Raw genomic sequence first — 106,551 nt, forward strand, 5'->3', positions numbered from 1 at the left:
GACCAACCTACGAATACGAAGCGATCGCGCTTGAGCCAGTCGTCTAGAACGTCAAACCACCCTCTACTAGGGGCGCGTCCAACTGCGATGGTCATGAGAGCAAATCTCCAAATGTTTATAAGTACAGGTTGTATCTATATTATAGACGGCTATATAAAAGCCATCCATAAGCAGAAAGTTAACCGGTTGTTAACCAAGTTTACAATTTTTTACGAACCTTTAATCATATTAAGTGTAAATCGCTAATTTTTCTAGGGGATTTGTCATAAAAATTAATTTTTGATCCAGATGAGGTCAAATTAAAGAGGTGGGGGGCAGAGGAGCAGAGGAGAATAACCAATACTTCTCTACGAGAGGCTGCGCCTAAGCGTAGCTATGCCGCAGGCTTTACGACGCCGCTCAGTACAAGTGCCCAATGCCCATTTCCCTAGAATCACTCAGCTGACGCTAAAATGAGTCCTACAGTTAAATTTGATTATTGCTAAATGTTTACCATCGATTTAAGCATCAGAAACACTGCTTTCCCGATCTCAGTACAACGTAAGTCAGCAGAGGATGCTGAGGCTGTCTATCAGCTAATTTTGGCAGCAATCCGTTCTGGCAACCCTGACATTGTAGAACTCAAGTGCGAGGGCAAGACAGAGAAAAAAATTGCCGTCCGCGCTAGTGAAATTTCTGGGGTGCAGATTGTTCAGAAAGATGGTACAACCCCAGGTGGTGGCAGACCACCTGGCTTTTTCGCTGTAGCTGCTGAGTAATCAAGGTTGACAAATGGCTCAAGTGGGCATTGAGGTCAAAGATTTAAATTTCAGCTGGCCTAATGGAGAGAAAGTTATCGAATCTTGCTCTTTAGAAGTACCCAAGGGTGAGTTTTGGATGCTCTTGGGTACAAATGGCAGCGGGAAATCAACGTTACTTAGACTGCTGGCGGGGTTATTAGCTCCTGAGTCTGGAAAAATTAGGGTTTTGCACCCTGTTGGCTTTGTCTTCCAAAATCCAGATCATCAACTGGTGATGCCAACGGTTGGTGCTGATGTCGCTTTTGGATTGGTGGAAGAAAAGTTGCCACCTGCTGCTACCAGAGCAAGGGTTGAGGAGGCGCTAGGGGCGGTGAATTTGCTTGCCTTCCAACGACGCCCTATCTATGCGCTCTCTGGGGGACAAAAACAGCGAGTCGCGATCGCAGGTGCGATCGCCCGTCGCTGCGAAGTCTTATTATTAGATGAACCCACTGCCTTACTAGATCCAGATAGTCAGTTGGATTTAGTTGCTGGTGTCCGCCGTCTGGTCAAAAGTCGAGGTATTACAGCCCTGTGGGTGACACATCGATTAGACGAGTTAAATTACTGTGACGGCGCTTTCTTGCTAGAAGAAGGCTCTCTGGTAGATAAGGGTGAAGCCCAACGCCTCAAACAACGTCTGATGCAGGTACACAGCGAAGCCTCTTAATTAAGTGCCCAGTGAAGTAAAAAGTACTCAGGACTTTCATACCCAGTACATGTTCTGCCCTTAATAGGTGGTCTTTTGACTTAGTACTCTTCATTTTCACCATTACTGAAAAAGAACTGCAACGCGCCTTTTAAACAAAGGCGCGTTTTAAGTTGGTGCGTCTGTCTTAGGTTTTAGTTTTGTGAGGCTGCCGTATTTTTTATTTTATGTAACATGGTGTTACAGACAATGCATCAATTATTATAAAACTTATGAATGAATTTTGTTAACTCTAGAAAATTGTGATTAAAAACCATGCCCCGTTCCTTACTCGAAGCCGTTTTGTTAGTAGACGGCTACAATATAATTGGCGCTTGGCCTTGCCTTAAAAAAACGCGTGATAGTGTTGGGCTAGAGGCAGCACGGGGTGAACTTGTGGAAGCAATGGCTGGTTATAGTGCGTTTCAAGGTTATGCAACTCAGATAGTTTTTGATGCCCAATATCAGAACTCTTCTAGTTATAAAGAAATTATTACTGAGCATTTATCTGTTTATTACACTGATTTTGGGCAAACAGCAGATACTTATATTGAAAAATCTTGTGCGTCTATGCGCCAGCAAATAGCCCTGTGTTTGATTTCTCGTGTGATTGTTGCTACATCAGACCGGGCACAGCAGTTGATGATACAAGGGTATGGGGCTGAATGGTTGTCCGCACAACAACTCTGTGGGGAAGTGGAAGCTACCGTCTGTCGGATGCGACAGAAGTATCATACGCGCAAACAATCTAAGAGTAGGTTTTTAGTTAATGGCATTGATGCTAAGGCGCGGCAGCGTCTGGTTGAATTACGAATGGGATTACAGTAGATATTATTTAAAAGTCTCTGTTTGAGTTGCTGAATGGATTTTGGCTGCAAAATTCTATAATTAAGCATCGAAAAAAATCTTGGCGAAAGTACTTGCCAAATCTTATTTTTAGCCTTAATATTATAAATCGTGAGTGATCCTCAGTAGCTCAGTGGTAGAGCGATCGACTGTTAATCGATTGGTCGCTGGTTCGAATCCAGCCTGGGGAGTTTAGTAATTTTGGATTTTAAATTTTGGATTTTAGATTATCCTTCAATAATCTATGGTCGCTTGATCCAACTGTGACGTTTCTGAATCATGGGTCTTTTGGTGCTTGTCCTAAGCAAGTGCTGGCAGTTCAACAAAGACTGCGATCGCAGCTAGAACAAGAACCATTACGCTTTTTTGGTAGAGAATGGGAACCGCTGCTAGACGATGCCAGAAGTAAGCTGGCGGCGTTTGTGGGTAGTGATGTTCAAGATTTGGTATTTGTCCCCAATGCGACGACTGGTGTTAATTCGGTGTTAAGGTCGCTGACGTTTTCACCAGAAGACGAAATACTCACAACCAACCACGAATATAATGCTTGCCGCAATGCACTTGATTTTGTTGCCAGTCGCACTGGGGCGCGGGTGGTGGTGGCAAAAATTCCTTTCCCCATTGACTCGCCGCAGCAAGTAGTGGCAGCAGTAATTGAGCGAGTTACACCAAAAACACGATTAGCACTTTTGGATCATGTTACCAGCCAGACAGGGTTGATTTTCCCAATCCAAGAGTTGGTGAAGGAGTTGCGACAACGGGGTGTAGATACATTGGTAGATGGTGCCCATGCGCCTGGAATGATTCCCCTCAATTTGGAAGAAATTGGTGCAACTTATTACACTGGGAATTGTCATAAATGGCTGTGTGCGCCAAAAGGGGCAGCATTTTTGTATGTGCAACGAGATAAACAGTCAGAAATTCGTCCTCTGACAATTAGCCACGGAACAAATTCGCCACGGACTGGTAAAACACGCTTTCAGTTGGAGTTTGACTGGACAGGTACAAACGATCCTACAGCTTATATGTGTGTACCAGAAGCGATTACTTTTATGTGTTCGTTGCTACCTGGTGGGTGGAGAGAATTGATGCAGCAAAATCATCAGCTAGTGTTGCAGGGAAGACGGCTACTTTGTGAAGCGCTGGAAGTGCAGCCGCCTTGTCCAGAGGAGATGATTGGTTCAATGGCGGTTGTGCCATTGCCTACGATGTTGGAAAACCGCGATTTCATGTCTATACATGATGAGTTGTTTGATAAGTTTGGTATTCAAGTGGCGGTGATGCCTTGGGAGGAAAAACCTCGGCTGTTGGTAAGGATTTCGGCGCAGATTTACAATACACCAGAACAGTATGAGTATTTGGGAAAGGTGCTAAAGGGGTTGCTCTGAGGTTAATCTAGTTTCAGGAAAGTGGCGATCGCTTTAATGATTTGTTCTGCACTCTTAGCAGTAAACATTGGTCCAGTAGCCAAATAAATACTTTTATCATATACCAAGTTTAAGACAATATTATAACTGGTTGAACTTGTGCCTGTTACTGTGTCAATTGCGACTGCATCCGTATTCAGCCCTGATATTTCTGAGAGCTTAGTTTCAATAATTTCTTGCCCAAGCCAACCTTTACGTTCGATAGTTGCTTTGTCAAGAGTTTTATCGAAAACGCAAATAATTATATTATTCATCAGCAGATAAATAATGCAAACAGCACCACTGGCAATCAACAAAAAACCTATAGGATAAGTCCACAAACGAGTATCTTCATGAATAGTTAATTTTGGTTCTTGTGAGTTTTTAAGAAAGGCGTTGATTTGTTTAGCCTTTGATTCCTTGTGAGTGCTGTCTGCATTTACTAAATCTATGGGAACTGAACCATCTCTCGTCAGAAGTACCAAGGGATAACTATTCCCAGCAGTAGTACTAGTGTCTAGTTTTGCAGCTAGCACCTCTTTGAGATTCCAAGTTTTAACTTGAGATTTTAAAATACTGTTGGTGATTAATTGGCAATTTTCTTGAGTGGGTTCAACCCGATTACAAGTAAAAGTAGTTGTCTTTGTCAGTGTAGTTATTAATAAAATGCCTCCTGCCACAAATAATCCGCTAAATAACCAGTAGAGGATGGCTGCTGGCTTAAGTTGTAGTTTCAATAATGTTGGAGTTTGCTCTAAGATTTTGAGTCTCATTGTTGTAACTGTAGTCTTTACTCAAAGCAGCACGCACACAAAATTCAGATTTCCGCATTGCATGAAATGATCAGGCAATAGATTTTTTTCACGAATGACTTAGGATTTTTATAGTGGTTCTCGTTTGGATGCAATACACTTTGACCTTACTTCTATTCTTCCCTCTTAAAAGGAGAGAGGCTTTGAATTTTACTCCCCAACGCTACAAGGGTTATGGCTGTTCTTGTTAGATCCGTATTGCGCTCAACATAGAAGCGCTACATATTTGGAAATCCCTAAGCGAAGAGTTTACCCACTTTTAAAAAGATGGGTGCAGGGAAAGAACAAAGTTTTCATCGTTATTGTGGAAACCAACATTGCTACAGACATAAGCGATGTTGCTACAGTCATGACGGAAGTTGCTACTCTTAAGGCAGAAGTTCCTACAGACTGCGCGTAACACCGAAACGTCAAGGCAGAAGTTCCTACAGACTGCGCGTAACACCGAAACGTGAAGACAGAACTTCCTACAGACTGCGCGTAACACCGAAACGTGAAGACAGAACTTCCTACAGACTGCGCGTAACACCGAAACGTGAAGACAGAAGTTCCTACAGACTGCGCGTAACACCGAAACGTCAAGGTAGAAGTTTCTACAGCGAAGACAGAAGTTGCTACCGTCGCAGTTTCGTGCCGTAATAGCTTTTTAACGGGACTTCCAAATAAAAAAATATTTCACTGTTCGTAGTCAACAGTCAAAAGTCATCAGTCAGCAACTTTAAGTCGTTGTTTTTATTTTTTGGAGTTGACTAAATTTAATTTAACTATGAAACATCACAGTTATTAAAGGTAGGAAAGCTAACATAAATCCATGCCAGGAGTGCAATTGAGCTTCTGGGATTGGTTCTGGTGGTGCTAATAAAGCTTCTACTCTTTGTTCTAAGCGATCGCCTACAGCAGAGGAACCCAATGCAGCACAGCAAATTTCTGATAATACTGGGCTGGTACTAACTACTAATAAAAGTGATTCCGCTAACACCAAAGGGTCTACCTGCAATGCTGCATAACTGTCGGCACGGAGTTCGCGCAAAGCTAACAGTTCTTCCCACAAAGGCTCTGTATTCGGCAACCATGCTGTGCAGGAACGCACCCAACCCAGCCAAAAAAACCAGAACGTATCCCTATAATAGTGATGCCCTTGCTCATGGGCTAAGACGCTTTCTAAATGATCTGGTGAGAGAGTTTGCAGTAATCCTTGACTAATCACTAATTCTGGTTGCCAAAAACCAATTTGACCCGCAAACAACGCGCCTGTTTGCAGTAACCTGGCTCGTTTATCCCCCAAATTCACCAGAGGACAGTTTCGAGCAGATTCCACAGACTGCCAACCCTGGAAGGCAAGTTTAATACATAAAATGGCAAAAAATGCCATATAAATTAATGCCACTACATAGCTGACGGAGCCTGTGTACATCCCGCCCATTTCTCCTTGGGGCCCCATGAACAGCACGGCGATCGCTGTCATGAAAATTAGCAAGGGGGGGAAGAGAAACAAAAATAGCGATCGCTGCCACCGCAGACTCCAACTGCCTTGGTGTTGATTCCAAGAGGATCTTAACCACCAGGCAACTGCCAAAGCATTCAAAATCATTATGAGATGCATCATTTTTCCTCCCTGGCTTGGCGTGCAGATTGAATACGTTTAGCGATCGCTGCTATTTGCTCACTAGCTGCTTCATCCAGACTATCAGCAAAGGCAGCAACAACATCGGGGTTCCCCACCGCTAGAAATCGCTGTAACTGCTCGTGAGCTTTGATCACATCTGCTTGTTGCTTGCTCAACAATGGTCGCCAATAGAATGCTCGCTCTTTCTTGTCGCACGCCAGCCAACCTTTATCAGTGAGGCGACGTAAGACGGTAGTTACAGAAGTATAAGCTAATTCGCGGTTGGGATCAGCCAGAATGCGATCGTGCACATCCTTTACTGTGACTGAACCAAATTCCCAGATGATATTTAAAATTTCCGCTTCCAACGGGCCTAAAGATAGTTGTTTAGGGCGGTAATCGGGTAAAGGTGCCATAGCGATTTCGATGGGGAGTGCAGAATGGGGAGTTGAAAATGGGGAAGGTGGGGCCCCCTGTGGGGATAAGGGGTAATGGGGAATGAGTGAATATCCGTCCCTTTGTGCTGTAATCTTGAAGCTGTAACTTTTTTCCCTTTTAGAAGGTGTGTTCTTGTTTTAGATTACAAGATAGTGCCGCAAGTCTGAAAGTCTAAAAGCATAAAAATGGGCTTTTTGAGTTAGGGATTAGGGACTCTTAAGATTTATTTAAAACCCTGCTCCTAGTGAGCGGATTTTTTGCCTGACAATTCAGGTCATCTGCCAAAGCCCACGATAAACCTAACCCCCTAACCCCCTTCCCGACGCGGGAAGGGGGAAAATTCAAAGTCTCTCTCCTTTTAGGAGAGAAAAATAGAAGTGAGGTTTTCCAGATACTGTGAAAAGTCAGATTTCTTCCCTACTCCCCACATCCATTTATGTATAAAATGTCATACATCGTGCATTTTGATGGGAAAAAATGCTCCATGAGCAATTGTGACTATAGTTAAGTGACACCAACTAGGTAGAATGTTATTTGCGGCAGTAGTATTAAACCAAGTGTATCCAGCGCGTGAAGCTATTCGTATACCACACTCCTGAATTGACTCCAACGGGTGAAGCGCCAGAATGTGCGATCGCAGTCGATGTCTTGCGAGCCACTAGCACAATTGCGACAGTTTTGGCAGCTGGAGGCGAAGCTGTACAAGTATTCAGCGATTTAGATCAGTTAATTGAAGTTAGCGAAAAATGGCCCCCGGAAAAACGGCTGCGGGCTGGAGAACGCGGCGGCGCGAAAGTACCTGGCTTTGAGTTGGGTAACTCTCCTCTCGACTGCACACCAGAATTGGTGCAGGGGCGGCGGTTATTTATCAGTACCACAAATGGCACCCGTGCTTTACAACGGGTGCAAGACTCCCCAAATCTATTAGCAGCAGCCTTGATTAACCGGGCGGCGGTGGTGCAATTTCTCAAAAGAAAACAACCAGAGACAGTCTGGATTGTCGGTTCCGGTTGGGAAGGCAGTTTTTCTTTAGAGGATACAGTTTGTGCAGGTGCGATCGCTCATAGTCTTTTAGATCAAACCACATTGTCACTGGAGGAATTAGCTGGTAACGATGAGGTAATTAGTGCGATCGCTCTTTACTCTCAGTGGCAAGATAACTTATTGGGATTACTTCACCAAGCTAGTCACGGTCAACGATTGTTGCGTCTTGACTGTCAAGAAGATTTAAAATATTGTTCCCAAACTGATATTTTAGATGTCTTGCCCATACAACAAGAGAGGGGAGTTTTAAAAAGTCAAAAAGGATAGGGGATGAGGCAGACAAGGGGAATAACCAATGCCCAATGCTTCTCTACGAGAGGCTGCGCCAACGGCTCCGCTCAGTACAAGTGCCCAACTTTCAAATCTGTGAGCATTTGTCGAAGTCTTTCTCGCCAATGGGGGGGATGTGTTTCTAGAATTGCTGAAATTTTCCCACAAGCAAGGACGGAATAAGCAGGGCGACGGGCTGGTGTCGGATATTCCGCGGTTGTAATCGGGACAATACGTTCAACTTTTAAAGGGAAGCCTAGCTGTTGGGCTTCTTCAAAAATGGCAATGGCAAAATCATACCAGCTAGCAACGCCGCTATTAGTGTAGTGATAAGTATCGCTAATTTCTGGGGTTAACTGGGGAATCATCTGGGCTATGACTGTGGCTATATCTTGCGCCCAAGTCGGGCTACCAATTTGATCGGCGACAACACGAAGTTCTTGGCGTTCTGCACCTAGTCGCAGCATAGTTTTGACAAAATTATTTTTGCCAAAGGTTCCATAAACCCAAGCAGTGCGGAGGATGAGGTGATGGGCGCAAGTTTCCCGAATTGCTTCTTCTCCAGCAAGTTTAGTTTTACCATAGACACTCAAGGGATTAGTTGCATCGGTTTCCAGGTAAGGGCGATACCCATTACCATCAAAAACATAATCGGTCGAAATATGAATTAGCAAAGCTCCTAACTTTTGGCTTTCTTGGGCAATAATTAGGGGTGTGATCGCATTAATAGCGGTAGCAAGTTCAGGTTCGCTTTCTGCTTTGTCCACAGCAGTATAAGCAGCGGCGTTAATGATGATTTGCGGTTGGTTGGATCTGATAATGCTGCACAGAGTATCAGGCTGAGCAAGGTCTACTGTTGGGCGTGCCACTGAGATAATATTGCCGGAGGATGAGAGGATTTGTTGCAGTTCCTTACCCACTTGACCGTTGCTACCAATCAGTAAAATTGATTTACTCATCCTAATTAGTTCTTGAACCTAACGCAATCATCAAGCTTAATCAAATATTTCAGCAGTTTTAAAAGGTTTCCCGGCTTGGTCTTTAGCTGATAAAATCGGTGGCGCATTCAGAGGCCAATCTATAGCTAAATCTGGATCGTTCCATAGGATGGTGCGATCGCCTTGGGGTGCGTAGTAATCTGTAGTTTTGTAGAGAACTTCGGCTATTTCTGAAAGCACGAGAAAGCCATGAGCAAAGCCTGGTGGTATCCACATTAGGCGTTTGTTTTCAGTACTGAGTTCATAACCTACCCACTTCCCAAAGGTAGCCGAACTTTTTCTAATATCTACGGCTACGTCAAAGATAGTACCGACAACACAACGAATGAGTTTACCTTGGGGTTGTTGAATTTGATAGTGCAGCCCACGCAGGACGTTTTGCTGAGAGTAAGAATGGTTATCTTGGACGAAGTTGGCAACAATACCTGTCTGTTGAGCAAATTTTTGGTGGTTATAGGCTTCAAAAAAGAAACCGCGATCGTCTGCAAATACTTGGGGTTCGAGTTGTATAACTTCGGGAATTTTGGTATGTAAAATGCTCATTAAAATAATTCGTAATGATGCAAGGGTAGCGCAGTGATAAGACTTCTCCTGTTTTTTACAAGTAAATTACGTTAGTTCAATTTTACAGTCATCGCCAATTAGAAATCGCAAGGCTTTGGGGCGACGAGGTGCAAGAGTCAATTGTGCCCGTTGCCCAATCACACTATCAATAATGCGCTGATGAATTCCAGCAATTTTAGCACCTTCTAAAATCACACTGTGTTCTAAATCAGTGTCAATGAGTGTCGCATTATTAGCAATGCTACTATAAGGGCCAATAAAGCAGTTTTCTAAATAACAATTGTTACCAATGATTACTGGCCCCCGAATTGTGCAGTTAATTACTTTAGATTTTGCACCGATTTGGACTCGTCCAATAATCTGACTTTGGGCATCAATTTCGCCGATAATTGATGCTGTCAGATAGGTGTCGAGAATCAATCGGTTAGCTTCTAATAAGTCATCTTTTTTACCAGTATCTAACCACCAGCCTTGGAGATTGTGGGCTATAACCTGCTTTTTCTGATTAATTAGGTATTGAATTGCATCAGTGATTTCTAGTTCGCCTCTGGTAGAAGGTTGGATATTTGCGATCGCATCATAGATGAGGTGAGAAAAGAAATAAACCCCTACCAATGCCAGATTTGAAGGAGGAACTTTGGGTTTTTCAATTAACTGTAATACCCGTCCTTTTTCATCTATCTGAGCCACACCAAAGGCGCTAGGATTGGCAACTGAACGCAAGAGAATCAAAGCATCTGGCTGTTGTTGGCTAAATTGTTGCAGAAAGTAACTTAACTCACCTAATTGAATCAGGTTATCGCCCAAGTACATAACAAAGGGAGAATCAGCTAAAAACGGACGGGCGATTTGGACGGCGTGAGCAAGTCCAAGTGGCTGGTCTTGTATGATGTAGGTGATGTTCGCTCGAAAGTATTCTCCATTTCCGGTTTTCGCTTGGACTTCTGCCCCAGTTTCCGGGCTGATGATGATGCCAATATCAGTAATACCAGCAGCGACCATTTCTTCAATGCCATACCATAAAACAGGTTTATTAGCAACTGGCACGAGTTGTTTGGCTCCGCTGTAGGTGAGGGGACGTAGGCGTGTACCTTTCCCGCCAGAGAGAATTAGTGCTTTCATCAGGATTGAGGATTAGTTGTAAAGTCATTAGTCAAGATAATCTCAAATCTGGACAAACTCCCAAATCCTGACATCTAACATTCTGGCGTTAGTTTATCTTTTATAGGTAACGGGATAACACTTCGACAGTTGCTTTTCCTGTTTTTTCCCAACTAAATTGTTGAGAGTGAGTGATCCCTTGGCTAGAAAGGCGCGATCGCAACTCCAAATCAGTTGCAATAGCCTGCATCGCTTCTGTAATTTCTCCGGTGTTGTAAGGATTGATCAGAATCGCCGCATCACCAGCTACTTCTGGTAATGAGGAGAGATTGGAGGTAATGACGGGAGTACCACAAGCCATTGCTTCGAGAACAGGTAAACCAAAACCTTCCCAGAGACTGGGGAAAACCAGAGCGATAGCTTCATTGATAATTTTTGGTAATTCGCTGTAAGGAATATAGTCTAGGAACTTCACTTGATTAGTTATACCTAGTTCTGCAACTTGCGCTGTTAAAGTTGGGGTATAACGGCGATCGCTTGGCCCTACTAACCACAATTCATAATCCTTGCTATTAGGTAACGCAGCAAAAGCAGCGATCAGTCGCTGTATATTTTTGTAAGGGTCTTGGCGTCCGATGTAGAGAAAGTAGTTGCGCTTAGGTAGGTTCAGGGGGCAAAAGTGAGTGCGATCGTAGGCGAGGGGGATGGAGGTAATTTTGTTTGCAGGAATTCCGTAAAAGTTGGTGATATCCTGAGCCGTAGTCTGGGAGATGCAAATAATGTGTTGTGCTTGCTTAAGAACTTCAGGAGTGTAGTAGCGGTGGTAGGGTGTGAGTGGTGAAAAGCGTTTAGGAAAGCGCAACGGTATCATGTCAAAAGACGTGACGACAAAACGACAGTTGCTATAAAGGGGTGCTTCCGGTAGCGGAGAGAATAAGAGACTCGATTTGAGGTTTTTATATATTTGTGGGACTTGAAATTGTGTCCAAAGCAAGCGGTTAAAATGACCTTTTGTGCCGTGGTCTGGGGTTAAGTTTGGCGGGATTGGATAGCAGTCAAAATCGGGATATTTTCGCGCTACTAATAGAGTAGGTTGAAAAGATTTTAAATAAGGAAAAAGGTTTTGAGCATAGTTACCTATACCTGTTGGTTGAGACAATAGAATAGATAAGTTAATAATTAATTGTTTAGCAGAGATATTATCCACTATTTTCATTAAAGAATAGTTTTATAAGCGTTTAATGTTTCTTGTGCCGTTCTTTCCCAGGAAAATAATTTTGCTCTGGCTTTCCCTTTATTAATTAATTCTTGACGTAACTGGGAATCAGTGATTACTTTCAGTATGGCTTCCGCTAGTTGGATAGGGTTATTAGGGTCAACTAAAATAGCTGCATCTCCTGTAACTTCTGGAATAGAGGAAGTATTGGAACTGATCACAGCAGCACCTAGAGTCATTGCTTCCAATACGGGTAAACCGAACCCTTCATAGTGAGATGGATATACGAAGACATCAGCTTTTGAGTAAAATAATGCAACTAATTCATTAGATAGGTAATTAAGATGATGAATTTGGTTTGCCCAAGGTGAATTCTCAATTGCTGCAAATACTGGCTCGTAATGCCATCCTTTCTTACCAATCAATATTAATTGGTGTGGAATTTTATATTGCTTTTTTAAAAAATTAAATGCCGAAATTATTGTATTAATATTTTTTCTTGGTTCTATTGTACTAATAAAAAGTAAATATGGTTGAGAAAAATCATAGTTAACTAGTTTTTCTAGCTCCTCAGTAGTTTGTGCAGATAAGTAATCAGGATAGTAGCGACTAGCTAGAGGGGTGACATAGACTTTTTTTGGGTCTACCTGCAAATGCTCAACAATATCTTTTTTAGAACTTTCTGAAATTGTTAAAACTAAGTCTGTCCACTGCAAGCAGCGTCTAACTTTTTTTGTATACTTTTTGACAACTGAATCTATATAGTTAGGATATTTAATAAAAGTTAGATCATATATATTCATTACCTTTAAACTTTTTGTACATGGATACACTGAATAGTTAGTGCCATGAACTATGTCTGGGAATCCTAAATATTTTTCAAAGTAAGATAAACTAGGTTTAAAGGCTAAAGCTAATAATAAATCTGAAATTCTTACAGGTAAAGGCAGAAGATGCCGTTGAGAATAATGTTTTAGGGATTCAGGAAAACTGAAGTCACCCCGAAGCCACTTCTTTAAACCTGGTTGATAGACTACTCCTAACTGAAAATTTTCCTCTTTTTGTAGTGCATCAAGAGCGCATATTAAATTAGCAACATAAAAGCCAACCCCACTTGGTTTTGGCTCCACTGGGGTGGCATCAACTACAATTTTTAGCATCAGAATATTTAAGCTTTGCCCTTACTCAATTTTTTTAGATCATAATCAACCATTAACTCGACTAATTGTTCAAAGGAATGCTCAGGCTGCCAACCTAACTCAGTCTTAATTTTATCAATGGAACCAATTAACTGTACTGGTTCATCAGGGCGATAAAATGCGGGGTCAATTGAGACATAATCTTGCCAGTTTAGACCAACGCATTTAAAAGCACACTCAACGAGTTCTTTGACAGAGTGAGTTTCACCGCTGGCGATGATGTAGTCATAGGGTTTTTCTTGCTGCAACATCAGCCACATAGCGTAAACAGCATCCTTGGCGTAGCACCAGTCACGACGAGCATCTAAGTTGCCTAATTTTAGTTCATTTGCCAGACCCAGTTTAATTTGAGCAGCTGTGTGTGTAATTTTGCGAAATACAAATTCTGTACCGCGTCGAGGGGATTCGTGAGTGTAGGTAATACCGCAGCAGGTATAGAGATTGTATTTTTGCCGATAGTTAATGGTCATCCAGTGGGCGTAAGCTTTGGCAACACCGTAGGGGTTACGGGGACGGAAGGCGGTGCGTTCAGTTTGGGGCAATTCGTCAGGTTGACCAAAAACTTCACTACTGGATGCTTGGTAAAATCTGGCATCAGGTTTGCAGCGACGGATGGATTCTAAGAGACGGGAGACACCAAGGGCGGTGTATTCAGCAGTAAGGGCTGGTTGAGTCCAAGAAAGAGGAACGTAGCTTTGAGAAGCAAGGTTATAGATTTCATCAGGTTGTGATTCTGCAATTACATCCATCAAAGAAGATTGATCGAGAAGGTCACCAGATACAATTTGAATATTGCCTGAAAGGTGAGTAATACGCTCTAGGTTACTGGTGCTGGAACGGCGGACTAAGCCGTATACTTCGTATCTTTTTTCTAGGAGTAGTTCAGCGAGGTAGGAGCCATCTTGTCCAGTTAGTCCCGTGATTAGAGCTTTTTTGATCATAGATTTTGAATAAATCACAATAATTAAAAAATTTAGTTAAGTGACATAAAATTTTTAAATTATCCAAAAATAGGGTATATCTCTGGAGAAAAAATTATGGTCATACATAAATTCACCCTTCTAAAAGCTGAGTATAATTCCTGTAAATTTCCTCAAACAAAGTTTATATTAACTTAAACAACAAGCTAAAAAATAAAATAGTACTAAAAATAGGGTGAATAAATAATTGGGAGACTGTCTGCCTATAAAGGTTAACTAAAGTTTTCCTTCCTCGTATATTTCTAAATGTTTTTTGGCGATATTAGCCCATTGGTTGGCTTCACAGTAAATTAAGCCGTTAGCAACTAACTGCTGATTTAGCTCACTAGATAAAGTTAAATTTTGAATTGTATAAGCTAATTCTCCAGCAGCACCTGGTGTAAACAAATGTAGACAGTTAGCTTCCTCATTCAATTCTTCAAAAGAGGCTATTTTACTAGCGATAACAGGTTTGCCTGATGATAAAGCCCAAGTTAGAGCAGCTGAGGACGACAATACTGTATGAGGTTCATATGGAGCCAAGCAAAAATCAGTTATATTATAATAACTACGCAAATCTTCAAATTCTAAATATCCTGTTAGCTTTATACGGCTACTCATTCTTTGGTATCTATTAATAAATTTAACTATTCCATCCAGAGCAAGATCAGTAGAATTGGGGTGAGAAGTTCCTGTAATTACCAAGTAATAATTTTTTGGCAAACTTTTTAGTGCTTCTAATGCTGTTTTATAACCTTTATAAGTAGATATAAATCCAAACATTGAAAGAATAATAGCGTCGTCAGGAAACCCTAATTTCTTTTTTAAAGCAATTTTATCCAGATTGTTTATCTGATATAGATTATGTGAAAATGGAACTCCCTGCTTAATAATGTGAACGGAGTTTTTTGCAAAGCCACTATCTACGAAAATTCGACGCGTTTTTTTAGTGTGAACAATGGCATTTAGTTTATTTTTAAAATTAAATAAAGAAGATATGTAATATTCCCACTGTAATTTTTTAAGAAGTTTCTTGCCAAAACCAGCTAAACCAGGATAATATTCTAGTAAAAAGTTTGGTTCTGAATGAAACGTAACAAATACTTTTTTATTTAAATTTAGTATTTCTTTTAGAAAAGTATGAAAATTAGTAATCGAGCCATTCAAACCATAAGAACCAGCGAAGAAACTAAATTCATGTTGAATATGAATGATATCATAGTCAACTAATTGCCTACTATACGATTGGAAATATTCTTTAATTTCATCTTTAGTCATGTACTTCAGTTTTTGTTCTTCAATTGGTATTATTGTACAGGTAATACCATTCTCTAAAATTCCATTAACTAACCCTTTAGTATACCCAGCAATACCACAAGGAACATTCCAAGAGCTAATTTGAGCAATTTTCATTTGTTTACCTCCTTTAATTTCAAGATGCAGATAATAAATTTTATAAAACATTCAGTCTTTTGCATAACTTAGATAGTTGTCAACATCTGGATTATTAATATTTAAATTTTAGTTTAAATTTGATTACAATTCATTCAAATAAAGTTTGATAGCATCATATCCATTTCCAATAAATTTAATTACCCCTTTATCTAACCAAATAACTTTTTTACAACCCTGCTCTATAAAATTTAAATCGTGGGATACTACCAATACAGTTGCATTTGCATTCCAAAGATTTTCTATTCTTCGCTTACATTTATTTTTAAAACTTTCATCTCCAACTGATAGTACTTCATCCAAAATCAAAATATCTGGCTGTACCTCAGTAGCAATAGCAAAGCCTAATCGTGCTACCATACCTGAAGATAAACCCTTCACGGGAACTAATGCATAATCGTGCAATTCTGCAAACTCTAAAATAGAATATGCTCTTTCTCTCATTTCTGCCCTAGAAAACCCCAGCAGCACTCCATAAAGCATAATATTGTCCATTACAGAAATTTCTGGATCAAATCCTGCTCCTAGCTCAATCAACGGTGCAATTTTGCCGCGAACTCGTGCTAATCCAGTAGTTGGCTGAAGAATCCCTGAAATTATTTTCAATAACGTTGATTTGCCAGAACCATTTGCTCCAATAATACCTATTTTTTCTCCTCTTTCAACTACCAAATCAATCTTATCTAGTACTATTTTTTTTACAGGTTTGCGATATTTTCCCTCTAAAACAGATAGTAATGTTTTTTTGAGGTCATAAGAAAACTCTTCTTGAGTTCGTCGCCACAGCGAAACTTTGTCCAGACGAATTACTTCCATTTACAGTAAATCCATAAATTGATGTCGCCACAATTGAAAACAAGTCCATCCGATTGACAAAATAATGATGCCACTGAGCAAGGCACCCAAAATCAAACTCAAGTCCGGTAGCGCTCCTGATAATGTAATCTGACGCAGACTTTCAATAATGGGTGCTAATGGGTTTAACCTTAAAAACGGCTTTACCTGGGGTGGAACAATAGCAGATGGATAAAATACAGGACTACCAATCCAAATCATAAATGCAACTAACTCATAGAAATAAGGTAAATCTCTAAAAAACACATATAAGGCGCTCATTAGAAATCCGACTCCCATAGAAACTAAAACTAACGCCAGAAAGGGAAAAAATAGCGCTAGCAAATTCACTAAACTTTTAGTATTGACCAAAGTCATTACTGCCAGTAACGGTAATGTCCCAACCGCAAACTGAAATACATTTGCTGCAATCATTGACACTGGAAAAATACTTACTGGCAAACGAATCTTGTTTAATAGTGAGCCATTTGCCACTACACTACTTAAAGCTTGGGACGTAGAAGCTGAGAAAAAATTGATTACTACCAGTCCCGTTAACGCTGCCAACATGTAATTCAGTATGGAATTGTCGTAATATGATGCAAAGGTAGCCCCAAAAATCGCGGTATACAGACCTGTCATGATCAATGGGTTTAACAGTGACCAATATACACCCAAAAACGACCCCCGATAACGTACTTTGAGATTCCGCGATACCAAAACGTGCAGTAATTCCCAATAACGCTGCACTTGTAACCAAGTTGAATTACTTTTAAGCGAAAGTCTCATCTTCAAAAACCACCACACACAACAGGCAAGTTATTCGCGCATTTTATACTATTGGAGCGCACTTCGACATATTAGCTTACCACTAAAAGCTGATTTATAATCGACAAGGAGTGGTATAATTGCTTCATGTTTATATCCACAGAGCTACATCTTGGCTGCCATTGATCGTTGGAGTTCAGGCTTGTCTTAGCTATTTTCGATAAACTTTTCTAGCGATACCTTCTCTTTGAGACGCTACGCGTAGCTTCCCTGTAAGGGTACGATGAGCTTTCCTGCGGAACGCTGCGCGGTAAGCGAAGCTATGCCGTAAGCTTTACGCTAACGCATCCACATAACTGCATTTTATACTTAGTTTTTAATAAAACTTTATTTTCGATAATTATCAGGAATAATTTCGGATTGCTATATAAATATTTACAGTCATCATCCAGTCAGCTTTTTTGCATAGCGGATAAACCTTGTTTCAATCAGAATATGTATAAAATGGGAAACAACTAAGCAGAAGCACAACGTTATGCAAACCGCGCTTCTCGGATAGTTGGGGATGTAATTAATTATAAAAATTAACACGTAGTTACCCAAAATCGGATGGATAATATAAAGAGCATAACTAATATCTCCAAGCCACTTTAAAAAAGATATATAAGGTATCTTTGCTCGAAGAGCATAAGCAAAATTGAAGATACAAAATGCCCAAATAAAGCTATTTAAATGAATAAAGCTAACATCAGAAGGTTCGTACTTAAGATACAACCTGAAAAAGGCAAAGAAGATTGCACTAATAGTGATTAAAGAAACAATAGTCGTTGTTTTACTAGACCAGAGTTCCAGATAGCCTTTCGCCAATACAGTTCCAAGTAAAACAATCAACAAATGCGGAGAATCATCAGTTAGAATATTACACAAAGCTGCTAATAAATGAAATTTGGTATGTTCTATATAATGAATTAAATCGATAGGAATCAGACACCACGAAAAAACAAAAGCAGAACAGGCAAAATAAGTGAAAATACTGCTACTTTTTGATAAACTCAAAATAGGTACTAAAAAATAGAATTTCCATTCAATTAAAAGAGTCCAAGCAACAGGAATAATAGCCCTATAGCCTAGTAAATCTTGGAAGAATAAGAGATTTACAATAAATTGTTTAGTCCCAATAAAAGGTTCTCTTGTAAATAAATTAATAACTAATGTTGTTGCAATCAATGCCAGAATGTATGAAGGGTAAATTCTCAAAATCCGTTTGATAAAAAACTTTGAAACAGAACTATCATTTTCGTATGATTTCGGAACGACAAAGCCTGAAATTAAAAAAAACACATGGACTGCAATAAGTGGATAGTCCCAGTACAGCTTGAAAGTTAGAAATTCTGTTAAATTATACAAAATACTATAAGAATTAGTATTAAGTACTTTAGTCCCTGAAAGGAGATGCCAAAAAACAACAGTTACAGCAGCTATACCGCGCAAATAATCTAAAACAATAACTCTTTTTTGCATAAAAATTTAAAGATTGGAACAATCCTTGATAAGCTTACTAAAATCGCAGCAGTTATTATTATGAAAATGTTGTTTATAGAGTAGCCCAAAAAAATGTTTATTAGGCTATAAAGATACCATATGATAAAACTAAAAGCTTTAAATTTACCCGAAAGTGAAAGGAAAAATATAAAGAATTATTTAGTAAAGAAAATATTTATATAGCAAATAATCTTTTTGGTCAAAATATTTTAGATAGTAGAAGAAAAATTACGATTCAATTCGCAAAAATATTAACAGGCAATCCTAACTATTTGTGAACTAATCAGGTTCCGAAGTTGGGATGGTTTCTTGGCGCGGACGGAGCGGATTACTCCTATACATGACTACTACCTTTGATGCTTAATTAAAACTATCTCGATCAACTTCCAGCGATCGCAATTATTCTGCCAATTGCTCTCTTTTTGCCCGTTGGTACTCTTGTTCTGATTGTTCTCCTCGCCTCGGCACCCAACCCGCTGCATTATACCAACGCAACCACAAACCTGTGGTCTGTTGATAAGAACCTTGCCAAAGACCCAATCCTAGTTCTAACTCTTCCAACCATAAGCGGTTCTCTGGTAAAGATATTGCCTCGTAGCGAGTGCTTATGAGTTTGAAAGGCACGCAAATGATTTTCATAGGGATCGTAGACAACGTAGTAGGGAACCCGCAAAATGCGTTCATCCACTTCCCACTTTGTTGGGGGTCGGTTTACTTCTTGCAGTGTTTTTCCTAAGTCTTCTTGTTTTGTACCTGGTGCAAGTAATTCAACTACAAAAATTCATCCCACATCCGACCCGTAGGTTGGATGTGAGATGAATTTTTGTTTTAGCTAAAAATGGATCAATCCCCTCTTGCCAAATGACGTAACTTAAGCATAGGTCTTGCTGTTGGCTAGCACCAGGTAGTCCTAAAACCATGTACCAATCAGAACGTTTCTACTATAAAGGATGGTCGGGATCGTAGTAAAGATTTAAGTCACTAGCAAGTAAAATTTCCTCAGATGCATAAGTAAGAGGCTGACAAGTCTCACTAAGCACCGCCTGAATGCGGTGAAATTCATCTGGCAAACCTGATTTCCCTACTAATTGACTCTGTTTGATACATGACTACTAGCTTTGTTACTTAACTCAAGCTATCTGGATTAGCTCCTAACGATCGCAAATGTTCCGCCAACCGTTGCGATCGCAGCTGTTCTTGTTCCAACCGCAATTGCGCTTGCGATGCCTGTTGCTGTGCTTGCGATGCCTGTTGCTGTGCTTGCGATGCCTGTTGCTGTGCCTCAACAGCCACCTGTTGCGCCGCAATAGCAGCTTCCTCTGGTGTTGGAACTAAATCACCATCGGGTGTAAAATAGCGCAATTTACCTCCTTCTACGCCTAAATACAGCCTAAGCACATCGCTCCAACACCATCCTTGAGTATTTGGTGTAATTTTTTGATACTTATTACCTACCAATTCAAAACCCACAAATTCCAAATTTTCCGGTGAAAACCAAAAATATTCTGGTGTGTGAAATCGATTTTCATAAAGATTTTTCTTCAAATTCCGGTCAATATCAGCCGTACTTTCAGAAAGTAATTCAATAATCAAATCTGGATAACGACCATCTTCCTCCCAGACTACCCAGGAATTGCGCGATCGCTTTTCGGTGTCTTTGACCAAAAAAAAGTCTGGGCCTCGAAAATCTCGATTTCGCAACTGCTGACGGCTAAAATAAATCGTTAGATTCGCACCTATAAAGAAATCATTACAGTCACGCCACAGCCACTCAAGGGAAGTTACTAGCAGCAGTAGCTGCATATAGTGCAACGAAGTTTCCATCTCTGGCTCATCACTTAACAACCGAGTTGCATCGGGCATCTGCTGTTCTAGCTGTTGCGCTGTGACAAACATGGGTATCTACCTGCTTGGTTGTTGATTTAATTTTAAGCTGTTAGGTCAGGAATTTGGAGAGACGCGATTAATCGCGTCTGTACAGGAGTTTGGAGAGACGCGATTAATTGCGTCTGTACAGGAGTTTGGAGTTATGATTTTCTCCCTTATCCCCCTGATCTTCCCTGAATTTATGAGAGCTGAGTCACGGATTCCGTTACACTGAGACGAAGGTTTATTGCATTGTAATTAGGCATGGAAATCGGACAAAAGGTTAAAGTCTTTCGTTTGCGCGATCGCGTTTCTTCCCCCATTGTAAAAAAACTAGGACAAGTGGGTACCATCCAAGGCTACAAAGTCACCGATGGTGGTATCGGTGTAGTGGTGCTGTTTGACGACAATTCTTCCACTTGGTTTTTTGAAGATGAAATCAAACCTGTGTAGTCAAAAGAACTCAAAGCGGGGTTTATTTTGGACTCTGAAGTTGAAAGCACAGGTTGAGAGTCTTTATTGAGTGCTAAGTTGGAGTTGAAAAGATCGGCGGTGAAAATAGGAATCAAGTAATGGCTCTAATATTGACATTTTTGGGCAAAGGCGGCACCGCTCGTACCAAAATTGCGATCGCCGCCGCCAAATTATTGGCAAGTCAAGGCAAGCGCGTACTCCTAGCAGGACATCCGGAACCAGCATTACCAATTCTGCTGGGTACTCCCATTGCTGCCGACCCACAGGAAATCGCTCCCAATTTGCAAGCAGTCCAGTTTCAAGCATCTGTACTGTTAGAACGCAACTGGGATGAAGTGAAAAAACTTGAGGCGCAATATCTCCGCACGCCCATCTTCAAAGACGTTTTTGGTCAAGAACTGGTAGTATTGCCAGGTATGGACAGCGCCCTGGCCCTGAATGCTATCCGCGAATATGATGCCAGTGGCAAATATGATGCGATCGTCTACTATGGCACGGGTGACTCATTAACGTTGCGAATGTTGGGTTTGCCAGAATCTCTCAGTTGGTATGTCCGGCGATTTCGGCAATTGTTTCTCAACTCTGATTTGGGGAAAACAATTACTGAATCACCCTTGATTCAACCCCTGATTAGCAGCTTTTTCAATGTCAACTGGACAGCAGATAACTTTGCAGGGCCCACTAACCAAGTCAATAATTTTTTAGAAAAGGGGAGATCCGCTCTTGCTGACCCCAAGCGTCTCGCTGCTTTCTTAGTGACGACAGAAGACCCGATTGAGGTAGCAAATGCTCGTTATTTGTGGGGTAGTGCTCAACAAATCGGTTTAACTGTCGGTGGTGTTCTGCTTGTGTCTACTGAGACAAATGTCAACCTGTCAGAGGAATTTATCCCCTTACCTGTGAGCGTCGTTCCCGACTCGCCAACAGGTGACTGGCAACCACTGATAGACGCGCTACCTAACTTTGAAGCACAAGCTCTACAGGCTCCCAAACCAATTGAAATAGACATCCACAATCGTCAAGTACGCTTATTCTTGCCAGGTTTTGACAAAAAACAGGTCAAGCTCACCCAATATGGCCCAGAAGTCACTATAGAAGCAGGAGATCAGCGACGGAATATTTCTCTACCCCCGGCTCTGAGTGGCAGACCTGTTGCTGGAGCAAAGTTTCAGAATAATTATTTGATAATTTCGTTTTAAGTTAGGAGTAGAGACGCGATTAATCGCGTCTCTACTCCTAACTTCTAACTCATTAATAAACCTTATGTCAGAATCAACTCCCATTACCCCAGACCCCAACCCATCTGAGGCACTAGACTCAGGGGCAAATAATCTCAATGAGCAAGCGCTCACATCTGCCTCGCGCAGTGCGAAAACTAGGCAGCTACTGGGGATGAAAGGTGCAGCGCCCGGGGAAACTTCAATTTGGAAAATTCGTTTACAGCTAATGAAGCCGATTACCTGGATTCCCCTAATTTGGGGCGTAGTCTGTGGTGCGGCTTCTTCGGGTAACTATACTTGGACACTGGAAAATGTGTTGAAGGTAGCAACTTGTATGCTGCTGGCTGGACCATTGATGACAGGTTACACCCAAATCTTGAATGATTACTACGATCGCGAAATCGATGCTATCAATGAACCCTATCGCCCTATTCCTTCTGGGGCAATTCCCCTACCCCAGGTAATTATTCAGATTTGGGTATTACTGATTGCTGGCATTAGTTTGGCATTTGTGCTAGATGTGTGGTCTGGTCATGAATTCCCTACAATTACAGCGATCGCGGTCATCGGTTCTTTGATCGCCTACATTTATTCTGCACCTCCCCTGAAACTCAAGCAAAACGGCTGGCTAGGCAGCTACGCCTTGGGTGCAAGCTATATCACCTTACCTTGGTCTACAGGACACGCTTTGTTTGGTGATCTCAATTCCACAATTGTGATTTTGACAATGTTCTACAGCTTGGCTGGATTGGGTATTGCCATTGTCAATGACTTCAAGAGTGTAGAAGGCGATCGCCAGCTAGGATTAAATTCACTACCCGTAATGTTTGGCATCACCACTGCGGCTTGGATTTGTGTAGTAACGATTGATGTATTTCAAGGATTGATTGCAGCTTATCTCGTTAGCATCCATGAGAATTTGTATGCAGCAATACTAGTACTGTTAATCATCCCACAAATCACCTTACAGGATATGTATTTCCTGCGCGACCCCGTGAAGAATGATGTTAAGTATCAAGCCAGCGCCCAACCGTTTCTTGTTCTGGGAATGCTGGTCACTGGTTTAGCGCTCGGTCATGCTGGTGTTTAGCTTATATCTCTATAGTAAGAAGTTATGAATTAGGAGCAAAGCGGGAGACGCTCCGCCTCGGTTAGGAGTTAATATACTTCTAACTCCTAATTTGTATCAGGACATACTGTGTTTCAACTGATATCTTTCCTCATTCATGGGATTCAACCTTTTTTAATCCCGATTTGCTTTGTTGGTGCTTGGACAGTAACTATTCTCATTGTTTTGAGTCTTTGGACGGCGGCGCGAGATAGTGTAAATACAGCCAAGCAAATGCATCAAATTCCTTGTACTGGTTGTCAATTTTTTACCGACAATTACCGTCTCAAATGTACTGTACGCCCATCTATTGCCAATACAGAAGAAGCAATCCATTGTTTGGACTATCAACCGAAGACGAATCCTTATCTGTACTAGGGAGTGGAAAGTGGGGAATGGGAAAATAAGGCAGATGAGGAAAGGGTGAATTATCCCAACTTCTAACTACTGACCAATCTCTAACAATATTTTTAAAACACCCCGACTCTGAGCGTGTTCAAAAGCCGCAAGCCCTTCAATCAGGGGGTAGGTGGCATGAATCAGGGGTTGCACGTCAACTTGTCCTGTGGCTAGTAGCTGGAGGGCTGGAGCAAAGGGGCCACAACGGGAGCCAATGAGGGTAATTTCATCCACTACTAAAGAAGAAGCATCAAGGCTAAGGTTGCCAGCATAAGTACTTTTAAGCACTAATGTGCCACGGGGACGGAGGGCGCGACGAGCGATCGCAAATCCTTCTGGATTGCCAGTACATTCTACTGATATATCAAAATATCCATCTGTAACAGCATCAGCTAAACCAGTTTTAATCCCTCGTGCCTCTAAGTTGGCAAGTTTATCTTGATGCCGGCCTACAGCTAAGAGTTCACAGCCAGTTAGGGCTAGTGTCTGGGCTACTAACTGCCCTAATTTACCATCTCCAACCACTAGCACCCGATCATTTGGACGCAACGGCACTTGCTGCTGAATTTCCAACGCTGCTGCTAAAGGTTCAGTAAATGTTGCTACTTCTGTTGGTACATTCTCAGGTACCGGATGCAGGTTTTCCACCGGCAAACAGAGATATTCACCAAAAGCTCCGTGACGGTTGACAATACCCAAAACTGTGCGATTCTCGCAGTGAGTTGGTTGTCCGCTGCGACAAAACCGACAATGCCCACACACAGCGTTGATTTCTCCAACTACACGTTGGTTAACTAAGTGTTCTGGTCCTTGTTCTACGACGCCAACAAATTCATGACCTAAAATACCACTATAAGGATAGTAGCCTCTGAGTAGTTCCAGGTCAGTATTACAGATACCCGCACGCAAGACGCGTACCAAGGCTTCTCCCTCTGGTGGTTCAGGAATGGGAATATCCGTGCGTAATTGCAACTGCTTGTTTTCGAGCCAAAGTCCTTTCATTTTTCTTCACGTCCTTTTACTACAAACTTTTAATTATTCACGCCTACTTACTTAGATATTTCTTTAATTGTGGGAACTTACATCAATTTTACTTAACCAAGTAACCAGGTCATCTGAGTCAAGTGCTATCTCGCTTCCTAAAGTTTTGATATAAAGAAGTCCGTCGCTAATGATTAAATCTCTAATTGGATACCATGATTCTCGTGTCCTGATCAGAAGTTCTAATGGAATCCCTGGTCTTAAAGTATACTTGCGATATTTCCACCAAGCTCGCCATATAAGCACAGATTGAGTACAGTGCATCCGATAGCCTTTGGGAACTTCGCAGTATTGATACTGATAGAAACCTCGACTATCTACTTTTCCTTTGAGGAGATAACTATATTCTGCTAATGCCTGATTTAGCAATTCCCACTGGGATGATTTTGGAGAAATCCAGAATTCAGATAGTGTGTTACATAGTTGGACGGTAGCAATCACACCTTCAGCTTTTAGTGTTAGTTGGTTAGTCTTGTACACTGTTTGCGCTGTCAAAGAAGGATTTGACAACAAAACTTCTTTTTTCTGGATAGAGTTTTGCACAAACTCTCGAATTAAATCTAAATTAGACAACATAAAATTATTTATACTAAATCAAGCAGTGTGATGGAAATCACAATGGTGCTTAGGTTAGTAACTACACTGGTATTGAACTAAAATCAGAATTATTACCAGTTTTATTTATACTCAATTCTCTGTCTGACTAGGGCTTTGTTAACTTTAATGTCGGGTATGTCGCCGCTCAACAGGCTCTGGTTGACAAAATCACTGTTTCCAGGTACAAGAGCGGCGGATTAGTTAAATTTTTACGCCATCCAGAAAAGCTTGAAATACCGGAACTAATTCGGGACGACTGACAACAAGGGTAGGAAAAGAGCGATCGCTATAATCTTCTCCTGGTGACAACGGAAACGGCTCGGAATTGAGCGATAACCAAACCCCACCAGCAGCCTGGACAATTACCCAAGCCCCCGCTAAGTCCCAAACTTTTGGTGTCGCTTCAATACCACCGAGAGTAGCCCCAGTGGCAACTGTCAAAAAGTTATAGCTAGCCACACCCAACATCCGAATTTTGCAGGGAAAGCCGTTTTTGATCACTGCGGTGCTACGAGAACAGAGGTTAAAAAAGTGATTGTTGCTGGGACTATCAGCACTGGTGTGGATCGGGTGGTAGTTGAGAAATGCTCCTGTTGGCGTTGCTAAACCAGATGAACCTGCCCAGAAACCATGAAAAGCTTGATTCAACGGTGGTGCGTAAACATAACCAAAAATAGGTGTGCCTTGATACAGTAAACCCAGAGAAATTGTCCAGATGGGAATGCCGCGTGTAAAGTTAGTTGTACCGTCTAAAGGGTCAATTACCCAGCACCACTCCGTACCGGGAAATGACTGATCGCTCTCTTCGCTCAAAATGCCGTAACCAGAAAAATTAGAAGCGATCGCATCCCGAATTTCCTGATCTGCCCATTTATCTGCTTGCGTCACCAAACTACCATCAGCTTTTTGGTCAGCCTGTACTTGCCCAAAATCTTGCATAAGCTGCTTGCCCACTCTGGTAGTGGTAATTTGGGCAAAATCAAGAATTGTTGTCCAAAAATCACTCATTGATTAATTCTCGCGCAAAGACGTTCCTGAGCCAAGATTAGGTAGATTCGGGTTGGTTTAAGTTTCTAGTTTAATCTAAATCGCTTTCTAAAACCGAAGCGATCGCAAGCTTTGTACTTGTTTGAAATTCTGTGACGTTCACCCGATTCAAAAACCAAATCGACAGTACCATTCCCACGGCTTCTAGGGCAAATACTAGTCCATAAGCTAGTTCTAGACTTGGTAGCAGCCTGCGTCCAATATCCAAAACTGTACCTCCGATTACCACCGCCACACCTCTAGAAAGGGACTGCGCTAACCCCCATGCCCCAATAAACGTACCTGCGGCTTCTGCTGCTGTGAGATCCAACATTAAGCTAATTGCTGCTGTAGTTAAGAAACCTGTGGCTAAACCGAACAATACCAAACCTAGTTTGAGAACTGCTGCATTAGCTGTGAATCCTGATATACCTAGCAATATTGCACAGAATGCAACCAACATACACCCTAGACGTGCAGTTCTGCGCTTACCCAAACGCGGGACAATGTAAAAGCCCGTAACGCCGTAGGCAATCAGTAGACCCGTTCCATAAAAAATATTTAATTTGGTACTTTCTGCTAGGGGCATTTTAAACACTTGACCGGCATAAGGTTCCAAAATCGGGTCTTGCATAAACAAACTGATAGTCATCACCAATAAAAAGGTGAAAAATACACCTGTTTGTGGGCTAGCTGTCAATATTTTCCAAGCATTGCCTAGAGTAATGCTGTCTTCCCGGTTCACAAGTGTGGAACGAGTTGAGTATTGGGAGTACTTTTTTTCTACGCCCAATGTCGCTGCGATCGCCAAACCAAATACAATTGCTGGAACGATAGTAAACAACCTGTTGACCGCTCCTTGCAAGGTTTCTACGGTTGCTTCTGGCGTTAACTGTTTTAGCAAGCTGCCACTGATAATCGCCCCAACAATAATCCCTACCATTAGCATTGACCAAACCACACCAACTACTTTAGAACGGTTATCTTCTTCAGATATATCCACCAACAAAGCAGCAAAGGCAGTACCGCTAGCACAAATTCCTAGACCGTATACAGCGAAAACTAAAGCCAAAAGCGCTGTCCAGCCGATTGTTTGGGTTGTCCATGCCCAACCACCTGCACTAGTAGCGGCAAGATTCATCTGCCACATTACTTGTACAGCTAAAAATGCTGCGATCGCAAATATTGCCGCACCCACCCATACATAAGCTGTGCGGTGGTATCCCCATAACGGCTTGGCATCGGAAATCTGGCCGAACCAGACACGGGAAGGAGCAACAAATAAGGGCAGTGCTAGAACTACTGATACCAGCGTCGCCGGAATTGCTATTTCTTGAATCATGACTCTGTTGAGTACTCCCAGAGTCAAGATGGACATCATGCTCAACCCCATCTGAAATAAACCCAGCCGGAACATGGTTAGCAGGTTTACCCTTGGCACAGATAGGGATTTTGTCTTGGTATCAAATACTTCACCACTTGCCATAGCTACTTTTCTGTATGGTTTATGAAATATAGTCTCTCTTTAAATAACAATAAACTGTTCGATAAAACTTAAATCCCACATTCCTAAAAAAAACAGTCAGTTGGGGGCATCATTTTTTGGGTTTGACGGTGATGCGATCGCGCCCAAATGTGACAGATAAGGATGCTCATGACTTCATCGGAGGTGATCGCATCTGATGCCTAAATGGGAACCATAAGAAAATAAGCCAGTACCATGCTTTGGTATGAAGCAAAGAAACGTAATACATCACAATATATTTGTTTATCCATGTCTAAAGAACAAGAGGATAATTCCGCTTTTAACGCAGCTGCCAACATTAACGTTCAACATGCTCAATTAGAGGATTTATCCTTAAGTGCAGCCCGTAGATTATATAAAGGTGGGATTCGACCTGGTGATCCGATCAGAACCAGAGTACAAGCCCAAGAAATGTTAGATAAAATCCCTCCATCTCAAAGAGCAGGGATTGATGGCAAATCTACTGATGTTAATACCCAACAATACCTCTCAGATAAGCACGCTAGTCATATCAAACCGCATAGCAAAGGCGGCTCAAATGATTCCAAAAATATCAAGTGGGAAAACGCCAAAGATAATTTAGCCCGTGGCGATAAACCCATGACTTCGCAGGAGCAAATGAGACTAAATGCCAAATGGCATTTTGACAACCTAACAGGTGCAGTCAAAGCAGGTGTTAAAGCCGCGCCCCTTGGAGCAGCTATTGGTGTAGCGACAGCAGCACCATTTTCGTTACTAACCAATGCGCTGCGGGTAGTTCGGGGTGAAATTTCTGCACAAGAAGCCGGTATAGAAACATTGAAAGATACCCTAAAAGGCGGCGCAATTGGGGGTGTGACAGCGTTTGTAACCACAACACTAGCAGCAGCTTGTCCACCAATTGCGATCGCTTTAACCGCAGCCGCACCAGGTTTAGCTGTTGTTGGAACTGCGGGTATGGTTTACGAGTTTTTCAAAATCCTTGATGACCATAAACAAACGGTGAAAATCTATTATGAATCTTTAACTCAACAAGAATTAGAAAGATTACAAGCAATTGAGAACGAACTGATTTATGAACACCAGAAAAATCTAGAGTTTTTGGCCCAAGCATCAGCAATTAATCAAGAAATTACAAATCGTCCAATTGCACCGGGAATAGATGGGGCTATGCAACGGTTACAGGAATCAGTCGCTATTGCTAAATCTCTAGGATTAACATCAGCAGATAGTAAATTGCTTGCTGGTTCTCAGCTGCCTTATCTTCCCACATAAAAATAGGAATTAAATTTCAGAGGATTACATAGTTTTTATGCTTCCTTTTATTTTCGGCGCTCTTGGATTAGCTGTTGGAGCTGTTGTTGGTGCTTTTACTACTCACGCTGTTGGGGAAAGTGATAGACAAGCAGCCAAGCATCATAGGACGGTTGCAAATGAACTAGCTGATAAATATACAAATTTGGAGCAAAAATACTATGAACTAGCTGATAAAACAAAAAAACCGATTCTCGATTTAACTGACCAGCACGCTTTAGATGAAGTTGAAAAAGGCTCTTTGCGTTTAGCAGTTAGATTACAGCATAGTCTGATTTCTCTGATGTGGGATATTGATAGAGATCCAACAGAAGCTGCTTTAAAGGGATTTGTTAACGCAGTAGAACTTACAAATAATTTTCTCTGCAAAATAAATGAAGAGTTAATTTGTGTACCCAGTGACTATTATGCACGCAATCTTATTGCTGCTGTTCAACGCAAAATCATTTTTAAGAGTCCAGTATATTTTTTAAATCCATCAAATATAAACAATGAAGAATCGACGAAAAAAGCATTGTCAAGAGAAAACGAATTGAATAAGGAGGGAATTCCAATGAACAATACTCGGGACATTTGTTTGAACAGTTTCAAAGGAACGAGCTATTTTTTCAAAGTTAGCTCCACATCTGACTTTGAAAATAATATCCCGCCCACGGCTGAATAAGGGTTTGAGGTATAAAACCTGCTCAATTTTTGTCCGAAGTATGGCAATGAAATGATATTCTGAAAATATGCCTGAATACTTACTATAGTTATGGTATGGTGCGCTATAACTTTATCGGACGCAATCAAGCCACATAAAAATATCAATGTGAAAAATGTGGTTTTAACTACGCTATTACATTGAATTAGTAAGAGGTTGTTTGAAAACTTTAATTTATTACTAGCCCTGGCGACTAGAAGTCCGGGCTATTGCTATATATTGCTCAACCTGAGTCAGTTGGTCATCAGGAAGTTGAGCAATCTGTTGTTGAAGTTGACGGCGGCGGTCAAGGATAGTCATCGGACACCTCGCAGGAACAACTGAACTTTCATAGTAATACTTACTAAAGTTATGGTATTGTGCTGTAACTTTATCATATGCAATCAAGCCCTATAAAAATATCAATGTGAAAATGTGGTTTTAACTACGCTATTCCATTGAATTAGTAAGATAAACTTGCCGTATGTATGTCCTCAAACTACTTACCTTCATCTAGTTACAAAAAAGGCATAAGCAATGAACAAAGAACCAGTCAAAGTAATATTATGGGAAGAAAACCAAAAAGATTTTCTCAAAAAGTTCTATGATCTCCAATTTACTCCCAGAGTAGGAGAGGAAGTTTACCTAAAAAAGGAGAGATGGAAAGTAACCAGAGTTGAGCATGATTTAGAAATTAGTGAGATTAATGTATACATGGAATTAATCAAAAAATCCAAGCAGGAGAAATCATCTAATTCATAAATAAAAGTAAATACACTCAGCTATAGCAATCCTATTTGATTTGTGAGAATTGCAACCCGCAGATCCCTAACTTCGTAAAAGTTGTCTGGGATCTTGTTTCTGTACGTTTGATTCAGGATTTAAATCTTTATGCAAGCTGCAACCTCGCAACAAGAGTTGCGGCCAAGTGCTGATGCACCGTAAACATACTACATCAACTTCCCCATACCCAATTTTGGCTGTAACGATACACTATATAAAGAAATGTAAAGAAATTAAATTTTGCAACCGTGGAAAACATCACATTGGGGCAAAATGGCCCAGTTGTTACACCTTTGTGCATAGGCACTTGGGCTTGGGGTGATAAACTCTTTTGGAATTATGGCAATGCCTATGGCCCAGAACAGTTACAAGAAGCCTTTACAGCAGCTTTAGAGGCTGGTGTTACCTTCTTTGATACTGCCGAAGTCTACGGAATGGGACTATCAGAGAAATTTTTGGGACAATTTTTGCAACAGACACAACAACCTGTACAAATCGCCACAAAATTTGGCCCTCTACCGTGGCGATTTACAGCCCAATCCGTCTCTGATGCTTTAACAGACAGCCTCAAACGCTTACAATTAGAACGAATCGCCCTGTACCAAGTGCATTGGCCTTTTGCCTTCTTTTTAAGCCAAGAAACTTTGATGAATGCCCTAGCAGATGAAGTGAAGCGGGGCAGAATTGCCGCAATCGGTGTGAGTAATTACTCAGCAGAGCAAATGCGAGACGCGCATCAAATATTGGCAGATCGTGGAGTGCCTTTGGCTGTGAACCAAGTACGCTATTCTTTACTCAGTCGCCAAATTGAAAGTAAAGGTATTATGGCAACCGCCCGTGATTTGGGTGTGACTATCTTGGCTTATAGTCCTTTAGCACAGGGATTACTCACAGGCAAGTACACTATTGATAGTGCTGAAACCCCCACTGGTGCGAGGAAAATAGACCCCCGATTTAATAAAGAAGGACTACAAAAAATTGCCCCAGTCATATCTTTGCTACGCAACTTCGGGGAAAAATACGATCGCACCCCTGCCCAAGTTGCTCTCAACTGGTTAATTGCTCAGGGGAACGTTATTCCCATTGCTGGGGTGAAGACAGCCGAACAGGTGCGTCAGAATGCTGGTACTTTGGGCTGGAGATTGAGCGACGATGAAATTGGAGAGTTAGAACTAGTTAGTCGTCCTTGGCTGTAATATTTTTGAACTACTCAAACACAGGAGGCCAAATTTCTGACACTACTAGCTCCCAACCTGGTAATAAGTCTGGTAGTGTCAGTTTGTCGTTGTCCTGCAAAACTATTGGTTCTTGGTTGAGTCGATAAATGGTGAGCGTCAATTTGTCAGGATCAATCAGGATACCAACCGTAGATCCAAGTTCTAAGAATAGCTGAATCTTTTCTACCAGTGGTTTGATCCGGTCTGACTTAGATTTTATCTCTACTATCAAGTCAGGCACCAGTTCCACAAAGTCGCGCTTGCTTTTTTTAAGTCTATCAGCCCGAACAAAAGATACATCAGGAGCGCGGAGATTTCGTTTTTCGTTATCAGCTTCTTTTCCGTTTTCAGTTTCTAAGTTAGGCAAAATGAAACCAGCACTTGAACCAGTCACCCGTCCTAGTCTCTGTGGGCGCACCCAATTACCCATCTGCCGTGCAAACTCTATACCTATCTCTTCTGATTCATAATCTGATGGGCCCATAACAACTATATTTCCGTCTACCAGCTCCATCTGCCATTCTGGATGCTCTGCTTGTAGTTGCTCTAAGTCTGGAATAGTGAACATAAGACCACGAAGAATGCATCTTTAATTGATCTTCTTATAAACGGGTAGAAAAAGTTACCCAAAAAGCCAAAAAGTCAAGAGCCAAAGTCAAAATACTGACTCTTAACTCTCAACTCTCCAATTTTAGATTTGGATTTTGGATTGAAGAAAAAATCTAAAATCCAAAATTGATTAACTTCTAACTGTTGACTAAGAAGCTGATTCCCTAGCTGTAGGTGAACCTATCTTTTTACTAGGGGATGCAGAAGAATCCTGCCCACTTGTCCGCAGTTTTGGCTTGGGAGAAGAATGTCTTTCTTCACCATTGCTGCTATCTGATTTCCATGCAGAACGAGGGCGATCGCTGGTAGATTCACGACGCTTGCCGAGTCTGGGTTTGGGAGCGGAAGATTCCTCTTGGGGAATTTCCACGTCTGAACTCAACCAAGCAGGACGAGTTTGATCGTAAGCGATTTGCAGTGCCGCTGCGGCGATCGCTTGAGCATCATATTCTTCAATCAGTTCGCTGACAATCGGCAAGAATGAAGCCAAACGCTCACCTGTCAAAGCTTCCCGCACCTGTTCTTGCAATTTCAGGATGTGTCGCGCTTCAATCTGTGCCCGTGTGGGAATCGTCAGCACTTGCCAATTTTGGCGGTTATGACGTTCAAATGTTTGCTGTTTGCGCCGCTCAAATGGCTGTACTAAAGAAATTGCTGTTCCTTCTTTACCAGCACGACCAGTACGACCAATGCGGTGGACGTAGGTTTCTACGCTATCGGGTAAGTCGTAGTTGATTACGTGAGAGAGTTGATCAACATCTAACCCTCGGGCGGCAATATCAGTTGCTACCACCCAGCGGACTTGACGGTTACGGAAGCGGCTTAATAACCGTTCCCGTGCTTGTTGCGACAAGTCACCGTGGTATTCATCTACACTGTGACCAGCGCCTTGTAACTGACTGGTGAGTTCTGCGGCTGTGCGTCTGGTGCGAACAAAGATTAAAGCTGTTTCTGGATCTTCCATTTCCAGAATCGGCTGTAAAGCTTTGGCTTTTGTCCAGTGGCGGGGAATCAGATAAGCTACCTGATTAATCTTGTTGGGAGCGGCTTTTGGCTGCTCAACGGTGACAGTTGCAGGCGATCGCAAGAACTTGTTCACCAACATCCGAATCGATGGTGGCATTGTTGCCGAGAATAAAGCTGTTTGGCGATCTACGGGCGCTTGCGAGAGGATTTTTATCACATCGTCGATAAAGCCCATACTCAACATTTCATCCGCTTCATCCAACACAAACCACTTCACTTGATCGAGCTTTAAACAGCCGCGATCAAGCAAATCGATCACCCGCCCGGGAGTACCCACGACCATGTGAACGCCACGTCTGAGTTGTAACATTTGGCGGTCAATTGATTGACCACCGTAAATTGCTAACACCCGCAATCCTTCATCGCCTATGAACTGAGCGATCGCATCGTGAACTTGCATTGCTAATTCACGAGTTGGTGTTAAAACTATCGCTTGCACGGCTTTTTGATTAACATCCAGCCGCTCTAAAATTGGCAGTGAAAATGCTGCTGTTTTGCCTGTTCCAGTTTGAGATTGACCTACCACATCACGACCAGCTAGCAATTGGGGAATTGCTTGTACTTGAATGTTAGTTGGTTCGGTAAAACCAATTTTTTCTAGTTGTTCGACACGTTCTTGGGAAATGCCTAATTCTTGAAATGAAAGAGTCATTAATTCTCCTAAATTTTTTCTAAGGATTTTTGGATTAGTCATTTAGTCAGTAGAGACGCGATTAATCGCGTCTCTACAATAGTCATTAGTCATTAGTTAGCTAGCGGAATCTTAGGGGAAACCCCCGATGAGGAAATACCTCATCAGAAAGGCGAACCCGTAAGGGGAATTTAACAAAAAACAAATGACAATTTAGTTATTGACTACTTGACCATAGAGGTCGTATGTATCAGCGTGGTGAATCGCTATTGGCACGATGGTTCCTAACTTTGCCTGGCCTTTGACATACACCAGACCATCAACCTCTGGGGAAAATCTACCTGAACGACCGATTAATTCACCACTTTCAGGATTTTCTTGCTCAATCAGGACATCAACGATTTTGCCTACTTCCTGTTGATTTTTCTTTTGAGAAATCGGTTGCTGGAGTTCCATAAGTTGGTATCGGCGCTCGTCCATCACCAATTGGGGCAACTGATTTGGTAACTTGTAAGCTGTGGTTCCTTCCTCAGAGGAAAAGGTGAACACACCAATATGGTCGAATTCATGCCGCTGGACGAACTCTAATAGATGCTCAAAATTCTCGCTTGTTTCTCCTGGGAAACCAACAATAAATGTTGTCCGCAGTACGGCTGTTGGTAGCGCCGTTTTGATGCGATCTATAATCCCATCATTTACCCGTCCTTGCCAAGGACGGTTCATGGCGCGGAGAATATCTGGATGAGAATGCTGCAAGGGCAAATCCAGGTAAGGTAAGACGTTGGGTGTTTCTTGGATCGCCGCTATCACATCTGGGGTCAGTCCCGTGGGATAAGCGTAATGCATTCTGATCCACGGTATATCTACTTTCCCCAAAGCGCGAAGTAATTCGGCTAACTTTGGCTTACCGTAAATATCCAAACCGTAATTAGTGGTGATTTGGGAAATTAGAATAATTTCCTTTACCCCTTGACTAACTAACTGCTCCGCTTCGGCGACTATAGATTCAATAGTACGCGATCGCTGGTTTCCTCGAAGATGAGGAATTATACAAAATGCACAACGATAATCACATCCTTCTGCAACCCGCAGGTAAGCTACGCCCTCGGTTGTCGTGCGATAGCGCGGTGTAGTTTCATCGGCAATGTAGGTTGGTTCGATACTAACCTGTTTGACCCGCTCACCTTGTTCTACACGCTCAATTACATTTACAATTTTGTGATAATCGCCTGTGCCCACCACCGCTACTGCTTCGGGCAACTCCTCCAAAAGTTGTTCTTGGAAGTGTTGCGCCATACAACCAGTGATTACAATTTTTTTGTTTGCCTCTGCCAGTTCTACCAAAGTTCTGACAGATTCAAGTCTCGCTGCTTCAATAAAACTACAGGTATTAACAATAACGTAATCTGCTAACTCTTCATTTGTATCTACACCGTAGCCTGCTTCTACGAGCATTCCCAACATGTGTTCTGTATCAATTCGATTTTTCTCGCAGCCCAAGTGAGAAATGGCAATTGTTGGCTTGTCACCCATATTTTGAAAAAATCTTCATTTTTTTCTTGTAGTCAAACATTCCAGTGCTAACTTCGCTTTTTTGCTATCAGCATCCTCATGAAAACAGTGCAGGGGCAAATTCCCACTGTCAGTAACTGTCTGTGGACTCATAACCCTATCAATAAATAAAAATAGAGGTCATGTTATGATATTCCTATCAATCTGTTCCCCAGGGTAAACTGAAGTGTCTTTGGGTACATTTGACACTCGTAATCTTTTTTAACAATTCGCCTATTGGTATTTTACATTATCGCAGCGTGTGCGTTGTTAACCTACCCATCGGGAAGCCGCCCAAAGGGCTTGTTGTGAGAAGTCGCTACCCTCAGGGAAATCGACGAAAGCGACTACGCCTATAAAGCAGTAATGCTACCCTGGCAATTGGCAAGTCCTACGACAGTGCGCGGACGAGACGCCTAAACCACGGAAAGCTGCCTCGCGTCTAGTGAGTGGCAAACTCCTCTTGTAGCCAAGTTTTATCTTAACATATCTTATGGGAGGTTTGATGCCAATTTCCATCTGAGGAAGGAGGCAGGAAACCGACTATCATAAAACACATTTGACTAGTTAATGAGAAGTCAAGAGTCAAGGGTCATATAGTCAATAGTCAAAAAATTGTGGACTCTGGACTTTGCGAGGCGGATTAAAGACGTGGACTTATATCAACTATTTAAAACTCGCTCACCGATTATTGGCGTGGTTCACCTACTACCACTGCCGACCTCACCTCGTTGGGGAGGTAGCCTAAAAACGGTGATTGACCGCGCCGAACAAGAAGCCGCAGCCCTGGCAAGCGGAGGGGTTGATGGACTGATCGTGGAGAATTTTTTCGATGCGCCATTTACCAAAAACCAAGTTGATCCAGTGGTTGTGAGTGCCATGACCATTGTGGTGCAGCGGATACAAAATTTGGTGCCTTTGCCTATAGGCTTAAATGTTTTGCGAAACGACGCCAAAAGTGCAATGGCGATCGCTAGCTGTGTACAAGCGCAATTCATCCGTGTCAACGTTCTCACAGGGGTGATGGCAACCGACCAGGGATTAATTGAGGGAGAAGCCTATCAACTACTCCGCTATCGACGGGAGTTAGGCTCTGATGTTAAAATCCTGGCCGATGTGTTGGTGAAGCACGCCCGTCCTTTGAGTTCTCCAAATCTCACAGTCGCCGTGAAAGACACCATTGAAAGGGGTTTAGCAGACGGGGTGATTTTGTCAGGTTGGGCTACTGGTAGCCCTCCTAACTTAGAAGATTTGGAACTAGCTTGTGATGCAGCATCTGGCACGCCAGTGTTCATCGGTAGTGGGGCCAATTGGGAAAATATTGATACATTGATGCAGTCAGCAGATGGTGTAATAGTTTCCAGTTCCCTGAAACGTCACGGACGCATAGAGCAACCAATAGACCCAATTCGCGTCAGCCAATTTGTGGAAGCCGCACGTCACAATTGGAACTCCAAAGGTGAAAGCAAATCAGCAGAACAAGTGAAGTTACATTCTTAGAAAGTAGGGAGTGGGGAGTAGGGAGTAGGGAGTAGGGGGAGCAAGCGAACAATTAATTATTATTCCCCATTCCCCATTGCCCATTCCCCATTGCCCATTCCCCATTCCCCATTCCCCATTGCCCATTGCCCATTCCCCATTCCCCAATATTTATGATTCGCCGCCGTTCTACTCCTTGGATTCATAGATGGTCGCGGCCATTGATTGCCGCGATCGCTGGATGTGGTGCCCTGACAACAGGTTATCTCACCATAGAAAAGTTAACAGGAAACAGTGCAGCTTGTGTGGCACAGGCTGGTGTCAAAGGCTGTAATGATGTGCTTTCCAGTGCTTGGGCAACAGTTTTTGGTCAGCCATTAGCCTTGTTTGGGTTTTTGGCATACACCAGTATGGTAGTACTGGCTTTGGCTCCCTTGGCAGTTAACCGAGAGCAAAATAAACAGCCGCGCTCAAATTTAGAAAACTTGACTTGGTTGCTGCTGCTGGCTGGAGCGATCGCTATGTCTGTCTTTAGTGGCTACTTAATGTACCTGCTGGCATTTCAAATCAAAGCCACTTGTCCTTACTGTATTGGTTCAGCTTTGTTTTCTCTTAGTCTTTTGGTACTGACAATTATCGGTCGGACTTGGGAGGATATTGGGCAAATCTTCTTTACCGCCATTATTGTAGGGATGGTAACGCTGATTGGGACTTTAGGCGTCTATGCTGGCGTGAATCCAGTAGCTGATAACCCAGTTGAATCAACTTCTGGACAACCCGTAAAAATTTCCTTTGATCCCAACAAGAAGGAACCTAAACCTGGAGTTGGTTGGGAAATTACCACTACTTCTGGTGAGGCAGAAATTCAGCTGGCGCGTCACTTGACAAACATCGGTGCTAAAGAATATGTTGCTTGGTGGTGTCCCCATTGCCACGAACAAAAGCTCATTTTTGGCAAAGAAGCTTACAAGGAAATTGCTAAGGTTGAGTGTGCTTCTGCCAATAATCCGAACGTGATAGCGGACGAGTGTAAAGCTGCAAAAATTGAAGGCTTCCCCACTTGGATCATCAATGGTACAAGGTATAGCGCAGTCCAAAACTTAGAGGAACTGGCGAAAGTTTCTGGTTACACAGGCCCCCGTAACTTCAAGTATTTCAAGTAATTGCCTTGAGGAAGCCTGCACCGACCTAGCGGTACCGTATAGTTCGCACCCCATAGTCAACTGGATGAATACAGCAAAGTTTGTTTCCAGTTGGCTTTTTTATTTTTGGTAATAGACAAGAGGTGTTAGGTGTTGTCCAATACGCTTTTTCCCAATTTTCCAGCGGCTTTTATCCGTAAACACCTTAGCTCGACTTTATCCAAAATGAGCACCTAAGTTTTCTTTATCCGGCAAAAACCCTAGCTTTTTAGCACAAACTTTTCCCATGTCATTAGTTATTGTTGAACTTCATAAAGTAAAACTACTGGACCACAAAGATTTCACCTTCAGCGTTGGTGTTTCCAAAAAATGGATAAAGTCGAGCTTAGAGAATGTTTGAAAAGTATTGTTATTAATATTAGCGCCTCTATGCGTCAATTAGTTCTTGACAGACTACTAGGTAATGGGAATGAATCAACAGCTAGGCAGGCATTGTGTGAAGTTAATCTTTGGACTGAAACAATCGCTTCGTCGAGGACACAGGGAGTTAATTACTGCCGCCACCGTTGCAGTCTGCGTCCTACTTTTGCACTCCATCGGATTATTGCAATCTTTGGAGTTAGCAACTTTGGATCAATTTTTTCGCTTACGTCCAAATGAACCGCTAGAAGATCGTATTACTATCGTAGTGATTGATGAAGCTTATTTAAACGAAGTAGGTTGGCCGATTCCAGATACAAATATTGCCCAGCTGTTGCAAAAATTAAACGTCCACAAACCCCGTGCTATTGGCTTAGATATCTACCGAAATTTGCCAGTAAAGCCTGTTAATCAAGAACTGCCTAATGCTTATAAGTCAATGCCCAACTTGATTGGTATTGAACAACTAGCAAATGACAAAAACGTTAGTGTTTTACCTCCACTGGGACTAAATCAAAATCAAGTGGGCTTTAACAACGTGCTGTTTGACTCTGATGTTAAAGTCCGTCGCAGTTTGTTGTATTGGCACGTTGATAATCAGGTACACGAAAGTTTTGCCCTGAAGTTGGCTTTATTGTATTTAAAGTCAGAAAATATTACTCCCAGCAAAGCAAAAAGCAATCCTGAGTATTTGCAATTGGGTAAGGCAGTATTTACTCGTTTTCAGGCTAATGATGGTGGTTATGTGAGAGCTGATAATAGAGGCTACCAAATTTTAACCAATTTTCCCAAACCCAAATGTCAAAGTTCATGTGGAGAATTTTATAGTTTTCGCCAGGTATCGATGAAAGATGTACTGGCAGGTAAAGTCAAAGAAAACTTAATTAAAGATCGGATTATACTCATTGGCTCCACTGCATCCAGTCTTCAGGATTTTGTATTTATTCCCTACTCCAGCAGTCTGATGGGTACGGCAAAGTCTATACCTGGTATTCAACTGCAAGCTTATTTTATTAGTGAGTTAATCTCCGCTACTCTGCAAGGACGACCCTTACTCAAAGTCTGGCCTGACTTTGTGGAAAACTTGTGGATTTTTATCTGGTCTTATCTGGGAGCCGTGACGACATGGCGGATACGACACGCAACTAGGAACCTGCTCTGTATGCTAGTTTCTTGTTTTGTATTAATCCTGAGTGCGTACCTTGCTTTCTTGTATGGTTGGTGGATACCGGTTATTCCCTCACTGTTTAGCTTTGGAAGTTCAGCTATTTGGATAACCAGTAATATTGCCCACATGCAGGAAGAGTGGAAACGTTCCAAAGAATTTTTGTATCATGTAATCAACACAATTTCTGATCCAATTTTTGTGAAAAATGAACAACATCAGTGGATTGTTTTAAATGAGGCATATTGTCGATTTATCGGTTATCCAAATAACTTATTAATTGAAAAGTCAGACTATGACTTTTTCCCTAAACATGAAGCCGATGTGTTTCGACAACAGGATGGTCTTGTTTTCGAGACTCAGCAACCCCAGGAGCATGAAGAAGAATTTACAAATGCAGATGGTCAGACTCATAAAATCGCCACTAAGCGATCGCTTCACAAAGATGCAGCTGGCAATTTATTTTTAGTTGGGGTCATCCGAGATATTACTCAGCGCAAGCTCATGGAGGAACATCTCAAGCGTACTGCTGATGAACTATCCCGCTCTAACGATGAATTAAAACTCAAAGGAGACCATTTGCGTTATTTAGCATATCACGATCCGCTCACTGGTCTATCCAATCGCAAATTTTTTGCCGAACAACTTTACGAGTCATTACATGGGGCGCAACACGACAACTTGTTGCTGGGAGTGCTGTTTATTGATTTAGATGGCTTTAAGCAAGTCAATGATACTCTGGGGCACGAGACAGGCGATCGCTTGCTAATGACTATCGCTGGACGACTTAGCAACTCTTTACGCGCTAGTGATACAGTTTCTCGTTTGGGTGGCGATGAATTTACTGTAATTTTACGGGCAATTCCTAATGTCCAAATAGCTGCTAAAGTCGCTGAAAAAATTTTAAGCAGTATTATCAAACCAATTGTTCTAGACGGCGATGCAATCCGAATCTCTGCCAGTATTGGCATTAGTGTTTACCCATACAACAGTCAAGACAGTGAAACTTTGATGAAACAAGCAGATGCAGCAATGTATCGTGCCAAGCGCCTGGGTAAAAATCGCTACGAGTTTGCTTAATTAGTCAATAGTCAAGCCTCCAGACTTTTCTCACTTTAGTCAATATTTTTACCCTTAAATTAGGAATGTAGACTTAAAACACGTTCAAGGCACTGTCTTGAAAAAGCATTGCGTATATGCCTAAAGGTGGCTTTTTAGGCAATATGAAGACTTAGCAAAGCTTTTTTACCTAAAGACTAAGCCTAATAACATAGGTAGGAAAAAAATTAGGGTAATTAGGAAACTAACTTAATTTTAAAAGTATTTTTTCTTTCAAAAAATATACTTGTATTTACTCAGTTTATTACAGTGTTTTATAGTTACAACTTTTTTAAAGTTATTGTAATCTGGAAATTTTGTTGTTTTATCTTTACTGTAATTAAATTTAAACTATACAAATAAATAAGTATTATCTGGGATTTTTATGATCTTCGTTTTTGGAATCTAGTGTTTATACTGATGAACATGAAGATACTATTAATAAAATAGTGATTTAGGGGAAATGGTCACAGGGATTCATCAACACATCTAACTTTAGACTGATGTAAAAACAGCATATTTAAGAATACCAATTAAGTATCAAAACTATTTAATACCAGCAGATTAATCTTTAACTACAAGTAGATACCACCATGACTTGTACAGTAACCGTAAGAATTTAATAAAGTTGAAATCTTTTTACGAAAAAGTAAGTAAATATACGATAGACCAGAAAAAATACGTTTTGAAATTAAAAATTAGTAAATTTACTGAAAGTTATGAAAACTAACTTCCGAATTACAAAGTTTATCATATTGTGCATAAGTGCTTATATCTTACTACCTAAAATTGCCACTTACACATGTATTTTCAGCAGTGCAAGTGCTAATACTTTGCCCGCTACTAGCAGCAACGCTTTAATCGCTCCCAAGGTCAATTCTCAAAATTTAAAAGACATATATATCCCACCAAATTATGGTGGTCCCGACAGTCAGCATGGTAGCGGCACCCGCTGATAGCAATAGTGCTATAGGAATCATGTTTGATTTCTGAAATTATCTACATAGCCGGGGAGTGGGGAGTAGGGAATAGGGAATAGGGAATCAGGCTTTTCGAGTTGTACGGAGTTTTTTCACGCAATCAAATCATAGTCCTATAGCAAGTTATCGAGCATGGGGGGACTAATAGTAACGATATAGGAGCGTCACCTATCCCTGGCGCAGCGACCATAGGATCAGGAATTAAAAGCCTTTACTAAAAGCCTGTTATGAAAACTTCAATCAAGACAATAGTGGAGATTTCCACCAATGATGTGTTTGTACAAGTGTGTGAACTTGCCAATTTGGGTCTGGTTGAGGATAATCTAAACGGTAGTGTCCGCCTCGGCTTTCGGTTCTAAAAACAGCACTTTTGAGAATTAAATCAGCCACATCTAATAAATTACGGGTTTCTGCCCAAAGTCCTAATTGCCGTTCAACATCTGGTAAGTCAAAACTAGCTGGTTCTGCGGGACGTAAAGCAAGCAAGAATTGACTTAAATGCAAAGCCGCGAAATCTTGCTGCCAAGATTCAATAGTGGCGATCGCAGTTTCCAACCGTGATTGCTCCCGACAAATACCAGCACTTTCCCACACTAGACGTGGTAACTTTTCCCTGAGTGCTTCTAGCTGTGCTTGCTGGATGTGCCACTCACTAGTATCAGCACTAAATTTCCGTAATGGTAGCACTGGTGTTTCTGACGACAGCCCAATATTTTCCAACTCAATCTGGCCCATCTGGGCCCCAAACACAATACATTCCAGTAGAGAATTACTGGCAAGGCGATTTGCCCCATGCACGCCGGTACTAGCGGTTTCACCCACTGCGTACAAACTCTTAATATTCGTGCGATTCATCAGATCCGCAACAATCCCACCCATCCAGTAATGGGCAGCAGGGGCTACAGGAATTGGTTCATGGAAGACATCAATGCCCCAATGCTGACAAACTTTGATGATGTTGGGAAAGCGGTGACGAATCTTGTCGGCGGGGATGGGGCGCATATCCAACCACACATGGGCAGTCGCCAGATCAACGGCGGTACGTTGTAAATGGCTGAAAATTGCTCTACTGACTATATCTCTGGGTGCGAGTTCACCCGCAGGGTGATAGTCAAAGGCAAAACGCCGCCCTTCGTTATCGACAAGGTGTGCCCCCTCGCCGCGTACAGCTTCACTAATCAGAAAGCGATCGGCACCAGGTTTAGTCAGGGCAGTGGGGTGAAATTGCACAAATTCCAAATCGCAGAGGATTGCCCCAGCCCGAGCTGCGATCGCTACCCCATCACCCGTACTCACAGCCGGGTTAGTGGTTTGGGCAAATACCTGACCGCCGCCGCCAGTTGCCAATACCACAGCACCAGCTCTTACCCATGTGATTTCACCTTGATAAAACAGGCTTATTCCCTGACAGCGACCACTTTCGGGTTCGATCCACAAACTTAAAGCTAAAGCTTGCTGAATAACTTGAATATTCTGGCGACGTAATACTTCGGCGGTGAGGGTAGTGGTAACTTCCCTCCCTGTGGTGTCAGCGGCGTGCAAAACGCGGTTGCGAGAATGGGCAGCTTCTAAAGTTAAAGCCAAGGCTTGACCATGACGGTCAAAAGCAACCCCCAAGTTTACTAAGGATTGAATACAGTTAGGGGCAAGTTGGGCGAGAAATTCTACAGCGGTGCGATCGCATAAACCCGCACCTGCCCGGATCGTATCTTCAATGTGTAGCGTCGGAGAATCTTCTGGGGAAACGGCTGCGGCAATGCCACCTTGTGCCCAATCACTGGCGGACAAAGCAACAGTTTCTTTGGTAATCAAGCCGACTCGCAAGGACTCTGGTAGACACAGCGCTGTGTATAGTCCAGCCGCACCAGCACCGACTACTAAGACATCAAATTGGCTAGGAATATCTATCTGAGGCAAGGTAATGGGGGAGTTAGAAGTGAGCAGTGAGGAGTCAGGAGTGAGGAGTTTAGAATTTTTAACTCCTAACTCCTAACTCGTAATCGTATCCCACTCCCTAGAATCAGGAGTGGGCTGCTATTTGCTACATTGACTGCAAGGTGCAGTTATCTGTAGATGCCGTTGTTAAAGCGATCATCTCCCTCGTTAAAGGCAGGCTCTAAATCTGTCACGGTGAATTTATCGAAGTTGGCTTGCAGGGTTTCTTTTTGGCGATCGCTCAATCCTGGAAGATCCAATACATCCTCTACTTTTTGGTAGGGAGCATTCGTGATGATTTTCTTAGCCAGGGTGGGATAAAGCCCTGGATACTGTTGAAAAGCTCGGACATTGGTATTATTTAAATCAATTTTTTTACCAAATTCCGTTCCTAGTTTAGCGTCTGCCCGATTCTGCCGCTCAATTGCCAGAACTGGGATTTGAGGAAAAGCAAAACTGTTGAAACTAGCAGCTTGGGCTATCTGAGTTGTTCCCAACCATCCCCAGCAACTAAGTAACAAACTAAACACTGTTAATAAACGCACCAATCCTTTCACGATTTTCTACCTCTTTCCATCAAACAGAAATAAAAGTTATAAGCTAACAGGCGTCAGCAGTCGTTAGTCATTAGTCAGAGCGCTAAAGACAATTCGACTTTGGACAAAACCTGATAGCTTAATCAACACAGCAGTCATCAGAAACTAATATACAGCGTATTAATATCCACAATATTTGCCGTTACTGGGTTTGACTCTACTTTTGCCAAAAATTTTCATAGTGGTAAGAGTCCCTGCATAGCTGCAATAGTGTTCCATCCATGATCCTGGTAGCATTCTCAGCTAGACGAAATCTTTTCGCGGTGGCTGATTCTACCTCCCAAGCAGACATGAAACCGGGCGATGTCTAATACCGAAAACCCTAGCAAGAAGACTTGATGCTGATGGATTGTTATGTAATATTTCTTAACTAATCAATCATCTACAGCATCATTTTTGATGTGCCGTAGATTGGGCTGGAAAAAGTTTCGTTGATATTACCCAATTTTTTAATATTTTAGGCTGCGATCGCAGCTAACAAAAATAGGCTGTCTACCAAAATTGTGCTTAAAACTGCGCCACTAAAGGCATACCAGTGTCTTTGATTTCGACCTAAAGGTAAAATTCCGACTGTTAACAGCACTAAGGCGAGAATTATCGCCCAAGCTTGTCCCCAAGGTGCTTGTACTTGCATTAGGGCATTTTGTAAGATTTGTGGTGCGCCATCTGCATCTACTCTCATGATTTGCCGCCAATAGGGCATCAAGTCTGCTAGATAAAAATATACATCTGTTAAAACTGTACCGAGTAAAGAACCTAAATAAAACCAGCTACCCACCTTACCCCAATTCTTCGCCAGACACCAGCAAGCAAGCGGTAAGCCGATAGATTCTACTGGCAGATGCCATAAAGGTTCCCAACGTAACCAGCCCCAGTAAATCGCTCCTGCTAACCAACTCCAGCTAAATCCTAAGAGCAAATCTCCCCAGACATAAGTTGCAGTCCGTGACATTAAGGTAAAACTTAGCCACACCCAAAATGCTGTCAGCGCTAAACTCAGACTTGGTAGCGATCGCACTATTGGCGCTTCTACAAATACTGGTACTGTTACCAAAAACACCGCCGCCGCAAACACTAACCAAGTTTGTCGGGAAGAGATAGCGAGGGGGAGGGGAAAAGTGGCAGATGAGGAGAGTATTGACTCTAATTCTTTGATGCTGGTCTGTGCAACTTTAGTTGAAGGCGATTTGGTATCAATTGAGGAGGTAGAAGCTGTATAGGAGGACAATGTATTATTAATCAAAGTTTTTAATATTTGTTACTAAAGTTTATCTTATTTAATATATCACACTTTAAAATCCCCCCCTGGGGCATTGTAATTTTACTGAAATTTTGGGGAGCGCTGGCGCAAACTAAACAAAACATTCTGCGCCAGGCTAATCCATTAAAGTCGCACTATGTACAGAACTCCTCTGTAGTCCCTTGTAAAAGGAGGACTACAGAGAAGTAAAGGGTAAAATTTAACGGTTAAAAAGTGAACTGATATCAGTCCGCTAAATATTAAAGTTTGATGAACTGCCAAAATTTCATTGACTTATTGAGGTGGGTGTAAGAACATGGTCAGCGTCTTCGATGGTGTGATTGATCAGTAAAATTGAATTTTCTACAAGATTGGGTGCAGTGGCGAGTATATAAAGCAACATCATCAGCTAAACAATGTTCATAATCATGTCTGGAACAGGAAAAAGGTATTAATTACATATGGAGTTTATTCAAGCTTTTATTTTGGGTATTGTTCAAGGTATTACAGAGTTTTTGCCAATCAGCAGCACTGCACACCTTCTGATTGTGACAAAGGTCTTTGGTTGGAAAGAACTAGGTTCTAAAGATTTTGTTGATGCAATTCAATTTGGTAGTGTTCTAGCAATTTTGTGGTATTTTAGGTTGCTGATTTCCAGTATTGTCAAAGGTGGAATCGAAGCACTAAAAGATAAAGACTGGCAACGTGAGGAATGGAAAATTCTTGTTGGTATTGTAGTAGGGACAATGCCTGCCTTAATTTTCGGCTTTCTTTTGAAAGACATTCTACCAACAAGCGCATTAATTATTGCCATCATGTCAATCATCATGGCACTTGTACTAGGTTTGGCAGAAAAAATTGGCACTCGCAAGCGAGGTTTTGATTCATTGCAGATTCAAGATGGGATTTTAGTTGGATTGGGACAAACACTTGCTTTAATTCCTGGCGTTTCTCGTTCTGGCTCGACATTGACGACTGCGTTATTTTTAGGATTAGAACGCGATACAGCGGCAAAATTCTCATTTTTGTTAGGGTTTCCAACTCTTACCATTGCTACGTTGTATAAAAGTTTGAAAATTTTCAATTTATTTCAAGCCCAACAGTTGCCAAATAATATTGTTGGATTGCTAATTATAGGGATTATTTCAACCTTTATTTTTTCCTACCTATCAATTGCATTCTTAATCAAGTACTTACGAACCAGAAACACTTTGGTTTTTGTTTGGTATAGATTAGCATTCGGCAGTGCCATTTTATTGGCGATCGCAGCAGGTTGGAAAGGATAATAGTCATTAGTCATTTGTCCAAAGCAAATGACTAATGCCCAATGCCCCATGCACAATGCCCCATGACTACAATTCATCCTGCCAGAATTACCAGGGTTCTTCCAGACTCAATAGCCGCAGAGATTGGCTTTGAGTCCGGGGATGCGATCGTTGCTATCAATGGTACACGTCCCCGCGATTTAATTGATTATCAGTTTTTGTGTGCTGATGAAGTTTTGGAATTAGAAGTTTTAGATGCTACAGGTAAAACGCATAGCCTAGAAATCGAAAAAGATTATGACCAAGACTTGGGGCTAGAATTTGAAACTGCCCTATTTGATGGCTTAATTCAGTGCAATAATCGCTGTCCATTTTGCTTTATCGACCAACAGCCACCAGGTAAGCGCACCAGCTTGTACTTGAAAGACGATGATTACCGTCTGAGCTTTTTGTACGGCTCTTATCTTACCTTAACCAATTTGCCAGAAAGAGAATGGCAGCGGATTGAGCAAATGCGCTTGTCTCCGTTGTATGTTTCTGTTCATGCGACGGAGGCCCAAGTTAGAATTCGACTGCTAAAAAATCCGCGTGCGGGACAAATTTTGCAACAACTTAAGTGGTTTCAAAAAAGGCGACTACAAATTCATGCTCAAGTAGTTGTTTGTCCTGGTATAAATGATGGCAAACATCTGGAACAAACTCTCAAGGATTTAACGTCCTTTCATACTGGTGAAGTGCCTGCGGTGGCATCGGTGGCAGTTGTGCCAGTTGGGTTGACGCGGTTTCGGCCTTCAGAAGACGAACTCACACCCGTAACTAAGGAAAAAGCAAAAGAAGTGATTTCCCAAGTGCAAAGACTCTCGCGACAATTTCGCCAACAATTCGCCTCCAGCGTTGTTTGGTTAGCCGATGAGTGGTTTTTGATTGCAGGTGAAGAATTACCCAGCGAATCGGAATATGAAGAATATCCCCAAATTGATAACGGAGTTGGTTCGATTCAATTATTTCTCAAGCAATTTGCCACCGTTGCAGCAGAATTACTCCCGCCAAAAGTATATCCTCAAAGAAAATTCACTTGGGTAGTGGGCAACGCCGTAGAAAAAGCATTTCAACCCATTTTGAAACGCTTAAATTTTGTTGAAGGTTTAGAAGTCAATATGCGTGCTTTATGTAGTGATTATTGGGGACAAACTATCAGTGTAACCGGATTACTAACTGGTCATGATTTGCTTTTAAATTTAGAAGGACAAGATTTAGGTGATGGGGTTTTGCTACCAAATGTCATGTTAAAAAATGGTGAATTAGTGTTTTTAGATGATCTGAGTATTGATGAATTAGCTGGGAGACTAAATACAAAAATTTTTCCAGTAGCAGGAGTTGAAGATTTAATCAAAACATGTATTTTCAATTATGTTCAGCTTTAGTTATCAAAGTTCAGTTGTTTTTCGGAGGTAATTTCTTGTTATGCTAGATGATAAATAAGAAGTAATGCCTAATAACTAATCCATTCAGGAGTCAGTAGTGAAGAATCGGGAAAAGTATCATGAAAAGGCTAAATTACAAATAAAAAAAGCCGGATTCTTCATTTTAAGTTTTAATATTTTAATCTTAAATAGTTTTAGTATTTTGCCAGTAACGGCGGCGACTGAAGAACCTATATTGAGCGTAGTCCATAGCCAAGAAAATGCAAATCAATGGACAGGGATAACTGACCGCTTACAGGCAATAGGGGTGAAATATTGTGTAATTCCCTTAACTGATGTCAAGAGTGTGGCAGATTGGGGCGATCGCCGGGTATTATTTTTGCCAAATGTTGAGACATTAACACCAACCCAAGCGATCACTCTCGAAGAATGGATGAGTAAAGGAGGGCGCTTGATTGCTAGTGGTCCCATAGGTAGTCTATCAGCGCCGGGAGTGCGGCAGTTATTGCGATCGCTTTTGGGAGGTTATTGGGGATTCAGCCTCAGTGATACAGAACAGATCAAACCCACAAAAACCAATATCCCAGACTGGGCAAATCAAACTCAACTCTTTGGCAAAGTCCGCGGCGGCGTTGTGATTCCCAATGATATGGGCACTGAATCTGCTGCTGTTTGGAATTCCAAAGATAATCCTGCTGCTGTAGTGACAACTGAGCGTTCCACCCTTTTGGGCTGGCGCTGGGGAACAGATACAGCCTCAGCAGCCGACTTAGATAATGCCTGGTTAAAAGCTGCTCTCAATCACTATTTGACAGCGCTACCACCATCAAATCGCATGAAAAAAATAGCAGGAGGTTCGCAAAACTGTTCTACAACGGTGGCGGCTGCGCCAAGGGAGCAAGGAGGCAGAGGGGCGCAGGGGGGCAGTTCATCTCCGTCATCTACCACTCCTCCTAAAACTGCCACTGCTCCCATCCCTAGAGCGCTGACTACAGTCAAACCCTCAAATTCTGAGGCGATTGATCAGTTGGAACAAGCGGTGCGTCTAGATGTTGCACCTAACTCCAATGAGCCGATTAACAACAATGAAGCGATCGCTCTCCAGCAAGAGCTAGAAAATCTAATTGGTCGGGTGGAAAGCGCTAATTTAGCGGTGTCAGCTGATGCAGCTAATGAAGTTGTTGCAATATCTGATGATAAGCAGTCCTCTAGGCATCTGGATACCTATACCCCCCAATCTGTCAAGCAGCAGCCGACACAATTGGCGTCAACTAAATTGGGGGGACTAGGCATAAGTAAAGACCAAGCCTTGGTACAGGTAAGGGTAATTGCCAAAAACTTACCCCAATTGATTGCCCAAAAAAACTATGCTCTAGCTCGTCAGCAGTGGCTGGTAGCAAGGACGATTTTGTGGCAGCAGTTTCCCGTTGATCAAAGGCTGGCTCAACCAGAAATCAGAGCAGTTTGGTTAGATCGGGGGACGATTGTCCGTGCTGGTAGCAAGGCGGGACTAGCCCAGATTTTTGATCGCCTAGCCCAAGCTGGGATTAATACCGTTTTCTTTGAAACTGTTAATGCTGGCTATACCATTTATCCCAGCCAAGTGGCAAAAGAGCAAAACCCATTAACTCGTGGATGGGACCCATTAGCAGATGCGGTGAAATTAGCCCATGAGCGAGACATGGAATTACACGCTTGGGTTTGGACTTTTGCTGCTGGTAATCAACGGCACAATCAGATTATCAACGTTAATCTTGATTATCCAGGGCCAGTACTGGCGGCTCATCCCGATTGGGCAAACTACGATAATCTTGGCAACATGATTCCCGTTGGTCAGACTAAGCCATTCTTTGACCCAGCCAACCCCGAAGTGCGGCAGTACTTACTCAAGCTGTACGAGGAAATCGTTACTCGCTATGACGTGGATGGTCTACAGCTAGACTACATTCGCTACCCTTTTCAAGACCCATCAGCAGGTCGAACCTACGGCTATGGTAAAGCTGCAAGAGCGCAGTTTCAGCAACTTACTGGTGTAGATCCGATAAATATTTCCCCCAGCCAACCAGACTTGTGGCAAAAATGGACGAGATTTCGCACCGAGCAAGTTGATAGCTTTGTTGCCCAAGTTTCACAGCAGTTGCGACAAAAACGACCGAATTTGATTTTGTCGGTTGCAGTATTTCCGCTGCCAGAACTAGAGCGAATTCAGAAAATTCAACAAAACTGGGAAATTTGGGCAAGGCGGGGAGATGTAGATTTAATCGTTCCGATGACTTATGCTCTGGATACTTCGCGCTTCCAACGACTAGCCCAACCCTGGATCGCCTCTAAACAATTGGGAGCTACATTATTAGTGCCGGGAATTCGCTTACTTTCTTTGCCAACAATTGGAGCATTCGATCAACTCCAGTTGGTAAGAGACTTGCCAGTTAGTGGTTATGCACTTTTTGCCGCAGAGAATTTTAACAACGAGCTACAAAAACTCTTTATTAGCACCCAAGGTAAGGTTCAATCCACAACAAGTGAACCGATTCCTCACCGCCAGCCTTTTCAAACTGCCGCCATCCGTTACACCGCGCTGCAACGGGAATGGAAATTTGTTTTCCAAAATCACCAACTACAAAGAACTGCTCAGACAATATCAGATTTTAACAACCAGGCAGAAGTTTTACGTAGTGCTTTAAATCAGCTTGCCGTTTCCCCTTCTGCTAGTAAGTTAATAGTGGCGAGAGCTTCTCTAACTCGGTTCCAATCTCAATTTCGGGTATTGATGAGCCAAGAGCTTAAGTCAAACTCCTATCAAGTCAAAGTTTGGGAAAATCGGCTTGTAACTATAGAAAGGCTATTGCGCTATGGGGAACGGCGGGTGCAGTTGCGTCCTTAGTAGAACAAGCAAGTTTAGGACTTACGCACCCTCTACGATTCTTCGCGCTCTTCTCTAACGAGACGCTGCGCGTTGGAATCTTCTTTACGAGACGCTACGCGTTGGCAAAAGCCTGTCGCAAACCACTACATGTCTACGATAAATTAAGCTTTTTGGCGATTGCGTAAGTTGACTAACTAAGAAAAATCGGACTTTAGAATGGCGACAATTTTTAAGTATCAAGTCTAGAATAAAAAAATTGTGTATAGTGTCTGCAATCATGAAAATCTCTGGGCGTTTCTTGCTGCCAGTTTTTTTACTGACCTTTGCAGTAGCCTGTAACCAGACTAGCGCCTCCTTAGATAATCCCACGCTGCAAGGATCTGTACCTTCTGCCCAACTGACACAGAATTCTACACAGCCAAAAAATCTTGTCCGAACTGAAGCACTTTCACCCACACCCATCCGGATCAATCTGAAGAATTTACCAGCACCCTTCGCAACAGAAAGTGCCTCCAAGCGACCTGAGGTTGTGCCCATTCCGCAAAATCCGGTGCTGCGCGTGCCACCAGGCTTTACAGTTAACGTCTTTGCTGAAGGTCTAGATGCCCCACGCTGGCTAGCTTTAACCCCCAGTGGTGATGTTCTAGTGACTGAAACCGAGCAAAATCGGATTCGTCTGTTGCGTGACAGCAACGGTGACGGCGTAGCCGATGTTCGAGAAACCTTTGCTAGTAGGGACAACGGACTCAATAGACCCTTTGGGATGGCTTTTGTAGGTAATTCCTTTTTTCTAGGGAACACAGACGCTGTGGTGCGTTTTCCCTATACTCAAGGTCAAAACAAGATTACAGGTAAGGGAAAAAAAATCGCCAACTTGCCTGCTAAAGGTTATAACAATCATTGGACGCGCAATGTCGTTGTCTCGCCCGATGGCAAGAAATTATATGTTTCAGTTGGTTCAGGAACCAATGTGGATGAAGAACCCCTACCACGGGCTTCGATACAGGTGATGAATTTAGATGGTTCCCAGCAGCAGACTTTCGCTTCCGGCTTGCGTAATCCTGTGGGGTTGGACTTTCACCCGATCACTAAGCAACTTTACGCCACTGTTAACGAACGGGATGGAATCGGTGATGACTTGGTTCCAGACTATCTGACACGCGTTCAAAAGGGGAAATTTTACGGCTGGCCCTATGCCTATCTGACGCCAAACAACCTTGATCCTCGTCAAAAAACGGATGGTAAAAGTAAACGCCCCGATTTAGCAGCCCGTACCCAAACGCCAGATGTGCTGTTCCAGGCGCACTCAGCAGCATTGGGTTTGCAGTTTTATGATCGTCAGACGTTTCCAAAAAAATACCGCAACGGTGCTTTTGCTGCTTTTCGTGGTTCTTGGAACCGCGATCGCGGTACCGGTTATAAAATTGTATTTGTTCCCTTCGATGCTAAAGGGCGATCGCAAGGCTACTATGAAGATTTTCTCACAGGATTTTTGCTAAATCCTTCTGTACCAACCACTTGGGGACGACCTGTAGGTTTACTCGTGTTGCCAGATGGCAGTTTACTACTAACAGAAGAAGCCAATAATCGGATTTATAGAATTCAGTATACAGGGAGTTAAACAATTCAAAATTTACGCATTCAAAAATTCCGGAGTAAAATCTCTTATCTGGGGGCAACTTAGAACAGTTGTTATCAATAGAGATGCTGTAACCATTTCCTTCGCAGGTTTATTGCCTTTACGCTAGATTACTTAAAAATACTCATAATCATCTGGTTGAGAAATTAACTATGGCTCAGAATGAAAATAATACTCAGTCAAATATCAACGAATTATCTCCCCATTCAGGTACACGATACTGGGGTGAGGTGGAGCTGATCGAGGAGGGAGAAACCTATAGAATTAGTCGTGTTGAAATCAAGCCCAGGCACGGCATTAAACCACAAATTCATTATCACCGCAATGAACATTGGGTTGTAGTCTCTGGTGTAGCCAAGGTGACTTGTGGCGATGCGGAAATATTACTGAATCGAAATGAGTCAACTTATGTCCCTGCTGCAACACTACATAAAGTAGAAAATCCTGGACATATTCCGCTAATTATTCTGGAAATTCAAAATGGTGAGTATTTGGGTGAAGATGATACTGAGCGTCCTTATGACTTAAATTTGGTCAAGTCTGGAGCTGAAGGTCAGTAAGAATTTTAGATTTTAGATTTTGGATTAAAGAATTGAAATTTAATCCAAAATTGGCAATTCCATTATCCAAAATTGAATTGCCCCATGCCCAATCAAAACCACCCTTCTTGTTCCAGGGTTTCAATCAGCTGCAAGCCACGGGGATCACCCACTCCTAACAGTGAGGCTTTCGCGTCTTCCCGGACTCCCAAATCTTGGTCTTCAGCAAAGGCTTGAATTAGGGCATCGATCGCTGTGGCATAAACTACATTAGAAGGGAGTTCGCGGCACAGTTGACCAATTGCCCAAGCACTGTTACTCCGCACTGCTGCCACGGGATCTTGGACTAAGGCTTCAATTAATGGTGGCATTGCCCCTATAACTGCTTCATAACCCACTTCTGCCATCTGTGCTAAGGCGCTAGCAGCCCACAAACGCACTGCGGAAATGTCAGTTCTTAAGGCGTCTGCTAGGGGCGCTAAAGAACGGCGATCGCGACAGTTTCCTAAAGCCCAAACAACGCCTTTACGCACATAGCCATTCCAATCATTGTTTAGTTGAGCAATTAACGGACTCACTGCTTCTGAACTAGGATTGCGTCCAAGGCCGTAGGCTGCACTCACCCGCACTAAGGGACAGGTATCAGTTAACAGGCGAATCAGATGGGGGATAGCACGCGCATCTTCAATATCAGAAAAAGCACGCGCCGCTAACATTCGTTGCTGGGGCTGGGGATTTGTCAGCAGGGCTAGTAACACTTCTGGATCAGGCTTCGCCACAACTGATTCGGTAGTTAGCGGCTCTATTTTATCTAAGGGGCTTTCTAGTTCCTGCTCAATATCAAGTAGGCTTAGATCGTCTTCGTCATACATAATTTCATTTGAATCCCTTTTTGGGATTAACACATAACGCGATGTGCCAAGAAGTTAAAGCCTTATATATATTAGTTGCGTTATTATCCACTTTCCATTCTCCCTCGTTAAGCTTTATCCAAACGAGAACCGTTATAACTCAGACGTTAAAGTATATTATTGCTATCCTCTAGTTTATTTTTCTGCACTCAGGAATTTTACCATCCACAGGGATTGGGTTTGATAACCTAACTGATTGTAAAGATTTAATGCGGGTTTGTTTGATTGAAACACTTGCAATCCAATCTGGCGATCGCCTCTTTGAATAGCCCAATTTTCCACATATCGCATTAAGGCTGTACCAATACCTCGCCGCCGATGTTCTGGCACAACATAGAGGATAAAGATATGAGCATGACGATTACCCTGCACTTGATCTATGGCATTGCCCACCCAAAGACAGGCTATAGGGGAAGTGGGGGAGTGGGATGAAGGGGACAAGGTAGATGCTCCCTCATCTTCCTTGACTCCCTCACCCAAAAAATCGACCCACCACAAGGGCGTATCACTAGAAAAGTATTGCTTAACTGTTTGTTCTAGGTGAGAAAAATCCTCATTGGGAAAAAGCTCCTGGTAAGTTCGCTGCATGAATTTAAGTAGCAGCGCCCGATCCAAAGCGGAGCCACGACGAATAATATACCCCGGTAGTAGTTGCTCAGACACTACTGATGTTTATTGTACTTAGGGACTGAAAAAAAATAAATTATCCAAAATTATTTGTACATTTGTAGGGGCGCAAGGCCTTGCGCCCCGAAGATGGGATGTTTTTTTAACTGGAAGTCCCTTAGCTAGCTGAGTTATATGCTGCTGGTGGTAAATAAGCAGGAGTCGGTTGAGAACTTACCCCCACTTCTTCAATTGGTGCAGGTGCTGCCATATCAGAGGGTAAAAAGATCCGGGCGCTGACTGCCACTAGGGCAAAGAAAAATACTAATACTGCAAGCAAGGGGGCGATGTACTGACGAAATATAACCATATTTAGATTGCAAACAAGCTCGGCACTTTTATAAAAACCTAGCTGAAGATTTGTGAAGTATTCTTGATTTATTTTAGCGATTTTCCGGGCATGGAAAATAACAGATTATCGGCTATCGCGCTCCAAGTCATCAAGAACTCTTTCGCAGTACCAATTCTCCGGCATCCCAGGATAAGTCTCCTTTGCCTGTTCAATTAACCGTTCAGCAGCGACGGTATCACCCGATAACTTAGCGATTAGCCTATTTTTAAGGTAGCTTTCAGATACACCCTCTTCTACCTGATTTGGTATCCGTTCATTTATAGTTGATGGTCGGGACTGCTCTCTCCGCAACTGCCAAAATAAAACGTAATAAAGTGTACCAAAAATTAAAATTAGACTAAGTGTTCCGAAAAAAGTTAGGAGGTTAAATGCTAAAAATCCCAGAACTAACTGCGAGAGAACATAGCCAAGTAATAAACCAGTGAGTAAGAGAATAAATGTGCCGACAGCAATAACTACTTGATTCCCCATATATCCTCTTCTTCGTCCTCAATTCCTGGTCTGGATAATACTACCACTGGCTTTGGATTCCAAGGGGCAAAAAATGGCAATAATAGTAATCCTGGTAAAGCAGCTATTGCTGTCAGTAAAAAGAATGTAGACCAGCCGGTGGTTTGTGCCCATGTACCTGCTGGAGCCGTGAGAATATCTCTACTAAAAGCCTGCAAACTCGAAAGTAAGGCGTACTGTGTAGCTGAAAAGCTTTGGTTACAAAGACTCATCAAAAATGCTACAAAAGCAGCAGTTTCTAGACCAGCACAGAATTGTTCTATATTAACGGCAGCTAACATTAGATAGAAGTTTTTACCTACTACTGCCAACGCAAAGAAAGCCAAGTTGCCGACAGCTTGCAGGATGGCGAATATCCAGAGCGAGCGATTAACACCAATTTTGGTCATTATTGCTCCTGCTGCCAAGGTGCCAATAATAGTGGCGAAAATTCCCAATGCACCAGGAAATGCTATGTCGGTTTGAGTGAAATGTAAGCCTTTATCTAACAAAAATGGGGTGGATACATTCTTTAGTAAAGAATCCCCCAATTTGTAGATCACAATGAATATTAGGATTGAAAGCGCTTGGAGCCAGCCATGACGCTGGAAAAATTCAATGAAGGGTAATTGGACAGCGGCGGATAAAGTCTGAGGCGGGCGATCGCGTAGGACTGGTTCTGGTGCAAAAATAGAACTTACCACGCCTACGAGCATCAACAGCGACATCAACAAGTAAACAGCTTGCCAAGGCATTCTGTCTGCCAAAAATAGGGTAACGTAACCGGTTACTAGAATGGCAATGCGATAACCCAATAAGTAAATAGATGCTCCCGCACCTCTTTCTTGTACTTCCACTACATCAGTGCGGTAAGCATCAACTAAAATGTCTTGACTGGCGCTAAAAAATGCAACGGCCACAGCAGCAATTATTAAAGGTTGTAGCCCTTGGGATGGGTTTTGTACAGCCATTGCAGCTATACTTAACAGTAATGCTACTTGTATAATTACTAACCAACCTCGCCGTCGTCCCAAAAAAGGCGGTACAAATCTATCTAGTAAAGGCGACCAGAGAAATTTTAAAGAATAGGGAAGCTTTACTAAACTAAAAGCAGCGATCGCTGCCAAGCTAATTCCTTCTTTGGTCAACCATGCTTGTAATGTCTGACTGGTTAAATATAACGGCAACCCTGATGAAAAGCCAAGAAATAACAAAGCTCCCATCTTGGGGCTGCCAAAAATTCGTAGCAGCGATTTATTTACTTCCACAATCTTGAAGATTCCTTTTTATCTAATTGAATTGCAGTTATCTTGCCATAGCTGCTGTGTAATTTCGTGTAAGCACACAAATCTGCTAAGATTTTCTTTATTTAAGATACATATCAGCAATGCTCTAACAGTGTGATTATTTCTTAATTTTCCTTAATTGAATAAACCTGATGCCCCCTAATTTCTACCCCCTGTGCAGCAAGGCATTTTTCCCAACCTTCTCGCGTACCGATATCGCTTTTGTGATTGAGCAATCCTAATTCCTCTTCTTGTTGCGTGAGTTTAACAAATTCTTCGTAGCCAAGGTAGTTGCTGGTAACAAATGTTTCCTTCCGATGCAAAATTGGCGGATTTTCCCTAGTTGCATAGTCTCGGTGAGTGACAACTAGGGTTTTTAAGTCAATAGTTATACTAGCTTTTAATGCTGGATGGGGGTCAGTGTCGAACTTAGGGTAACACAGATAGGATATTTGCGGCTTATCAGTGTGATATTTTATCAGTGTGGTTCCATCTACACGCCCAATGGTACGGCTAGCGCAACCTTCACAAATTCGTAGCACGGGGTCAAGTGCTGCTAGTGCCGAAACATGGATGTAAAGGGCACCGCGCGTGTGTTTACCAATTTTGCTTTTTTCGCAAGCAGTTTGAATCACTCCAGATTTGCCTAAGCTGAAAAGTTTTTGGTCGGCTACTTGACAAGCTTCTTCATAGCTACTAAAAAAGGCTTTGATATCATGACGCATTTCTGGGGCTAGCTTCTGCCATGCGAGGCGTTGATCAAAGTGGGTGAGGGCAAGATAAACTTGAATATCCAGAGAACGACGATAAGCGATCGCATCCCATTCTGCTTCGTCGGTAGCTTGTAAAACTACACCAAAAGCGCGGCGGAAGTTACCAAATTCACTCAGTAATTCCTGTTCATTTTCCAATTCACCTTTGGTAGGTAGTCTACCGCGCTTGGTAAAAAAAGCCATGAGTGGTTGCAGCTGTTCTTGATAGTCTTCAAACCGCTTAGTGGGGATGCGGACTCGCGGTGTAGAAGTGGTAGAAAAGAAGCGGATAGCTTTGTAACTCTCTTTTTCGGCTTCATCTCGAAAAACAAAGTAGACGCCTAGCGCTATCGGTACTGCATCTACATTTAGCACCTGATCAATATAAGTTTTGAGTTCTTGTTGTTCGTAATATTTCTGAAAAGTATTGCGGCGTGTCACAATCCCATCATTGTAAGCAAGCTGGGTTTTGCTGGGAGCGTTAATCAGTATTTGAGCAGCGACAATTAAAACTTTCCCGGTGAGTTCCCAAGCTTGGCGAAGGCTTTGACGGCGTTCTTCTGAATCTTCAATAACGTTGAGGACGTAACCCAAATTGACCACATCAGCGGCGGTGCGTGGGACATCGGGATGGTAGTAAGGGTCCCAGCCTGTACTGCTGTAGCCTAAATCACCTATTCGCTGCACATCACCACCGTAGCCGCAACCGTAGTCAAAAAAAGTGGTGTCTTGATTCAGAATTGCCCATTCTATTGCCAATCGCACGGGGCGAGATAAATCAGTACGAGCGATCGCAGCTCTATGACGCTCAATTTCTAGCGCTTCAGGCATAATATTAGTTGTCAGTTAACAGTGAACAGTTAACAGTCAACTAATATCCTTTCAATTTTTAACCGCTAGTTCAATTAAATCTTCAATTTTCTTGATATTTGGATCGCCTGCTAAGTAGCCAATACCGCGATGCAAATGCAGGCGGAATTGGGTGGCGAGGGTTTCTTTGTCGGTGGGATAGCCGTCATTGTGACAGCGTTGCTTGAGGGCGAGGAGGAGAATATCGGACATTTCGCCGCCAAAGACGCGCCAAGTCATTTCGACGTTGCTATCTTGGGGAATTGGGACGGGGGAGGGTGCGGTTGATTCTGCGAGGGAGCGACAAAACGCCCAACGACATAGGATATTCCATTGGTCGATTTTGGTGCTGCGTCTAAGTTTGGTAAGTTGGTCTTTGGCTGCTTGAGAGAGTTTTATTCTTTCGATTGGGGATTCCATAATTTTGAAATTACGAGCGCTCAATTTTTTAATAATAGGACTTACGCAAAAAACCTCTCAAACTCTCATTCCTCCGTGTCGCGCCAGTTGCTACAAGTCGGGGAACCCGCCCAACGCACTGGCTTCTCTGTGTCTCTTGTGGTTCGTTCTTTCATAACCCGTGCGTAAGTCCTGAATAATATCTACTACCAAAAATATCCTGCTTGGATAGTTGTTTGGCGGGTGGCGGAGTCATATTTGAGAAGATATTCACGGGCGATCGCTTCATTTTTTCGCAGTGTTTCGACTTCTTTCTTGCCAATCTCGGTATCCGTAGATAGCAAAATTACTTGATGGCTAGCGGATGGAAAGTAACGTTCAACTAAGTTACTGCGGTGGGAGGAATCTAGTCTACCTAGTGGGGTATCGATTGCTACTGGTAGGCGGTGTCCAGAGACTTTTGCTAGTCCCCAGAGAAAGGCGATCGCTAGTAATTGTTTTTCGCCAGCAGAGAGGCGATGTTTAGGGACAGGTTTACCATTTAAATCATAAAGGGAAAGGCTAAAAGTCTTGGTATCAATGGTGATACGATGCACTAAGTCTGATTTATGCAGGAGATAAAGGAAGCAATTTTTAACTTCTTCCTCTAATTTATTGAGTTTTCGCAGGGTTAATTTTTCACGAAAAATCTTGAGTGTGTCTTGAACTTTTGCTGCTGATGTAATAATATGTTCGTTATTTTTATGTTTAATGTTTTCTACTGTATATTCACTTAATTCCTTTTTTGACTTGGCAATAATAGTTTCTAATTCAGCTAAACGGCGGCGGATTGTTTCGTAATTTGCTTTAGCTTCAACAACTTGATTTTGTGCCGCTTCTAGTGCTTGACGCAGCTTGGTATAATCTTCTGGTGCTGCTGCTGTTTGCACTTGTCTTTCTAGAGTATGAATTTCTTCTTCTTGATTTTTGAGAATAGCTAATTTCTCTTTAGCAGAAAGTTTAGTATTTTGTAAGTGATATATGAGATTATCTAGCTGACTTAAAGTTTCATCATCGGCTAATAGCCAAGGTGCTTCTATCTGTATAGTCTTTGCATATAAACTATCTACATCTTGGACTAGAAATGATTGTATTTTTTCAACTTGTATCGGGGAAATTTCCACTTGATTTAGCCAAGTTAGTAAGCGCTGATCTCGCTCAATCAACAAATCTTTGGAAATTTGCACCTGTTGATGACGAAATTCTTTTTCGCCCTGTGCTTGCACCTGAGTAAGTAAATTGGGAATTAATGCTAGGGGTAAAACATCAGCCGCTAATTCACACATCGACTGACGTACTTGTTCTATTTCCGCACTTTTTGTATCCTGTTGTAGTTCTAGTTGATTGCGTTCTGCTGCAATCTTTCCACCATCATAAATAAATTTATCAAAGGCTTCTTGCTGCTTTTGTTCTAACTCTTCTACCTGATTTTTGAGAGTTTCTAATTTTTCTCCTGTTGTTTGATAATCTTCTTGCTGTTGGGTTAACCTAGTTTCAATTTCCTCTAGGTTTGCTAAATCTTTACTATTACCAACTTCTTTGAGTTTACGGTTAACTAGGATATCTAAATCAACTGCTAAACGGTCTGCCAATTCTAACCCTAAAAGTCCACGAATTGCATCTACTACAAATGGTGGTGGTGTTTCCTGTTGTGCAAGTTCTTTAACCTGTTCACCATCAAAGAGAAATAAGTTAGAAATACCTAATGGTAAAATATTTTCAATATATTCATCCCAGATATTAACTAAAGCATCAGGCCATGTATCACTGTCACCTAAAATACCTAATGTATCTTTACCGTCTTTAGGATTTTTTGTCCAACTACGCACAACACGGTATTTTATTGGCTTATCGTTTTCAATATGTTCAAAAAGTAATTCAATACGGGTGTCTGCAACTAGATCTATTTTGCTGTTAACACATTGATTGAGAAAATCGTTATAACTTAAATTACCACGGGTGGAACATTGGGCGCGGGGGCCATAAAGGGCGAGACGGATGGCATCCATAAGCGTAGTTTTTCCGCCGCCATTCATTCCACCTAAGAGGATAATTGGGTATGAGTTTTCCTCATCAATTTTTGGGTTAAGATTGATTACCTGTTTCCCTCTGTAGGGGCCAAAGTTTTGTAAAACAAGTTCAAGAAATATCATTAATTTTTAAGATTATTAAATACCAGTTAAAAGTTTTTACTGAGGACTGAAGCCTTCTAGTGCGTCCGCTACGCGAACAAATAGGGCTAAAGCTCTTACTACAAGCCAGTGTAAATTTATTACATTGCGTAATATAGTTTTATTTATTCTTGCCCACATATAATTGCGTAAAATTTGACCTCATTTTTATTCAACTTGCGTAGGCGGTTTTTCCTTCGGGAAGTCGCTTTGTGTCTTGTCTGCATAGTTGCGATTTCTAATGGCTGGGTATTTTATTCTTCTGAATTTTCTTTTTTAAATTTCATACTTGCCCAAGTTACTTGTTCATCACTTTCACTTTTACCTTCATCTACTTCATTGATTGCTGCAACATCGCCCAAAGTCATCTGCTTGACTTTTGCAACATCACCTTGACTAACTGCTTCGCTTAATTCGCGTTTCAAACGAGCATTTTTAATCGCATCTTCTGGAGAACGGGAACTTGTATTAAAACATTTTTCTAGGGTTTCGTATATTCCCACACGACGAGTCTTTTTGCGATACTGGCGTTCTGTGTCTAACAATTTTGCCATGAGTTCTAAGTGCATCGCGTCACCTTCACAGATTTCTTCTAATACTATCCATTCATCACGACCTAGTAGGCTATAGTCAGCACCAGGACGGGGGTCTTGAAATTCTTCGCCAGTCACTTCTTGATAAATCCGAGGTAAGCTATCATCAAATTCATGTTTATCTTCTAGCCAAATGCGGCGAATTTCGCTCATTTCTTCGAGAGTAATTAGGGTAATGTCGCGCATATTTTCTGGCGCTGTACGACGGGTTTCTGTTTGCGCTTCTAATAATCGTCTGAGCCAATGTTCCCGCCAATATTTTGTATAGGGGCCAGGTATTGGTACAACAGTTGTTTCCCCATCTTTATTGCGCTCAAATAGTTGGACATCTCCCCAAATCCTTCTAAAGTCTCTTTTGTCCCAGTCTTGTTTAATGTCTAATTCATTGCGAATATCTAATAGAGGCTGCATCCATTCTTTCTCTTCATCATTTTGAATCATTGCCTCCATCGATTTATCCTTACTAACAATTGTACAAACCCAGCAGCCAAATCGGGAATCACCGCAGCTAGGAGTAGAAGTATCAACAACTAATGGACATTCATTATCGGCTGTTGCACCTCGATACATGGTGAACAAGTCTTTGTTGCTATATCCCCAAGAATTCTGCCACTGATTTAAGTAAATCCAAACTTCATCAGTACGCCAATCTTCGATAGGAAGATAAATCAATGAGTTAGGTCGGTTAGGATTAGTATTTATGTGATCACGTACCCGCCATTCTCTATGTTTAGCCATCGTAGCAGCACGTTTAGTACTTTCAGCCTTGCGTGTACCTAAGACAAGAATTACTTCACCACTAGACCTAATAACTGCACGGATAAAGCTGTCAGATGGTTGAATTTTAAGGCGTTCAGTACACCATCTAAATCTGTTTCGCGGCGCTGGGTAGCCTTTCCCAATTAAGTTTACCCAAAAGGTATCCTTAATTGCAGGATAAAGCAAATGGGGTTCAATTGGCATTTCTTGCTCTTTAGCAGCAGCTTTCATCTGTTCTAAAGAGTTACGGACCCAAACAGAAACCACAGGGTTTTCTACCAGCGTATCAGTTGTAATAACATGGATTGTTTTAGTTCTCTTTTCCAGGGGGAGTGCTGCGATCGCATTCCAGATAAGCTGTAAAGTGGCAGTACTATCTTTTCCGCCCGAATAGCCCACCACCCAAGGTATCTCATCTAAACAGTATAATTCTTGAATTTCAGTGGTGAGAGCTTGGATATATTCCACTAACTCTGCTACAGTACGTACTTGCTGATTTTTATCTTCTTGCTGTTGTGCTGTAGCCATTTCTCCTTACCTATTGAAACATGGATATTTTTCACCCTTCCTTGAATTGCTCTGAGGGTAGCTTTTGTATTTTACAGACTTTAAGGCAAAAAATTAATAAATCCATAATCTTAACACGAATTGTAATTTCATATTTTATACACAAGTTTTAAAAATTAACATGAAAGATAGTACATCTGACCCAACTGCTGACATCGCGAAAGAATACTTGGAACGAGAAAACAAGGAAAAACAGGTACTAGCTTTACTCTTAGAGAAGTTTTTAGGGAGAAAAGATCAGATTCTCGTTCAAAAAACCGAGATGGGCGGTACTGAGGCTTATGTTAGCTCCGTTACACTGGAATGGTTTGCAGGTCGGGTTCACTTTGCCTCTGGCTTACCTCTGTTTCAGAAAAAATACAATCCAGAGACTGATAATGTCGAGATTGACGCGGATAGTATTGATGAAATTCAGCAACGTCCCCTTGATTGGTCACGTCAAGCGCCGCTAGTGCAGTATTTAGCCGCTCGACAAAATCATAAATTTCCACCAGTGCTGGTGGTGATTAATCAACCGTGGGTGGATAATCCCAAAGCTGCTGAGTGGGATAGTGAAGGACGCGCCACAAAATCTACTACTGATTTTATACCTCTAGATAAAGACGGCAAAGTAGGTCTGCTAAATATTTCTGAGGATGATGTGACCATTTATGCACTAGATGGTCAACACCGATTAATGGGGGTTCAGGGGTTGATGGAGTTAATCAAAACTCGTAAACTCCAGCGATGTAAAAAAGATAAAGGTGCTGATGACAGTTTTATTACAGTCAATGATTTGATAGAAAAGTACCAAGTAGACCTTGCTTACTTGCAAAATTTACCGAAGGAAAAAATCGGTATTGAGTTCATCTGTGCAGTAGCGCCTGGGGAAACTCGGACTCAGGCGAGGCGGAGGGTAAGATCGATTTTTGTTCATGTCAACCTGATGGCTGCACCCTTGACTAAAGGGCAACTAACACAGTTGAATGAGGATGATGGTTTTGCGATCGTTGCTAGAAAAATTGCAGTTACACATCCACTATTAGAACAACGACAAGAGCGCAATCCCCGCGTCAATTGGAATAGTGCAACAGTGGCTTCCAATTCTACAGTTTTAACGACTTTGCAAGCTCTGCAAGATATGTCTGAGCGATATTTGGCTCAAAAGTTCCCCCACTGGAAACCCTTGGAGAAAGGTCTAATTCCCATGCGTCCAGAGGATGAAGAACTTGAGCAGGGAATTGAGGAATTCAGGAAGCTATTTGATTATTTAGCTAGTCTTTCCAGTTATAAAATTTTAGAACACGAGGATACACCAGCTTTGCGGAGGTTCAGCTTTGAGAAGGATGGAGGTGAAGGAAATATGCTTTTCCGTCCGGTTGCTCAAGTTGCATTGGCGCAAGCTTTGGGAATTTTGGTATTTAAAAAAGGTTTCTCGCTGGCAGATATTTTTAAGAAGCTGCGGAAGTTTGACCAGCAAGGTGGTTTTAGTGGCATGGAATATCCCCAATCTCTGTGGTATGGGGTTTTGTATGACCCAAATAAAAAGCGGGTGCAGGTTGCGGGACGAGATTTGGCGGCGAAGTTATTGGTTTACATCCTGGGTGGAATTCAAGAACAGATGGAACGTGCTGAACTGCGTAAGGCTTTGGCAGATGCTAGGACTACGGAAGATACAACAATAGGTTTTGAGGGCAAGTTTGTTGAACCGAAAGCGGTAGGGCTTCCACCTACCCTGTAATTATGCTTGAAATATATTTTGGCGATGCCATTGCAGCGCTTCCAGTTCTGGAAAGTGTTGCTCTGTATTTGGTAGAACTATTGTTTCACCATCAAAATCTTTCATAGGTTTAGCATGGGGAGATGCTTCTTCCAAATCATTAGTAACTATAATTTTGTATTGCTCATCTACAGCAAACCAACCCCTATCAAATGCCCAATGATGGTTTTTACACAGTGCTATTCCATTATGGATTCTACTGTCATAGAATTGTGAGAATGGCTTTATGTGTGCGCCATCAACGATATTTTGACTTACAGATTTAGTTACTTTCAGCCCACAAAAAGCGCATTTGTAATCATAAATATTTACAATTGCTTTTCTGAAAAAAGCATTTCTAATTACTGCTTTTCTTAACCTCCATGTAGGATTAGCATCTAAATTACTATAATCAATAGTTTTGTCTATTTTTAAGGGGACATATTAAAAATTTTGGTTAATGTTTAAAAAATTTTCTACCGTGTTATTTTCAGGTGGAAGCCAAGCCGAAACAAGTGCATCAATTAATATTTGCCTAGAAATTTCATCTTTAATGAAATTAAATAGTTCATCATCAAAATATGCATAGTCAACATCTTCCTTAAGTTTAGGAATTGTTTGCGGACGACCACCATCATATCTATAACTATACTTAAAATGCCAAAATTTCCCATGATCATTTTTTAGATGAAAAAAAGGAAGGGCAAAATCACTTCCCTTAAAAGTACTAGATGCAAGTACTTCCCAATACTTCTTGAAGGTATCAATTAATTCATCTGATGTGGTGATACGATTATCTGTTATTAAATCTTGTGTAATTAGGTCAATTATAGATAAAAGTAATATGGGTTTATTAAGAGCATCACCCTTTTTCTGAGTTTTATATACCTTAATATGAGAAAAACATTCACAATAATAAATTAAACTATGTTAATTTGCTGGCTGTTGTGCTTTACTCATTATGATGATTTATGAAAGAAATTTGCTTAAATCAAAATCCTCTTCTTCGGAGTTATCTTGAAACCTTTCATGACTGAGAATCAATAAAATTCTTTCCGAATAATCTACTGCACCCCGGATTTCTGATTGTAATATTTCAAGTCCACCATTGGCATATTCTTCAAAAATATAATTACGTTTTTCGTTATTGTTTCCTTCTTGGAGAGATAAAACTTTTATATCTTGAGTTTCAGCAATTGCTATTAAATTTATTACCGTATTATATCCCCTGACTATAAACTGTTCTTGGGGTATTGGCGACGGTTCTCTTTTAGAAATCTCTCCCAAAGCCACCCGCTTTTTATGCTTTGCACCCAAAGCTGCTGCAAACACAATCACATCAGCAAAAGTCTGAAAAGGACCTGTTCCACCATCTGAAGATGTTAAATCTTTCACCAACTCAGCCTTATCTTTAGCAACCCTGATTCTGCCAGTTTCAGCCATGATACTAATATTTACATTGTTGCTATTTTAACCGAAAGCAAAAAGCGATGCCTACAGCGGGCTTTACCTACGTACATAACTCTGTGCTATTTGATACTGTTACATCTGCTCGCTTAAACAAACAAATTACCCACTAACATAGTCCATCCTGGTACTGCCGATTCAGCTTCAGCCACCTCATCACGGCTATACACTTGCGGTTCTTCAGGATTACTAGCACGATATACTCTAATAACTATCTTATCTCCTCTCTTTTCTCCGCGTTCTCTGTGCCTCTGCGGTTCGTTTCTTCAAAACTTATATTGAAAACTGAACATCCTTATAAACCAAAGAAATAGGAAAGTGAAAATCAACACTAGTTAAATAAACTTCATCCCCTCCTTCATAAGGATGTAACTCCCAGATTCCTCTCTCATTTAACCGAAAACAATCTAAACTAACTTTTTCAGCGTCAATGAGGACATATTCTTGTAGAGTCTCGATACGGCGATACTGTGTAAATTTTTCGCCTCTATCGTAAGCTTCTGTACTAGAGGAAAGAACTTCGACAATTAAACAAGGATACTGAATAAATTTAATCGCTTGTCTGTCCCGTTCATCACAACTCACCACAACATCTGGATAGTGAAACGGCCCATTTTCAGATACGCCTACTTTTGCATCCGCCATAAAAGCGCGACACGAACCCCCCTCGTAAGTAACTTTTTAACGCCGAAGCCAAATTGAGAGCAATAGTAGTATGGGGAATAGTACCCCCATTCATGGCGAAAACTTTAGCATTGATATATTCGTATTTAATATCTTGGTGTTCTTCCCATTCCAAGTATTCCTGGGGAGTCATATACTTTCTGTCTGGACTCGCAACCATAACTTCATCCTTTAAACATTACGTTCAACTGCGATAATTTCAGTATATTCATACTCGTTCGGACTTTGTTTCACCAAAGGATATTTTTCCCCAGCTAACTCAATATAATCTTGTTCGCAATCTGGCTTAGATGAATAATACGTAAGCACATATTCTCTACCGATTCTGCCTGTCATTTCTACTTCTACTTCACCCCGCCACTGAGTCTTAGTAACTAAAACTATCAACTGATTCGCTAATTGGGGAATTGTTTTAGCAATGTGTCGCCGTGAACTTTCATCTAAACTACCGAAGGGTGAATCCATGACAATTGGGAAAGTGTTACTATCGGGAATCATCATCATTTTCCGCTTCTCACTCCATTCCCGCACTTTGTCAATGATGCTGGCAATAAAAGATAAACTGAGAATTTGATTCTCCCCAGTGGATGCTGCAACTGGCGCTTCTATCCCTGTAGTATTTTCTACTAATGTCAGTTCATATTTATCGCTAATTCTAGGAATGTATGGAGTTACAGAAATCTCTGTGAATATTTCTTGGACTCGCTTTTCTAGTTGTAGGCGAAATTGTTGCTCTTGACGATTTCGGACTTCTGTTAACCGTTCAATTGCATCTTGAGTGGCGTTAATCCGTCGCTGTGCTAAAGTTTGCTTGTCTTCATTCAGCTTTTGTTTAGCAAGTTGTTTATTTAAACCCTCAATTTCAGTTGTGAGTTGAGCAATTTGCTGCTGATTTGCACCCTGTTCTCGATTCAATTCATCAATTTTACTTTCAATTTCATCTAACCGTTTTTGTAAACTGCTAATTTCTTCATTAGCATCTTTTCGCAACCGTTCTTGAATATTGTCTAAATCGCCTTCAATTTGGGATATACTTTGCCTTAATTGATTAATCCTAGTTTGTTCTCTATCAACTTCTTCCCAAAATCCTATCGCTTGCTTATCAATTTCATCTACTTGTGCGCTCATGCGAATTGCAGTTTCTTCCACCGCTGAGGAACCTGCTCTATTTAACCAGGTAGTCACATGAGTATGAGAATGATTACCCTCGTGTAATTCTGTGCCACAAATACAGCGCTGAGAATTGAGTAAATCATTTACAAATTCCCGTGATATTCCTGATGTTAACTCGCCTCGCTGCTTCAAATCATTGATAATTCCTCGGAACTGTGCTGTTGTCTCTGACAGTAAAACGGTATAACCTCGCGCAGAAATAACTTTTTTTAGCGCTTCTTTGGTTTTTTTATATTCTTCTTGATTCGCCGCTTTCTGTGATTCTAAATCCTGCCATCTTTCTTGCAATTCCTTAGCAGCACTAAGTTCTCGCAAACGGTTACTTGTCTCTTTTTTAAAAGTTTGTTGATATTCTAACTCTTCTTTAATTTCCGTTTGCCGTTTAGTAATGCGTTCACGCTCTCGTTCTATCTTTTCTTGCTGTCGTAAAAGTTGTTTAGTTTCGGAATCCCCAATAGCTTTTAACTCATTTTCTAAAGTTTTTTTAGCATCTCCCAAGTGTCTGATGGAACGGTTGATTACCTCCACACCTAAGAAAATTTTTGTAGCTTCGGCAATTTCAGCTTTTTTGTCAGAACGAACGATTTCTTCAATTCGTTCGCCGTCAAAGAAAAAATATTGATGTAAAGTAGCCGGTAAAATTTGATTGATTATATCGTCTGGTTGCTGATTTGGTATATTCCATTTACCATCGTCCCCACCAACCCACATGGTTAATTGAGTTTTGCCTGCATCAAAGTCACTTTCATTTTTGTAACCCCGACAGGCGCGTTTAACTCGATAGCGTTTACCTTCATGTTCCCAGCCAATTTCTACCCAACATTCTACAGCTTGACCTTTTTGATTTTCTGCGATCGCACGCTTATTTACTAACTGCTCTATCGATGCAAACGCTGCACTAAATTTATCATACAGTACCCACGTAAAGGCATTTAGTAAGCTAGTTTTACCAGAGCCATTATTGCCATGAATAATTGTCGTGTTGTGAGCATCTCCCCCAGCCAGGATCATCTCTGGTGTCGTACCATAAAAGGAGCGAAAGTTGCATAGCTTCATTGAAGTCAGCTTCATCGCACCTCTTCCTTAATAATGTCCAAAATATTATCATTTATATGGCTATTAATCTTCTTATCTAGCCTGCCTTTTTCCAGCTTCCATACCCGCTCAATAATTTGCCGTACTTCCGGTGAAGCGCTGGTTATTGGCTCCTGTACATCGTCGATATTCGCCTCTTGTGACATATTAAATTTTGAAATATACTTTTTCTATATTTTAACTTTCTCTAGTGCTGCAATAACCTCCGTAAAGCCACTGTTTGCGTTATCTTTAAAATCCTACTTTTATTTGAAAAAACACTTTATTGTTTAATCATTTTCTGTTATTATCAATATTAATAATTTATATTACAATGGGATGTAAGCAACTTTAAAATTTTTACTTACATCCCATTATAATTAAGGTCATAACTTTATTATTTCATACTTAATGCTTCTTTTTTCAAAACTCTAAAAATTTTACAAAAAAAGACAACTATTCTCTGGTTGATCATCAAATATCTAATAACCCATATCGCTTTTGTAAATCAAGTAACTTCATTCTTGCTTCACCAGCATTATCAGCCAAATCAGCAAACTCTACAAAGCGACGCAATTCCTTTTTCAAAAGATTACGCTCAACTTCTATAGTTTCTCTATCTAAATCTGGTGGCAAAACAATCATGTCAAATATTGTCGCGCGTTCTTTAGCCGGATGAGGACGCAAAACTCGCCCCCGTCGCTGAATAAACTGGCGAGGATTACCAGAACTTGATAAAATCACCGCAGTTTGAATTGCCGGAATATCAACACCTTCATCTAAACAACGAATTGCTACCAAACCCTGCAACTCGCCACTTTCAAATTGATGGCGTAATGTTTCCCTTTCTTGTAAAGTTGTTTGAGCCGTATAGGTACTTACCTTGTACCCTAAATCCACTCCCAAAATTTTAGCAACAGCTTTAAGTTGACGTAGGGATGAACGTTGTCCTGCATCTTGTGAACCATCGCTACAATAAAAAAGAGTGTGAGTAGTTTCGCGGCGAGTTGTCATTAATTCATGTAAAGCGGTTAATTTATTTTCCGCTGCACCAATTAATCTTGCTCTTTGCATCAACAACGGCTTTAAATCTTCATTGTCTTCAAATCCAGATTCGCCATTTTCTCGATCCCGATACAGTAGCGATCGCCCAATTCTTTTAGTTAACTTTAAATAGGCAATGCTTTCTGCTTCAGTTAACTCTACCAACACCGGATAATACAGATAATGTACCAAAGCACCTTGAGCGATCGCATCCCTCAAAGTAAACTCTGGCTGGAGAACTGGGCCAAAATAATCAAATATAGATTGCGTACCAAAATCATCAAAATATCTCTCCGGTGTGGCAGATAAAGCCAGTCTCAACCCAACGCGACGCGGTAAACTTTCTTCTAACTTGGGTGCGCCTAAATTATGCGCCTCATCCCCAATAATTAAAGTTTTGGCGGGAAAATATTTGAGTTGAGACTGAAATCCATCTCCAATTAATGTGGAGTTCGTAGTAATCACAGTCACAAACCGTTGAGAACCAGAACGCAGATTATAAATTTGCGTGGAAAGTTGACTTTGCCAAGTGCGTAAATTCTCAAAAGCTAAAATGGGTTGCAAATTAAATTTTTCACATTCTCGCGCCCATTGGGTGACAAGATGGCGATAGGGACATATCACCAACAAAACTTGTAAATTAATCTGCTGATATAATTCACAAGCGATCGCTAGTGCAGTAATCGTTTTACCACTACCAGTAGCCATTTTCAGCGTCCCTCTGCCATTGTTGGTAAACCAGCTAGCGATCGCTTGGCGCTGATATTGCCGCAATTGCAAAGACGGAGGCATTCTTGGGCATCCTGGTAATGGTTGCGAAGTGTAATAACTGCCCTTACTTTCCCTTGCAAACGGTAATTTCAACCGGAAAGTGGGCAGTTGCTGCACTGAATTTTGCGTCAGGTACATATGTTAAGCACAAAGATGGTAACGAACCCTAATTAATGGGAATTGGGCACTCGTACTGAGCGACTCGTGCCGAGACGAGTCGAGGTAAGCCGAAGTATTGAGCGTTGTTGAAGTATTGGACATTGGTTATTTCTCCCTCATCTTCCCCACTCTCCACTCCCCACTCCCCATTCCCCATTCCCCATTCCCCATTACTCAGTTGTAACCGCGCCAAACACCAATGAGAGAACCTTGCACCTGCACTTGTATAGCACTGACTTCAATGGGGTTGTACTTAGGATTTGCTGGTTTGAGGGTAACGTGATCGCCTTGGCGATAAAAACGTTTTAAAGTGGTGCCGAATCCATCAACTCTGGCGGCGACGATAGTGCCATTTTTCAAATGATTTGGTTCTGCTACTGGACGCAAAAATACCACATCGCCATCAGCAATTAAATCTTCAATCATGCTATCGCCAGCTACTCGCAAAGCGTAGGTTTGGGGAGGTAATGAGAAATTAGAAAAGTCTAAATGATCTACAGCATCAGTAAATGGTTCTATTAAACCACCAGCAGCGATCGTCCCCAAAATTGGTACACCTTGCTTCACAGCATGCAAAATCCGAATCGTTCGCGCTTGGCCTTCAGTCCATTCTATATATCCCTTAGTACGTAAATGTTCTAAGCGACTTTGAATTGGTGCTGGTGACTTCAAGTTCATCCCTTGCATCATTTGCCGAATTGAAGGCGAATGCTGGTGCGATCGGATGTATTCTGCCAACCATTCGTAAAGTTCTTGTTGAGCTTCCGTTAGACGTTCCATAAATTTGCAGGAAGTGATTATAAATGTCTCTAGAACATTAGTACTACAAAAAACTCCCCATAACAAGAGAAAAGTAAAAATATGAAAGGCAAAAGAAACAATATTCTCTTTTCTTTTACCCATTTATTTTGGATTTTTTACCAAGATAGTAGTCAGGAGCCAATCGCACACTAGCTATTCTGACTCCTAACTCCTGTACAGACGCGATTAATCGCGTCTTTTTTCATTCTGCCCCTAAGATACTGGCAAGTAAAGCCTTTTGGGCGTGCAGGCGATTTTCTGCTTGTTCCCAAACTCGTGATTGGGAACCTTCAATAACTGCTTCAGTAATTTCTTCACCACGATGGGCTGGTAAGCAGTGTAAAACAATTGCCTCTGGATTAGCAAGCCTCAATAGCTGCTCGGAAATTTGGTAAGGCTGGAAAATTGGCAGACGATCGCCTGCTTCTGCTTCTTGCCCCATACTCGCCCAAACATCAGTATAAAGTACAGCAGCTCCCTTAGCGGCTAATTCTGGATCATGAGTGAGGAGGACTTCAGTTTTGTGATTAGCGATCGCTCTTGCTTGTTCTACAATCCTAGAATCTGGCTCATATCCGCTAGGGGTAGCAATTTTAACATTCATCCCCACCAAAGCACAGCCCAACATCAGAGAATTAGCCACATTATTTCCATCACCCACGTAGCTTAAAGTTAACCCGGCAAGGGTGCCAAAGCCTTCTTGAATCGTCAATAAATCCGCTAATACTTGACAAGGATGTTCTGCATCGGTAAGCGCATTAATTACCGGAATCTTCGCATAATGAGCAAAAGTTTCCAATTCCTGCTGTGCAAAAGTGCGAATTGCCAAAATATCCAAATATCGATCTAACACCCGCGCCGTATCCTGCAAAGGTTCCCCGCGACTAACTTGAGTGACATTGGGATTGAGATCGATTACCTGTCCACCCAGTTGGTACATCGCCACAGTAAAACTTACCCGCGTGCGAGTTGAAGCTTTGGAGAACAACAACCCCAAAACTTTATTACACTGCAACTTCAGCTGTTGTGATTTAAGTTGAGTTGCCAATTGCAGAAGTTCTTGAAGTTCTGTAGGACTGATGTCCGCCAGACTTAATAAATCTCGTCCGATCAAAGCTGCCATGCTTCCGATGTGTAAAGAACAATTATATATTTCTGTTGCTTTACCAGCCGGCTCAAAAAAATACAGTTTTAAAACTGTACCAGATATTTTTGCATCCAGCCCAGAATTTGAGTTAGCTTTTGCTAAGAATATTAATTTATCAACTTTATCAGTGATTCTGATCACTGATTTTTTTCTGTTTGATCACAATTGCTACGCAGCTTAAACCATCTAGGGGGCACAAAAGCAGCGATATTGCCAAAATCTCTGGTCTTTTAGCCTAATTTAGGAAGAAGGAGATATTTTTTAGGAATTATAGCTAGACAAATAAGTTGATTATGGTACAATTAAAAATTGTGGTTGCTATTTGAGAGCGACTGTCAAACTTGCCAGCATAGCACAGTGGTAGTGCATCCGACTTGTAATCGGAAGGTCGCGAGTTCAAATCCCGCTGCTGGCCTTAACAAATGTCGAGTCATTATTTATCGTCACAAACGAGAAATAAGGATTTTTTCGTTTATACATAAACGATGTTTTTTGTCAAGTCTAATTTAGATGCGCTTACCCTGCCTCTAAAAGTAAGAGATTGCGATCGCATCCTTAAACGAAGCTAAAAGAAATTATTTCCGTGTGATTAGACAAAAATTACCAAGGTTCAAATCACAACTTACTAAGTAAGCCAATAAGTATCCTATTAAAGCTTGACTGGGGCGAGCGATCGCAGCCAAGATATAGAGAAATATTTTTTACCGGAAAATAAGTATTTTGTTGAGTGAGGAATACACCGAAAACGGTAAACTTAATGAAGTAGAAACCATCGCTACACTGATTAATCAAGTACTCCACAAAAAAGGCTTGGTTATTAGCCGACACCCATTGTTTCATATTAAGGACTTCTACTAATTTGTAATTCTTAATTACGAATTAGTAGAAGTCCTATTGTTCATGAATTTGCAAGTTCTCGGTAGCGTTCCTGAACTTCTGGAATCGAAAACAAAGTTTCAAACTTCAACCCAGCTGACTGGTACAGCTCACCTCCTCCCTGTTGTCGGTCTACCAGTGAAATTACTTGATTTACAGTATAACCTGCATCTTTAAGACGCTCAACCGCTTTCAGAGCAGATTGCCCAGTTGTGACCACATCTTCCAAAACTACTACTTTTGCACCTTCTGGTAAACTGGGGCCTTCTATATAAGCTTTCGTCCCATAACCCTTGGTTTCCTTGCGAATAATCAGCGCTGGTATCGGTCGGTTTTCATAAACAGAAACTAGACTCACTGCTGTCACAATTGGGTCAGCCCCCAATGTTAAACCACCCACAGCCTGTGTATCTACAGGTAACAAAGGAAACAGCAAGCGTCCGACCGCCAAAGCGCCTTGAGGATGGAGTGTTACCTGTGTCTTATTGACGTAATAAGAACTACGTAGCCCAGAAGAGAGGAGAAAATCACCCTCTTGATAAGCAAGTTGGCAAAATAAATCTAGTAGCTTGTGGCGCAATGTGGTCAAATCAGCAGTGGTTGCCCAAATATCTGAGTGGGTAAGAGTTTCAGTAGGATACGTCATTACAAAACATTAAAAGTTGTGCTACACCAAAGGTTGAACTCATCAGAGTTCTGAACTTAAGCATAAATTAAGATTCGCCTAAAACAAAAATTGAGGAGTCAGAAACGTGCGTATAAAATTAAAAACCTTTGGTGGTTTCTTGGTGCTGCTTGCTGCTTGTATTGCTTTTCCCTCTGTTGCATCTGCCCAAACCGCAACACCCAATTATGAAACTACCAATGATGTATTTGAAAGAGCTTTTTTTCGTCACGATCGCAATTTCTACGAAAATGGCAGCCTCAAGCGTCAGCTAGACTCATTTTTAGGATCTGGTTCCAGTTTCGGTGGTTCCTTCCCAGAAAATGAAATTGCCCACGATGCTGAGTTGGTTAACACTTTATATCATGATGTCCTGACTCAGCAAGTTGGCAACGATCCTTATATTCGTACTCTTGATTTGCCAAATCCTTATGACACATCGCTGATGATGTCTCCTCGTTTGAATAGCAACAAACTCAAAGTAGGAACTGAATTCCGGTTTGAAATACCACCTCGGTAACAGTGCTGAGTGCTGAGAGGAGAGTTAAAAATTAAAAGTGAGGTTAGCCTAAAGTTTTAAGGATGGGAAAAAGTGAGGAGTTAATTAAGACTCATAACTCATGACTCAGCACTCATTAAATCCTGACTGGAGGAGTTGAACCAGGATGTCAATGCTCAATATAATTCAGTATTACTGATCTCCCAATCATCATTGAGTATCTGGTAATACAACACATTACTGCTTTTTATTGATTCAGTGCGCCCTGCTGGAATCGAACCAGCCTGAAGGCGAATTATGAGTTCGCTGCCTCCCCAATCGGCCAAAGGCGCGTGTTTCCTTGGGTTTCGGCTTCCTCTGAGTCAATTACTTCAACTCTTAGGTCAACCTGATTTGCTAATTAGAGTGAGGAAAATTCCTCATACATTGAGTTTAGCCAATTGCGTAATAATAGCACAGATTTACCACCTGTGAATACTCAACAATAGTTTACCAGATTTTTATACTACATAATTAGATCATGAAATAGTGCAAACTAATATTGATTAAGTTCCTTTAAGGATTGAGGTCAAAAGCTTCACTATCCTTAAATAGACCAGCATTCTTTTGTGATAGCTTGTCAGCGATGAAGATAAATTCTACTGTACTTCTTACTTTGATTTTGTTAATCCTGATGATGGGAGCAGGTTCTGTGAGCGCGTTTTTGGGGTTTGAACTGGGGAGTTCAGCACTTAAAGGCGTTACTACACCAGATGGGCGTCCCACAACCAAATTTGCCAGCAATAAGACAAATAGCTCTCAACAGGGAGGGCTAGTGTTATTAAAAGAGGAAGAGATCCTGAAAATTGTCAAGGCGCGAATTGACGGTAAAACCAAGGCTGCTAAATCGGAAAAGCTAGAGGAAGATGATGAAGAAACCAATAGCAGCAAGCAGAAGCCAGAGGAAAAACCCCCACAAGTGGTTGAAGAAAAACCCCAGCCAGGTTTTCCAGTTACTGCCCAGAGTGAAGGTGTAACTATGGCTGTGCAATCTGTCCGCTACTCTGGTGGTGATTTGCTACTGAAAGTTAAAATGCAGAACAAAGGTAAGGATTCTGTGCGCTTCCTGTATAGTTTTTTAGATGTTACCGATGATAAAGGACGAACCCTGAGTGCTAGTACAGAAGGTTTACCAACAGAATTGCCTGCAAATGGACCAACATTTTCCGGTACAGTGAGCATTCCTACAGCTTTACTTGATGATGTCAAGAAGATATCACTCGCTCTGACTGATTATCCCGCTCAAAAATTGAAGCTAGAAGCGTCGAATATTCCTGTAGAAAGGTAGGAGAGACAATTTTAGATTTTAGATTTTAGATTTTAGATTGGGCACATGGTACTAAACAATTTGCCTAATCCCTAATCCCCAAAACTTAATCCAAAATCCAAAATCCAAAATCCAAAAATGGAGGGCGTGAGTTTTACACGAGCTTTGGCAGTGAGTGGTTTTCCTAATTTAATTTGGACAGATGTGGCGCTGCGGTTGTTGTCAGTGCTACTACTGATTGCCATAAATGCCTTTTTTGTGACGGCGGAATTTTCGATGGTAAGTGTGCGGCGATCGCGTATTCACCAGCTAGTTAAGGCTGGGGATATTCCAGCGATCGCTGTCGAGATGCTACAACGTAGTATTGACCGACTGCTATCTACCACCCAGTTAGGTATTACCCTTTCTAGTTTGGCACTGGGATGGATTGGAGAAAGTACGATTGTCGTGCTAGTGAATGCATGGTTAAAATCCTGGCCTTTACCAAGTAGCATGACTACCTTCCTGGCGCATTCTCTATCAATTCCCATTGCCTTTTTCTTGATTGCCTATTTGCAAATTGTGATCGGAGAACTATGTCCCAAATCCTTAGCCATGCTGTACTCAGAACAGCTAGCTAGGTTTTTGGGGCCTTCGGTAAAAGCGATAGTGCGTTTTTTTGGTCCCTTCATCTGGATTCTCAATCAATCAACTCGTTGCTTTTTGCGGATTTTTGGCATCCAATACACAGGTCAAGGCTGGAGGCCACCTGTGACTCCCGAAGAATTGCAACTGATTATCTCTACAGAATGGGGGTCTACTGGTTTACAGCGTGCGGAGCGAGAACTGCTCAATAATGTCTTTGAGTTTGGGGATGTCATGGCCCAAGATGTAATGATCCCCCGCACCAGTATTGTCACGCTGCCAAAAGATGCTACCTTCGAGACATTACTCAGAGAAATGGCTTCTACTGGTTACTCTCGCTATCCCGTGATTGGTGAATCTTTGGACGATGTTCGCGGCATTGTTTATTTTAAAGACTTGGCACAACCTTTGGCTGTAGGAAAGCTTAGTTTAGAGACACAGATCCAACCTTGGATGCGTCCCGCCCGGTTTGTTCCAGAACACACGCCCTTGAGTGAACTTTTGCCACTGATGCAGCAAGAGAAACCAGCTATGGTCATGGTAGTGAATGAATTTGGCTCTATTGTGGGACTAGTGACAATCAAAGATGTCATTGCCGAAATCATTGGCGACGCAAGCGTTCCTGAAAGCAGCGACGACTTACTGATTCAGATGTTAGATGAGCAGAAATTTCTAGTGCAGGCACAAATTAACCTCGAAGACCTGAACGAGGTTTTGCATCTCAATTTGCCCTTGACAAGAGAATACCAAACACTAGGGGGCTTTTTGCTGTATCAGTTACAAAAAATTCCTGCAAAAGGCGAAACCTTCTGTTATGAAAATCTTGAATTCACTGTGGTGTCAATTGTTGGTCCACGCCTCCATCAAATTCAACTGCAACGGTTAGAAGAGTTAGGAGTTGATAGTTAAGAGTTAGGAGTTATGAATTTTAATTCCTCACTCCTAACTTTTAACTCAATAAGCATATACCAGTGGATCAACGAGTCCCAATTCGGCAAAAGCTGCTAGCCGCAAGCGACAAGAATCACACACGCCGCAGGCGACATCTCCACCGACATAGCAAGACCAAGTTAGCTCCCAAGGAACTCCCAATTGGTTCCCCAGTTGGATGATTTCGGTTTTTTTTAGGTTGATTAGGGGTGCAACAATATTAATTGGTTGTCCCTCACGCCCTTGTTTGGTTCCGAGGCGAAAAACTTCCTGCATTGCCTGGATATAGTCGGGGCGACAGTCAGGATATCCTGAGTAATCTAAGGCGTTGACGCCTATATAGACACGTTCTGCTGCGATCGCTTCGGCGTAACCAAGAGCAAAGCTTAAGAATATGGTATTACGAGCCGGAACATAGGTGACAGGAATATTTTGAGACATTTCATCCAGGGAACGTTCCTGGGGTAAATCAATGGCGTCGTCCGTGAGTGCTGAACCGCCCCATTGTCGTAAGTCAAAATTAACCACCTGATGTTTCACGATTCCAGCTTTTTGAGCAACAAAAAAGGCTGACTGTAACTCTCGTCGGTGTCGCTGCTGGTAATCAAAGGAAATGGCATGACATTCACAGCCATCAGCCTTAGCTTTGTACAAAATTGTGGAAGAGTCCAATCCCCCAGATAACAAAATTACAGCTTTCATCTCGGTTGCAAATTTTGGATTTCCTATCGCTAAATTACACCTTAACAAGATGCCAGGAAGCAATGTCGAGGAGAATTTAGACTTTGGTCTGATTGAATTTTTTCAAGTTAATAAAAAGACATATATTTTTTGTAGAAAGTGCAAAATACAAAGCAAACCCGAACTATCTATACAAAAGATATCTGGATTACGGGAACCGATCACAAACTTTGAAATTCTTCATAAACATAGGCTCTATGTTACCATCTGGATGGTTTTAGACGGATCGTAACTGGCTTTCGAGTATAAACGCCAACGGCCGTAGCGTCTCTAAATTTGGTGGTTGAGGAGATAATAATAGTGCAAGATAGCATGTCAGTGGCAGAACCGAATCCATATACACAGCGCAACCAGCCACGACCGATCCGCATAGGCGTGATTGGAGTGGGTAACATGGGACAACACCATGCTCGCGTGCTGAGTTCAATGAAAGATGTTGAACTAGTCGGAGTGGCAGATATTAACGTTGAGCGAGGGTTAGAAACTGCCAGCAACTACAAGGTGCGTTTTTTTGAAGATTACTGTGACCTGCTACCCCTTGTGGAAGCAGTTTGTGTAGCTGTTCCCACCCGTCTGCACTATGCCGTGGGCATCAACTGTCTGCTAGCGGGAATTCATGTTTTGATTGAAAAACCGATCGCAGCCAGTATTTCTGAGGCAGAGTCTTTAGTAAATGCCGCAGCTGAGTCTGGGTGTATCCTGCAAGTAGGTCATATTGAGCGTTTTAACCCAGCTTTTAAAGAACTGAGCCAAGTGCTGAAAACTGAGGCATTGCTGGCGCTAGAAGCCCACAGGATGAGTCCTTACTCAGATCGGGCAAACGATGTTTCGGTTGTGCTGGATTTAATGATCCATGACATCGACTTACTTTTGGAATTAGCTGCTTCCCCAGTAACGAAATTGACTGCTAGCGGTACTCGTGCCCTGGACTCTGGTTATTTAGATTACGTAACTGCCACCTTGGGGTTTGCCAATGGTATTGTTGCTACTCTGACTGCTAGTAAAGTCACCCACCGAAAAATTCGCCGGATTGTCGCCCATTGCAAAAATTCATTTACTGAGGCAGATTTTCTCAAGAATGAAATTTTGATTCACCGACAAACTAGCGCCAATTCTCTCACTGACCACCGACAAGTACTTTACAGGCAAGATGGTGTGATTGAAAAAGTTTACACCAGCAATATTCAACCCTTAAGTGCAGAATTAGAACATTTTGTCAACTGTGTACATGGTGGCAATCAACCCTCAGTAGGTGGTGAACAAGCTCTCAAAGCTCTGAGACTGGCAAGTTTGATTGAGCAGATGGCGCTGGAAGATCGAGTTTGGAATCCATTAGACTGGCAATCGGAACCAAGAGTACAATCGTTGACCCCGACAGCCTAGAACAAGAAGAGGGGCAGAGGGGGATGAGGGGGACAAGGTAAAATTTTCTCCCTTGTCTTTTTTTTCTGCCTCATCTCCACTACAGCCCTAACCTGAGAAGAAAACCCTAAAGTATGTTTTTAAACTTGATATCAAATCTTTAAATCCTTCCTAGTCCTTTTAAAAAACCGACAAAAGGGGATCTAAAAAATTAGAAAACAAAACCTAGTGGTTCGTTTCATTAATTTTGTGAAGTTCGTAGTGAGCGATTTCTCGCTCAATTTCAAGGGCTAGAGCAGTGCAGCAATTTCAGGAATTGACTCAATGCTTGAATGGATAACTAATACTATCAACTATTTTGGCTATTGGGGAATTGCCCTACTAATGTTTTTAGAGAACCTTTTTCCCCCCATTCCTTCAGAATTGATCATGCCACTGGCTGGATTTACAGCAAGTCCATATCAACCAGAAGGGGCAAAGCTGAATATCATTGGTGTATTTTTTGCAGGACTTTTGGGTTCTGTATTGGGCGCACTTATTTGGTATTATCCGGGTAAGCTTTTTGGCGAAACCCGTTTAAAAGCTTGGGCTGATAAGTATGGTAAATGGCTGGCTATATCCAGTAAAGATATCACCAAAGCCAAAGAGTGGTTTGACCGACAAGGTAGAAAAGCAATATTAATCGGTCGCCTTGTACCGGGAATCCGCACCTTGATTTCTGTTCCCGCAGGGATCAGCAATATGCCCTTGCTACCATTTCTCTTTTACACAACCTTAGGTAGCGCTGCTTGGGTGGGTTTGCTAACATACTCAGGATACGCCTTGGGTAGTCAGTATGAACTTGTGGACAAGTACCTTGCTCCTGTATCCAAAATCGTACTTGGGGGTTTTGTTTTGGCATTGGTTTTCTGGATATTCAAGCGCCAGCTAAGACGTAGTAGAAGATGAAACACGGACGCTTTTGGTTTGAAAGTAGTAAAAGCAGGGGTTACATCTGGCCAAAATTCGCCTACACTATGCCAAATAATACTAGATGTGCGAAGGCATGAGCTTATCGGAGGTATCGCCGGAATTAATTTTTGGCATATTTCTAGCTACACTTGACGCAACCTAGAATTTATGGTTGCTCGCATTTTTGTAAGATGAGCATGACAACTTTTTACAGTTAAGTTTGAACTAGGAGCTTTCATGACAGACCAACCTTCCGCCGCTAACCCTATGAATAGTGCTGCTATACCCATGAATAGGCAGCCGTTAGCATCGACGACTCCCATAAATGCTGTTAATAATCCTTCCATTACCAATCCCAACAAGACAGGCGGTGGTTCTGGGAAAACCATTCTCAGTGTTGATTTAGGCAGAACTTCCACCAAGACTTGTGTGAGTCGTGAACCAAACAATGTGGTGTTCGTACCTGCCAACGTGAAGCAGATGTCAATAGAACAAGTACGCGGCGGTGTTTTTGAAGCCAGGGCTACTGACCCCTTAATGGATTTGTGGCTGGAGTATCAAGGAAATGGATATGCTGTTGGTCAACTGGCAGCAGATTTTGGGGCGAATTTAGGAGTCGGACAATCTAAGGTAGAGGCTGCACTAGTAAAAGTGTTAGCAAGTGCTGGCTACTTCAAACTCAAAGATGATATCTCAGTCGTATTGGGTCTACCTTTTCTTTCCTTAGAGCAATTTGAAAAGGAAAAAGCACAGTTGATTAGCCAAGTAGGTGGTCCTCATGTGTTGAATTTCCGAGGCGAATCTGTGTCGCTAAACGTCAGTAAGGTATGGGTAATGCCAGAGGGCTACGGTAGCCTGCTGTGGTCTGAAGCTCAACCGAAAAAAAGTCCAGGCAGTCCCGATTTTACAAAAATATCGGTGGCGATCGTTGATATTGGACATCAAACCGTCGATCTTTTGATGGTAGATAACTTCCGTTTTGCCAGAGGTGCTTCTAAGAGTGAAGACTTCGGTATGAATAAGTTTTATGAATTGGTGTCCGCCGAAATCGAGGGAGCAGATAGTCAATCTCTAGCGCTGATTTCCACTGTGAATAAACCCAGAGGTGAACGCTATTACCGTCCTAAAGGTGCTAGCAAGCCCACCAACCTAGACGATTTTCTTCCCAACCTCACAGAGATGTTTTCACGCGAAATCTGTAGCCGTGTGCTAGCCTGGTTGCCAGAACGCGTCACCGATGTGATTCTCACTGGCGGGGGTGGTGAGTTCTTCTGGGACGACGTTCAACGTCTGCTCAAGGAAGCAAAGATTAATGCTCATTTAGCAGCACCTTCCCGACAGGCGAATGCTTTGGGGCAGTATATTTATGGAGAGGCACAATTATCCTCCAATCGCGCTGCTAGGGCATAAAGCTGATGTTCCAATGGTCAAAAAAGGTAGTTAAATCCGTCACGTTCAACCCAGAGCTTGCTGATGAAAGCTTGTTAGCGCAAGTAGAAAGTTATTTGGAAAAACAACCAGACAAGACTTTCAGCGACCTCTGTAAAGAAGCCTTGTGGCAATCTTTATGTGTACCGGCTGTACAACCTGCTCCACAAACAGCAGCAACAACACCGATTGAACAACAAATCGGTGAACTGCAACGTCAAGTGGCTGGACTTGAGGAACGTTTTTTTGCCAAGGGATCTAATCGTTTGGAGGCGATGGAACATCATCTCCTGCAACTTTCTCAACAAGTTGCACAATTGGCGCTCATGGTCAATGATCGCTCGTTCATTCCGTCTCCAAGTCAATTAGAAGTAGTAAATAATACTTCTTATACTGTTGCTACCCCTCCTCAAGAGGTTGACCCCGTAATCAGTCGCCTTAGTCAGTTTCTCGATGATTTTTAAGGAACAATCAGGTTTGTGAGCAGTTTTTGCTCATGTTAACAATCCTTAATAGTTAATACTATTAAGGATTATTAATGTTTATATATAGAAATATTAGAATTATTGAGATTTGTGTATCTATAAATATGAACGTGACAACGAAGTTTGGATGTGGTGAAATTTTTAGGGATATATAAGACTTTGGGTATTACTCCTTGTGAATTATTGGGAAAACTAGAACCAGTAACTGAAACAGCAGATTTTACCCAATATTAACTGTGAGCAATAACCTAAAAATACCCGATTTTGATGCCAATCTGATCGTGTCAGAAGCTGAAAATATCGCTAAAGTTCGTGCTGGGATGTTCTGGAATGATTCTGTAAAAACAGTTTTATCCGTCTGTTGTAATTCGCCTGAATTATTTCCATATTTAAAAGTATGCAACTCTCGCTTAGATTACATTAATAAGTGGTTAAATAAGTATTTTGGCGGTTATAATAATCGAGCCTCAAAGCGAACTAGTAAGAAGATAGGCACTGTTTCTGACGAAATTATTGACACAATTCTTTCAGATCGTTTACCTACTCTCAGCAATGATGGCATTAATCACATCAAGTATGCTCATCGTCTTTCCATGTCGGCAGAAAACATCTTAGGTCTTCTTTTAGAAGAATATCTTGCTGAAAAGTTGTCGTCTTATGGTTGGCATTGCGCTTGGGGTACGACTATGAATAAAATAGATTTTTGCACCGAGAAAGGTGATTTGTTACAAGTTAAAAACAGAAGTAATTCTGAAAATAGTTCGAGCAGTAGTGTCCGCAAAGGAACTACCATTTGGAAATGGCATAGAATCAATGCTAAGAATGGAAAACACTATTGGAAAGAACTGAATCAATTAATAAGATGCTCTAATCTTTCTGAAGAAGACTTTGCTACCTTTGTTAGACAAACTATTGCTGAAAATCCTGCAGCATTGTATGTAGAAGATAGTAAATACTGGCAACAAGTTCAGTCATAAGAGTCTTCAAATAATCAACAAACTAGGAATTTACTGATTAAATAGCGAAAGCTGTTCAAACACTGGCATCCCTTTAGGTTTCTCCTGTCTAATTAAACTATGTAAATAGTCACCAATAGCTTGGGCTAAGAGTACAGGTACAGCATTACCTATCTGTCGGTACTTAGAGGCTGTCGAACCATAAAAAATCCATGAGTCTGGAAAGGTTTGAATCCTAGCACACTCTCGAACACTTAGAGGACGCAGTTCCTCTGGATGACACATATCTGTAGCCTTTTGGTAAGGACTTGTAGTAACAGTAGGAGATGGCTTATCCCAACATAACCTTCTGTAAAACCCTACTTTCCCGCCTCCAGATTTGTAAGCCCCTCCCATTGCTTCTTTTATCAAGTCGTTAGGTAAATCTCTCCAGTTCTGACCACTTTTTAAAAGCTTTAAATATTGAAGACGGTTTTTTGAGTAGGAAGTATACTCTGGTTGCGGATCTTCTAAGTTTATCAGGGCATCTTTCAGAGTGCGCCATTGAGGTAATAAAGAGCCATTTTTACTATGAGTAGGTAAAGGGAATGTAGCTGATTCACCATCTCTTGAACCGATAAAGATTACTCGCGCTCTGTTTTGCGGAACACCGTAATCTGCTGCTTCCATTACTTTATAAATAACTTGATAACCAAGGCGCTTAATTTCTTCTAGAACAATCTCAAGAGCGCTTCCTTGCATTTCATCTAGTTCCAGAGGAAGAGAACCCATTCCTCTTTCCAGATGAGGTCTATGACGAATGGGAGCCGAGAGTAAACCTTTAACATTCTCCATAACAAAAAAGCGTGGTTGCACTTGTTCAACAATCCGGATGAAGTCCATAAACAAGCTGCCACGCGGGTCCATAACTGAACCACGTTTTCCTGCTGTGCTGAAGGGTTGACAAGGGGGACCGCCAGTTATCAAATCTACTTCTCCAATACGTAGGGGTCTACCAAGGTTAATAACATATCCCCCTTCTTCCAAAAGATTTTGAGCAGTGATGTTCTGTATATCTCTTGCCACAGCACTATTTAGGTGAGGTCGGTTGAAAGCTATAGTCTTTGCAGCATCAGGATCTTTCTCAACAATACTTACTACCTGGAAACCTGCCTGTTCTATGCCAATATCTAGTCCACCTGCTCCTGTAAATAAACTAATTGATATTGCCCGATTGTCTATCACTGCTTTTATCCTTACAGCTTAATCAAATATACGACTTGCTGGAACCTCAAGTCTGCTTAACGCTAACGATAGATACCTGCAATTTTAATAGTGTAAGCCTTTTGAAACAGTATGTTACAAAGGCGCTATCCTCTTTTAAATGTGGTAGGCGTAGACGTGCCGTTAGACATTGACACCTCTACAATGCACAAATTTACTTCCTTTTGTGTTAAATATTCTTAGTACATATTATTACTAGATTCTTTTTTTACTCTGCACACTGTATAAATGCTAGAATCCTCAAGTAGACAGTTAGGATACTTAGATGCCAGTTGTAGCTAACTCAATCAAGTTTGGTACAGACGGCTGGCGGGGCGTTATTGGTGACGAGTTCACCTTTGAACGCCTAGCCCTGGTCGCGCCAGTTGCCGCAAAAGTATTATATGATACATATTTTTCTAAGGTGGGTAGCCGGACAATAATTGTCGGTTACGATCGCCGATTCATGGCCGAAGATTTTGCTCGTGCTGTTGCCGATACTGTCACTGCTGTCGGCTTTGATGTGCTACTGAGCGAAACCTTTGCCCCAACCCCAGCTTATAGTTGGGCAGCAAAACAACTCAATGCTTTAGGAGCGTTGGTAATTACAGCCAGCCATAATCCCGGAGCATATTTAGGATTAAAAGTCAAGGGATTTTTTGGTGGGTCGGTACCGCCAGAAGTCACAAAAGAGATAGAAGCGCAATTGTCGGTGGGAGTACCACTAGCAGCTACTCCAGGCAAGCAAGAGAAATTCGATCCCTGGCCCAGTTATACAGAAGCACTAGAAGGTAAAGTTGATATCGCTAAACTTCGAGAAGCGATCGCATCTGGCAAATTGACGTTATTTGCTGATGTCATGCATGGCGCTGCTGCTGGCGGATTGGCGAAACTACTAGGCAATCAGGTTAAAGAAATCAACAGCGAACGCGATCCCCTATTTGGTGGTGGTGCGCCGGAACCCTTGCCTAAATACCTTTCAAAGCTATTTGAAGTCATCAAAACTCACCGAGAAACCGATGAATCAGGTTTAACCGTGGGGTTGGTATTTGATGGAGATTGCGATCGCATTGCAGCGGTAGATGGAGAAGCCAACTTCCTAAGTTCCCAAGTATTGATCCCGATATTAATCGACCACTTAACCTTAAGGCGCGGCTTTAGTGGTGAAATAGTCAAAACTGTTAGTGGTTCTGACTTGATGCCTCTTGTAGCAGCACAACATAACCTGTCAGTATTTGAGACAGCAGTTGGTTATAAATACATCGCTGACAGAATGTTAGCAGCAAAAGTGTTGCTGGGCGGCGAAGAGTCGGGAGGAATCGGCTATGGCAGCCATATTCCCGAACGCGATGCACTGCTGTCAGCATTGTACGTTTTAGAAGCAATTGTAGAATCTGGTTTGGATTTAGGTGAATATTATCGCCACTTGCAGAAACAAACAGGGTTTAATTCAGCATACGATCGCATTGATTTACCCTTAGCAAGTATGGAAGTGCGATCGCGTCTTTTGCAACAACTGCAAACCCAACCCTTAACGGAAATTGCCGGGTTAGCAGTAATTGATTGCCAAACAATTGACGGCTACAAGTACCGCCTTGCTGATAAAAGTTGGTTAATGATTAGGTTTAGCGGTACTGAGCCAGTTTTACGCCTCTACTGCGAAGCCCCGACAATAGAGCAAGTGCATCAAACTCTTGCTTGGGCGAAACAGTGGGCGGAGTAAAATTAGTGAGGAGTTGAGAGTTAGGAGTTATTAATTCCTAGCTCCTAACTCATCACTCCTAATTAATAATTCGTAATTCATGACATTACTTGTAGTCGCCACAGGAAATCCCGGTAAGTTGCGGGAAATGCAAGCTTACCTGGAAAATTCTGGTTGGGAATTAACCCTAAAACCTGAAGAATTGGAAATTGAAGAGACGGGCGAAACCTTTGCCGCCAACGCTTGTCTGAAAGCCTCACAAATTGCTAAAGCCACAGAAAACTGGGCAATTGCTGATGATTCGGGCTTGCAAGTAGATGCCCTAAATGGCGCACCAGGAGTGTATTCTGCACGTTATGCCAAAACCGATTCAGAACGGATTGCTAGGGTATTGAGGGAATTAGGTAACGAAGTCAATCGGCAAGCTCAATTTGTTTGTGCAGTAGCGATCGCTCGTCCTGATGGTGCGATCGTATTACAATCTGAAGGTATTTGTCGCGGCGAAATTCTCCATACACCGCGTGGTGATGATGGTTTCGGCTACGATCCAATTTTTTATGTGCAAGAGTTGCAATTGACCTTTGCTGAGATGACACGGGAATTGAAGGGGTCAATTAGCCATCGAGGCAAGGCTTTTGCTACTTTACTTCCCCAACTATACACATTGTCTAGTCCTGAGTGCTGAGTTAGGATAAAAAGCTGATTTAAGAAATGAAAAGCTATCTGAGAATTAGTAGTTTTGGCATTGCTGAATAGTCAGACTAAATATAGCAATCAAGGAAAATATAACAAAGGCTTGTGGTATCAAAGCTCAAGTGATTTACCACAAGTTTTTAAAATGTAAATGCTGTTTACCTTTATTGTGCGGTTAAGCAATTATCTCCCTAAGTTTTTGAAGATAAAAAAATCCTTACGCTACATTGGAATATTGGAATTTTTTTTGAAGACAATCCAAAATATCATTTTCGGTTTTTTGGACGATTTCTTCAATTTCTTTTTGCGATAATATGTTACCCAACTCTTCCTGCAAAATTGCTATTAATTTTTCATAACTAATATGAGCTTGAGTTTTAGCCAAATATTTAGCTAAATTTTGACCTAAATCTAGCCCAGCAGCCACATCACAATCTACTTAATCTTCAAGTTGAACCGCCCACTGTAACCAAGAATTGCTCGATAAATACTGCATTGCCCTACCTCTTCCTGACTATCCACAACCAAGTTTAACAGCTAACTAGATTGGCTGAGTATTTTCTCAGCTTGGTCTGATGAAATCTCAAAGTATCTTAGTCCTTATTTATTGGAATCATATCCCAAACAAACCATCCCAAATTTTCTGCGAAAATTTTCTGCGCCAGGTAAGGAATGTAAACCAATCCTACCTTTGTAATCTAAATCAAAGCTATGTTCTATAGCGAACTTTAGTAAATTACTTCCAACACCTTTAGACATTGGTGGATTTTCTATAGAGCGACGATTCCAAGGAGCTATAGTTAAATAATCTACATAAACAAGATTCTTAGTAGATTCTAAAAGGGAACGATAGCAATCTAACTCCAAAATCATAAGTCCTTGAGTAAGAGCTTCGCATTCTAATGCGAGCCTTTTATAATTTGGCGTTGAAAGCTTAAAAATTTTATCTATCCATGACCAATGGCTGTCTTCTTCAGATGAGTATAGCTAGTGGGACGTGGGAATATGCCTATATGTGACTTATTGAGTCATATATAGGCATATAGTTCAGAAGCTTATCAGCACTCAAACTGCTTCTGTGTTCTTTTCCCCGGTACGAATCCGAATCACTTGTTCAACAGGCGAGATGAAAATTTTACCATCGCCGATTTCACCAGTGCGGGCAGCGGCAATAATTTTGTCCACTACCATATCAACCTGATTGTCGTCAACTACGATTTCCACTTTGAGTTTTTGGAGAAACTCAACCGTGTACTCAGAACCGCGATACCGTTCAGTTTGACCTTTCTGCCGTCCGAACCCCCGGACTTCAGAAACAGTCATGCCAACGATACCAGCGTTAACTAAGGCAATTTTCACCTCATCTAGCTTAAATGGGCGGATAATAGCTTCTACTTTTTTCATCTTTTTGACTCCTGACTTCTACTAGCTTCGTTTATATATCTAACCAGATCCGCTGTCTGAAGCTGTAACTAGCAGTGCTTTTCCTAAAACATATGTAATAATTACCACTTTTTTAAAGTGTAGATGCTTTGCCTGAGGGTTTGGGACATGAGAAGCGGCAAGGATTTATAAATTGGATAATCTTTGAGGTTTTAACATAAAGAAGTTGCTATCAAGTTAGCATTTTATGTAGCTTTTATAACCTAAAAATAAATAAATTCCATCATTTAGCAGATATGCTCAGATATTTAGAAAGTGATTGCAGAGAAATTGCTCGGTAGCCCGAAACCATGCTGCTGTTAACTGTGGGAGTGTCAACTAACGTTTCTGATGTTCAAACAAGGGACGCACAACGAAATATCCAGCACTAAAGGCAGTAAGCATGATTAACAAGATGGTGATAATTAACCACCAGCCATTGAGTTCCTTGGCATCTGGCTCAGTAGTGGAATAATAACTTACTTGTTGCTCTTCTATAAAAACTGGTTCTGGTATCGGGAAATTTATTTCCATTACAGGTGTAGAAAAGTTTTGGCGGCGGCTTTTTTCGGGTGGGGCTTTGGGGACAACAGGTTGAGATGGGCGAGAAACTTGCTGAGGTGGACGCGCTTGGGTTACTGGCTGTTTGGCACCACTTTTCACGTAGCCTGGAGCTTGGGGGACTTGATGATAACTAGGCGTAGCATGGGAATCCACAAACTTTTGCAGGTGAGAAAAAGACTCAACAACTTTGGTAATTTCTTGGCGTAGTAGTTGATTTTCTTGTGCTAATTGCTGATTTTTGGTGGTGAGTGCATCTAGCCTCGCCTGTGTTGCTTGCAACTCTGTTGACAATTCCCTGTATACAGATAATGGTACAGAGGCAGGGTAGGCTTGAGTAGTGGGTGTTGGCGAATTTCTGTGAACAGAACCTATGGTTGTTCGCATCGGGGGCTTGGTATTAAAAATCAAGGTAATTAGATCGTACAGAGATGTTAACAGAGATAGTCAGCCCTGAAACTATGCCCAAGAATAATAGAAAAATGCCGAAAGGGCAAAAATTTCTTATTTACATTTTGGATATGGTTAGTAGTCAGTAGTCAATAGTCAGTCAACAGCTTGATAACTAACCACGAGGTTAATTTCGTAACAATGGGAAGAAGTGTCCTACAGGGCCTTGCCCTTCGCCAATATCTAGGGCGTAAGTGAGTGCAGTAGTGACATACTCCTTTGCCTGTTGCACTGCTTGCCACAAGTCTTTTCCGTTAGCCAGATTAGCAGCGATCGCAGCCGATAGGGTACAACCAGTGCCGTGGGTATTTTTTGTCTCTACTTGCTGGCAAGTCAAAACTTCCAACTTGTCCCCATCAAACCAGATATCAACACCACGCATATCTCCCTGCATACCTCCGCCCTTAACTAAAACGGCCTTCGTCCGTAAAGTCTTGTGGATAATTTCAGCAGCGGCTTGCATATCCTCCAAAGAATTGATTTGTAAACCGCTCAAAATCTGGGCTTCATAGCGATTGGGCGTGATGATAACTGCCTTGGGAATCAGGGCATGGCAAAGAGTCTTCACAGCATCATCATCAATCAATTGTGCCCCCGTACGTGACACCATTACTGGATCAACTACTAGATTATCGATTTGTAAAGCTTCCACCTGCTGGGCAACAGCAAAGATAATTTCCTGATTGAGCAACATTCCCGTTTTGGCAGCTTGTACGCCAATATCCTCAACTACTGCCTGAATTTGCGCCACAACAGCCTCTCTTGTCATGGCATCAACCCTGCTCACTCCTAGAGTGTTTTGTGCCGTGACGCAGGTTATAGCGCTAGTACCGTGGACACAGTGAAAAGCAAAGGTGCGTAAATCAGCTTGAATTCCTGCGCCGCCACCGCTATCTGAGCCAGCAATGGTTAAGGCAACAGATACCCTGGAGTTTATTTCAGCGTTCATATTATGAAGATTACTGGTGAGATGGTAGTTGCTTGGCGATCGCTTGTTTAAATCGGTTGTGGGTTTTGCAATATCTGACGACGAGCTGCTTTACCTCTGTGCTCTTGCGGCACAACCGTTAAGTAAGGTTGAGGCTCCGTTTCATCAATCCAGTCAGAGTAATATTTTACGCAACTAGATTTGAGAGAAAGCTGAAGTAACTCTAAAATCGCCATAAATGGCATTCCAATTGATTCTAGCGTCTGATGCAACTTGATTATAAGCAATGCCTTGTGGACTTACGCCGAGCAAATTGAGAGAAGCTTCATCAAATCCTTGTACAAAGAGCTTTCCATCCCCATATTACCCTGTAATTTGACAAGAATTTACACCACGTTACCGTAACTTTTTACCTTATGTTGTAAAAAAACGAACAAAAAACAGGGTATTCACTGATATCAATTGCTCTTTGTGAAGGTTAGTTTTAACTAAGTTCACAAAGCTCAATTACACGGTTTAGAAAAGCTTCGACTAAGTTGTTACATTAGTCTCTTTAACTTAAGAGGTCAACCTACTAAAGTTTCAACAAATTAAGCTTTGACTACTGTAACTTTAAGTCCCTAGTTATTAGCCAGGGGTGCATTCTACTATGTCGATTTGGCAACCTCGTGACTTCAGACAACGGATAAAGTTCAGAGTAATTAACATTCCAAATATGATTACCGGATCGAATATAGCAGATAGCAAAGCTGTTTTGCAAAAAGCAGCGATGTCTACGACGGGCTACGCCTACGCCGCTGCTAGAGATGAAGCTCCGATTCAATTCGACTTCATCTGTGGCAATTATTGGATGTCAAACAATAAGCTCAAAGAAGACAGGAAACTTCTCCGGCTTCACTTTGAATGTCTACGTGCTAATCCTCCGATTACCCTCAACAAAACCCTGACGATTGACGGTATCAATACCCCTGGTTTAACCATCAACGGTTGACAGGATAAAAATTTTTCAGTTTGACAACAGCATTTTTAAGACCGGCGCAATTTCAAGTCGCGATCGGACAACTGTGACTGTCCTGAATAGTCCAGACAGATAACCCATTCAAATAACTACTTAGCAACTGAGTTTGTTGTTGAGAGTGTACTACCAATTCCCCTTACATATATTCGGAGTAAACCTATGGCTGGCAAAACATACTACGTTTCTGGAACAGGCGATGATAAAAAAAATAATGGCTTGAAGGAAGGAGCCGCATTTCGCACCCTCCAAAAAGCCGCAGACTTGGTACAGGCGGGTGATACCGTCTACGTCATGAATGGTACTTACACCTCATCTTCTGCGAATATCCTGAGTATTGGAAATAAGCAGGGTAGGGCTGATGCACCGATCACATTTATTGCATATCCTGGACACACACCTGTTATAGAAGCACACAGCAACAATTGGAATGCTATATCAATTACAGGCTCTTCATACGTAGTAATTGATGGCTTAACATTGGTAGGAGCACGAGATGAAATTACAAAAGAATATGCGCTCCAACAACAAAAAATTTTGGATAACCCAGCAACAGCTGGAAATGGTATTAGCGTTAACAAGAGTAGTCCAACTCAACGGTCACACCATATCACAATTAATAATAACAAGGTTTCTAAGTTTCCAGGAGGCGGGATTAGTGCAGGAGAAGCTGATTATATTACAATAAAAAACAATATCGTTTCTGGAAACTCTTGGTATTCACCCTACGGAACTCAAGGAATCACATTAGGGCATCTTTGGAACTCAGATGAGAACGTAAAAGATTACAAAGTAATTGTCCAAGGAAATACTTCTTTTGATAATAAAGAATTAGTCCCTTGGTATCAAACAGGAAAAATAACTGAGGGTCATGGAATAATGCTTGACACTTCTTATATTGGAAATGTTGCATACCAGGGGAAAGCCTTAATTCGCAACAACTTAATTTATAACAATGGTGGGGCAGCTATTCAGATTTTCAAAGGAGAAAACCCTGTAGATATTGTAAATAATACAACTTACCACAACTCACGAATAATCCCAGACGGAGAAATTTTTCTTAACAGTGCTAAAAATGTTCGGGTCTATAACAATATTATGTATGCAAGCACAGGAGGGTCTACCGCTTCCATCAATTCTTCTAGTAATGTTTCATTTAACAATAACCTTGCTTACAACGGAGCATTTACTGCCCCAGGATCAGGAAATATTTTAAACAAAGACCCATTGTTTGTTGATGCAGCAAATGGTGACTTTCGGCTCAAACTTGGAAGTCCTGCGATCGATACTGGTTCCGATGCCTTTAATAGCATCACTAAAACTATTCCCCAGGATGGCGATGGTAATGGCATTGTAGGGACTGATATTGGTGCATATGAAGCCCCCCGCAGTACCATCGCTACTCCAGAAATTCAAGTTCTCAATGGCACAGTTGATATTGCAGATGAGAGCACCACCGCTATTAATTTTGGTGACACCACTGTTGGTAACACCCTGACCAAAACCTTCACTATTAAGAACACCGGTGTAGCTACACTCAACCTGACTAATCTCAATCTTCCCAACGGATTTAGTTTAGTGGGAACTCTTCCAGATAGCGTAGCTGTTAATGCTTCCACCACCATATCGGTGGCACTCAATAGCACTACACCCGGCACCTATAGTGGCAACTTCAGTTTAAACAACAACGATAGTAACGAAAGCCCCTTTGACTTTGCGATTAGTGGCACAATTAAACCCGCTCCTGCTCCAGAAATTCAAGTTCTCAATGGCATATTTAACATTGCAGATGGCAACACCAGCGCCATTAACTTTGGCTACACCACTGCTGGTAACACCCTGACCAAAACCTTTACTATTAAGAACATCGGTACAGCCGCACTCAACTTGGGTAATCTCAAACTTCCCGACGGATTTAGTTTGGTGGGAACTCTTGCATCTAGCGTAGCTGTTAATGCTTCCACCACCATATCGGTGGCACTCAATACCGTTAAAGTCGGTAGCTATGGTGGTAGCCTCAGTTTAAACAACAACGATAGTGACGAAAGCCCCTTTGACTTTGCTATCAAGGGTACAGTTGGACCTGCTGCTGCCATAAAGGGTACTTCAGGAAATGACCAACTTTCCGGAGGTGACCCAGACGATCAGATCTGGGGACAAGATGGTAATGACCGACTTTACGGCAATGGTGGCAATGACCTGCTTTACGGCGATAACGGTAACGATACCCTGTTCGGCGGTCTTGGCGATGACCAACTCTACGGGCGTGCAGGCAACGACTGGCTTTACGGTGGTAAAGGCAATGATGTGCTGACTGGGGGCTATGATAATGACACCTTTGTATTAGCTTCTGGTGAGGGCACGGACTCCATTACTGACTTTGAACTGGGTAAGGACAAGATTGCGTTGTCAGGTGGTCTCCAGTTTGGTCAATTGTTGATACAAAAACAAGGAAGTCAAGCTTTCATTGTGGATAGTTCTGACAATCAAGTGTTGGCGAAGTTGGATGGGGTTAGTGCGACAACGCTCTTAGCTCAGGCTTTTACAACTTTTATAACTATAAGTTAATTGTGTTTTCCAATGACCAAGCCTCGTTACAGCGGGTATAAGTGTGTAGGGGAATAACTAGAGAGAAAAGATTTGGTATTGAGCACCTAAATTCATTTTATGGGGTTTCTCTACACTTTAATTCCTGTCAAGGTGACTGCAACTTTTATTCACTCAGGGAGACAGGTTTACCCCTCGATATCGCAGATATGACGACAGTGAGAGCCACTCAAACTGCCACCACCCTTGATCGCACACATGGACTCCAAACAATACAAGTTTTTCATCGACGATCGCTCCACTGGAAACGCTCATTTGCCTTGAAGTCTTTTAGCAAGAACAGTAGAAGCCCTACACCCCGTCTAGTGGGTGTGGGGACGCCAGACGAGAGCGACAGTTACCCCTCTACAGCCCAGAATGAATATCGGTCATGGTTCGATATTCATTCTGGGCTGTTTTGGTTGTTGATATATTCCTTAAGCTTTGATATTGTCACACTATTGCAATTAGCGACACAAACAAATAAAAAATATCCCATTGCAAAGGGACAAGGTGCAAAAGGGGAAGGAGTTGCGATAATTTATTTTTTGCAGTTCCCAAATAACTACTGATTTTGTTGTGATCGCAAGTCTTCTAATACCCCCTGTAAAAACTTACCCCATTCCGCCGCCAAAGGGATTTCTGTAAATGGAACGCGCACTGAGTTAGTAGATTCGGAAAATAGAAATTCTAACTCTATAGAACGACCTTTATTGGGTGTATTTTCCACATCAACTGATTTGTCATCTACTAAAAGGTGGATTTTTTTGACATCAAGCAAAGAGAATGTTTCTAGTTTAATAAGTCCTTTAGGCGTGGGTTTTCCCCAAGTTAGATTGTTGCCTTTTTGACCTAATACAGCATAAATATCGTACTTAGCCCGTTCAAATTGCTCTGCCCAAGTACGATAGGCTTCAACTTTTTGATACTCTTTCGAGCCTTGCCATGTCAACCAGGAAAACATTACTAATAGGGGCAACCACAAAAGACCACGTTCCATCGGTTAAAAAAGTCCTGAGTAATGAAGTGAAACTTGTAACTAAAAGAGCAAAATCCACCCATAAAGGATGGAGATAAGTTATGGTAGTGAGCAAACTGGCAAAAAGCGGTGATGAGTTAATATGAGAAAACTTATATTATTGTGCTTGTTTGTCATTGGGCTGGGATCTGCCATATTTGGTTTCCTGAATTTCCAGGGAATGGCAACAAAAGGAGAGTTTGAGACGATTTTGCTTGATTTTCGGGAAGATATTCCATCACTTGTGGTGGAACAGAATCTGCAAGCGATCGCCAAACAATACAACGTTACACCCCAATTAGACAACAAGTTTTCAAAAAAAGATAATGTGTATATTGTCAAAGGCGATCGCCAGCGACTCCAAGAACTGAAAAAATCTCAATTTGCTCAAACTACAGAATTTATTGAGCCAAATTACATTTATAGAAAGATTCCACAACCAGGTAAAGCAGCTTGGTTAGGAGAATTTTTGAGACCCCAAGATGATGATGAGACAAGCCCCTCATTAACTGGCCCCAATGACCAATATTATAGCAAGCAGTGGAACTTGCACCAAATCGGTATTGAAGGCGCATGGAGTCAAACCAAAGGCAGTGGCATCACAGTCGCAGTGATTGACACCGGAATTAGTAAGGTTCGTGACTTGCTTGAGACAAAATTTGTTAAGGGCTACGATTTTGTAAACGACCGAGAAGATGCCACAGACGATAACGGCCACGGTACTCATGTTGCCGGAACTATTGCTCAAGCCACAAATAACAAATATGGCGTTGCTGGAATTGCCTACGAAGCTAGTCTGATGCCGTTGAAGGTACTCAGTTCTTATGGTGGCGGTACAATTGCCGATATTGCCGAAGCAATTAAATTTGCTGCTGATAAAGGCGCAGATGTAATTAATATGAGCTTGGGTGGTAGCGGTGAAAGCAAGTTGATGAAAGAAGCGATCGAGTATGCCCATAGAAAAGGTGTAGTTATCATTGCCGCGGCGGGGAATGAAAATACCAATGGGGCAAGCTATCCAGCCCGCTATCCCTATGTCATCGGTGTTTCCGGAATTGGCCCAGATGGGGAAAAAGCACCTTATTCTAACTTTGGTGCTGGGGTAGATATTTCTGCTCCTGGTGGCAGTGAAGCTGGTAAAATTCTCCAAGAAACTATCGATGAAAACGGCGAAGGAGTATTTCTTGGCTTCCAGGGTACAAGCATGGCTTCCCCACACGTTGCCGGTGTTGCGGCATTAATCAAAGCTGCTGGCATCAAAGAACCAGATGAAGTTTTAAAAGTCCTCAAGCAGTCGGCGCGAGTTATCCAGGATGATGGTTTGAACTATTATGGCGCTGGACAACTCAATGCAGAAGCAGCAGTCAAACTAGCCTTTGCGGGGCAAATCAGTTTCCCAGATTTCTTCCGGTGGTTACGCGATAGCGGCTATCTTAACCCCGGCTTTTGGATTGATGGTGGTGCGATCGCACTCTTACCGAAGATTTTAATGGTAGTTGGTTCCTATCTACTGGCTTGGTTTTTACGGGTTTACTTCCCCTTCACTTGGAGTTGGTCTTTATCTAGTGGACTAATTGCCGGCAGTTCTGGGTTATTCTTCCTCAAGGGAATCTATATTTTTGACCTTCCCCAGTGGCCTTTCCGGGTTTTGGGCAGTTCAATTCCGGAACTAGGCAATACCCTCCAGGGAACTAATGCGTTCAATCCCCTGTTTGCCAGCGTACTGATTCCCATTGTCTTAATGGCATTGCTGCTGGGACATCCTAGTTGGAAATGGTTTGCCATTGGTTCAACCTTAGGTGTGGCAGCCTGCTTGACGGTAAGTGCGTTTTTCGATCCAGCTGTTTGGGGTTTGGGAAGTGGTCACTTAGCACGTCTTTTCCTCATCACCAATGCCCTAATCTGTTATGGACTTGCTCGTTTAGCATTGAAAAACGAAGAAAAAATAGCATAGAAAGGGAGAGACGCGATTAATCGCGTCTCTACTCCTAACTCCTAATTTCCTATTCCCCCACTCAGCACTGTTTATGAGCATTACACTTACAGGTACAATTGAACGCCGTGATATTGGCACAGGGGCATGGGCCTTAGTCACAGAAGAGGGCGTTACTTACGAAATCCTTAAAGGGGCAAACAAAGACTTACTCAAAGCTGGACAAAAAGCAAAAGTTAAAGGACAGGTGCGTGAAGATATCATGACAACTGCGATGATTGGACCTGTCTTGGAGGTCAAATCTTTTGAAGTAATTAGTTCTGATTAGCTGTAGAATTCAGAACCTCTTGAAGACGGCTTCTAAACTCTCCTTTGGGATGACCTCCTTTTACCTCACCCACAATCAGAAATTCTCCTTCTGGAGAATTGCAGATGATGTAAGTAGGCCATCCCATTTCTGATTTATCGGGATACTGAGTTAATAAAATCTTGCGATACTTGCGGTAAGCAGTTGTATCCTGCATTTTCACATCGATAAATTCTAAACCCAGTTCTTCAGCCACCTTTTTGTCATAAAAAGACATTTTGTGGCAAATGCCGCACTCTTCTGAAGAGAACTTAATTACAGCTAAACTCATGGGTTGGCGACTCTTTGGTTTTAGGGAAGCTATTTTAGCATAATGCTATGAAATATTACCATATAGCTGGTCATTCGTGTCAACTTAAGGCTGAAATCCTGATTTAATATCTTTTCTTCCCTGCTTCTAATAGAGAAGGCAATTTTTTGGGAGGCAGAGCCTCCAGTACCGCATTCCCAGGCTGAACCTGGGAACGAGAAATATACAAATGTAGTCGGCGATGAAGCTCTGATTCGGAAGTTGAAAGCAGTGATTGCTGGCAGACAAACAGTTAAACGCCAAAATATAGAAAAAAAATTAAGAATGTGATTAAATATCATAGCAATCATTTTGGTGTGGCATCTCTAGCTCACAATAAAAAGAAAGCGATTCAGGAATTGAGTGAGCAGCTTATGCTCTATCCTGGCAACAGGAGGATACTCAAGGTCTACCAGCAGTAGCAACAATAGTGGTGCATTCCAGTTATATCGGTAGAATACTAGGGCGATGTCTAACGACAAGCCGCTACGCCAAAAAAACCCCCAGTGGGTGTTAGCCAACCAGGGGAGTTAGTTATCAGGGTGCATCTACCAATTAAATGTTCTCAGGTTGAACACCATACTCCGGATAAATTTGTACAAAGGTCTGTTATTTTTTTAAATAAAAACCCCCCAGTGGGCGTTAGCCAACCAGGGGAGTTAGTTATAAGGGTGCATCTACCAATTAAATGTACTCAGGTTGAACACCATACTCCGGATAAATTTGTACAAAGGTCTGTTATTTTTTTAAATAAAAACCCCCAGATGGTGTTACCCTACTAGGGGAGTGAGTTATCAGGGTGCATCTACCAGTAATCTTTTCTAGGGGCAGCAGTATCTTCCTAAGAAAATGGTAAAAATCAGGGTTGATGGCGATGTCTATGACAGGCGTAGCTGCGGCAACTAGAAAAAAACCCCCAACGGGTGTTAGCCAACCAGGGGAGTTAGTTATCAGGGTGCATATACCAATAATCTTTTCTAAAGTAAATGGGTAGCTAGCGGATAAATTAGCAGAGGTTAAAGTTGTTGCTAGTTTAGCCACCAGAAAAAACCCTTAACGGGTGTTAGCCAACCAGGTGAGCTAGTTATCAGGTCACAGCTACCAATTAAATAACCAGTGCGCTGCCTTAAAAAAATGATGCGTCAGAGATGATTGCTGCTTACTTTCTTCATAAAAAAACCCCCAGTGGGTGTTAGCCAACCAGGGGAGCTAGTTATCAGGGTGCATCTACCAATTAAATGTTCTAGGTTTAACCACCATCCTCCGGATAAATTCACTAGAAAGTTGATTGTTGTTGTGTGTAAAAAAACTCTAGTGAATATTAGCTGAATAAGGAGAGTTAAAAATCAAGCTACATTCATCTAGTAATCAAGTATTCTAGGGTTAAGCACTATTTTCTGGAAGAGAATATCTGCGTTAGAAGTTGCTGTAGTTTGCCAAAATTGAAAAAAACCCCCAGTGGGTGTTAGCCATCTAGGGGAGTTGAAGATCAAGGTGCATCTACCAATTAAATGTTCTAGACCCAAGTAATCCGATCCGGATAAAGTTGTAAAGGCAAAAAAAGCAAAACAACACCGAATCAGAAACATTCAGGGGTAGGATGCATCTAAGTTATCAGAGGGAGCGAAAAATCGACTTGAAACTTTCGCGTTTCAAACCAGATTTAGGAGGCGGACAGGAGAAGCTGTGACCCAGGAATTTCATATTTCCGTGACCCCAGTAGGGCAAAATGACTACTTGGTGCGGACGGAACAAGTCGCGCCTGGGGTACCATTGGCAGAAGAATTGGTGACTTGGCCTATAGCTGATTGGTTGATGGCTGCTGGGCATTTGATGAATGACCCGTTGAAATCGGTGTTGCAAGGAGATCCATTCGCCTCTGGTGGGCATGAAAGCAGTATCGCCAGAAACTCTGTTAACTTGGTGGCGTTGGGTCAACAATTTTATAACGCCCTATTTCAAGGCACTCTCAGAGATAGTTGGATTACTGCCCAAGGTATTGCCCAAAACCACCAACAAGTACTACGCTTACGCTTGGGGCTAAAAGACACTAGGTTAGCTCGTCTGCCTTGGGAAGTGATGCACGCAGGCGATCGCCCTCTGGCTACTGGGCCTTATGTGGCTTTTTCTCGCTTCCAAAGTGGAATTTTGGGGGCTTCCCCTTTGCGCTCGCAAAATATGCCCACACTACCAGAAGGTGGTGTCAAAGTATTGATGGTAATTGCTTCCCCTTCAGATCAAGTCCGCCTTGATTTACAGAAACAGGAAGCTATTAAACTGCAAGCTGAACTTCACCGACAAACATCACGACTGGCTGAAGGTAGCAATCGTTTCCCACAAATTGAACTTACTGTATTAGACCAACCAGGACGAGAAGAACTAACGCAAGCCCTAGAACAAGGCAGATACCACGTTCTCCACTACTCTGGTCATAGTAACTTAGGTTCCAATGGCGGAGAAATTTATCTTGTTAGTCGCAGAACTGGCTTAACAGAAATCTTGACTGGGGACGATCTGGCAGGTTTGCTCGTCAATAATAATATCCAAATGGCAGTGTTTAACTCCTGCTTGGGGGCGTACACAGCCGCATCCGATCCCTCTGGAGATACTGGTGAACGGAACTTAGCAGAAAGTCTCGTGAAGCGCGGAATCAGAAGCGTTTTGGCGATGTCAGAACGGATTCCTGATGAAGTGGCACTGACGCTCACACAATTGTTTTACCGCAACTTGAGTCAGGGATATCCAGTAGATTTGTGCGTCAGTCGCGTGCGTCAAGGATTAATTTCTGCCTATGGTTCTCACCAGATGTACTGGGCATTACCGATTTTGTATCTCCAGCCAGAATTTGACGGTTTTCTGAGTGAGGAAACTGAGTTATCCGAAAGTGCGGAGTCGCTGAATCAGTATAGTTCGCCTTTAGGGGCAACTTCCACGATGTACTCTGCGATCGCAGATGATACTGAGATGCCTTTAGGAATCGAGCAAATGATCCCTTCTGGTTTGGCGCATGACTCTTCTGGGTTGGACTGGCTAGGTGACGATACTTGGGGCGATCTCGTTGATGAAATTGAGTATGATGACCCAAGCTATGAAGAAGATTCTGCTATAGTTTCGGATTTGTTTCGTCAGTTAGATAACCAAAAAGCTCCAACTGAACCGGATGAACAGATTCGAGAAAATAGTCTTCACCAAAGCCAGGTTTCAGAGGAAATGACTTCCTCAGAAGAGGAAGCAGATTTGTGGGGAGAAGTTCCACCGCCGCCACCTCCAACTGCTGGGAACCTTGAAGGAAATTGGCAAAATTCTGCTGATTTTTTGCGCTCGCAACCAGCCCCGCAACCAGTTCCACCAAGACCTCGTACCCAACGCCGTAAGCTGTGGCCGATTGTGGGTATTATGGGGATCAGTGCCTTAGCAGCTGCGATCGGTTTAAATTGGTGGTGGCAAAATCGACACCAAGTAACTCTACCTAACATACCAGCAATTCCCACCCAGTCTCTACCCATTCAAAAGCAGCAAAATATTGACTTACAGACAGCAACGACTGGGATTGTCACCACCACCGCCACTGAAAAATTGAGCCAGGGCGACTTGGAAAGTGGGTTATTGGCTGTAGAAGAACTACTCAATCGTGGCGCACTGGCTGCGGCTGAAACTGCCTTGAAATTAATTCCAAATAAACAAGCTAACGATCCATCTGTCAACTTTTACAAAGGACGATTAGCGTGGCAGTCTATCCAAACTGGAGACAATAACTATAGCGTCGATGATGCTCGCCGTTACTGGGAAACTGCTGCAAAAGCTAAACCAGAATCGCCTTTGTATAATAATGTCTTGGGATTTGCCTACTACACAGAAGACAATTTGAATCGAGGTAATGATTCTTGGTTCAAAGCTTTGAATTTAGCTCTCAAAGAGCAGAACACACAATCAAGATCCACAAAGGCAGCAGTGCCTCAGGATGCTTTAACTTCCTATGCTGGTTTAGCTCTCGGATTGTATAAATCTGCACTTAGTCAATCTAATGGTAAGCAGACACAATATCTCAAAGAAGCGATCAAGTTGCGACAATTGGTAGTTAAGTCTGATCCAGTAAATTTCCAGGTAGATAAATTAGCTAAAAATTGGTTGTGGACAGAAAAGGCGATCGCAGATTGGCGATCGCTCCTTCAGGAAAAGAGCGAAGAACAGTAAGATGTTGTAGTGGTGCGATCGCGGTTAATTAAATAGCAGTTCTCAATTCCATGTAATACGGTCGGTTTGTAGGGGCACAGTATTGCTGTGCCCCTACTGCATGTTGCTTTTGCAAGATGTTTTGCAATTTTCACAATTCAAATAGGATTTTTCTATACTCTTATCTGTTGCCTTGAAACTGCTTAATAATATTGCCAATTAAAGGTAACTGTTCCAATACCATTTTTGTCAAATCTACAAAAGATTTATCAAAAAGGCGGTCATCTTGACGGAGTTGCAGAACGCCTATTAAAACGATAAATATTGCTGTCCCAATAATAGCTAATAGCGAAAGTCCTCTGAAGAGGGCTAAATTCTTTCCAGACTTAGGTTTTAGTTTACTTGGTGGCTTTGGCTATTGCTTTCTAGAACTTCGAGTTTCAGGCGATCGCATTTTTAAGATTGACTATTTTGACCCCTCTCCAAACGTCTCCCCGACACGGGTAGAGGTTTTTTATCTCGTTCTCAAGTTCTACGGGGAAATGCAGTACTTTAGGACTTCTGTCTTTTGTTAATTTAAAATAAGAGGCAGAGTCTCCTGAATTGCGTTCCCTGTCAAAGCCAGGAAACGAAAAATTCTCTAATTTCCTGGAGGTAGAAATGGAAACGAAAAAATTGCGATCGCATATTGGGGTAGATGGTATATTGCACATTCAGACACCTACTGATTTCAAAGATACATCTGTAGAAGTAGTGGTGGTTGTACAGCCGTTAGATAAAACAGACCTTGCACCATGCGATGACACTGTACTGCAATATAACGCCTGGAGAAAGCCAACGACAAAAAAATCGATTCAAGAAGCAATTGCCAAAATGCAACAACTGCGGCGAGAAGTAGCGTTAGATAAAACCTCAATCCGTGAAATGCTTGAAGATGGGCGAAGATTTTAATGCAGTTTGTTTTGGATTGTTCTGTAGCAATTAGCTGGTGCTTGGTGGATGAAAACGATGATTATGCTAATGCCATACTGGCAATGATGCCAGATTCTGAAGCTTTTGTACCAGGAATTTGGTCGCTGGAGATTGCTAATACCCTTGTCGTGGCTGAACGACGTAACCGCATAACACAGGAACAATCTAAGCAAGCTATTGCTTTGTTACAATCACTATTAATTCAGGTTGATCCAGTTACAGATGCAAAAGCATTGGATGCAACCTTGAAGCTAGCACGACAGGAAGCTTTAGCAGCTTATGACGCAGCTTATTTAGAATTGGCCTTGCGGTTACAATTGCCGTTAGCAACTCTTGATACTCGGTTAGCAGAGGCGGCGACTCGTTGCGGTGTGGGGTTAGTGGTTGTTAACGAGGAATGAACTCAAGGCTAAGTTTGGGGCGTTTGTCACCCCTTCCCATGTGAAACCGGGGAATTGCGTTCCCTGTGAAAGTCAGGGAACGAGAAAAACACGAAAATTTAAACCCTAGCCGCAGCAACACCTGGTAAACTTACTTTCAACCGCTTAAACATCGCTTCCCTCGCTTGTACAGCAAGGTTATCATCTAAAGGTTGCAATGCGATCGCCTGCTGATACTTTAGCCGCAGTGCTGTTTGAATTAACCAATCGGCGACAAAAGGATTTTTTGGTAACAAAGGGCCGTGGGAATAAGTTGCGATCGCATTCTGATAAAATGCTCCTTCTGTCCCATCTTCACCATTATTTCCCAAACCGTATACCACGCGCCCTAATGCTTCCACTTTCCCCAACTTGGTGCGTCCGCCGTGATTTTCAAAGCCTACCAAATATGGTGTACTACCCGTCATCTCTTTTAAATCTCGCGCCAGACGTGAGGCTGTGACTTCAATTACCAAGTTACCAATACAGCGCTTAGTATTTTCACCAGGATGCACGGAAACTAAATCGAGTATTCCCAAACCATCAATCCGTTGTCCTAATCCTGGTTCGTAATAATGTCCCAGCAACTGGGGGGAACCACAAGTAAACACTCCTGGCGTACCATTTTCGATTTTCTCGCGCATGGCGTCAGCTTTTGCGCCTTGCAAATCACGCATGACAATTTCTTGCTGACGATCTTGTGCGCCACCACCAACTATTACATCTACAGTTTTAATATCTGCGGCTGTAGCATTTTGATCCAGGGGTAACACTTTAACATCGTATCCCCGCCACTGGGCGCGACGTTCTATAGTAATTACATTACCGCGATCGCCATAGGTACTCATCAGCGTCGGGTACAACCAACCAATTGTTAATTCCAAATTTTGAGAACTCATAAATTTAGGGAATGGGGAGTAGGGAATGGGGAGTAGGGAATGGGAAATTAGGAATTGGGGAATTAATTTATTTTTTCTTTTCTTTACCCCTACTCCCTATTCCCCACTCCCCATTCCCCAATTTAAAGAATTTTTCGACCCGTCAGGACTTCTCGCACTTCTAACATCGCTGAATAGGTAGGCAGAATGTGCAAAGTTTCATTCTCTGGTGTATGCTCTAATGCAGTAGCGATCGCCTGTCGCAAATCTTCTTCGACTATTAAATTTAACTTACTCTCAGGGGACTTTTGGCTGTAACGTAGACGTAGTGCCATATCGTAGACGCGATCGCCACTCACTACTAAAGTCCCTCCACGTTCGACTAATTTCTCGGTATCCACGTCCCAAATCCAGGATACATCCGTGCCGTCGGGTGTGCGATCGTTCAATACTAGCAGTGTGGTTTTATCTGTGCTTTGAGTCACCACACGAATGGTTTCATTCGTTCCCACGGGATTTTTTGATAACAGAATCCGCACCCGTTTACCGTTAATTACTAAATCTTCTGCCCGACCAAATGCAGCTTGAAAATTGTTAATAGTATCTCGAATTGTTGCTTCATCAACTCCTAACTCAATAGCCGCAGTAACAGCCGCTAAAGTATTATATTTGTTGTATAAACCAACAAGAATTTGTGACCATTCACTACTTTCGAGAGTTGGTTTACTTTTACTAAAACCACACTTGGGACAAGTAAAATCTCCCAAATGAGACAAATAAACACCCTTGTAATCTAGTGAATGTCCACATTTGGGACAATAGATAGAATCAACAGCGTGAGGAATAGCTTCTAAATAATGTTCCGGTTCATTCAAGCCAAAGAATAACACCCGTTGGGGTAACTGCTGACCGAGGTTAGATAAAGTTGGGTCATCAGCATTGGGAATTACCACCGTTTCTACTGGTAGGGTAGAAATAACTTTTGTCCAACGCTTACTAATTGTGTCTACTTCCCCGTACCTATCGAGTTGGTCGCGGAATAAGTTTAAACAGAGAATAATTCGCGGTTGGAGTGGCGTTAATACTCTTGGTACAATATTTTCATCAACTTCCAAAATGGCGTAATCAACATCTAGTGTACCTAGCAAAGTGGTGCTTTCTAACAGCGCACTTATCAAGCCATTTTCTAGATTTGCACCTGTAGAATTATGAGCGATGCGATAACCCTTGCGTTCTAATATCGTGCATAAAAGCAGTGCTGTAGTGGTTTTGCCGTTAGTACCAGCAATTAAAATCACCCCGTTTTTAACTTGCTGACTCAATAATTGTAAAAGTCGGGGTTCAATGCGACGAGCAATCGAGCCTGGTAATACACTAGCAGCACCCAGACGGAGCGATCGCACTATAAACGTCACACTTTTTGCCACTGACACCGCGAAACCCAGTCGCAGCCTATCTATGAATTGTATTTTGTTTCCCACATCCGTACCTTAGTCTTCTGGCGGTTGCTAATTGAAAGTATTTAATTGCAAATTTAATATGCGTGAGTTTAGCGAATCCTGGCTGAAAAAGCCAGCCTTGACATCAAGTTAGGGGCTGCTGCTTCCAGTCAGACATTCAGCCAGAGGCTCGATGAATGCATTCCCATGCAGAGCATGGGAACGAGGGAAGAAAATCAAGATGCAGGGGATGAGGGGGGAGTGGAGAAATGAGAGATTGAGGCTTTGAGGCTGAGACTTGAGGCTTTGAGGCTGAGACTTGAGGCTTTGAGGCTGAGACTTGAGGCTTTGAGGCTGAGACTTGAGGCTTTGAGGCTGAGACTTGAGGCTTTG

The 106,551-nt window shown here is 42.0% G+C and carries 96 protein-coding genes, 3 tRNA genes and 3 pseudogenes; 42 read left to right on the top strand and 60 right to left on the bottom strand.

Features of this window, described 5'->3' with window-relative positions:
• Positions 1–485: 485 nt before the first annotated feature.
• The 5 genes from V7K46_RS31145 (at position 486) to V7K46_RS31165 (ending at position 3,701) form a co-directional block, all read left to right on the top strand.
• Positions 486–758, top strand: a complete 273-nt coding sequence (locus tag V7K46_RS31145) for a hypothetical protein (RefSeq protein ID WP_012410874.1) — start codon at positions 486–488, stop codon at positions 756–758.
• 13 nt (positions 759–771) lie between these two features.
• Positions 772–1,449, top strand: coding sequence for an ABC transporter ATP-binding protein (locus tag V7K46_RS31150; protein ID WP_335120195.1), 678 nt, complete (start codon positions 772–774; stop codon positions 1,447–1,449).
• Between the two features lie 294 nt (positions 1,450–1,743).
• Positions 1,744–2,295 carry an NYN domain-containing protein gene (locus V7K46_RS31155; protein WP_335120197.1) on the top strand — a complete coding sequence of 184 codons (552 nt, stop codon included), beginning with the start codon at positions 1,744–1,746 and terminating at the stop codon, positions 2,293–2,295.
• Positions 2,296–2,432: 137 nt separating this feature from the next.
• Positions 2,433–2,504: transfer RNA gene (locus V7K46_RS31160), tRNA-Asn, on the top strand.
• A 24-nt stretch (positions 2,505–2,528) separates the two neighbouring features.
• Positions 2,529–3,701, top strand: a complete 1,173-nt coding sequence (locus V7K46_RS31165) for an aminotransferase class V-fold PLP-dependent enzyme (RefSeq protein WP_335120199.1) — start codon at positions 2,529–2,531, stop codon at positions 3,699–3,701.
• Between the two features lie 2 nt (positions 3,702–3,703).
• Here V7K46_RS31165 and V7K46_RS31170 read toward each other — a convergent pair whose 3' ends face one another.
• The 3 genes from V7K46_RS31170 to V7K46_RS31180 form a co-directional block, all read right to left on the bottom strand.
• Entirely contained in the window at positions 3,704–4,492 is a 789-nt protein-coding gene (locus V7K46_RS31170; protein ID WP_335120201.1) for a hypothetical protein, read from the bottom strand.
• A 799-nt stretch (positions 4,493–5,291) separates the two neighbouring features.
• Positions 5,292–6,134 carry a M56 family metallopeptidase gene (locus V7K46_RS31175; RefSeq protein ID WP_335120369.1) on the bottom strand — a complete coding sequence of 281 codons (843 nt, stop codon included), beginning with the start codon at positions 6,132–6,134 and terminating at the stop codon, positions 5,292–5,294.
• Positions 6,134–6,553, bottom strand: coding sequence for a BlaI/MecI/CopY family transcriptional regulator (locus V7K46_RS31180; RefSeq protein ID WP_334797688.1), 420 nt, complete (start codon positions 6,551–6,553; stop codon positions 6,134–6,136). Before V7K46_RS31180 ends, V7K46_RS31175 begins: the two co-directional genes overlap by 1 nt.
• A 592-nt stretch (positions 6,554–7,145) precedes the next feature.
• On the opposite strand from V7K46_RS31180, the gene V7K46_RS31185 reads away from it, so the two are divergent.
• On the top strand, positions 7,146–7,886 hold the full coding sequence (locus V7K46_RS31185) for a 2-phosphosulfolactate phosphatase family protein (protein ID WP_335120203.1): 741 nt from the start codon (positions 7,146–7,148) through the stop codon (positions 7,884–7,886).
• Between the two features lie 71 nt (positions 7,887–7,957).
• On the opposite strand, the gene rfbD is transcribed toward V7K46_RS31185, so the two are convergent.
• The 12 genes and pseudogenes from rfbD to V7K46_RS31245 form a co-directional block, all read right to left on the bottom strand.
• Entirely contained in the window at positions 7,958–8,848 is an 891-nt protein-coding gene (rfbD, locus tag V7K46_RS31190) for a dTDP-4-dehydrorhamnose reductase (protein ID WP_335120205.1), read from the bottom strand.
• A 36-nt stretch (positions 8,849–8,884) separates the two neighbouring features.
• On the bottom strand, positions 8,885–9,430 hold the full coding sequence (gene rfbC / locus V7K46_RS31195; RefSeq protein ID WP_335120207.1) for a dTDP-4-dehydrorhamnose 3,5-epimerase: 546 nt from the start codon (positions 9,428–9,430) through the stop codon (positions 8,885–8,887).
• A gap of 66 nt (positions 9,431–9,496) precedes the next feature.
• Positions 9,497–10,573: a glucose-1-phosphate thymidylyltransferase gene (locus V7K46_RS31200; protein WP_335120209.1), complete on the bottom strand. Its 1,077-nt coding sequence runs from the start codon at positions 10,571–10,573 to the stop codon at positions 9,497–9,499.
• A 100-nt stretch (positions 10,574–10,673) separates the two neighbouring features.
• The gene (locus tag V7K46_RS31205; RefSeq protein ID WP_335120211.1) at positions 10,674–11,768 is read right to left on the bottom strand and encodes a glycosyltransferase family 4 protein; all 1,095 of its coding nucleotides are present in this window, start codon (positions 11,766–11,768) and stop codon (positions 10,674–10,676) included.
• The gene (locus V7K46_RS31210) at positions 11,768–12,928 is read right to left on the bottom strand and encodes a glycosyltransferase family 4 protein (RefSeq protein ID WP_335120213.1); all 1,161 of its coding nucleotides are present in this window, start codon (positions 12,926–12,928) and stop codon (positions 11,768–11,770) included. The genes V7K46_RS31205 and V7K46_RS31210 overlap by 1 nt, the downstream gene beginning before the upstream one ends.
• Positions 12,929–12,936: 8 nt before the next feature.
• Positions 12,937–13,908, bottom strand: a complete 972-nt coding sequence (locus V7K46_RS31215) for a GDP-mannose 4,6-dehydratase (protein ID WP_335120215.1) — start codon at positions 13,906–13,908, stop codon at positions 12,937–12,939.
• A gap of 255 nt (positions 13,909–14,163) precedes the next feature.
• Complete coding sequence (locus V7K46_RS31220) at positions 14,164–15,339, bottom strand: glycosyltransferase (protein WP_335120217.1); 1,176 nt, start codon at positions 15,337–15,339, stop codon at positions 14,164–14,166.
• Between the two features lie 123 nt (positions 15,340–15,462).
• On the bottom strand, positions 15,463–16,194 hold the full coding sequence (locus V7K46_RS31225) for an ABC transporter ATP-binding protein (protein WP_335120219.1): 732 nt from the start codon (positions 16,192–16,194) through the stop codon (positions 15,463–15,465).
• Positions 16,195–17,001, bottom strand: a complete 807-nt coding sequence (locus tag V7K46_RS31230) for an ABC transporter permease (protein ID WP_335120221.1) — start codon at positions 16,999–17,001, stop codon at positions 16,195–16,197. It lies immediately after the preceding gene.
• 423 nt (positions 17,002–17,424) lie between these two features.
• Positions 17,425–18,501 (bottom strand): acyltransferase family protein, encoded by a 1,077-nt coding sequence (locus V7K46_RS31235; protein WP_335120223.1) that lies wholly within the window; start codon positions 18,499–18,501, stop codon positions 17,425–17,427.
• 420 nt (positions 18,502–18,921) lie between these two features.
• Positions 18,922–19,625: pseudogene (locus tag V7K46_RS31240) on the bottom strand (hypothetical protein).
• A gap of 22 nt (positions 19,626–19,647) precedes the next feature.
• On the bottom strand, positions 19,648–20,418 hold the full coding sequence (locus V7K46_RS31245) for a Uma2 family endonuclease (RefSeq protein ID WP_335120225.1): 771 nt from the start codon (positions 20,416–20,418) through the stop codon (positions 19,648–19,650).
• 234 nt (positions 20,419–20,652) lie between these two features.
• On the opposite strand from V7K46_RS31245, the gene petP reads away from it, so the two are divergent.
• The 4 genes from petP to V7K46_RS31265 all read left to right on the top strand — a co-directional run bounded on the left by petP (position 20,653) and on the right by V7K46_RS31265 (position 23,568).
• A complete protein-coding gene (petP, locus tag V7K46_RS31250; RefSeq protein ID WP_335120227.1) occupies positions 20,653–20,841 on the top strand; it encodes a cytochrome b6f subunit PetP in 189 nt (62 codons plus the stop codon).
• Between the two features lie 119 nt (positions 20,842–20,960).
• On the top strand, positions 20,961–22,061 hold the full coding sequence (locus V7K46_RS31255) for a Get3/ArsA fold putative tail anchor-mediating ATPase NosAFP (protein WP_335120229.1): 1,101 nt from the start codon (positions 20,961–20,963) through the stop codon (positions 22,059–22,061).
• 64 nt (positions 22,062–22,125) lie between these two features.
• Entirely contained in the window at positions 22,126–23,172 is a 1,047-nt protein-coding gene (gene chlG, locus V7K46_RS31260; RefSeq protein WP_335024098.1) for a chlorophyll synthase ChlG, read from the top strand.
• 108 nt (positions 23,173–23,280) lie between these two features.
• Entirely contained in the window at positions 23,281–23,568 is a 288-nt protein-coding gene (locus V7K46_RS31265) for a hypothetical protein (protein WP_335120231.1), read from the top strand.
• A gap of 66 nt (positions 23,569–23,634) precedes the next feature.
• Here V7K46_RS31265 and V7K46_RS31270 read toward each other — a convergent pair whose 3' ends face one another.
• The 4 genes from V7K46_RS31270 to V7K46_RS31285 all read right to left on the bottom strand — a co-directional run bounded on the left by V7K46_RS31270 (position 23,635) and on the right by V7K46_RS31285 (position 27,739).
• Positions 23,635–24,591 carry an MDR/zinc-dependent alcohol dehydrogenase-like family protein gene (locus tag V7K46_RS31270; RefSeq protein WP_335120233.1) on the bottom strand — a complete coding sequence of 319 codons (957 nt, stop codon included), beginning with the start codon at positions 24,589–24,591 and terminating at the stop codon, positions 23,635–23,637.
• Positions 24,592–24,654: 63 nt separating this feature from the next.
• The gene (locus tag V7K46_RS31275; protein WP_335120235.1) at positions 24,655–25,206 is read right to left on the bottom strand and encodes a hypothetical protein; all 552 of its coding nucleotides are present in this window, start codon (positions 25,204–25,206) and stop codon (positions 24,655–24,657) included.
• Between the two features lie 222 nt (positions 25,207–25,428).
• The gene (locus tag V7K46_RS31280) at positions 25,429–26,235 is read right to left on the bottom strand and encodes an inositol monophosphatase family protein (RefSeq protein WP_335120237.1); all 807 of its coding nucleotides are present in this window, start codon (positions 26,233–26,235) and stop codon (positions 25,429–25,431) included.
• A 70-nt stretch (positions 26,236–26,305) separates the two neighbouring features.
• Positions 26,306–27,739 (bottom strand): BCD family MFS transporter, encoded by a 1,434-nt coding sequence (locus V7K46_RS31285; RefSeq protein WP_335120239.1) that lies wholly within the window; start codon positions 27,737–27,739, stop codon positions 26,306–26,308.
• Positions 27,740–28,027: 288 nt separating this feature from the next.
• Between V7K46_RS31285 and V7K46_RS31290 the strand changes: the two genes are divergently transcribed.
• From V7K46_RS31290 to V7K46_RS31305, 4 genes are all read left to right on the top strand, one after another.
• Positions 28,028–29,032 (top strand): hypothetical protein, encoded by a 1,005-nt coding sequence (locus tag V7K46_RS31290; RefSeq protein WP_335120241.1) that lies wholly within the window; start codon positions 28,028–28,030, stop codon positions 29,030–29,032.
• 37 nt (positions 29,033–29,069) lie between these two features.
• Positions 29,070–29,735 carry a hypothetical protein gene (locus V7K46_RS31295; RefSeq protein WP_335120243.1) on the top strand — a complete coding sequence of 222 codons (666 nt, stop codon included), beginning with the start codon at positions 29,070–29,072 and terminating at the stop codon, positions 29,733–29,735.
• A 555-nt stretch (positions 29,736–30,290) separates the two neighbouring features.
• Positions 30,291–30,515, top strand: coding sequence for a hypothetical protein (locus V7K46_RS31300; protein WP_335120245.1), 225 nt, complete (start codon positions 30,291–30,293; stop codon positions 30,513–30,515).
• A 269-nt stretch (positions 30,516–30,784) separates the two neighbouring features.
• Entirely contained in the window at positions 30,785–31,732 is a 948-nt protein-coding gene (locus V7K46_RS31305; RefSeq protein ID WP_335120247.1) for an aldo/keto reductase, read from the top strand.
• 10 nt (positions 31,733–31,742) lie between these two features.
• Here the strand turns inward: V7K46_RS31305 and V7K46_RS31310 are convergent, their stop codons facing one another.
• The 3 genes from V7K46_RS31310 to rimO form a co-directional block, all read right to left on the bottom strand.
• A complete protein-coding gene (locus V7K46_RS31310; RefSeq protein WP_335120249.1) occupies positions 31,743–32,321 on the bottom strand; it encodes a Uma2 family endonuclease in 579 nt (192 codons plus the stop codon).
• Between the two features lie 189 nt (positions 32,322–32,510).
• Positions 32,511–34,040 carry a DEAD/DEAH box helicase gene (locus tag V7K46_RS31315; RefSeq protein WP_335120251.1) on the bottom strand — a complete coding sequence of 510 codons (1,530 nt, stop codon included), beginning with the start codon at positions 34,038–34,040 and terminating at the stop codon, positions 32,511–32,513.
• A 192-nt stretch (positions 34,041–34,232) separates the two neighbouring features.
• Positions 34,233–35,552 (bottom strand): 30S ribosomal protein S12 methylthiotransferase RimO, encoded by a 1,320-nt coding sequence (gene rimO, locus V7K46_RS31320; RefSeq protein WP_335120254.1) that lies wholly within the window; start codon positions 35,550–35,552, stop codon positions 34,233–34,235.
• Between the two features lie 669 nt (positions 35,553–36,221).
• On the opposite strand from rimO, the gene btpA reads away from it, so the two are divergent.
• The 3 genes from btpA to V7K46_RS31335 all read left to right on the top strand — a co-directional run bounded on the left by btpA (position 36,222) and on the right by V7K46_RS31335 (position 40,856).
• Positions 36,222–37,070, top strand: a complete 849-nt coding sequence (gene btpA, locus V7K46_RS31325; RefSeq protein WP_334955830.1) for a photosystem I biogenesis protein BtpA — start codon at positions 36,222–36,224, stop codon at positions 37,068–37,070.
• A gap of 152 nt (positions 37,071–37,222) precedes the next feature.
• Positions 37,223–38,212 (top strand): vitamin K epoxide reductase family protein, encoded by a 990-nt coding sequence (locus V7K46_RS31330; protein WP_335120256.1) that lies wholly within the window; start codon positions 37,223–37,225, stop codon positions 38,210–38,212.
• A gap of 448 nt (positions 38,213–38,660) precedes the next feature.
• Entirely contained in the window at positions 38,661–40,856 is a 2,196-nt protein-coding gene (locus tag V7K46_RS31335) for a CHASE2 domain-containing protein (RefSeq protein ID WP_335120258.1), read from the top strand.
• A gap of 1,238 nt (positions 40,857–42,094) precedes the next feature.
• On the opposite strand, the gene nadB is transcribed toward V7K46_RS31335, so the two are convergent.
• The 3 genes from nadB to V7K46_RS31350 all read right to left on the bottom strand — a co-directional run bounded on the left by nadB (position 42,095) and on the right by V7K46_RS31350 (position 45,628).
• Entirely contained in the window at positions 42,095–43,771 is a 1,677-nt protein-coding gene (gene nadB / locus V7K46_RS31340; RefSeq protein WP_335120260.1) for an L-aspartate oxidase, read from the bottom strand.
• 146 nt (positions 43,772–43,917) lie between these two features.
• Positions 43,918–44,346 carry a photosystem II complex extrinsic protein PsbU gene (psbU, locus tag V7K46_RS31345; RefSeq protein WP_335120262.1) on the bottom strand — a complete coding sequence of 143 codons (429 nt, stop codon included), beginning with the start codon at positions 44,344–44,346 and terminating at the stop codon, positions 43,918–43,920.
• 496 nt (positions 44,347–44,842) lie between these two features.
• Positions 44,843–45,628 carry a DUF3120 domain-containing protein gene (locus tag V7K46_RS31350; protein ID WP_335120265.1) on the bottom strand — a complete coding sequence of 262 codons (786 nt, stop codon included), beginning with the start codon at positions 45,626–45,628 and terminating at the stop codon, positions 44,843–44,845.
• Between the two features lie 458 nt (positions 45,629–46,086).
• Between V7K46_RS31350 and V7K46_RS31355 the strand changes: the two genes are divergently transcribed.
• The 5 genes from V7K46_RS31355 to V7K46_RS31375 all read left to right on the top strand — a co-directional run bounded on the left by V7K46_RS31355 (position 46,087) and on the right by V7K46_RS31375 (position 53,379).
• Positions 46,087–46,911: an undecaprenyl-diphosphate phosphatase gene (locus V7K46_RS31355; RefSeq protein WP_335120267.1), complete on the top strand. Its 825-nt coding sequence runs from the start codon at positions 46,087–46,089 to the stop codon at positions 46,909–46,911.
• Between the two features lie 62 nt (positions 46,912–46,973).
• Positions 46,974–48,314, top strand: a complete 1,341-nt coding sequence (locus tag V7K46_RS31360; protein ID WP_335120269.1) for a TIGR03279 family radical SAM protein — start codon at positions 46,974–46,976, stop codon at positions 48,312–48,314.
• A 97-nt stretch (positions 48,315–48,411) separates the two neighbouring features.
• Positions 48,412–51,198, top strand: coding sequence for a glycoside hydrolase family 10 protein (locus V7K46_RS31365; RefSeq protein ID WP_335120271.1), 2,787 nt, complete (start codon positions 48,412–48,414; stop codon positions 51,196–51,198).
• Between the two features lie 259 nt (positions 51,199–51,457).
• A complete protein-coding gene (locus V7K46_RS31370) occupies positions 51,458–52,801 on the top strand; it encodes a PQQ-dependent sugar dehydrogenase (RefSeq protein WP_335120273.1) in 1,344 nt (447 codons plus the stop codon).
• 170 nt (positions 52,802–52,971) lie between these two features.
• Positions 52,972–53,379, top strand: a complete 408-nt coding sequence (locus V7K46_RS31375; protein ID WP_335120275.1) for a phosphomannose isomerase type II C-terminal cupin domain — start codon at positions 52,972–52,974, stop codon at positions 53,377–53,379.
• A gap of 92 nt (positions 53,380–53,471) precedes the next feature.
• Here V7K46_RS31375 and V7K46_RS31380 read toward each other — a convergent pair whose 3' ends face one another.
• From V7K46_RS31380 to dndC, 9 genes are all read right to left on the bottom strand, one after another.
• On the bottom strand, positions 53,472–54,230 hold the full coding sequence (locus V7K46_RS31380; protein WP_335120277.1) for a HEAT repeat domain-containing protein: 759 nt from the start codon (positions 54,228–54,230) through the stop codon (positions 53,472–53,474).
• A gap of 174 nt (positions 54,231–54,404) precedes the next feature.
• Positions 54,405–54,932: a GNAT family N-acetyltransferase gene (locus V7K46_RS31385; RefSeq protein WP_335120279.1), complete on the bottom strand. Its 528-nt coding sequence runs from the start codon at positions 54,930–54,932 to the stop codon at positions 54,405–54,407.
• Positions 54,933–55,053: 121 nt separating this feature from the next.
• Entirely contained in the window at positions 55,054–55,245 is a 192-nt protein-coding gene (locus V7K46_RS31390) for a hypothetical protein (protein ID WP_335120281.1), read from the bottom strand.
• Between the two features lie 105 nt (positions 55,246–55,350).
• Positions 55,351–55,758, bottom strand: a complete 408-nt coding sequence (locus V7K46_RS31395; protein ID WP_273769309.1) for an ABC transporter permease — start codon at positions 55,756–55,758, stop codon at positions 55,351–55,353.
• On the bottom strand, positions 55,743–57,044 hold the full coding sequence (locus V7K46_RS31400) for an AmpG family muropeptide MFS transporter (RefSeq protein ID WP_335120283.1): 1,302 nt from the start codon (positions 57,042–57,044) through the stop codon (positions 55,743–55,745). The genes V7K46_RS31395 and V7K46_RS31400 overlap by 16 nt, the downstream gene beginning before the upstream one ends.
• Before the next feature lie 143 nt (positions 57,045–57,187).
• Complete coding sequence (locus V7K46_RS31405) at positions 57,188–58,645, bottom strand: DNA phosphorothioation-associated putative methyltransferase (protein WP_335120285.1); 1,458 nt, start codon at positions 58,643–58,645, stop codon at positions 57,188–57,190.
• Between the two features lie 51 nt (positions 58,646–58,696).
• Positions 58,697–59,083: a DNA sulfur modification protein DndE gene (gene dndE, locus V7K46_RS31410; RefSeq protein ID WP_335120287.1), complete on the bottom strand. Its 387-nt coding sequence runs from the start codon at positions 59,081–59,083 to the stop codon at positions 58,697–58,699.
• A gap of 185 nt (positions 59,084–59,268) precedes the next feature.
• Positions 59,269–61,254, bottom strand: coding sequence for a DNA sulfur modification protein DndD (gene dndD / locus V7K46_RS31415; protein WP_335120289.1), 1,986 nt, complete (start codon positions 61,252–61,254; stop codon positions 59,269–59,271).
• A gap of 272 nt (positions 61,255–61,526) precedes the next feature.
• A complete protein-coding gene (gene dndC, locus V7K46_RS31420; RefSeq protein ID WP_335120291.1) occupies positions 61,527–63,152 on the bottom strand; it encodes a DNA phosphorothioation system sulfurtransferase DndC in 1,626 nt (541 codons plus the stop codon).
• Between the two features lie 160 nt (positions 63,153–63,312).
• Between dndC and V7K46_RS31425 the strand changes: the two genes are divergently transcribed.
• Complete coding sequence (locus tag V7K46_RS31425) at positions 63,313–64,911, top strand: DGQHR domain-containing protein (protein WP_335120293.1); 1,599 nt, start codon at positions 63,313–63,315, stop codon at positions 64,909–64,911.
• Positions 64,912–65,088: 177 nt separating this feature from the next.
• On the opposite strand, the pseudogene V7K46_RS31430 reads toward V7K46_RS31425, so the two are convergent.
• From V7K46_RS31430 to argF, 9 genes and pseudogenes are all read right to left on the bottom strand, one after another.
• Positions 65,089–65,358 (bottom strand): annotated as a pseudogene (locus tag V7K46_RS31430) (HNH endonuclease); the annotation flags it as partial.
• A gap of 540 nt (positions 65,359–65,898) precedes the next feature.
• Positions 65,899–66,372 carry a DNA phosphorothioation-associated protein 4 gene (locus V7K46_RS31435; protein WP_298919537.1) on the bottom strand — a complete coding sequence of 158 codons (474 nt, stop codon included), beginning with the start codon at positions 66,370–66,372 and terminating at the stop codon, positions 65,899–65,901.
• A gap of 297 nt (positions 66,373–66,669) precedes the next feature.
• Positions 66,670–67,240: pseudogene (locus V7K46_RS31440) on the bottom strand (Uma2 family endonuclease).
• An 11-nt stretch (positions 67,241–67,251) separates the two neighbouring features.
• Positions 67,252–69,324 (bottom strand): AAA family ATPase, encoded by a 2,073-nt coding sequence (locus V7K46_RS31445; protein ID WP_335120295.1) that lies wholly within the window; start codon positions 69,322–69,324, stop codon positions 67,252–67,254.
• Positions 69,321–69,494 carry a hypothetical protein gene (locus tag V7K46_RS31450; protein ID WP_335120297.1) on the bottom strand — a complete coding sequence of 58 codons (174 nt, stop codon included), beginning with the start codon at positions 69,492–69,494 and terminating at the stop codon, positions 69,321–69,323. The genes V7K46_RS31445 and V7K46_RS31450 overlap by 4 nt, the downstream gene beginning before the upstream one ends.
• Before the next feature lie 307 nt (positions 69,495–69,801).
• On the bottom strand, positions 69,802–71,280 hold the full coding sequence (locus V7K46_RS31455) for a DNA phosphorothioation system restriction enzyme (RefSeq protein ID WP_335120299.1): 1,479 nt from the start codon (positions 71,278–71,280) through the stop codon (positions 69,802–69,804).
• Positions 71,281–71,308: 28 nt separating this feature from the next.
• Positions 71,309–71,458, bottom strand: a complete 150-nt coding sequence (locus V7K46_RS31460) for a hypothetical protein (RefSeq protein WP_335120301.1) — start codon at positions 71,456–71,458, stop codon at positions 71,309–71,311.
• Between the two features lie 17 nt (positions 71,459–71,475).
• Positions 71,476–72,081: a transcriptional repressor LexA gene (lexA, locus tag V7K46_RS31465; protein WP_335120303.1), complete on the bottom strand. Its 606-nt coding sequence runs from the start codon at positions 72,079–72,081 to the stop codon at positions 71,476–71,478.
• A gap of 223 nt (positions 72,082–72,304) precedes the next feature.
• Entirely contained in the window at positions 72,305–73,225 is a 921-nt protein-coding gene (gene argF / locus V7K46_RS31470) for an ornithine carbamoyltransferase (protein WP_335120371.1), read from the bottom strand.
• A gap of 367 nt (positions 73,226–73,592) precedes the next feature.
• Between argF and V7K46_RS31475 the strand changes: the two genes are divergently transcribed.
• Positions 73,593–73,664 (top strand) — tRNA-Thr (locus V7K46_RS31475).
• A gap of 200 nt (positions 73,665–73,864) precedes the next feature.
• On the opposite strand, the gene V7K46_RS31480 is transcribed toward V7K46_RS31475, so the two are convergent.
• Together V7K46_RS31480 and pyrE are read right to left on the bottom strand one after the other, a co-directional pair.
• Entirely contained in the window at positions 73,865–74,089 is a 225-nt protein-coding gene (locus V7K46_RS31480) for a hypothetical protein (protein WP_335120305.1), read from the bottom strand.
• 58 nt (positions 74,090–74,147) lie between these two features.
• Entirely contained in the window at positions 74,148–74,771 is a 624-nt protein-coding gene (pyrE, locus tag V7K46_RS31485; protein ID WP_335120307.1) for an orotate phosphoribosyltransferase, read from the bottom strand.
• Positions 74,772–74,877: 106 nt separating this feature from the next.
• Between pyrE and V7K46_RS31490 the strand changes: the two genes are divergently transcribed.
• Positions 74,878–75,309, top strand: coding sequence for a hypothetical protein (locus V7K46_RS31490; RefSeq protein ID WP_335120309.1), 432 nt, complete (start codon positions 74,878–74,880; stop codon positions 75,307–75,309).
• A 238-nt stretch (positions 75,310–75,547) separates the two neighbouring features.
• Here V7K46_RS31490 and V7K46_RS31495 read toward each other — a convergent pair.
• Positions 75,548–75,620, bottom strand: a tRNA-Ile gene (locus V7K46_RS31495).
• Between the two features lie 293 nt (positions 75,621–75,913).
• On the opposite strand from V7K46_RS31495, the gene V7K46_RS31500 reads away from it, so the two are divergent.
• Positions 75,914–76,615 carry a hypothetical protein gene (locus V7K46_RS31500; protein WP_298919563.1) on the top strand — a complete coding sequence of 234 codons (702 nt, stop codon included), beginning with the start codon at positions 75,914–75,916 and terminating at the stop codon, positions 76,613–76,615.
• A 117-nt stretch (positions 76,616–76,732) separates the two neighbouring features.
• The gene (locus tag V7K46_RS31505; protein WP_335120311.1) at positions 76,733–78,127 is read left to right on the top strand and encodes a hemolysin family protein; all 1,395 of its coding nucleotides are present in this window, start codon (positions 76,733–76,735) and stop codon (positions 78,125–78,127) included.
• Between the two features lie 45 nt (positions 78,128–78,172).
• Here V7K46_RS31505 and queC read toward each other — a convergent pair whose 3' ends face one another.
• Positions 78,173–78,850 (bottom strand): 7-cyano-7-deazaguanine synthase QueC, encoded by a 678-nt coding sequence (gene queC / locus V7K46_RS31510; RefSeq protein WP_335120314.1) that lies wholly within the window; start codon positions 78,848–78,850, stop codon positions 78,173–78,175.
• Positions 78,851–79,189: 339 nt separating this feature from the next.
• Here queC and V7K46_RS31515 point away from each other — a divergent pair, with 339 nt between their 5' ends.
• The 5 genes from V7K46_RS31515 to V7K46_RS31535 all read left to right on the top strand — a co-directional run bounded on the left by V7K46_RS31515 (position 79,190) and on the right by V7K46_RS31535 (position 84,092).
• Complete coding sequence (locus V7K46_RS31515; protein WP_334722757.1) at positions 79,190–80,272, top strand: Gfo/Idh/MocA family oxidoreductase; 1,083 nt, start codon at positions 79,190–79,192, stop codon at positions 80,270–80,272.
• A gap of 303 nt (positions 80,273–80,575) precedes the next feature.
• Positions 80,576–81,199, top strand: a complete 624-nt coding sequence (locus V7K46_RS31520; protein ID WP_335120316.1) for a DedA family protein — start codon at positions 80,576–80,578, stop codon at positions 81,197–81,199.
• Positions 81,200–81,439: 240 nt separating this feature from the next.
• The gene (locus V7K46_RS31525) at positions 81,440–82,612 is read left to right on the top strand and encodes a ParM/StbA family protein (RefSeq protein WP_335120318.1); all 1,173 of its coding nucleotides are present in this window, start codon (positions 81,440–81,442) and stop codon (positions 82,610–82,612) included.
• A 5-nt stretch (positions 82,613–82,617) separates the two neighbouring features.
• On the top strand, positions 82,618–83,094 hold the full coding sequence (locus V7K46_RS31530; protein WP_335120320.1) for a plasmid segregation centromere-binding protein ParR: 477 nt from the start codon (positions 82,618–82,620) through the stop codon (positions 83,092–83,094).
• 302 nt (positions 83,095–83,396) lie between these two features.
• A complete protein-coding gene (locus V7K46_RS31535; protein ID WP_335120322.1) occupies positions 83,397–84,092 on the top strand; it encodes a SinI family restriction endonuclease in 696 nt (231 codons plus the stop codon).
• Positions 84,093–84,122: 30 nt separating this feature from the next.
• Here V7K46_RS31535 and V7K46_RS31540 read toward each other — a convergent pair whose 3' ends face one another.
• Positions 84,123–85,295 carry a DNA cytosine methyltransferase gene (locus tag V7K46_RS31540; protein ID WP_335120324.1) on the bottom strand — a complete coding sequence of 391 codons (1,173 nt, stop codon included), beginning with the start codon at positions 85,293–85,295 and terminating at the stop codon, positions 84,123–84,125.
• A gap of 304 nt (positions 85,296–85,599) precedes the next feature.
• On the opposite strand from V7K46_RS31540, the gene V7K46_RS31545 reads away from it, so the two are divergent.
• The gene (locus V7K46_RS31545) at positions 85,600–87,036 is read left to right on the top strand and encodes a phosphoglucomutase/phosphomannomutase family protein (RefSeq protein WP_335120326.1); all 1,437 of its coding nucleotides are present in this window, start codon (positions 85,600–85,602) and stop codon (positions 87,034–87,036) included.
• 79 nt (positions 87,037–87,115) lie between these two features.
• Positions 87,116–87,700: an RdgB/HAM1 family non-canonical purine NTP pyrophosphatase gene (gene rdgB / locus V7K46_RS31550; RefSeq protein ID WP_335120329.1), complete on the top strand. Its 585-nt coding sequence runs from the start codon at positions 87,116–87,118 to the stop codon at positions 87,698–87,700.
• A 225-nt stretch (positions 87,701–87,925) separates the two neighbouring features.
• Here rdgB and V7K46_RS31555 read toward each other — a convergent pair whose 3' ends face one another.
• The 6 genes from V7K46_RS31555 to V7K46_RS31580 all read right to left on the bottom strand — a co-directional run bounded on the left by V7K46_RS31555 (position 87,926) and on the right by V7K46_RS31580 (position 91,305).
• Positions 87,926–88,135 carry a hypothetical protein gene (locus V7K46_RS31555; RefSeq protein ID WP_335120331.1) on the bottom strand — a complete coding sequence of 70 codons (210 nt, stop codon included), beginning with the start codon at positions 88,133–88,135 and terminating at the stop codon, positions 87,926–87,928.
• 173 nt (positions 88,136–88,308) lie between these two features.
• Complete coding sequence (locus V7K46_RS31560; RefSeq protein WP_335120333.1) at positions 88,309–88,581, bottom strand: hypothetical protein; 273 nt, start codon at positions 88,579–88,581, stop codon at positions 88,309–88,311.
• 192 nt (positions 88,582–88,773) lie between these two features.
• Entirely contained in the window at positions 88,774–89,112 is a 339-nt protein-coding gene (locus V7K46_RS31565) for a P-II family nitrogen regulator (protein ID WP_012410794.1), read from the bottom strand.
• A 357-nt stretch (positions 89,113–89,469) separates the two neighbouring features.
• Positions 89,470–90,078, bottom strand: a complete 609-nt coding sequence (locus tag V7K46_RS31570; RefSeq protein WP_335120335.1) for a hypothetical protein — start codon at positions 90,076–90,078, stop codon at positions 89,470–89,472.
• Between the two features lie 190 nt (positions 90,079–90,268).
• Positions 90,269–91,090, bottom strand: a complete 822-nt coding sequence (gene thiD, locus V7K46_RS31575; RefSeq protein WP_335120337.1) for a bifunctional hydroxymethylpyrimidine kinase/phosphomethylpyrimidine kinase — start codon at positions 91,088–91,090, stop codon at positions 90,269–90,271.
• A 47-nt stretch (positions 91,091–91,137) separates the two neighbouring features.
• The gene (locus V7K46_RS31580) at positions 91,138–91,305 is read right to left on the bottom strand and encodes a hypothetical protein (protein ID WP_335120339.1); all 168 of its coding nucleotides are present in this window, start codon (positions 91,303–91,305) and stop codon (positions 91,138–91,140) included.
• Between the two features lie 479 nt (positions 91,306–91,784).
• Here V7K46_RS31580 and V7K46_RS31585 point away from each other — a divergent pair, with 479 nt between their 5' ends.
• From V7K46_RS31585 to V7K46_RS31595, 3 genes are all read left to right on the top strand, one after another.
• Positions 91,785–92,060 (top strand): hypothetical protein, encoded by a 276-nt coding sequence (locus V7K46_RS31585; protein ID WP_335120341.1) that lies wholly within the window; start codon positions 91,785–91,787, stop codon positions 92,058–92,060.
• Positions 92,061–92,246: 186 nt separating this feature from the next.
• Positions 92,247–94,652 carry a choice-of-anchor D domain-containing protein gene (locus V7K46_RS31590; protein WP_335120343.1) on the top strand — a complete coding sequence of 802 codons (2,406 nt, stop codon included), beginning with the start codon at positions 92,247–92,249 and terminating at the stop codon, positions 94,650–94,652.
• A gap of 188 nt (positions 94,653–94,840) precedes the next feature.
• Positions 94,841–95,242: a hypothetical protein gene (locus V7K46_RS31595; RefSeq protein WP_335120345.1), complete on the top strand. Its 402-nt coding sequence runs from the start codon at positions 94,841–94,843 to the stop codon at positions 95,240–95,242.
• Here V7K46_RS31595 and V7K46_RS31600 read toward each other — a convergent pair.
• Positions 95,236–95,670, bottom strand: coding sequence for a hypothetical protein (locus tag V7K46_RS31600; protein ID WP_335120348.1), 435 nt, complete (start codon positions 95,668–95,670; stop codon positions 95,236–95,238). The genes V7K46_RS31595 and V7K46_RS31600 overlap by 7 nt on opposite strands.
• Before the next feature lie 121 nt (positions 95,671–95,791).
• Between V7K46_RS31600 and V7K46_RS31605 the strand changes: the two genes are divergently transcribed.
• Both V7K46_RS31605 and V7K46_RS31610 read left to right on the top strand, forming a co-directional pair.
• Complete coding sequence (locus V7K46_RS31605) at positions 95,792–97,642, top strand: S8 family peptidase (RefSeq protein ID WP_335120350.1); 1,851 nt, start codon at positions 95,792–95,794, stop codon at positions 97,640–97,642.
• Between the two features lie 73 nt (positions 97,643–97,715).
• Positions 97,716–97,949 (top strand): hypothetical protein, encoded by a 234-nt coding sequence (locus V7K46_RS31610; protein ID WP_335120352.1) that lies wholly within the window; start codon positions 97,716–97,718, stop codon positions 97,947–97,949.
• Here the strand turns inward: V7K46_RS31610 and V7K46_RS31615 are convergent.
• Positions 97,936–98,259, bottom strand: a complete 324-nt coding sequence (locus V7K46_RS31615; protein WP_273769266.1) for a thioredoxin family protein — start codon at positions 98,257–98,259, stop codon at positions 97,936–97,938. The genes V7K46_RS31610 and V7K46_RS31615 overlap by 14 nt on opposite strands.
• Positions 98,260–99,015: 756 nt before the next feature.
• A complete protein-coding gene (locus V7K46_RS31620) occupies positions 99,016–99,318 on the bottom strand; it encodes a hypothetical protein (protein ID WP_335120356.1) in 303 nt (100 codons plus the stop codon).
• 645 nt (positions 99,319–99,963) lie between these two features.
• On the opposite strand from V7K46_RS31620, the gene hetF reads away from it, so the two are divergent.
• The 3 genes from hetF to V7K46_RS31635 all read left to right on the top strand — a co-directional run bounded on the left by hetF (position 99,964) and on the right by V7K46_RS31635 (position 103,823).
• The gene (gene hetF / locus V7K46_RS31625; protein WP_335120358.1) at positions 99,964–102,471 is read left to right on the top strand and encodes a cell division protein HetF; all 2,508 of its coding nucleotides are present in this window, start codon (positions 99,964–99,966) and stop codon (positions 102,469–102,471) included.
• 639 nt (positions 102,472–103,110) lie between these two features.
• Positions 103,111–103,401 (top strand): hypothetical protein, encoded by a 291-nt coding sequence (locus V7K46_RS31630; protein WP_335120360.1) that lies wholly within the window; start codon positions 103,111–103,113, stop codon positions 103,399–103,401.
• Positions 103,401–103,823, top strand: coding sequence for a type II toxin-antitoxin system VapC family toxin (locus V7K46_RS31635; RefSeq protein ID WP_335120363.1), 423 nt, complete (start codon positions 103,401–103,403; stop codon positions 103,821–103,823). Before V7K46_RS31630 ends, V7K46_RS31635 begins: the two co-directional genes overlap by 1 nt.
• A gap of 98 nt (positions 103,824–103,921) precedes the next feature.
• Here V7K46_RS31635 and V7K46_RS31640 read toward each other — a convergent pair whose 3' ends face one another.
• The 3 genes from V7K46_RS31640 to V7K46_RS31650 form a co-directional block, all read right to left on the bottom strand.
• Positions 103,922–104,740, bottom strand: coding sequence for a type 1 glutamine amidotransferase (locus V7K46_RS31640; RefSeq protein WP_335120365.1), 819 nt, complete (start codon positions 104,738–104,740; stop codon positions 103,922–103,924).
• Between the two features lie 122 nt (positions 104,741–104,862).
• On the bottom strand, positions 104,863–106,200 hold the full coding sequence (locus tag V7K46_RS31645; protein WP_335120367.1) for a Mur ligase family protein: 1,338 nt from the start codon (positions 106,198–106,200) through the stop codon (positions 104,863–104,865).
• Between the two features lie 108 nt (positions 106,201–106,308).
• Positions 106,309–106,551, bottom strand: a 243-nt coding sequence (locus V7K46_RS31650) for a hypothetical protein (protein WP_442939892.1), incomplete at its 5' end; no start/stop codon positions are given.

Source organism: Nostoc sp., assembly GCF_036917395.1.
Lineage (GTDB): Bacteria > Cyanobacteriota > Cyanobacteriia > Cyanobacteriales > Nostocaceae > Nostoc.

Coding starts and splice junctions, on each gene's coding strand:
- queC (WP_335120314.1), bottom strand. CDS start 78,850: ATGAAAGCTGTAATTTTGTTATCTGGGGGATTGGACTCTTCCACAATT.
- rimO (WP_335120254.1), bottom strand. CDS start 35,552: ATGGGTGACAAGCCAACAATTGCCATTTCTCACTTGGGCTGCGAGAAA.
- V7K46_RS31455 (WP_335120299.1), bottom strand. CDS start 71,280: ATGTACCTGACGCAAAATTCAGTGCAGCAACTGCCCACTTTCCGGTTG.
- V7K46_RS31585 (WP_335120341.1), top strand. CDS start 91,785: ATGATTACCGGATCGAATATAGCAGATAGCAAAGCTGTTTTGCAAAAA.
- petP (WP_335120227.1), top strand. CDS start 20,653: ATGGAAATCGGACAAAAGGTTAAAGTCTTTCGTTTGCGCGATCGCGTT.
- V7K46_RS31565 (WP_012410794.1), bottom strand. CDS start 89,112: ATGAAAAAAGTAGAAGCTATTATCCGCCCATTTAAGCTAGATGAGGTG.
- V7K46_RS31300 (WP_335120245.1), top strand. CDS start 30,291: ATGAACAAAGAACCAGTCAAAGTAATATTATGGGAAGAAAACCAAAAA.
- V7K46_RS31220 (WP_335120217.1), bottom strand. CDS start 15,339: ATGAAAATTGCTCAAATTAGCTCTTGGAATGTTCCTTGTGGTATTGCT.
- V7K46_RS31525 (WP_335120318.1), top strand. CDS start 81,440: ATGACAGACCAACCTTCCGCCGCTAACCCTATGAATAGTGCTGCTATA.
- V7K46_RS31280 (WP_335120237.1), bottom strand. CDS start 26,235: ATGAGTGATTTTTGGACAACAATTCTTGATTTTGCCCAAATTACCACT.
- V7K46_RS31230 (WP_335120221.1), bottom strand. CDS start 17,001: ATGAGACTTTCGCTTAAAAGTAATTCAACTTGGTTACAAGTGCAGCGT.
- V7K46_RS31275 (WP_335120235.1), bottom strand. CDS start 25,206: ATGTTGTCTAATTTAGATTTAATTCGAGAGTTTGTGCAAAACTCTATC.
- V7K46_RS31610 (WP_335120352.1), top strand. CDS start 97,716: ATGAGCATTACACTTACAGGTACAATTGAACGCCGTGATATTGGCACA.
- V7K46_RS31315 (WP_335120251.1), bottom strand. CDS start 34,040: ATGACTCTTTCATTTCAAGAATTAGGCATTTCCCAAGAACGTGTCGAA.
- V7K46_RS31405 (WP_335120285.1), bottom strand. CDS start 58,645: ATGCCTGAAGCGCTAGAAATTGAGCGTCATAGAGCTGCGATCGCTCGT.
- pyrE (WP_335120307.1), bottom strand. CDS start 74,771: ATGACGTATCCTACTGAAACTCTTACCCACTCAGATATTTGGGCAACC.
- V7K46_RS31640 (WP_335120365.1), bottom strand. CDS start 104,740: ATGAGTTCTCAAAATTTGGAATTAACAATTGGTTGGTTGTACCCGACG.
- V7K46_RS31335 (WP_335120258.1), top strand. CDS start 38,661: ATGAATCAACAGCTAGGCAGGCATTGTGTGAAGTTAATCTTTGGACTG.
- V7K46_RS31175 (WP_335120369.1), bottom strand. CDS start 6,134: ATGCATCTCATAATGATTTTGAATGCTTTGGCAGTTGCCTGGTGGTTA.
- V7K46_RS31395 (WP_273769309.1), bottom strand. CDS start 55,758: ATGGGGAATCAAGTAGTTATTGCTGTCGGCACATTTATTCTCTTACTC.
- V7K46_RS31520 (WP_335120316.1), top strand. CDS start 80,576: ATGCTTGAATGGATAACTAATACTATCAACTATTTTGGCTATTGGGGA.
- thiD (WP_335120337.1), bottom strand. CDS start 91,090: ATGAACGCTGAAATAAACTCCAGGGTATCTGTTGCCTTAACCATTGCT.
- V7K46_RS31580 (WP_335120339.1), bottom strand. CDS start 91,305: ATGGCGATTTTAGAGTTACTTCAGCTTTCTCTCAAATCTAGTTGCGTA.
- V7K46_RS31360 (WP_335120269.1), top strand. CDS start 46,974: ATGACTACAATTCATCCTGCCAGAATTACCAGGGTTCTTCCAGACTCA.
- V7K46_RS31445 (WP_335120295.1), bottom strand. CDS start 69,324: ATGAAGCTGACTTCAATGAAGCTATGCAACTTTCGCTCCTTTTATGGT.
- V7K46_RS31425 (WP_335120293.1), top strand. CDS start 63,313: ATGAAAGATAGTACATCTGACCCAACTGCTGACATCGCGAAAGAATAC.
- V7K46_RS31500 (WP_298919563.1), top strand. CDS start 75,914: ATGAAGATAAATTCTACTGTACTTCTTACTTTGATTTTGTTAATCCTG.
- dndE (WP_335120287.1), bottom strand. CDS start 59,083: ATGGAATCCCCAATCGAAAGAATAAAACTCTCTCAAGCAGCCAAAGAC.
- V7K46_RS31245 (WP_335120225.1), bottom strand. CDS start 20,418: ATGTTTGTCACAGCGCAACAGCTAGAACAGCAGATGCCCGATGCAACT.
- V7K46_RS31235 (WP_335120223.1), bottom strand. CDS start 18,501: ATGCAAAAAAGAGTTATTGTTTTAGATTATTTGCGCGGTATAGCTGCT.
- rdgB (WP_335120329.1), top strand. CDS start 87,116: ATGACATTACTTGTAGTCGCCACAGGAAATCCCGGTAAGTTGCGGGAA.
- V7K46_RS31355 (WP_335120267.1), top strand. CDS start 46,087: ATGGAGTTTATTCAAGCTTTTATTTTGGGTATTGTTCAAGGTATTACA.
- lexA (WP_335120303.1), bottom strand. CDS start 72,081: ATGGAACGTCTAACGGAAGCTCAACAAGAACTTTACGAATGGTTGGCA.
- V7K46_RS31255 (WP_335120229.1), top strand. CDS start 20,961: ATGGCTCTAATATTGACATTTTTGGGCAAAGGCGGCACCGCTCGTACC.
- V7K46_RS31590 (WP_335120343.1), top strand. CDS start 92,247: ATGGCTGGCAAAACATACTACGTTTCTGGAACAGGCGATGATAAAAAA.
- rfbC (WP_335120207.1), bottom strand. CDS start 9,430: ATGAGCATTTTACATACCAAAATTCCCGAAGTTATACAACTCGAACCC.
- V7K46_RS31270 (WP_335120233.1), bottom strand. CDS start 24,591: ATGAAAGGACTTTGGCTCGAAAACAAGCAGTTGCAATTACGCACGGAT.
- V7K46_RS31295 (WP_335120243.1), top strand. CDS start 29,070: ATGCTTCCTTTTATTTTCGGCGCTCTTGGATTAGCTGTTGGAGCTGTT.
- V7K46_RS31290 (WP_335120241.1), top strand. CDS start 28,028: ATGTCTAAAGAACAAGAGGATAATTCCGCTTTTAACGCAGCTGCCAAC.
- V7K46_RS31595 (WP_335120345.1), top strand. CDS start 94,841: ATGACGACAGTGAGAGCCACTCAAACTGCCACCACCCTTGATCGCACA.
- V7K46_RS31170 (WP_335120201.1), bottom strand. CDS start 4,492: ATGAGACTCAAAATCTTAGAGCAAACTCCAACATTATTGAAACTACAA.
- V7K46_RS31370 (WP_335120273.1), top strand. CDS start 51,458: ATGAAAATCTCTGGGCGTTTCTTGCTGCCAGTTTTTTTACTGACCTTT.
- dndD (WP_335120289.1), bottom strand. CDS start 61,254: ATGATATTTCTTGAACTTGTTTTACAAAACTTTGGCCCCTACAGAGGG.
- chlG (WP_335024098.1), top strand. CDS start 22,126: ATGTCAGAATCAACTCCCATTACCCCAGACCCCAACCCATCTGAGGCA.
- V7K46_RS31600 (WP_335120348.1), bottom strand. CDS start 95,670: ATGGAACGTGGTCTTTTGTGGTTGCCCCTATTAGTAATGTTTTCCTGG.
- V7K46_RS31145 (WP_012410874.1), top strand. CDS start 486: ATGTTTACCATCGATTTAAGCATCAGAAACACTGCTTTCCCGATCTCA.
- V7K46_RS31605 (WP_335120350.1), top strand. CDS start 95,792: ATGAGAAAACTTATATTATTGTGCTTGTTTGTCATTGGGCTGGGATCT.
- V7K46_RS31215 (WP_335120215.1), bottom strand. CDS start 13,908: ATGATCAAAAAAGCTCTAATCACGGGACTAACTGGACAAGATGGCTCC.
- V7K46_RS31460 (WP_335120301.1), bottom strand. CDS start 71,458: ATGGGGAATGGGGAGTGGGGAGTGGAGAGTGGGGAAGATGAGGGAGAA.
- rfbD (WP_335120205.1), bottom strand. CDS start 8,848: ATGAGTAAATCAATTTTACTGATTGGTAGCAACGGTCAAGTGGGTAAG.
- V7K46_RS31285 (WP_335120239.1), bottom strand. CDS start 27,739: ATGGCAAGTGGTGAAGTATTTGATACCAAGACAAAATCCCTATCTGTG.
- V7K46_RS31630 (WP_335120360.1), top strand. CDS start 103,111: ATGGAAACGAAAAAATTGCGATCGCATATTGGGGTAGATGGTATATTG.
- V7K46_RS31545 (WP_335120326.1), top strand. CDS start 85,600: ATGCCAGTTGTAGCTAACTCAATCAAGTTTGGTACAGACGGCTGGCGG.
- V7K46_RS31155 (WP_335120197.1), top strand. CDS start 1,744: ATGCCCCGTTCCTTACTCGAAGCCGTTTTGTTAGTAGACGGCTACAAT.
- V7K46_RS31225 (WP_335120219.1), bottom strand. CDS start 16,194: ATGGAAGTAATTCGTCTGGACAAAGTTTCGCTGTGGCGACGAACTCAA.
- V7K46_RS31380 (WP_335120277.1), bottom strand. CDS start 54,230: ATGTATGACGAAGACGATCTAAGCCTACTTGATATTGAGCAGGAACTA.
- V7K46_RS31560 (WP_335120333.1), bottom strand. CDS start 88,581: ATGATTTTGGAGTTAGATTGCTATCGTTCCCTTTTAGAATCTACTAAG.
- V7K46_RS31205 (WP_335120211.1), bottom strand. CDS start 11,768: ATGAAAATAGTGGATAATATCTCTGCTAAACAATTAATTATTAACTTA.
- V7K46_RS31435 (WP_298919537.1), bottom strand. CDS start 66,372: ATGGCTGAAACTGGCAGAATCAGGGTTGCTAAAGATAAGGCTGAGTTG.
- V7K46_RS31530 (WP_335120320.1), top strand. CDS start 82,618: ATGTTCCAATGGTCAAAAAAGGTAGTTAAATCCGTCACGTTCAACCCA.
- V7K46_RS31310 (WP_335120249.1), bottom strand. CDS start 32,321: ATGTTCACTATTCCAGACTTAGAGCAACTACAAGCAGAGCATCCAGAA.
- V7K46_RS31180 (WP_334797688.1), bottom strand. CDS start 6,553: ATGGCACCTTTACCCGATTACCGCCCTAAACAACTATCTTTAGGCCCG.
- V7K46_RS31570 (WP_335120335.1), bottom strand. CDS start 90,078: ATGCGAACAACCATAGGTTCTGTTCACAGAAATTCGCCAACACCCACT.
- argF (WP_335120371.1), bottom strand. CDS start 73,225: ATGGCAGCTTTGATCGGACGAGATTTATTAAGTCTGGCGGACATCAGT.
- V7K46_RS31505 (WP_335120311.1), top strand. CDS start 76,733: ATGGAGGGCGTGAGTTTTACACGAGCTTTGGCAGTGAGTGGTTTTCCT.
- V7K46_RS31390 (WP_335120281.1), bottom strand. CDS start 55,245: ATGGTTATATTTCGTCAGTACATCGCCCCCTTGCTTGCAGTATTAGTA.
- V7K46_RS31200 (WP_335120209.1), bottom strand. CDS start 10,573: ATGAAAGCACTAATTCTCTCTGGCGGGAAAGGTACACGCCTACGTCCC.
- V7K46_RS31150 (WP_335120195.1), top strand. CDS start 772: ATGGCTCAAGTGGGCATTGAGGTCAAAGATTTAAATTTCAGCTGGCCT.
- V7K46_RS31375 (WP_335120275.1), top strand. CDS start 52,972: ATGGCTCAGAATGAAAATAATACTCAGTCAAATATCAACGAATTATCT.
- V7K46_RS31480 (WP_335120305.1), bottom strand. CDS start 74,089: ATGAAACAATGGGTGTCGGCTAATAACCAAGCCTTTTTTGTGGAGTAC.
- V7K46_RS31615 (WP_273769266.1), bottom strand. CDS start 98,259: ATGAGTTTAGCTGTAATTAAGTTCTCTTCAGAAGAGTGCGGCATTTGC.
- V7K46_RS31330 (WP_335120256.1), top strand. CDS start 37,223: ATGATTCGCCGCCGTTCTACTCCTTGGATTCATAGATGGTCGCGGCCA.
- dndC (WP_335120291.1), bottom strand. CDS start 63,152: ATGGCTACAGCACAACAGCAAGAAGATAAAAATCAGCAAGTACGTACT.
- V7K46_RS31210 (WP_335120213.1), bottom strand. CDS start 12,928: ATGCTAAAAATTGTAGTTGATGCCACCCCAGTGGAGCCAAAACCAAGT.
- V7K46_RS31635 (WP_335120363.1), top strand. CDS start 103,401: ATGCAGTTTGTTTTGGATTGTTCTGTAGCAATTAGCTGGTGCTTGGTG.
- V7K46_RS31450 (WP_335120297.1), bottom strand. CDS start 69,494: ATGTCACAAGAGGCGAATATCGACGATGTACAGGAGCCAATAACCAGC.